The organism is Amycolatopsis sp. NPDC049253, assembly GCF_040678995.1.
Taxonomy (GTDB): Bacteria; Actinomycetota; Actinomycetes; order Mycobacteriales; family Pseudonocardiaceae; genus Amycolatopsis.
In genome coordinates this window covers 302,333-413,602 of record NZ_JBFAQX010000004.1, presented here as the reverse complement: position 1 = coordinate 413,602, position 111,270 = coordinate 302,333, and the positions used below count along the sequence as shown (strand labels likewise).

The following is a 111,270-nucleotide window of genomic DNA, read 5'->3' as shown; positions in this document are numbered from 1 at the left end:
TCTACCCTTGCCCGCATGGCCGCGACCCGACAGCACGGTGCCGGGCCGTCCCGGCGCGCCACGCCCGGCGACGGCGGGCTGCTGCTGTTCCGGGTGGCCGGGGTGCCGGTGCTGCTGTCGCCGTCGTGGTGGATCGGGTCCTTGATCATCGTGGTGCTTTACGCGCCGCTGGTGGGGCGGTTGCTGCCGGACGCCTCGACGCCCACGTCGTGGCTGCTGGCGGCCGCGTTCGCGGTGCTGCTGGGGCTGTCGGTGCTCGCGCACGAGCTGGGGCACTGCCTGGTGGCGCTGCGGTTGGGGATTCCCGTGCGCCGGCTGCGGCTGTTCCTGCTCGGCGGGCTGTCCGAGGTCGCGCGCACGCCGCGCCGGCCCGGGCAGGAGGGGCTGGTGGCCGCGGCCGGGCCGGCGGTCTCGCTGGTGCTGGGCGGGTTCTGTGCCCTGCTGATGCTCGCCGTACCGCCCGACGGAGCCGTGTGGCTGCTGGTCGCGGAGTGCGCCGTCGCGAACTTCGCGGTGGGCGTGTTCAACCTGCTGCCCGGGTTGCCGCTGGACGGCGGCCGCCTCGTGCGGGCCGGCGTCTGGGCCGCGACGGGGCTGCGCGCCAAGGGCACGCGCGCCGCCGTGGCCGGGGGTGCGGTGGTCGCGACCGGCCTGATCGTGTGGGCGCTGTGGGGCCTGGCGACCCAGAGCGAGGACCGCTGGCTGCGGCTCGGCGTCTGCGTGGTCACGGCGTGGTTCGTGATCCTGGGCGCCCGCGGAGAGCTCGCGGCCGAGGCGCGGCGCAGCTGGCCGGACGGCCTCGAGCTGACCGCGCTGGTCCGCCCCGTCCTGCAGCTGCCCGCCGAAAGCCCGGTGTCCGACGCGCTGGCCGCCTCGGCCGGGCGCGGGGTCGTCCTCGTGCGCGCCGACGGGGTCGCGGCGGGCCTGCTCGACGAGCAGGCCGCCGAGCAGCTGGCCTCGACCCACCCGCACGCCCCGGCGGAGCTCGCGGCCGAGCCGATCCGCGCCGAGACGGTGCTGCTGGCCTCGGAGCCGGGGGAGGAGATCGCCGAACGCGTGCGCGAAACCCCCGCGTGGCAGTTCCTCGTGGTCGACGACGAGGGCCGCCCCGCCGGCGTGCTGCGCCGCGAAGACCTCCGGGCCGCGCTCGTGCGCGGCCGCCACGCTCACTGAGAGTGCACCCGACCGGCGACCCGCGCGGACGACCTGCGAGGATCTGACGCCAGCGTTTCGCGTGTGAGGTGGAGGAAGAAGTTGTCGGTCAGCGGACCGTTTCGCGCAGGAGACCGGGTTCAGTTGACGGACTCGAAGGGCCGGCACTACACCCTCACACTCGCCGAGGGCGGGGAGTACCACACCCACCGCGGCGCGCTCGCGCACGACGAGCTGATCGGGCTCCCCGAGGGCTCCGTGGTCACCTCGGCCGGCGGCAGCAACTACCTCGCACTGCGGCCCCTGCTGCCGGACTACGTGCTCTCCATGCCGCGCGGCGCCCAGGTGATCTACCCCAAGGACGCGTCGCAGATCGTGATGTGGGGCGACATCTTCCCGGGCGCGCGCGTGCTCGAAGCCGGCGCCGGCTCGGGCGCGCTGACGCTCTCGCTGCTGCGCGCCGTCGGCCCGGCCGGGCACGTGTCCTCGTACGAGATCCGCGACGACCACGCTGAGCACGCCGAGCGCAACGTCGTGAAGTTCTTCGGCGAGAAGCCGGACAACTGGACGCTCACCGTCGCCGACCTGGCCACGCACACCGGTGAGGTCGACCGGGTCGTGCTCGACATGCTCGCGCCGTGGGATCAGCTGCCGAACGTCGCCGCGCACCTCGTGCCCGGCGGCGTGCTCACGGTCTATGTGGCGACCGTCACACAGCTCTCCCGTGTGACGGAGTCGTTGCGGGAGCAGCAGTGCTGGACCGAACCGGAGTCGTGGGAGACGCTGATGCGCCCGTGGCACGTGGTCGGCCTGGCGGTGCGGCCGGACCACCGGATGGTGGCGCACACGGCGTTCCTGCTCACCGCGCGCCGGCTCGCCGATGGCACGGTGTCCCCGCGCGTGTCACGCCGGCCCGCCAAGGGCAAAGGCTGAGCGGCCCGGGCTAGCCCGGCACGCACCACCGGCCGTTTTCCCGGTGCATCGGGAACGGCGTGTCCTTGCGCCCGCCCGCGCCTTCCACGTGCACGGTGACGCCGGCCGAATCGCCGGCCACGTCCGGCGGCCCGGCGAGGGTCACGGTGAGCGGTCCCGCCGCGTCCCACTCGGCCTGCAAATCGGCCAGCGCCCGGGAAGTCTGCGGTTCGCACGTGAGCCGGCCGAACTCCGTGGCGTCGCCACGCTTGATGGCGTCGACGATGGCGTTGGCGAGCACGTTGGTCGCGGCGACGTCCGCGTCGCTCGCGGGTGGGGAAGACGCGGGGGCGCTCGCCGGCGGTGCCGACGGGGCGGGCGGTGGCGCCGAGGGCCCGGCCGGTGCGACCAGCACCAGGCCGAGCACCGCACCGGCCACGAGAGCGCCGAGCACGACGAGCCCGGCGGTGAGTCTGCCACTCACCGCCGGGGTCTCACTGCTTGTCCGCCTGGGCGTCGACCAGGCACCAGACGCCGGCCTCGCGCTTCGAGGTCATCGTCCCGTTGGCCGTCCTCGTGCCCTGCGTGGCCTTGTACCGCACGGACGCAGTGTCGCCGTTCTCCTGTGCGGCGCCCGTGAGCTGGACGTCGGTCTTCGGGATGTCCACGGCGCCGCCGTTGTAGAGGCTGCGGCACGCCAGCCCGGCCAGCGCCGAGCCGTCGCCGCTGCTGAAGTCGGCCGCGGCGGCCTGGAACAGCTCCTGCGCGCTCTGCGTGCCACCCGGCGCCGGCGCGTCGGTGCCGCCCGACGAGCCGGTGGACGGGGTCGAGCTGCGGGGGAGGCTCGGGGTGCCGGTGGTCGGCGCGCCGCCACCCTGGCTGGTCACGGCCGGAGGCGCGGGCGGGGCCGCGGTGTCGGTTTTGTCCTTGTCGTCACCCGAAAGCCCGATGACGAGACCGATCGCGGCACCCACCACGACCACCACGCCGACGGCGATCCCGACGATCAGGCCGGTCTTCTTTTTCTTCGGAGGCTGCTCGGTGTAGCTGCCGAACGACTGATAACCACCCGGTTGGCCGTACTGATCGCCGAAACCGCCCTGCTGGTAGCCCTCCGGCTGCCCGAACTGCTGCGTTCCGCCCTGCTGGTACGGATCTTGCTGCCCGTACTGCTGAGGCCCGCCCTGCTGCTGGTAGGGATCTTGCTGCCCGAACCCCGGCGGCTGGGAGTACGGATCTTGCTGCCCGAAGGGCGGGGGCTGCTGCGCCGGGTACGCCGGCTGCTGCTGCGGACCGGACTGCGGGTATCCGCTCTGCGGCGGCCAGGTGCCCGGCTGCTGCCCGCCGTAGGGCTGCCCGCCGGGGTAGCCGGGCTGCTGCTGGGGGCCGGACGGGGGCTGACCTGGGCCCTGCTGGGACTGTCCGTAGGGATTCGGCTGCTGCCCGTAACCTCCGTAGCCACCGCCCTGCTGGCCGTGACCACCGGGCTGCTGCGGCGGGTAGGTCATGTGTGGTGCCCCCTAGCGTTCCTTCGCGTGCCGACCTGGCCACCGGGTGAGGTGAACCCCGGGGGATGCTAGCCAGGCCGCCCGGGATCCGTGCGCTCAGGCCGGAATCCGGCGAAACCAGGGTTGGTGGCGGGGTCCGCGGGGTACCTGCACCGTGCTCGCTTTCGCCTGGTGGAACACGGCGTGACGGCCTCCGGTGTCCGGGCACCGAATCGGCCGCTTGCGCATCCGTGACGACCGTGCTGAGCGGGTGCGGAAATCGCGACGCGCCGATCTTGTGATGCGGAAAGGCCTTTTCTTGTCGGTGATCGCCGGTACCGTGGAATGAAAAGCACTCCGAGGAGGTGCCCGATGCATCATGACCTTCCCGGAGGTCGGCGCGAGGAGGCCGACCCTTCAGCAACAGGCGGAGCTGGGCAGACGGCGGAACAACAAGCCCGGCAGATCCGTTTTCTCGAGGAGGAAGTGGCGCTCTTGCGTCGCAAACTCACCGATTCGCCGCGGCAGAACCGAGTTCTCGAACAGCGCCTCGCCGAGGCGTCCGAACGGGTGAGCCAGCTCACCGAGCGCAACACGAAACTGGTCGAGACCCTGCGCGAGGCGCGTGGTCAGCTGCTCGCCCTCCGCGAAGAGGTCGACAGGCTGGCCCAGCCGCCGAGCGGCTACGGGGTCTTCGTCACCTCGTACGAGGACAACACGGTGGACGTCTTCACCGCGGGCCGCAAGATGCGGGTCTCGGTGTCGCCGGCCGTGGAGATCTCGTCGCTGCGCCGTGGTCAGGCGCTGCGTCTCAACGAGGCACTCACCGTCGTCGAAGGCGGCGATTTCGAGCGCACCGGTGAGGTGTGCGCACTGCGTGAGGTGCTCGCACCCGAGGACGAGGGCGGTATTCCCCGCGCTCTCGTGGTGGGGCACGCGGACGAAGAGCGGGTTGTCCTGCTCTCCGAACCGCTGGCCGAGCAGCCGCTCAAGCCGGGCGATTCGCTGCTCGTCGACTCGAAGGTCGGGTACGCGTACGAGCGCGTGCCGAAGGCCGAGGTCGAGGACCTGGTGCTGGAGGAGGTGCCCGACGTCCGCTACGAGGACATCGGTGGCCTGAGCAGGCAGATCGAGCAGATCCGCGACGCGGTGGAGCTGCCGTTCCTGCACGCCGATCTCTACCAGGAGTACCAGCTGCGGCCGCCGAAGGGTGTGCTGCTCTACGGGCCTCCGGGCTGCGGGAAGACGCTCATCGCCAAGGCGGTGGCCAACTCCCTGGCCAAGAAGGTCGCGCAGGCACGGGGCGACAAGGCGGACGGGAAGTCCTACTTCCTGAACATCAAGGGTCCCGAGCTGCTCAACAAGTTCGTCGGCGAGACCGAGCGGTCCATCCGCCTGATCTTCCAACGAGCTCGGGAGAAGGCCTCCGAGGGCACTCCCGTCATCGTGTTCTTCGACGAGATGGACTCCATCTTCCGCACCCGTGGCTCGGGCGTGTCCTCCGACGTGGAGACCACGATCGTGCCGCAGCTGCTGTCGGAGATCGACGGTGTGGAAGGGCTGGAGAACGTCATCGTCATCGGCGCCTCCAACCGTGAGGACATGATCGACCCGGCGATCCTGCGGCCGGGCCGGCTCGACGTGAAGATCAAGATCGAGCGTCCGGACGCCGAAGGCGCGAAGGACATCTTCTCCAAGTACCTGGCCGAGGGCCTGCCGATCCACGCCGACGACCTGGCGGAGTTCGGCGGGGACCAGAAGGCCACGTTCGACGCGATGATCCAGCACACCGTCGAGCGCATGTACGAGGAGAGCGACGAAAACCGGTTCCTCGAGGTGACCTACGCCAACGGGGACAAGGAAGTCCTGTACTTCCGCGACTTCAACTCGGGCGCGATGATCCAGAACATCGTGGACCGGGCGAAGAAGTCGGCCATCAAGTCGGTGCTGGAGACCCAGCAGCCCGGCTTGCGCGTGCAGCACCTGCTGGACGCGATCGTCGACGAGTTCGCGGAGAACGAGGACCTGCCGAACACCACGAACCCGGACGACTGGGCCCGGATCTCCGGCAAGAAGGGTGAGCGGATCGTCTACATCCGCACGCTCGTCACCGGCAAGAACCAGGACTCGGGGCGGGCGATCGACACCGCCACCAACACGGGTCAGTACCTGTAGGGCGAGTGCGGCGGGTGGGGTGTGCTTGCGGAATGCGCAAGCACACCCCACCCGCCGTGTTTTTGGGGGTGCAACCCCCGAACCCCGCCCGGGGGCGAGTCCCCGGGCCGCCGGCGGTGGTCACTTCGCGGCGGCACGCTCCGGCTTGCGTGGTGCGAGTTTCCCGTGCGAGGCGAGGATTCCGAGCACCACGAGGACGGCGCCGGCAGGTTCGTTCCAGTGCACGGGCTCGTGCAGCACGAGCACGCCGAGCACCACTCCCACCACAGGTGTGAGGTAAGTCACCGACGAAGCGTGTGCTGCGCCCCAGGCCGCTACTACGCGTGTGTTCCACACGTACGCGATCCCCGTTCCCAGCACGCCGAGCGCGAGCATGCTGACCACCACAGCGGCGCTGAGGTGTACTTGCTGGCTCGCCACCATCGGCGCCAGCAGCAAAAGCAGCACCGTCGCGAAGCCGACCTGCCCGAACGCGACGACCACGGGATCGGCGCCCTTCGGGGACACGAACCGGCGCAGGTACACGAAAGCCGCGCCGTAGCACGTCGTGGCGCCCAGGCAGGCCAGCTGAGCCGTGAGCTCGTGCGAGAGGTCCACGCCCTGCCACACGCCGACGAGCGTCAGCACGCCCGCGAACCCGAGCAGCAGGCCCGCCACGCGCGGCGCGGTCAGGCGCTCCGCAGGCAGCGCCGCCGCGGCGAACACCATGGTCAGCAACGGGGTCGTCGCGTTGAAGATGCTGGCCAGCCCGGAGGAGATGTACTGCTCCGCCCACGAGAACAGCAGGAACGGCGCTGCGCACAACAGCACCGACACCACCGCGAGATGCCCCCACAGCGCGGGATCGAGGGGGAGGGGCCGGCGCCGCGCCACAAGGACCACGGCGAGCGCCAGCGCGCCGAAGCCGACTCGCGCCAACGCCACCTGGGCGGGGGAGAGGCCTTGCAGGCCCACCTTGATGAACAGGAAACTCGCGCCCCACACCACGGCCAGTGCGACGAACCGCGCACCGATACCGAACCTCCCGGCCATGCTCCTCCTCGTCGTCACCGGTGAGTCAACGGGCTCGCCACGCCGCGAGGCCAGCGGTTTTCGGCCACGTCACTGAACTCTGGTGTATAACGCCCTATACTTCCCGGCTGTGAGCATCGACGACACTCCGCGCCCGCGCGCCCCGATCACCGAAGCCGACGTCCTGACCTGGCTGGAGACGACCGCGGCCGCCGTCCAGGCGGGGGAGCTGAACGCCAACGACCTCATCGACCTGCTGGGGGAGCTGCGCCGCGCCTCCGCGGCCTGTGCCGACGCGTCCGACTGGGCCCTGCTCGCCGCCCGCGAGGAAGGCGCCAGCCTCCGCCAGATCGCCCCCGTGTTCGGCAAAGGCTACGTCCGGGCACCCGCCGCCCGCCTCGAGAAACTTCACCGCCAAGCCCAGAACTCCGGGCAATGGCTCGCCATCCTCCGGCACAAACAAACTGTATAACGACCTATACGGCTGGTCGTAGAGGCAAAAATTCCTGGACCGGCCACGCAATCACGTCACCATCCGAAACCAGCGTAGACAAGGACACCGAATGGAGCGCATCGCGGTCGGGCTCGCCGCTCTCGGCCGGCCCGCGTACATCAACCTGGGCCGGGAGCTGCCGGGGACGCGGGACGTGCCGGCGATGCGCGCCGCGACCCACGAGGTGCTCGACGCTGCCTACGCGGCGGGGGTGCGCTGGGTCGACGTCGCGCGGTCCTACGGGCTGGCCGAGGACTTCCTCGCGAGCTGGCTCGCGGAGACCGGGCACACCGACGTGACGGTGTCGAGCAAGTGGGGCTACCGCTACGTCGGCGGGTGGCGGCTCGACGCGCCGGTGCACGAGGTCAAGGAGCACTCGGCGGCGCGGTTCGCCGAGCAGTGGGCCGAGACGCGGGCGTTGCTGGGTGAGCACGTGGACCTGTACCAGGTGCATTCGCTCACTGTGGACAGTCCACTGTTCTCCGACGTGGCGCTGATCGAGGCCTTGGCGGGGTTGTCGGACCAGGGCGTCGAGGTCGGGTTCTCCACGTCCGGACCGGCGCAGGCGGACGCCGTGCGGCGGGCGTTCGAGCTGGAAGCGGCTGGGCGACCGGTGTTCTCGTCGGTGCAGTCCACTTGGAACGTCCTGGAGCCGTCGGTCGGCGGAGCGCTGGCGGAGGCGCGGTCGGCGGGGAAACGGGTGCTGATCAAGGAGACGCTGGCCAACGGCCGCCTGGTCGTGGAGGCGCCCGCGCCGCTGACCCGGATCGCCGCCGCGCACGGCGTGGGGCCGGACGCGGTCGCGGTGGCCGCGGTGCTGGCGAACGACTGGGTTTCGGCGGCGCTGGTGGGTCCGTCGAGCACGGCGCAGCTGGCGGCGAACCTGGCCGCCACGCGGGTTTCGCTGACCGCGGACGAGGTGGCCGAGCTCGCGGGACTCGCGGAGGTGCCGGAGGAGTACTGGCGGCACCGGTCCCACCTCGGGTGGGACTGAGGGGCTGCACTACCCTCGCTGCAGCGCGGGCCCGGCGGGTGGGCCGCGGTTCTCGGATCTTCCGGAGGGGCGGCAGGTGCGTCATCGGCAGGTGCTCGCGGTGGCGGCGGTCGCGCTGGTAGGGCTCACGACCGCGTGTGGCAACCGGCCCAACGACCTCGAGACGTACTACGACGATCCGACGCCCGTGAACGACGCGACGTCGTCCGCACCGGTGATTCCACCGCCTGTCGCACCGTCGAGCACTTCCGCGTCTCCTTCGCCCGATCCCCGGATCCTGGCCGCTGCGGCGGCTTCGGCCGCGTTGCTGTCCGATGAGGACGTTGCGGAAGAGGGCGTGGCGCCGGGGCCGGGCAAGGCGTCGGGGTGCTTGTCTGGGTTGGCTCAGGGGGAGCGGCGGTCGGCGAGCTGGGTGTACCCGAGTGGTTCGGGGATCACGCACGAGGTCACGGCGTATGCGGGTGGGTCGGGCGCGGATGTGGTGTCGGCGGCGGACTGTGCCGGTCAGGTGCTGGCGATTCCGCCCCAGCCGGGTGTTGCGCAGCAGCGGGCGTGGTGTGACGGGTCGACGTGCACGGTGCTGCTGGCGAAGGGTGAGCTGGTGTCGGCGTTGAGCGTGGTGGCGAGCACGCCGGCGCGGGCGGCGGAGGCGGCGACGCGGTTGCTGCCGAAGGTCGTGGCGAAGCTGGTCGCTCAGCCGTAGCGGCGGAACCATTCCTGTACGCCTTCGCGGCCGTCGGGGATGAAGGGGCTTGCGGGGTCGTCGGCCCAGGCGCGCAGTTCGGTGAGGGGGAGCCACCGGCCTTCGGCGATCTCTTCGGCCTGGTGGTGGATGGGGCCGTCCCAGCGGACTTCGAAGGCGAAGTTGTGGCAGTGGACGGTGCCCTGGTCGTAGATCTTGGTGAACAAGGGTTGCGGTTCCACTCCGTGGACGCCGAGTTCTTCGGCGAGCTCGCGGCGGGCGCAGTCGGCGGGGGTTTCGCCCGCGGCGACGACTCCGCCGGCCCAGCAGTCCCAGGTGGACGGGAAGATGTCCTTGTCCGCGGTGCGGAGGTGGACGTAGACGGATTCGCCGTCGCCCGAACGGACGAGCACCACGCCGGCGGCGTGCCACAGTCCTTCGGCGCGGACGCGGGAGCGGGGTGCCTGGCCCACAACGTGGCCGGCTCGGTCATAGAGGGCAACGAGTTCGTCACTGCCTGGCATGGGGGCATCGTCGCACGGTCCTACCCCGTAGGGTGGTGGGTATGCGTCGGATCATGGGAACCGAAGTCGAGTACGGCATCGCCGTGCCCGGGGACGCCACGGCGAACCCGGTGCTCACCTCGACCCAGGTGGTGCTCGCCTACGCGGCGGCTGCTGACATTCCGCGGGCTCGCCGGGCCCGGTGGGACTACGAGGTGGAGTCGCCGTTGCGCGACGCGCGCGGGTTCGACCTGACGGGTCCCGGTGGGCCCGGGCACGACCCGGACGTGGAGGACCTGGGCGCCGCGAACGTCATCCTGACGAACGGGGCGCGGCTGTATGTGGACCACGCGCATCCGGAGTACTCGGCGCCGGAGGTCACGAACGCGCGTGACGCGGTGATCTGGGACAAGGCCGGCGAGCGGGTGATGGAGGAGGCGGCGCTGAAGGCGGCGTCGGTGCCCGGTCAGCCGCCGTTGCAGCTGTACAAGAACAACGTGGACGGCAAGGGTGCGAGTTACGGCACGCACGAGAACTACCTGTGTTCGCGGTCGACGCCGTTCACGGCGATCATCGCGGGGTTGACGCCGTTCTTCGTGTCGCGGCAGGTGGTGACGGGTTCGGGGCGGGTCGGGATCGGCCAGCAGAGCGAAGAGGCCGGTTTCCAGCTGTCGCAGCGGTCGGACTACATCGAGGTCGAGGTCGGCCTGGAGACGACGTTGAAGCGCGGGATCATCAACACGCGCGACGAGCCTCACGCGGACGCGGACAAGTACCGGCGGTTGCACGTCATCATCGGTGACGCGAACCTGTCGGAGTACTCGACCTACCTGAAGGTGGGTACGACGGCGCTGATCCTGGACCTGATCGAGTCGGGGATCCGGTTCGACGAGCTGAAGCTGGACGAGCCGGTGCGGGCCGTGCACAAGATCAGTCACGACCCGACGTTGAAGACGAAGGTCGAGCTGGCGAACGGGAAGAAGTTCTCGGGGCTGGACCTGCAGTTCGCCTACCACGAGATCGCGGCGGCGAATCTCGAGCGCACGGGGGCGGACGAGGCGTCGAAGGAGGTTCTGCGGGTCTGGGGCGAGGTGCTGGATGCGCTGGCGCGGGATCCGCAAGAGTGCGCGGACCGGTTGGACTGGCCGGCGAAGCTGCGGTTGCTGGAGGGGTACCGGGAGCGGGATCAGCTGGCGTGGGGTGCGCCGCGGTTGCGGCTGGTGGATCTGCAGTACTCGGACGTGCGGCTGGCGAAGGGCCTGTACAACCGGCTGGTGACGCGGGGGTCGATGAAGCGGCTGGTCACGGAGGAAGAGGTCCAGGCGGCGATCACGACTCCGCCGTCGGACACGCGGGCGTATTTCCGGGGGCGGGCTCTGGAGAAGTACGCGACGTCGATCGCGGCGGCGTCGTGGGATTCGGTCATCTTCGACGTGGGCAAGGAGTCGCTGGTGCGGATCCCGACGCTGGAGCCGCTGCGGGGCACGAAGGCGCACGTCGGGAAGCTGCTGGACGCGGCGGCGACGGCCGAGGAGCTGGTCGAGGCGATCACCGGTTCGGACTAGTCCGAACCGGCACGGTGCCGGGGATCGGGATCGCGGCGTTGCCCCGAATGTCGGGGCCGCTGGGTAGGCTAGGAATCATCGGCCACACCGGGAGGCGATATGGCGCAGGAGAAGATCGAGAAGCACGGCGGTGGGGACTCCGACGAGGAGTTCGAAGCCACCGGAGCGGCGGGCCAGGAGCGGCGCGAGAAGCTCGGCGAGGACGTCGACACGATCCTCGACGAGATCGACGACGTGCTGGAGGAGAACGCCGAGGACTTCGTTCGCGCCTACGTGCAGAAGGGCGGCGAGTAGTCGTTCGCGGCCGGTAGCCGCCCTCGGGTTTCCGGGGGCGGTTGTCGGTTGGCGTGCCGCTGCACGGGATGCGCGGTGCGGAGCGACATACTGCGCGGCAGAGTTCGCCGTGGCGCGGTAGCACGCGGCCTCAGCGTTGTTTCTTCAGCCGATACAGATGGGAACCAAGAGCACGTATGGACAACACCTTCCCTCGGGCGGGTTTTTCGGGACCCGGCCTGCCTGCTTCGTACTTCTCGCCGGCTTCGTCGTCGTTCGCGGATTTCGTGCGGGCGCAGGCGCCCGAGCTGTTGCCGGCGCGGCGGGTGCCGTCGTCGGGGGCGGGTGAGCTGGCGGTGCCGCACGGGACGACGATCGTGGCGCTGACGTTCGCCGGGGGTGTGCTGATCGCGGGTGACCGGCGGGCGACGTCGGGGAACCTGATCGCGAGCCGGGACATCGAGAAGGTGCACGTCACGGACGAGTACTCGGCGGTGGGGATCGCGGGTACCGCGGGTCTGGCCGTGGAGATGGTCCGGTTGTACGCGGTGGAGCTGGCGCACTACGAGAAGATCGAGGGTGTGTCGCTGTCGCTGGACGGCAAGACGAACAAGCTGGCCGGGATGGTGAAGGCCAACCTGGACATGGCGATGGCGGGCCTGGCCGTGGTGCCGCTGTTCGTGGGCTACGACCTGGAGGCCGAGGACGCGAAGCGCGCCGGCCGGATCATCTCGTACGACGCCGCCGGTGGGCGTTACGAGGAGAACGCCGGGTATGCGGGTGTCGGGTCGGGTTCGCTGTTCGCGAAGTCGGCGCTGAAGAAGCTGTACGACCCGGACGCGGATGTCGACGCCGCGGTGCGGGCGGCCGTGGAGGCGTTGTACGACGCGGCGGACGACGACACCGCGAGTGGTGGGCCGGACCTGGTGCGGCGCATTTTCCCGAGCGTCGTGACGATCACCGCCGAGACCGGTGCGGTGCAGCTGCCGTCCGAGCAGACGGCGGCGGTGGCGGAGGCCGTGGTGGCCGGCCGCGCCGAGCGCACGCACCACCGGCCGAGCTGATCGCCGGTGACTTTTCCGAACGCTGAACCTTCGACCGCCGGTACACCGGAGAACGTGGAGCCGACACCGTGACGATGCCGTTGTATGCCTCTCCCGAGCAGCTGATGCGGGAGCGTTCCGAGCTGGCGCGCAAGGGCATCGCGCGCGGCCGGAGCGTGGTGGTGCTGAAGTACTCCGGTGGGGTGCTGTTCGTGGCGGAGAACCCGTCGGCGACGTTGCACAAGGTGTCGGAGATCTACGACCGGATCGGGTTCGCCGCGGTGGGCCGGTACTCGGAGTTCGAGAACCTGCGGGTGGCGGGGATCCGGCACGCGGATCTGAAGGGCTACCAGTACGACCGGCGTGATGTGAGTGCCCGGGCGCTGGCGAACGCGTATGCCGCGACGTTGGGCAGCATCTTCACCGAGCAGCTGAAGCCGTTCGAGGTGGAGGTGTGTGTCGCCGAGGTCGGGTCGAACCAGTCGGAGGACCAGCTGTACCGGCTGACTTACGACGGGTCGATTTTCGACGAGTCGCCGTTTGTGGTGATGGGTGGGCAGACCGAGCCGATCAGCGCGAAGCTGAAGGACACCGTCGACCCGGAGCACGATCTGGCGACGGCGCTGGCGACGGCGATCGAGGGCCTGCGGGCGACTGTGTCGTCGTCGAACGGCAACAACGGTGCGGCCGCCGAGCCGGACCAGATCAAGCTCGAGGTCGCGGTGCTGGACCGGGCGCGGCCGCGGCGGGCGTTCCGCCGGTTGACGGGGGCGGCGCTGGACGCGTTGCTGCCCGAGCCGCCGGCGAAGGACGAGGCGGAGAAGCCGGCCGAGGGTGACTCGGACGGTGGCTCCGCCAAGGAGTGACGTGGTTGTGCGGGTGGGCCGTCCGGGTTTCCGGGCGGCCCACCCGGCGTTTCGGGGCCGGTGTTCAGGATGTCGGCGTGGGGCTGTGGAAGTTCTGATCGGCGAAGGCCAGGAGGTAGGGCAGGGTCGCGCGGGCGGTGTGCCAGGTGTGGTTGAAGCCGTGTTCGGTGTGGACGACGGCTTCCTGGCCGCGGTGGTGCAGTGCGTCGGCGATGCGGTGGGCCGTGGCGACGTCGGTGGGGGCGCCGGTGCCGGCTGCGAGGAGCACGGAGATCGGTGCGGTGAACGTCATCGTCGGCAGGTAGTGGCGTGGCGTGTTCGCGGCGATGGTGGAGAGGTGGCCGTCGAGGACGCCGATGGAGTCGTTGAGGTCGTCGTAGGGCAGGGCGATGACGAGGGTGGCGAACTCGTCGAGGTGGTGCAGGCCGGTGTTGAGCGCGGCGAACCCGCCGCCGGACATGCCGCCGAGCGCGCGGTGGCGGCGGTCGGCGAGGGTCCGGTAGTGGTGGTCGACGCCGGCGACGACGGTTTTCGCGAGGTAGGTCTCCAGTTGCGGCCCGCCGGGCACGTCGAGGCCTTCCCAGTCCTTGCTGGGTGCACCGGCGGTGAGGTCGACGCTGACCACGATCATGGGGGCGATCACGTGGTCGGCTTCGAGGTTGCGCAGGGCGTCGGGTGCTGCGCCGGAGGTGAGCCAGTCGCGCGGGCCGCCATAGGGGTAGCCGTGGATCAGGTAGACGACGGGGTAGCGGTGGCCCGCGTTGGCCGGGTCGTCGTAGCCGGGCGGGAGGATCACGTAGTTCTCGCCCGAGGGCACGGCGTCGGCGGGGTCGGGCAGGCTGAGCACGTCGACCCGTTGTGCGCTGCTCGTCACCGCGGGATGGTGCTGCGCGGTGGCGGCGGGGTCGGCCGGTGCGTCGGGTTCGTCGGCGCCGTCGTCGAGCAGCATGCCCACGGCGTCGGCCGCGCCGGAGCCGCGTTCGAAGAGCCGGCCGAGGTCGTCGGGGGTGCGGACGTAGCCGACGTAGCTGTTCACGGCGGTCACGGCGGCGAGGAGGAAGAGCACCACCGCGCCGCCGGTTCCCCAGCGGCGGGCGCGCCGGTGGTGCCCGAGCGCGATGGTCACGGCGAGTACGGCGACGGCCGCGCCGGCGGCGGTCAGCCAGATCGCCGGGGACTCGAGCGGGCCGAGGTCCCGTGCTTGGGCCGTGATGTCGGGCGGCAGCACCGGGTCGACGGCGGCCTGCGGCATCACGGCCGCACCGCCGGTGTGGTCGGGCGCGTGGCACCGCATGAGGAAAAACGCACGAAGGGGTCCCTGCCGTGAAACGGACGCAGGCAGGGTCGCCCGCATCTGACGTGATCACGCTAGGGACGGGACGCTGTGGATTCGCTGTGAGCGGGTAAAGCCCAGGTCAAGCCCGGTTGTCGGGGTTGCGGTAGATCGTCAGGGCGCTGGGGCGGGCACGGAAGGTGAACTCGTTGCCGAGCGGCCCGACCTCGCCGTCGGTGGCCACGCGGCGGTTGCCGCCGAGCAGTTTCACGCGCAGCTCCGGCAGGTCCAGCTGCTGGTAGACGTGGCTGGCGTTGAGGCTGTTGGTCACCATCGCGAGCAGGAAGCGGGCGCGGGAGTAGGGCAGGTCGGCGCGCAGGTAGCGCACGTCGAGCAGGCCGGTGTCCAGCGCCGGGCGCCGCGAGGGGGCGAAGCCCTTGGGGGAGTAGGTGCCGTTGCCGACGAAGATCAGCCAGACGTCGGTGGGTTCGCCGTTGAGCAGGATCGGCAGCGGTTTGGCGCGGCGCAGCACGCGGGCGAGCGCGAGGGCGGCCGAGGGCCATTTCGGGTGCTTCTGCTGCAGTTTCTCGCGCAGCCGAACCATCTCGGGGTAGCCGCCGAGGCTCGCGGTGTTCACGAACCAGCGGTGCTCCGGCTCGCCCGCGCCGCGGACCTCGACCTCGCCCAGGTCGATGCCGACGGCGTTGCCGGCCTCGGTGGCCGCGTCGGCGTCGGGCATCGACCGCACGCCGACGTCCCGCGCGAAGTGGTTGAGCGTGCCCGCCGGGATGAGGGCGAGCGGCAGGCCGCGTTCGGCGGCCACGGACGCGACGGCGGCGACTGTTCCGTCGCCACCCGCCACGCCCAGCGCGCGCACGGAGCCGCCGCGGGCGTCGATCTCGGCGCCGAGCTGTTCGCGCAGGTCCTGGTCGGGGTCGGGGTAGAGGAGCGTGGCCTTGGGCCAGGCGTAGCGGACGTCCTCGGTCGGGTCCTGGCCGTCGACGCCGGAGTGCGGGTTGACCAGGGCCAGCATGTCCTCGCCGTCGCGCATTTCCGGCGCTTCGGCCGTGTGCGCGGTGCGGGCGGGCACGTCGGGGTGCAGGGGCCACCAGTGCCGGGTCAGCGCGGCGGCGCCGATGCCGATCACGATGCCGGCGCCGACATCGCTGGGCCAGTGCACGCCGGTGTGGACCCGCGAGTACGCCACGGCGCCCGCCAGCGGCGCGACGGCGAGCCCGGCCTTCGGTGACTCCATCGCCACGGCCGTGGCGAACGCGGCGGCCGAGGCCGCGTGGCCTGAAGGGAACGAGGACGAGGTGGGCCGCTTGCGCAGCCGCCGGTGCTCGGGCACCTCGTCCTCGGCCGGGCGCCGGCGGGGGAACAGCGGCTTGCCGAGCAGGTTCGCGGCCGCGCTCGCCCCGGCGATCGCGACGATCCCGCGCAGCGCTCCCCGGCGTGTCGGACCCTTGCGGGCGGCCAGCGCGGCGGCCACGATCCACCAAAGGCGCGATTTGTTGGCGGATTTCGAAAGCCAGCCGAGAACATCGTCGGCGCCGGTCCTCGGGAGGGCCGCACTGCGGCCGATCAGGGCCCGATCGGTGCGTCCGACCTTCCGGAACGGGCGGCTGAGCTGGTACAACACCGTCGCTGACCTCTTCTCCGTCCGGCGTGGGCCGCGCCGCTCCGTCGCCGGATCCGCGCGGTTTCTCACCTCACGCAACGTACCGACCGCGTGTCGCCGCCCGAACGGCGCACCGCTCAAGGGGGTGCAGCGCCTACTCTGGTGGGATGCAGCGGCGGATCTTTGGCATCGAGACCGAGTTCGGGGTCACGTGCACCTTCCACGGTCAGCGCAGGCTCTCGCCCGACGAGGTCGCGCGGTATCTCTTCCGGCGGGTCGTGTCCTGGGGACGCTCGTCGAACGTCTTCCTCTCCAACGGCTCCCGGCTCTACCTCGACGTGGGCTCGCACCCCGAGTACGCGACGGCCGAGTGCGACGACCTCACGCAGCTCGTCACGCACGACAAGGCCGGTGAGCGGATCCTCGAGGACCTGCTGGTCGACGCCGAGCGCCGGCTGGCCGACGAGGGCATCGGCGGCGACATCTTCCTGTTCAAGAACAACACCGACTCCGCGGGCAACTCCTACGGCTGCCACGAGAACTACCTCGTGACGCGTGCCGGCGAGTTCTCCCGGATCGCGGACGTGCTGCTGCCCTTCCTCGTCACCCGCCAGCTCATCTGCGGCGCGGGCAAGGTCCTGCAGACCCCGCGCGGCGCCGTGTACTGCCTCTCGCAGCGCGCGGAGCACATCTGGGAGGGCGTCTCCAGCGCCACCACGCGTTCGCGGCCCATCATCAACACCCGCGACGAGCCCCACGCGGACGCCGAGCGCTACCGGCGCCTGCACGTGATCGTGGGCGACTCGAACATGGCCGAGCCCACCACGATGCTCAAGATCGGGTCGGCGAACCTGGTGCTCGAGATGATCGAGGCCGGCGTGCAGTTCCGCGACTTCACCCTCGACAACCCCATCCGCGCCATCCGCGAGATCAGCCACGACCTCACCGGCCGCCGCCAGGTCCGCCTCGCCGGCGGCCGGGAGGCCTCGGCGCTCGACATCCAGCGCGAGTACCACGCCCGCGCCGTGCAGCACCTCAAGGAAAACGGCTCCACCCCCGCCAACGAGCGCGTGGTCGAGCTGTGGGGCCGCGCGCTGGAGGCTGTCGAGCAGCAGGACTTCGCGAAGATCGACACCGAGATCGACTGGGCCATCAAGCACCGCCTGGTCGAGCGCTATCGCGCGAAGCACGACCTGGACCTGTCCAGCCCCCGCATCGCCCAGCTCGACCTCGCCTACCACGACATCCGCCGCGGCCGGGGCATCTTCGACCTGCTGCAGCGCAAGGGCCTGGTCAAGCGCGTCACCGACGACGGCGAGATCGAAGCCGCCAAGGACACCCCGCCCCAGACCACCCGCGCCAAGCTGCGTGGCGACTTCATCGCCGCCGCCCAGGCCGCGGGCCGCGACTTCACCGTCGACTGGGTCCACCTCAAGCTCAACGACCAGGCCCAGCGCACCGTGCTGTGCAAGGACCCGTTCCGTTCGGTGGACGAACGGGTCGAGCGCCTGATCAGCTCGCTGTAAGACGTGTTGCCGGAGGGGCCGTCCCGAAGTGGGCGGCCCCTCCGGCGTTCCCGACGAAAGTCGCCACCCGGGTGCGGCAAGATCGGCCGCATGCGGGTCGTGCGGGCGTTGCTGGTGCTGCTGGGCGCGGTGCTGCCGCTGGTCGCCGGCGGGGTGGCGAGCGCGGCTCAGCGGGTCCCGTCGTGGCGGCTGACGCCCACCGGGGTCACGGCGCAGTTCCGGGGGCTTTCGGCCGTCAGCGGGCGCGTGGCGTGGGTCAGTGGCACGCAGGGGACCGTGCTGCGCACCACCGACGGCGGCCGCACCTGGAGCCCCGTCGGGCCGCCCGGCACGGAGGCGCTGGAGTTCCGCGATATCGAGGCGTTCGACGCCGACCACGCCGTGGTGCTCTCCATCGGCCCCGGCGAGGACTCGCGCGTCTACCGCACCGACGACGCCGGCCGGCACTGGCGCCAGACGTTCGCCAACCCCGACCCGAAGGCGTTCTACGACTGCCTCGCCTTCTTCGACCCCTGGCGTGGCCTCGCGATGAGCGACCCCGTCGACGGGAAGTTCCGCGTGCAGGCCACGGCGGACGGCGGCCGCACCTGGCGGCAGATCCCCGACAGCGCGTTCCCGCCCGCGCTGCCCGGCGAAGCGGGCTTCGCGGCGAGCGGCCAGTGCGTGGCCACCTCGGGGCCGTTCGACGCGTGGCTCGCGATGGGCGGCGGCGCCCGCGCCCGCGTGCTGCACACCGGCGACGCCGGTTACCACTGGACCGTCGCCGACACCCCGCTGCCCAGCAGCGCCTCCGCCGGGGTGTTCGCGCTCGCGTTCCGCACACCGTGGCAGGGCGTCGCGATCGGCGGCGACTTCGCCAACCCCACCGCGCCCGGCCCGGCCGTCGCGCTCAGCGGCGACCGCGGCCGCACCTGGCGCACGCCGGGGCAGTACCCCGCGGGCTACCGCTCCGGCCTGGCGTGGCTCGGCGGCACCGTGCTCGCCGTGGGCCCCGGCGGCAGCGACCTCAGCCCCGACGGCGGCCACCACTGGACCCGGTTCGACACCGACAGCTTCGACACCGTCGACTGCACCGCCCTCGGCGCCTGCTGGGCCGGCGGCACCGGCGGCCGCGTCGCCCAGTTGGCGCGCTAGAGCACCTGCCCGGTCGGGCGGACCATGATCTCGTTGACGTCGACCGTCGGCGGCTGCTCCAGCGCGTAGAGCACCGCGCGGGCGACGTCGTCGGCTGCGAGCTTGGGCTTGCGGCGCTGCTCGTCGGTCAGGATGTCGGTGTCGGTGATGCCGGGCTGTACCAGCGTCACCCGCACCCCCGTGCCCACGGCCTCCTCCCGGAGTCCCGCCGCCAGCCCGCTCACCGCCCACTTCGTCGCCGAGTACAGGCTCCCCTTGCGCGGGTATCGCCCGGCGACCGAACCCGTCAGCACGAGATGACCGCTCGTGTCCGCCAACGCCGGCAGCACGGCACGCGCCGTGAGCGCGGCGCCGTAGACGTTCGTCAGCACCAGTTCCCGCCACTGCTCGGGCTCCGCGCCGCCGTCGCCGAAGAACGACACGCCCATGCCGATCCCGGCATTCGCGAAAGCCGCGTCCAGCCGCCCGAACCGCGCCAGCGTCGCCTCGACCGCGCCGGACACACCCGGCCAGTCGGTGACGTCGGCGGCCAGCGCCAGCGCGTTCTCCTCGCCGAATTCGGCCACGAGCGGGGCCACGGCCTCGGTTTTCCGGGCCACCAGCGCCACCCGGAACCCCGCCGCGACAGCGCGCCTGGCCGTCGCCGCCCCGATCCCTCGCGACGCTCCGGTCACCAGCAGTACACGTTCAGCCATGGTTACAGGCTAGGGCCGCGACGCGTTCGGGGAACCTCACGATCGGGGAGGACGAGGAGAGCTAGGGTTGTACGGGTGTCCACCGCACGCGCCGAACGGCTGGTCAACCTCGTGCTCGCCCTGCTGTCCACCCGGCAGTACCTCACCGCCGAGCGGATCCGCGGAATCGTGCCCGGGTACGCCGATGCGGCCAGTGACGAGGCGTTCTTCCGCACGTTCGAACGCGACAAAACGGAGCTGCGGGAGCTCGGCATCCCCCTGGAGACCGGCCGCAACTCCGCCTTCGACCCCGTCGAGGGCTACCGCATCGCCCGCCGTGACTACGAGCTCGGCGAAATCGACCTGGCCCCCGACGAAGCGGCCGCGGTCGGCCTCGCCGTGCGCCTGTGGGACTCGCCCGAGCTGACCGGGCAGGCCCAGGGCGCGCTCGTGAAGCTGCGCGCCGCAGGCGTCGAGGTCGACGACCAGGCACCCACCGTGATCGAACCCCGCGTGCGCGCCGAACCGGCGTTCGGGCCGCTGCTCGCCGCCGTGCAGAGCGGCCAGGCCGTGCGCTTCGAGTACCGCCGCAGCGGCTCCCCGGAACGCCGCATGCGCGAGCTCGAACCGTGGGGCGTCGTGTCCTGGCGCGCCCGCTGGTACGTCGTCGGGCACGACCGCGACCGCGGCGCCACCCGCTGCTTCCGGCTCTCCCGCGTCACGGGCAAAGTGACCCCGATCGGCGAACCGGGCGCGGTGACCCGGCCCGAGGGCGTGAACCTGCTCCAGCTCGTGTCCGTCACCGGCGGCGGTGAGGAATCCAGCCCCGTCACCACCGCCCGCCTGTGGGTCGCGGACGGGCGCGCCGCGGGGGTGCGCCGCCGCGGCGAGGTCGTGGGCCGCGAGACGATCGACGGCACCGACGGCGACCTCATCGAGATCGGCCTCTACTTCCCCGAGTCGGCCGCCGACTGGATCGCCGCCCAGGGACCCGACGTGCTCGTCCTCGAACCCGACGTGCTCGCCAAATCCGTGCAGCACCGCCTCGAAGCCGTCCTCGCCCGCGCCGAGCAGGGGAGCGGCCGATGAGCGGCTCCACCGAACGCATGCCGCGCCTGCTCGCGCTCGTGCCCTATCTGCTCGCGCGCCCGGGCGTGCGCGTCGACGAGGCCGCCCACGACTTCGACGTCACGCCGCGCCAGCTGCGCAAAGACCTCGAACTGCTGTGGATGTGCGGCCTGCCCGGCTACGGCCCGGGCGACCTGATCGACCTGTCCTTCGAAGGCGACACCATCGTCGTCACCCACGACGCCGGCATGAGCCGCCCCCTTCGCCTCACCGGCGGCGAGGCCACCGCTCTGCTCGTGGCCCTGCGCGCGCTCGCCGACACCCCCGGGGTGGTCGACGGCGACGCCGTGCGCCGCTCCATCGCCAAGATCGAGGATGCCGCGGGCCAGGCACAGCCGGCCGGCGTCGTGGTCGGCGGCGGCGTGCGCGAGGGCAAGCGCGCCGCGAAGACGCGCGAGGAGGTCGCGGCGGCGCTGCAGGCCGGCCGGGCTCTGCGGATGCGCTACTACACCGCGTCCAAGGACCAGATGACCGAACGCACCGTGGACCCGATGCGGCTGCTCATCGTGCAGGCCGTCGGCTACCTCGAAGCCTGGTGCCGCCGCGTCGAGGACGTGCGGCTGTTCCGGCTCGACCGCATCGACGAGCTGACCGTGCTCGACGAACCCGCTTCGCCCCCGGCCCACGCGCGGCCCACCGACCTGTCCGACGGCGTGTTCTCCGCGCGGCCCGACCAGTGCGAGGCCGAGCTCGTGCTCGACCCTGACGCGCGCTGGGTCGCGGAGTACTACCCGTGTGAAGAGCTCGCGGAGCTCGACGGAGGCCGCCTGAGAATCCGGATGCGCTATGCGGACGAGTCCTGGATGGTCCGTTTGGTCCTCGGTCTGGCCGGAGACGCGCAGGTGGAGAGCCCCGTCACACTGGCTGATGCGGTTCGACGGCGAGCGGCCGACGCGGTGGCCCGATCCCGTCACCTACCGTCAACCTACGGCCGTTAAGGTAACCCACGTGTCGTACCTGCCCACTTACGTAGTGCTCGCGGCGGGCCTGCTCGTCCTGATCCTGTTGTCAGTACGGACGATCAGAGTCTTGCGCCAGTTCCGCCGCACCGTGAGCATGGTGGCTACGAACACCCAGGACCGGACCGGACTCCTCCGCGCCCGGTCCGCAGCACTTCGCGTGGCCGTGGCGCAGCGCCGCGACGCACCGGAAACCAGTAACATCGGCAACGACTAAAGAAACAAGGAGGCCACCGCCATGAACGCGCTGCAGCCGTGGCACATCATCATCCTGGTGCTCGTCGTGGTTCTGCTGTTCGGGGCCAAGAGGCTTCCGGACGCCGCCCGCTCCATCGGCAAGTCCATGAAGATCTTCAAGGCCGAGACCAAGGACCTCACCGGCGAGCACAAGGACGAGGCCGAGCAGGTCGAGACCCGGCAGCTGCCGCAGGCCACCGCCCCGGCCCAGGACCAGCAGGTCGCCGACCTCCAGCGCCAGCTCGACGAGCTGAAGAAGCAGCAGGCCGCCGCCGAGCAGCCGCAGAAGAACGCCAGCTGAGGCCCGACCACACCACCCGGTCCCCGGTCCACGGAGCGCGCTGAACTCCCAGCGCGCTCCGGTGGGCTACGACGAGAACGGAACGACCAGTGGCGGAAGCCGCCAACGGCACAGGCGCGAGCCGCAACACGCGAGGCCGCCGCAGTCGCCGGAAAAACCCCGACGGCACGATGACGCTCATCGAGCACGTCTACGAGTTCCGGCGCCGGCTCGGGTTCGCCCTTCTGTTCATCGTCATCGGCGGCATCTTCGGCTGGATCTGGTTCGAACAGCACCTCGGCCCGATCCCGTCGCTCGGCAACATCATGAACGGCCCCTACTGCGCCATCCCAGCCTCCCAGCGGTTCGGCGGCGACCAGGGCACGTGCCGCCTGCTGGCGACACAGCCGTTCGAGGTCTTCATGGTCCGGCTCAAGGTCGGCGTCGCCGCCGGTGCCGTGGTCCTCTCGCCGTTCTGGCTCTACCAGTTCTGGGCGTTCATCGCCCCGGGCCTGTACTCCAAGGAACGCAAGTACGCGCTCACCTTCGTGGGGTTCGCCTCGGTGCTGTTCGCCGCGGGCGCGGTGCTGGCCTACCTGCTCGTGCCCCACGCGCTGGCCCTGCTCGCCGGCCTCGGCCAGGACCAGTTCATCACCGCCCTCACGGCGGACAAGTACATCTCGTTCATCCTGTCGCTGCTGGTCATCTTCGGCGTCAGTTTCGAGCTCCCGCTCATCGTGGTGATGCTCAACCTCGTCGGCGTCGTCAAGTACCAGCAGCTCAAGCGCTGGCGCCGCGGCATCCTGTTCGCGCTGTTCGTGTTCGCCGCCTTCGCCACCCCGGGCTCCGACCCGTTCTCCATGCTCGGCCTCGCCGCCGCGCTCACCGTGCTGTTCGAGATCGCCATCCAGATCGCGCGCTTCCACGACCGCAAACGCGACAAGGTCCGCCAGGACGAGGGCTGGGACAAGCTGGCCGACGACGAAGCCGCGCCGTTCGACTACACGCCGAGCACCGTCGAGGAAGACGAGCCCGCGACCTCGCCGCGCAGCCGCTCGACCGACGACATCACCTGACCCACCGGATGGGGCTCAACGCGGCACTCGCCGTCCACCCGGCCTCCGGCCACGGAGCCGCCGCCCGCATCGCGGACACCGTGGCGGCCCGCCTGCGCCCGGCCGTGGACCGGCTCGACGTCCTCGTCGCCACCAGCGTCGACGAGTCCCGCGCCCTCATGCGCTCCGCCCACGCCGAGGGCCTCGACGTGCTCATCGTCCTCGGCGGTGACGGCGCCGCTCACCAAGGCGTGCAGTTCTGCGCCGAACACGACGTCGCCCTCGGCCTCGTCCCGTCCGGCACCGGCAACGACTTCGTCCGCGCCCTCGGCACCCCACCCGACGCCCTCGCCGCCACCGACACCCTCGCCGAAGCCCTGCGCGCCGGCACCCGCCGCCGGCTCGACCTCGGCCGGCTCGACGGGGGTGCGGCGGGCGGCTCCTGGTTCGCCACCGTCCTGTGCTCCGGCTTCGACGCCGCCGTCAACGCCCGCGCCAACCGCCTCCGCTGGCCCTCCGGACCCCGCCGCTACGACGTCGCGATCCTCGCCGAGCTCGCCGCCTTCCGCCCCCGCCCCGTCACCCTCCACACCGACGACACCACCCTCGAGCTCGACGCCACCCTCGTCGCCGTCGGCAACACGCCGTACTACGGCGGCGGCGTCCCCATCTGCCCCCAGGCCACCCCGGACGACGGACTGTTCGACGTCACCGTGATCGGCGCCGCCGGCCGCCTGCAGCTGCTGCGCCTGCTGCCCGGCCTGCGCACCGGCGCCCACGTCGACCACCCCGCCGTCCGCACCCTGCGCACCCGGAAACTGACGGTCGAAACCGCCGCCGGCCCCGGCTGGCCCGCCTACGCCGACGGCGAATCCCAGGGCCGGACCCCCGTCACCGCCACCTGCGTGCCCGGCGCGCTCACCGTCGTCGCCCCGTAACCACCTGGCCACACACCGCGCGGCACGCCGCGTGCGGACTGTCGGTGCCGTGTGGAACCCTGACGGGGTGGCCACTAGCCCTTCACCTTCCCCGGCCGAGGCCTATGCGGTCTCACGCCGCCGCGGCAAGTACCCCCAGCTGACGCGTTTCGCCGGCGAGGTGTCGTTCGAGTTCGACGACTTCCAGGTCCGCGGCTGTGAGGCTCTCGAAGACGGCCACGGCGTGCTCGTGTGCGCGCCCACCGGCGCCGGCAAGACCGTGGTCGGCGAGTTCGCCGTGCACCTGGCGCTCGCCGAAGGCCGCAAATGCTTCTACACCACGCCCATCAAGGCGCTGTCCAACCAGAAGTACGCCGATCTCGTCGCCCGCTACGGCAGCGACGCCGTCGGCCTGCTCACCGGCGACACCTCCATCAACGGCAACGCGCAGGTGGTCGTCATGACCACCGAGGTGCTGCGCAACATGCTCTACGCCGGCAGCTCCGCCATCCCCGAGCTCGGCTACGTCGTGATGGACGAGGTCCACTACCTCGCCGACCGCTTCCGCGGCGCGGTGTGGGAGGAAGTGATCCTCCACCTGCCCGACCACGTCCGCGTCGTCGGGCTCTCGGCCACGGTGAGCAACGCCGAGGAGTTCGGCGAATGGCTCGTCGAGGTCCGCGGCGACACCACCGTCGTGGTCGACGAGCACCGGCCCGTGCCGCTGTGGCAGCACATGCTCGTCGGCAACCGGCTGATGGACCTGTTCGCCGGCCAGGACGAAGCCGACCCGAACGCCGAGCTGAGCATCAACCCCGGCCTGCTGCGCCGCGCCGAAGAGCTCGGCCGCTTCGCCCCCGCCTCGATGCGCGGCAACCGCGGCGGCCGCCGCGGCGCGCCCCGCCCACAGCGGTTCCGCCCGCCTTCGCGCGTCGACGTCGTCGAGCGGCTCGACGCGGCGGGGCTGCTGCCCGCGATCGTGTTCATCTTCTCCCGCGCCGGCTGTGACGCCGCCGTCGCGCAGTGCGTGCGCTCCGGCCTGCGGCTCAACGGACCCGAGCAGGTCGAGGAGATCCGCCGCATCGTCGCCGAGCGCACCGCCGACCTGCCCGAGGGCGACCTGAGCGTCCTCGGCTACTGGGAGTGGCGTGAAGCGCTGGAACGCGGCTTCGCGGGCCACCACGCGGGCCTGCTGCCCGCGTTCAAGGAGACCGTCGAGGAGCTGTTCCTCCGCGGCCTGGTCAAGGTCGTGTTCGCCACCGAGACCCTCGCGCTGGGCATCAACATGCCCGCCCGCACCGTGGTGCTGGAACGGCTGGTCAAGTACAACGGCGAAGCCCACGTCGACCTCACCCCCGGCGAGTACACGCAGCTCACCGGCCGTGCCGGGCGCCGCGGCATCGACGTCGAGGGCCACGCCGTGGTCGCGTGGCAGCCCGGCGTCGACCCGAAACAGGTCGCCGGCCTCGCCTCCACCCGCACGTACCCGCTGCGCTCGTCGTTCCGGCCCGGCTACAACATGGCCGTGAACCTCGTCGCCCAGGTCGGCGCCGACTCCGCCCGTGAGCTGCTGGAACAGTCGTTCGCCCAGTTCCAGGCCGACCGGTCCGTGGTCGGCACCTCCCGGCGCATCGACCGCAACAAGGAAGCCCTCTCCGGCTACGCCCGCGCGGTCACCGGCGAGTTCGACGAGATGCTCGAGTACGTCGAGCTGCGCGCCAAGATCTCGGCCCGCGAGAAGACGCTCTCCCGGCAGAACACCGCCAGCCGCCGCGCCGGCACCGCCGAGTCGCTGGAGAAGCTGCGCAAGGGCGACGTCATCGCCGTGCCCGCCGGGCGCCGGGCGGGCCTGGCCGTGGTCGTCGACCCGGGCCTGGACCCGATCCGCGAGCCGCGGCCCGTGGTCGTCACCGAAGACCGCTGGTCCGGGCCCCTGTCGGTCGCCGACTTCCCGGCCCCGGTCGAGCCGCTCGGCCGCATCCGCCTGCCCAAGCACCTCGAGCTGCGCTCGCCCAAGACCCGCCGCGACATCGCCTCGGCACTGCGCGACTCCGGCATCGCCCTGCCCGGGCGCCAGCGGCGCCGCACGAGCCAGGGAAACGACGCGGAGCTCAACGCCCTGCGGCGCGCCCTGCGCGCCCACCCCTGCCACGGCCTGGCCGAACGCGAGGCCAACCTGCGCTGGGTCGAGCGCTACCAGCGCCTGCAGGCCGAGACCGAGCAGCTCGAACGCAAGGTCGCCGCCACCACCCACTCGCTGGCCCGCGCGTTCGACCGGATCCTCGCGCTGCTCGGCGAACGCGGCTACCTCGGTCCCGGCACCGGCGAGGACCGCGTCACCGAACACGGCCACCGCCTCGCCCGCCTCTACAGCGAGTCCGACCTGCTCGCGGCCGAATGCATCCGCCACGGCGTGTGGGAAGGCCTCGGCGCCGCCGAGCTCGCGGCCGTCGTGTCCACGCTCGTGTTCGAGGCCCGCCGTGACACGGCGGGGGAGCCGCGCCTGCCCGGCGGTTCCGTGCCCAAGGCCTGGGAAGAGACCACCAAGCTGTGGGTCGACCTCACCGAGGACGAACGCCGCCACCACCTCGACCGCACCCGCGAACCCGACGCCGGCTTCGCGTGGCCGGTCTACCGGTGGGCCCGCGGCGAATCGCTCGAGAAGGTCCTCACCGCCGCCGAGACCAACGGCCAGGAACTGTCCGCCGGTGACTTCGTCCGCTGGTCACGCCAGGTGATCGACCTGCTCGACCAGATCCGCGACGTCCTCGGCAAAGCCGACCCGGTCGGCGCCGCCGCCGCGGAAGCCGTGCGCGCCCTGCGCCGCGGTGTCGTCGCGGCCGGTGGAGCGTGACTGTTTTGCCTGAAGCGCGCGCCTTGGCCGCGGGGCGTTCGCGGGCAGGTCGAGGTCACCGCTCGGACAGGGTGCGCGTGGACGCGTGTGCTCGGCCTCGACCTGTGGTTGGATCGCGCTCGACACCGTGGGCAGCGACCCCTCCCGAGGAGGTCGCCGCCGCAGGCAATCAAGGCGGAGGCGAACGATGAGCACGCCGTATGGCGGCAACGACCCGCAGCAGCAGCCCCAGTACGGGCAGCAGCCGCAATACGGGCAACAGCCGGGCGGCGCCTACCCGCCGAGCGGGCCGCAGGAGCAGCAACAGCAGCCCTACAACCCGCAGCAGTACGGCCAGCAGCCCCAGCAGCCCTACGACTCGCAGCCGACGCAGTGGGTCCAGCCCCAGCAGCAGCCCCAGTACGGCCAGCAGCCCGGCGGCTACCCCCAGCAGCAGCCCCCGCAGTCGCCGCAGCAGCCGCAGTGGGGCCAGCAGCCGCCCCCGCAGCAGTACGGCCAGCCCTACGACCCGAACCGGCAGCAGCCGCCCCAGCAGTACGGGCAGCAGCCCGGCGGCTACCCGCAGAGCGGCCCGCAGCAGCAGCCGCTGTACGGCCAGCCGCAGACCGGCCCGCAGGCCCAGCAGCCCTACGGCCAGCCCACCGGCAACCAGTACGACTACGGCCAGGCCACCGCCGTCACCCAGACCGTCGGCGACACCGGTGAAGAGCCGAAGTCCAAGCGCGGCCTGTTCATCGGCATCGGCGCGCTGATCGTCGTGGTCGCCGTGGTCGCGATCCTCGGGTTCGTCGCCCCCGGCTTCTTCAAGACCGAGGTCTTCAACAACACCCAGATGCAGACCGACGTCGCGAAGCTGCTCACCGACACCTACAAGATCGAAGGCGTCACCGGCGTCACCTGCCCGGCCGAGCAGAAGGTCGAGGACGGCGCCAAGTTCGAGTGCACCGCGACCATCAACGGCAAGCCGCAGCAGGTCCCGATCACGGTCAAGGGCAGCGACGGCAACTACGAGGTCTCGCCGCCGGCGGCCCAGTAACCCGCGCGGTGATCGAGCCTGAAAAGTGAAGCCGGGTAATTCGGTGGCCCGCACCCCGCGGGCCACAGGATGATCGCGGCATGAGCGATCACACCGTACGACTCCTGTCCTCCGCCGACGAGCAGCGCGCGGCCTGGAACCTGTTCCGGGGCGCGCTGCACGTCAAGGCCGGCAGCGACGAGGAGTGGGCACGGATCAGCAAGGCTCTGCAGGAGTCGCGCGTGTTCGCCGCGTTCGACCCTGAGCTGATCGGCACCGTGCGCGCCGCCGACCACGAGGTCGTCCTCCCCGGCGGCGCGCGCGTGCCGCTCGCGGCGGTGACCGGGGTCGGCGTCCGCGCCGGTCGCACCCGCCGCGGTGTGCTCAGCGCCCTGCAGACCGCGCAGCTGCAGGACTTCGCCGAACGCGGCGTGGTGCTGGCGTCGCTGCACGCCACCGAGGGCGCGATCTACGGCCGGTACGGCTACGGCGTCGCCACCCTCAGCCGCAACCTCGTCGTCGACCGCCGCCACGCGCGGCTGCGCCCGGAAGCGCCGGCCGGCGGCGAGATCAGCGTGTTCGGCCTCGAGCAGGCCCTGCTGCACTGGCCCGACCTCTACGCCGCGACCGGCACCGCTCGGCCCGGCATGATCACGCGGCCCGCGCACTACTGGCCCATGAACGAAAACCAGGCCCGCCGCTCGGACAGCCCCGTCGAGACCGCCGTGCACCGCGGCCCGGACGGCGTCGACGGCTACCTCGTCTACCACGTCGAACACGGCGAGAGCGACCGGCAGAAACTCACGGTCTTCGAGTTCCACTACACCAATCCCGCCGCGTTCGCGGGCCTGTGGCGGTTCCTGCTGTCGGTGGACCTCGTCGACGACATCTCCGTGATCGCCCGTCCCGTCGACGAACCCGTCGAACTGCTCTTCGCCGACCCGCGCGCGGTGAAGGTCAAAGCGGTCGAGGACGAGACGTGGCTGCGGGTGATCGACGCGCCTGCCGCACTCGCCGCCCGCACCTACGGCCCGGGTGAACCGGTGGTCCTCGAAGTGACCGATTCGCTGCTGCCCGCCAACGACGGCCGCTACCGCATCGGCCCCGACGGCGCCGAGCGCACCGACGCCGCCCCCGCTCTGCGCCTCGACGTCGCCTCGCTCGCGATGCTCTACTTCGGAGCGTGGCGCGCCTCGGCTCTGGCCGACACCGGCCGCGTCGAGGTCCTCGACGACACCGCGGTGTCGCACGTGGACACGTTGTTCGGCACGCGCCGCGCGTCGTGGTGCGGTACTTTCTTCTGACCTTGACCAAGGGCCCTGAACCGGGCATCGGGGACAGGAGCGGGAATGCGCGCCGTGCTGGTGCTGGGTCTGTGCGGTCTCGGAATGCTGCTCGCCACCGGCTGTTCGACCAAACCCGACCCGGCGGCGCCCGTCAAGACCGTCACGGTCACGCCGTCCACCACCGCGCCTTCGGAGACATCGGCGGGCAGTTCGGGCGCGACGCCGGCGTCGGCCACGGGGCCCGGGCGCGTGTTCGACGCGAAAGCCATGGACGCCGCCGTCGCCAAGATCCTCGCCGACACCTACCGGATCGACGGCGTCGGCGAGGTCAGCTGCCCGGACCGCCAGGCCGTGACCGACGGCTCCACCTTCCAGTGCGTGGTGGACATCGCGGGCGCGGAGAAACACGTGCCCATCACGGTCACCGGCACCGCGGGCGACTACCGCGTCGACGCCCCGAAGTAGCGCACCGGAGGAAAACGCGTGGCATCCGGGCCGAGGGCTTGGTTGGATCGCGGCATGACCGACTTCGTGGTACGCCCGATCACCGACGACGAGCGCCGGCCCACCTTCGACCTGCTCGGGCAAGCACTGCACAGCCCCCTGGCCTCGGACGAGACGTGGGCGCAGATCGGCGATGCGTGGGCCGCGCCCGGCAAGTTCGCCGCGTTCGCCGACGACCGTCCGATCGGGATCACCAGCGGTTTCGCCACCACGATCGCCGTCCCCGGCGGCGCGGTCCTGCCCGCCACGGCAGTCGACGGCGTCGGTGTGCGCGCCGACTGGACCCGCCGCGGCGTCGTCACCGCGCTGATGAGCGCGCAGCTCAACGACCTCGCCGAACGCGGCACCACGCTGGCGTGCCTGCACGCCAGCGAAGCCGTGATCTACGGCCGCTTCGGCTACGGCATCGCCACCTCCGGCGCCACCGTCCGCGTCGACCACCCCGCGCGGCTGCGCGAGGGCGCCGAAGCCGGCGGCGCCGTCCGGCTGCTCGACCCCGACGAGGCCCGTGCTCAGCTTCCCGCGCTGTACCAACGGATCGGGCTGCACCGGCCGGGCATGATCGCCCGCCCCGACGTCTGGTGGCCCATCGCCCTCAACCGCCGGCTGAGCCGGGAAGGCGGATTCCGCGTGGCCGTCCACACCGGACCGGACGGCCGGGACGACGCGTTCGCGATGTTCAAGAGCGTGGACCAGACCACCGTCGCCGATCCCGAGCACGGGGTGCTGCTGGAGGTCCGCGACCTGCACGGCGCGAACCCGGAGGCCATTGCCGCGCTGTGGCGGTTCCTGCTCTCGATCGATCTCGTCGCCAGCGTGAGCTCCCGCTTCCGCCCGGTCGACGAACCCCTCTCGGTGCTGCTCACCGACCCGCGCCGCGCCCGCACCACCGAGGTGGAAGACGACCTGTGGCTGCGACTGGTCGACGTCGCCGGCGCACTCGCCGGGCGCACCTACGGTACGGCCCGACCCGTCGTGTTCGAAGTGGACGATCGGCTGCTGCCGGCCAACCGCGGCCGCTACCGCGTCGGTCCCGACGGAGCCGAGCGCACCGAAGCCGCCGTGGACCTGCGCCTCGACGCCGACACCCTCGCCATGCTCTACCTCGGCGAGTGGCGCCCCTCGACCCTCGCGCAGGCCGGCCGGATCACCGTGGTCAACCCGGCGGCGCTCGGCCGCGCCGACACCCTGTTCGCCACCGGCACGCGGCCGTGGTGCGGCACGTACTTCTGAGCCGCGCTCACGCCTTGGGCAGCGCCGCCAGCAGCCGTTCGACCGAGCGGCCCAGGTTCCACCGCTCGGCCAGCTCCGCGACCCGGTCCGGGTCCGCGGGGCTCGTCGGCACCGCGTCCGGCCCGGACTGCACCACCGGCGCGTCCACGGCGACCCGCACCACGGTGGGGGCCACGGCGAGGTAGTCGGCCGCGTCCTTGAGGCGCAGCCGCGTCTTCAGCGGCAGCCGCGAGTCGCCCGACTGCGAGGCCGCGATCAGCTCCTCCAGCGACCCGAACTGCGTGATGAGCTTCGCCGCGGTCTTCTCGCCGATCCCGGCCACTCCGGGCAGCCCGTCGGACGGGTCGCCCCGCAACGCGGACATGTCGGCGTAGGCGGGGCCCGCGTGATCGGCCGGCACGCCGTAGCGTTCGGCGATCTCGGCCTGACCCAGCACCTCGGCCTTCGCCCAGCCCTTGCCCACGTACACGACCGACGCCGGCGTCGGCGTGGCGCGCACGAGCTGGAACAGGTCGCGGTCGCCGGTGATGACCTCGACCGGCGCGTCCTGCTCGTGCGTGGCCAGCGCGCCGATCACGTCGTCGGCCTCGTAGCCCGCCGCCTCGGCCGTGGCGAATCCGAACGCGGCCAGCACGTCGAGGATCACCGGCACCTGCGGCGTGAGCGTGTCGGGTACCTCCTCCACGTCGGCCTCACCCTCACCGTGCCCCGGCACGGCCACGCGGTGCGCCTTGTAGCTGGGCAGCAGGTCGGTGCGGAACTTCGGCCGCCAGTCCGCGTCCAGGCACGCCACCAGCCGCGACGGGCGCCGGTCGGTGAGGATGCGCGCCAGCGTGTCGGTGAACCCGCGCACGGCGTTGACCGGCGTCCCGTCGGGCGCGGTCATCGAGTCGGGCAGCGCGTAGTACGAGCGGAAGTACAGGCTCGCGGAGTCGAGGAGGGCGAGTGGTCCGGTCACGCGCCCAGCCTGCCACGTCCGCCCGCGCAGCACCCCGCCTGACGCGCCGTCCGGTTTCCACCGCCGAGTCCCGGGTACCCCTCCCGGAAACGGGGAGAAGGGGAGTGAGGCGTGCGCGTACTGGTCACCGGGGCGTCGGGGTTCGTCGGGAGCCGCCTCGCCGAGGCCCTGACCGAAGCGGGCCACGACGTGCGGGCGATGACCCGCAACCCGGCCGTCTACAGCGGCGCGGGGACCGCCGTGCACGGCGACGTCGAGGACACCCGCTCCCTGGAAACGGCCCTCACCGGCGTCGACGCCGCCTACTACCTCGTGCACGCCCTGGACGCGCGTGACTTCGAGCGCCGGGACGCCGCCGCGGCCCGCGCGTTCGCCCTCGCCGCGCGCACCGCCGGGACCGGCCGCATCGTCTACCTCGGCGGCCTCGGCGACGACTCCGACGACCTGTCCGCCCACCTGCGCAGCCGCCGCCAGGTCGAGCACCTGCTCGCCGGCACCGGCGTGCCCGTGACCGTGCTGCGCGCCGGCATCGTGATCGGCCACGGCGGTATCTCGTGGGAGATCACCCGCCAGCTCGTCGAGCACCTGCCCGCGATGATCACCCCGCGCTGGGCCGCCACCCGCGCCCAGCCGATCGCGATCGCCGACGTCGTGCGCTACCTCGTGGGTGTGCTCGACGCGCCGGCCGCGGAAGGCCGCACGTTCGAGATCGGCGGCAGCCAACAGCTGGCCTACCTGGACATGCTGAGGCGGCTGGCCCGGATCGAAGGCCGCAGCCCGCTGATCGTGCCCGTGCCGCTGCTCTCGCCGCGGCTGTCGTCGTACTGGCTCGCGCTGGTGACCGACGTCGACGTGGCCACCGGCCGCGCCCTCATCGACTCCATGGCCAACGAGGTGGTCGTGCGCGACCCCGCGATCCGCGACGTCGTACCGTTCGAACCCATGGACTACGACTCCGCGGCCCTGGCGGCACTGGCCGAACGCGCGCGGGCGGCGTGATGCGGCGCTCGCTGCTCGGGCTGGTCACCGCGGCCGGCACCGGCCTGCTCGGCTGGTCGCTGTCGACGCCTCCCGGTTCGACCCGCTTCCACGGGCGCACCGGCGCCGTCGCCGCCACGTGGGTCGCGGGCGGCCTGGCGGCAGGACGACCGCCGCGGGGTACCTCGCGCCATCCCGTCGCCGGACCGGTGGCGGTCGCCGTCGGCGCGTTCGGCGTGTTCTACGGCTGCGCGCTGGTGGCCCGCCGCATCCCGCCGTTGTCCCGGGCGATCGCGGGCGTGCTCGCCTACGCCGACCGCGGCTCGGGGCCGGCCGTCTACGCGACGACGCTGATCACCGGCGCCGCCGAGGAGGTCTTCTTCCGCGGCGCCCTGCAGGGCGCCCTGCCGCGCGCGCCGGTGGCGACCTCCACAGCGGTGTACGCACTGTCCACCGTGGCCACGCGCAACCCGGCGCTGGTGCTGGCGTCGATCGTGATGGGGACGCTGTTCGGGCTGCAACGGCGGGCCACCGGCGGCATTCAGGCGCCGCTGCTGACCCACGTGGTCTGGTCCGCGTTGATGCTCACGGCGTTGCCGCCGCTGTTCGAAACTCCGGCCCCGCCCGGGTGACGGGTGGCCACGCGCGCCGGTACTAGGCTCAGCCGCATGTCGCGCCGATCCCTCCACACGCCCGCCCCGGACGCCGCCGCGCTCCGCGCCCGCCTCGACCGCGCAGCGAAGGCGGCCGCCGCCGCGGACACCGACGCCCTGCTCATCGCCCCCGGCTCCGACCTGCGCTACCTGCTCGGCCAGGCGGGCGGGTCGTTCGAGCGCCTCACCACCCTCGTGGTGCCCGCCGACGGCGTGCCCGCGCTCGTCGTGCCCAAGCTCGAGGCCCCCGGCTACGCCGACGTGCCCACCGCCGAGCTCGGCATCGAGGTCCTCACCTGGGTCGACGGCGACGACGCCTACCGGCTGGTGGCCGACCGGCTCGGCAAGGCCCGCCGCGTCGCCGTCAGCGACTTCACCCCGGCCCTGCACGTGCTCGCCCTGCGCGCCGCCCTCGGTGACGCCGAGCAGACCCTGGCCGGTCCCGTCGTGCGCGAGCTGCGGATGCGCAAGGACGCCGCCGAAATCGCCGCGCTGCGCGCCGCGGGTGCCGCGATCGACCGCGTGCACGCCCGCGTCGGCGAGTGGCTGCGCGCCGGCCGCACCGAGGCCGAGGTGGGCGCCGACATCGCCGCCGCCATCGTCGAGGAGGGCCACACGATGGCCGACTTCGTGATCGTCGGCTCCGGCCCCAACGGCGCCAGCCCCCACCACGACGTCTCCGACCGCGTGATCGAGCGCGGCGACGTGGTCGTGGTCGACATCGGCGGCCCGCTGCCCGAGGGCTACAACTCCGACTCCACCCGCACCTACGCCGTCGGCGAACCACGCGACGCCGACGTCGCCTCGACCTACGCCGTGCTGCAGCAGGCCCAGCAAGCCGCGGTCGACGCCGTGCGCCCCGGCGCCACGGCCGAGTCCATCGACGCCGCCGCGCGCGACGTGATCGACGCCGCCGGCTTCGGCGAGTTCTTCATCCACCGCACCGGCCACGGCATCGGCCTCGACGTGCATGAGGAGCCCTACATCATCGCGGGCAACGCCCTGCCGCTGGAGCCGGGCATGGCGTTCAGCGTCGAGCCGGGCATCTACCAGCCGGGCCGCTGGGGCGCCCGCATCGAGGACATCGTCGTGGTCACCGAGACCGGCGTCGAGGCCGTGAACACGCGGCCGCACGACCTCGTCGTGCTCGAAGCATGAGCGGCCCCCTCGAGCCGCTCGACCAGGCGATCGTGCAGGAGCTCGCCGCCGACGGCCGGCGCAGCTTCACCGACCTCGCCGAACGCGTCGGGCTGTCGGTGTCGGCCGTGCACCAGCGCGTGCGCAGGCTGGAACAGCGCGGCGTGATCCTCGGCTACACCGCCCGCCTCGACGGCGAGCAGATCGGCCTCCCGCTCACCGCGCTGATCTCGCTGACCCCCAACGACCCGGCCGCACCCGACGACTACCCGCAGCGCATCCAGCACATCACGGAGATCGAGTCCTGCTACTCGGTCGCGGGCGACGAGTCCTACATCCTGCTGGTCCGGGTCGCCTCGCCGCTCGGGCTCGAGGACCTGCTGCGGCGGATCCGGGAGGCGGCCAAGGTGTCGACCCGCACCACGGTCGTGCTGTCGACGCCGTTCGAAGGGCGTTCGCCGACGTTGTGACGCCCGGTGGTGGTGCTTCCCCGTGCCGGGAGCGCCACCACCGGGCGCTGCACCACCGTCGAGCGCACCCCCGCGGGAGCCGTTGGGGGTGCGTTTCCCCGGGCCGGTGGAGGATCCGGCCGTCCTCGGCATCGGGGTCGCCTCGGAATCGCAGCCGAAGTCGAGGTAATGGCGGCCCCGGGGTCGACCACGGAGATCTCAACCTCGCCATCGTCGCCGATCGTCCGGCCCGACCCGGCCCGCCGAGCAGGCCGAACCCCACTGACCGAGAACCCCGGGCCGGTCGTCCGGCATCGACACCACGTGCCGCGTCACCCGCCTCGGTACGTGCTCTCACCACCGGTCGACTTCCGCGCGGATCAGCTCTTCGAAGTGCCGCCCGGGATCGAACCGCACCACCTCCGGCGGCGTCGGCATGGCCGGCCCCGTGCCCCGCTCCTCACTCGGCGAGTACCGCCACACCGGATCGGGCACCTTCCGCCGCGGGCCCGGGGCGGGACGTGCCCGATCCCAGAGGCGCGGTCGTGCCGGTTGTCCTGGGCCGGCTCGGGCCGCGGAAATCCGTAGCTCACCGTGCGGCCGGTGCACCGCACGAACCCTTCGGACTCCGACGCCAGAACCCCGGTGACCGCGGGAGAGCCGAAGATCATTTTCGCGGCCGCAGGGAACAGTCCGGCCTGAACCACCGCGGTGGGTTCATCGCCGCTGGTCCGGACGGCCGCGGAAATCCGGTGGCGGCCGCTCGCGCGCGAGTGCCATGCTGCGGCCCCGCGGATCGGCTCGCGGAAAGGCTTCTCGTGACACTCGGCATGGTGGTCGGCGACCGCTCCTCGCGCACTTCGGCGCCGAGGCGATAGCCGGACCTTTCTCCGCTTCTCGAACCCCGCCCTGGTGCGGGGGTCCCTCGTTCGTGCGCCGAAGTGCTCGCCGTGTACCCGCACGTCCGATCACGAGGAGCCCGAGATGCCCCCGTTCCCGACCCCGCCGCGCCTCACCGCCGTCGACGACGACTGCTCCGCCGCCACCGCCTGCCGGCTCGCCCGCGCCGGCACGGCCCTGCTGTGGCGCGGGACCTTCCCCCAAGCCCGCCGGCTGCTGGCGGCCATGGGCCGCCGGCTGGACCGGCGAGCCCCGCACCCCGTCGACGACCCGGCCGAGGCCTTTCGCGCCCACCGCCGGGCGCGCCGGGACCGTGCCCGGGTTCTGGGGCAGGTGCTCGTCGCCGTGGACGGCGAGTACCGCCTCGACGTGCGCGGCGCGCCGGACGTCCGGGAGGCCTGCCGCCAGGCGTATGGGCCTGCGACCGGCCCTGGCGTGCTCGCCCTGCAGGAGCTGCTCGGTGTGATGGGTGCGCACCAGTGGCGTGAGCGCGGTGTTCCGGTCCCGGCTCTCGGCGCCCGCATCCATCCCCACTACGGGGTGTTCTCGCCGACCCGGAGCGAGTACGTCGACCTCGTGGCCCAGGCGTCCCTGCCCGCGCTGACGCGCACCGCGTTCGACCTGGGCACGGGCACCGGGGTCCTCGCCGCCGTGCTGGCGCGTCGCGGCATCGCCCGCGTCACGGCCACCGACCGCAACCCGCGTGCCCTCGCGTGCGCCCGCGACAACACCACCCGGCTGGGCCGCACCGCCCGGATCGATGTGCGCGGACCCGGCCTGTATCCGGACGGGCGAGCCGATCTCGTGGTCTGCAACCCGCCGTGGCTGCCCGCGCATCCGGTGTCCGACCTGGAGCAAGGCGTCTACGATCCCGGCAGCCGCATGCTGCGGGCTTTTCTCACCGCCCTGACCGCGCACCTCGAACCCGGCGGGGAAGGCTGGCTCGTCCTCTCGGACCTGGCCGAGCGCCTCGGCCTCCGAACCCGAGCCGAACTCCTGGACCTCGTCGGCGCCGCGGGCCTGCGCGTGGTCGGCCGCATGGACACGACACCGCGCCACCCGAAGGCGGCTGCCCGCGAGGACCCCCTCCACGCCGCCCGCGCCGGGGAGGTGACGTCACTGTGGCGCCTCCAGGCCCGACCGCTGGTACGATAAAAGGTATGGCAACACGTAAGGTCACCCTTTCTCTCGACAGTGGTGCGCTCGAGTTCGCCGAACGAGCTGCGAAAGCGCACGGGATCTCGGTCTCGTCCTGGTTGTCCAAGGCGGCCCGGCGGGAGGCGGTGCGCACGGGCTACACCCCGCAGCAGGCGCCGACCGCGCCGGCGGCCGAGGCGGACGAGGTGGAACGGACGGCGGCGGAAAAGGACATGCGTGCGCAGGGGTGAAGTCTGGACGTACCACCCCCCGACCGAACCGGCCAGGGAACGCACCGTGGTGCTCCTGTCCTCGGACGGGGTGAACGAGTCCGAGCGGCCCTGGCTGCTCGGCACCGAACTGCTCGACCGCGACCCGCAAGACATCCTGGGCGTCGCGATCGACGCGCGGTACTGGGTTTCCACACTCAACCTGACCCGCCTGTACCGGCCGTGGTTCGACGAGCGCATCGCCGAGATCGACCAGGAAGTGCAGGAACAGATCGACGTCGCACTGCGGGCCGCGCTCGACCTCTAGGGCCGCCGCCGCTCAGCGGTCGGCGACCTCGGGCACGGCGTGGAGCTTGCCGTCGGGCCCGGACAGGCACGCGGCGTTGCCTTCGCGCCCGGCGAGGAACTCCGAGAGGCAGTCGGCGATCGCGGCGTGCCCCGCGGCGTTGGGGTGGAACGACTCCTGCAGCGCGTGCTGCGCCCGGTCCGCTTGACCCAGATCGCTCAGGTGCAGCGTCAGGCGGGTGAACCACTCCGAAGCCGGGTTCGCCCCGCCGCTGCACGCCTCGTGGTGCTCGCCCGCGCGCGCCAGGTCCAGGAACCGCGCGCCGGACTGCACGGCGGCCTGCTTGAGGCCCGCCGAGAGCGTGGTGATGCCCGTGGTCGAGATCCACTGCAGGTCGTCGGTGCGGAACGGGCAGCCGTTGAGGTTCTGCAACCCCGGCGGAACGTCCGTGGCGACGGGCGTGGCGTAGGACTGCAGCACGAGCTGGTAGTCGGCCGGCACGTAACCCGCCTGGGCCAGCACCTTCTTCACGTCGCCGACGGCGTTGACCACCTTCGGCACCATCGCGTCCACTTTGGACTTCCACGTCTGCCGCAGCGCCACGTTGCACGACGGCGCCCCCGCCGTGAACCACGCCTTGAAGCAGTCGGTCACCTGCGTGGAGAACTTCGGGTCGTCGTTCGCGCCGATCGCGATCACCACGGCCGCCACCCGGTGGTTCTTCACCACCGCGGCCAGCTGCTGCGCCTGCGACTGCTCACCCCACTGCTTCACGCCACCCAGCGACACCTGCTCCGCCGGCGCACCCGAACACGCCAGGTTCACCCGCGCCGTGACGTCCGGAATGCGGACCTTCTGCACGAACGCGTTGGCCGAGCGGTGGCACCAGTCGCCGTTGCGGCCGTCGGTGTCGGGGGTGTAGTCGCCGGCGCCCTCACCCGACACGGTGCTGTCGCCGATCGCGACCACCGTGAGCGGGCCCGTGCCGGGCGGCCCTTTGCGCGGCAGCGGCTGGCCCGGTTTGAGCCCGGGCCCGGAGAACGCGAAGAAGCCCGCGAGCACAGCCACGCAGGCGAGGACCAGGGCCCCCCACCACCACCGGAATCGTCGCATCGCCGCCCGAGTCTAGCGAGCGCGCCCGGCTCTGGGGTTTTCCCCGGTCCCGCCCTGGGACATTGGTCACCACCCGGAAGGTAGCGGATGCCATGAGCGGGCACGAGAAGGACGGACAGCGGCCGCGCGAGGCCTTGACCCGCGACGCGGACAAGCGCGCCCGGTACGCGGCCGACACCTACTTCCAGGAGTCGCTCGAGCACCTGCGCGCCCTCACCGGCGACGTCGGGCGCTTCGCGAGCACCCACGGGCTGCTGCTGCTCAAGCCCGACGCGATCGCCGCCCGCCGGATCATGTCCACAATGGACTGGCTGGCGGACAACGGCTTCCGCGTGGTCGGCGCCCGCCGCGTGCGGCTCACCCCGGTGACCCTGCGGGCGCTGTGGTACTTCCAGTGGAACACCGCCACCCCGCAGCTGCGCCGTATCGCCGACCACTGCGCCGGCTGCACCGACTCGCTGCTGCTGGTCGTCGCCCCCGCCGGGGACCAGGGTCCGCTCGCGGACCTGCCCATGCCGGTCCGCCTCACGGAGCTTGTCGGCCCGGGCGACCCCGCCGCCCGCGAACCGGGCCGCCTGCGCACCGAACTGGGCCGCTACGCGCTGCTCAACCTCGTCCACCCCGCCGGCGATCCCGCCGACGTGGTGCGCGACCTCGGCATCTACTGCAGCCCCGACGCCCGCGCCGAGCTCGTCGAACAGGTCCTCGCCGGCGCTGACCGCCAGGCCCTCGTGCGCGATCTGGCCCGCGACGTCTACGCCGACAGCCCCGCCCACGACCTGTCCGTGCCGGCCGCGAAAACCCGCCTGCGCCGCGAAGCCGAACGGTTGCTCGCCGGCCCCACCCTCACACCCGCGGCGCACGCCGCCCTCGCCCCGGCGCTGACGACCGGCGGAGACGAGGCCGTCCGCACCATCGTCGAGGCGGCCTGGGCCCACCAGCTCGCGCTGCCGGCGTGGGACCTCACGGTCGCCGCGGCCGACCTGTAGCCGATGACGGTGCCGGGTGCCCGCCCGCTCGTGGCCCCGACGACGGCGGCGGCCTGGCGGCGCGCCGCGCTGCACGCGGTCCGCCACGCCTAGCGATCCGCAGGCGCGGTCCCACCGCCGCGGCCGATCCCGCTCATCCGCGGCAAAGAGCGGACCTCCTTGCTGCGGTGCAGACTCGGCCTGAGCCGTCCGGCTCGCGCTGTCGGCGCCTTCCTCCGCTGTCGGCGCCGCCGGCGGCAGTCGATGCCCGAACGCCCGTGGTCCGCCTAGCCGCCGGTGAGGGCGGCGCGCTTGCGTTCCAGCAAGTCCCGTTCGGCGGCGTTCTCCGCCAGCTCCACCGCCCGGTCGTACGCGGCCGCTGCCTCGCCGTCCCGGCCCGTGCGCGCCAGCAGGTCGGCCCGCACGGCGTGCAACAGGTGGTAGCCGTCCAGACCCAGCGCGTCCACCAGGGCCAGCGCCGCCTCCGGACCGTCGACCTCCGCGACGGCGACCGCGCGGTGCAGCGCCACCACCGGTGTCGGCGTCAGCAGCAGCAAGTGGTCGTACAGCTCGACGATCTGCCGCCAGTCGGTCGCCGCGGCGGTGGCGGCGTCGCTGTGGACGGCGTTGATCGCGGCCTGCAGCTGGTACGGCCCAGGCCGATCGCGGCGCAAGCAGCGGCGCACGAGGTCCTGGCCCTCGGAAACCAGGGCACGATCCCAGCGACCCCGGTCCTGGTCGGGCAGCAGCACCACCGCACCGCCGGGACCCGTGCGCGCGGGCCGGCGTGACTCGACCAGCAGCATCAGCGCCAGCAGCCCCAGCACCTCGGGCTCGTCGGGCATCAGCGAAGCCAGCACCCGCCCCAGCCGGATCGCCTCCGCCGCCAGGTCGGGGCGCCCCAGCGAGGCACCGGACGTCGCCGTGTGACCCTCGGTGAAGATCAGGTACACCACGGCCAGCACGGCGCCCAAGCGATCCGGCAGGTCGGCGTCGGCGGGGACGCGGTAGGGGATGCCGGCGTCACGGATCTTGGCCTTGGCGCGCGAGATGCGCTGCGCCATCGTGGGCTCCGGCACGAGGAACGCGTGGGCGATCTCGGCCGTGGTCAGGCCGCCGAGCAGCCGCAGGGTGAGCGCGACCCGGGCGTGCCGGGCGAGCGCCGGGTGGCAGCAGGTGAAGATGAGGCGCAGCCGTTCGTCACGCACCGGGCCCTCCTCGGCCGGTTCCGTCGTCGCGTGCAGGAGCGCGGCCTGCGCGTGCCGGTCGGCGCGCGAGGACTCGCGGCGCAGGCGATCCAGCGCGCGGCGACGAGCCGTGGTCACCAGCCAGCCCGCGGGGCTCGGCGGCAGCCCGTCGGTCGGCCAGCGGCTCGCCGCCACGGCGAAGGCCTCCTGCACCGCTTCCTCGGCGACGTCGACGTCCCCGAACACCTTCACGAGCACCGCCACGGTCCGCCCGTACTCCGCGCGAAACACCCGGTCCAGCGCATCGGCGTCCACAGTGGACACGCTCAGGCCTCGCCCTGGAACGGCCGGACCTCCACCGGCAGCGTGGTGATCTCGGCGATCCGCCCGGCCCAGCGCAGCGCGGCGTCGAGGTCCGGCGCCCGCACGATCGTGAACCCGCCCAGGTGCTCCTTGCCCTCGGTGAACGGGCCGTCGGTCATGAGCAGGTCACCGTCCCCGGCTCGCACGACCGTCGCCGAACCGGGCGCGTGCAGTCCGCCGGAGAACACCCACGCGCCGGCGGCCTTCATCTCGCTGTTGAGCGCGTCCAGCCGGTCCACGATCTTGTCGAGCGTCGCGGCCGACGGCGTGGGTCCGTCGGGCTGGTAGACACTGAGCAGGTACTGCTTCATGGCTCGATCCTTCCCTCTCGTCACCCGTTACACGAACGGCCGAAGGGCACTTCGACACACGAAAAGGGCTCTTCGCCGGAGCAACGCCGGCGAAGAGCCCTCGTACCCGCCGCGCGCCGCTAGGGGTAGCTGACCACGTTCACCGGCACGGTGCCCGACGGCGTCGCCGCGCCGGTGTCGTTGACGACGTGCGTGATGCTGCCGCGGGTGTTCAGCGAGACCGTGAGCAGGCTGTGCAGCCGCACGCCGGGCGTGTCCGGCACCTCGAACGCGTGGTAGCTCGACACGGCGGGGTTGGTGTCGAAGAAGCAGTAGCTGCCCAGGCCCCACGCCTCGTGCGAGGTCACGTTCGCCCCGACCTTGTAGGCCGCGTACCCGGCGACGCCCGAGGGCGCGTTCCACGACGCCTGGTCCGGGACGTCGTAGGGCATCTCGTTCTGGAAGAAGATCGTCCGGCCGCGCTGGCCGTTCCAGATCACCTGGTACTTCTGGTAGTGCTCCACGAACAGGCCGGTCGCGAGCACGTCGTCGCCGTTGACCAGGACCCCGGTGTCGGCGGTGTTGGTGGTCCAGCCGACCGTGCCGGGGTTGCCGTGGTCGGCGCGCCAGGCCCAGGTGTGGTCGATGATCGTGTCGTCGCTGTTCACGACCAGGCTCGTGGTGGCCTTGCCCGCGAGCTCACCGCCGACGCGGAAGAACACGTCCTGCAGCGTCGTCGGGTCCGCCGCGTGGTCGGCGTGCGACCCGGCCGTGCCGACGGTCAGCAGCGCCTGCGAGTTCGTGGTGCCGGCGTCGAACAGCAGGCCCTTCACCCGGACGCCGTCTACGTCGGCGACGTGCATGGCGTCGACCCCGTTGTCGGGCACCAGCGTCGGGTAGCCGATGCCGAGCACGACGGTGTCGGCGCGCGTGACGTTCAGCGTCTGGTCGAGGTGGTACACGCCGGGGGTGAAGAACAGGTTGCAGCCGGCGGCCAGCGAGCTGTTGATCGACGCCGCGGTGTCACCGGGCTTGACCACGCGGAACTGGCTCATCGGCAGCGACGTGCCCGGGGTGGAGCCGCCGGCCCAGCTCGGGCCCGACGCGTTGGTGCGCAGGGCGGGCAGGAACACCCGGTAGTTCGCGCCGTCGAGGTAGAGGTAGGGCACGTCGCGCGAGACGGGCGTGGTGGCCAGCGTCGTCTCGGGCGGGTTCGGGAACGTGGTCGCCGGCGCGCCGGTGGTGCCGGAGAAGACCATGTTCCACACGCCGCCGTCCCAGCTGCCGAACGCCGAGTCGCGCGTGTACCACTGCTGCTGCGAGATCGACGCCGTCTGGCCGGACACGCGGGTGTCGGCCACGTAGCCGCCGCTGGCGAAACCGAAGCTGGCCGGGTAGAGCTGCAGCCCGCCGCGGATGTCCATCCGGCGGAACGGCGCGGCCTGCGCCACGGCCCACCGGTCGTTGCCGCTGGAGGGGTTCACGGCCATGTTCTCGGCCGAGCGCCAGAAGTTCTGCAGCGCCACCCCCTGGTCGGAGGCGTTGAACGCGTCGACGGTGATGTCTCCGTTGATCGTCACGTCGTCGGGGTTGCGCCCGAGGCCCGCGACCGAGGTGTAGAAGCCGACGTCGTCGTGCACGGCGTAGGTGCCGGGCTTGAACAGGTGCGCGACGCGACGGTCGGCGAACTGCGCGGTCTGGGTGTCCTTCTGGGCGTTGAAGTCCGCGTCGAGCTGCGCCTGGATCGACGCGGCGGACATGCCCGGGTCGAAGATCCGCACGTTCGGCCCGAAGTCCGGCTGGTCGGGCTGCGCCGGGCAGCCCGCCTGCGTGCCGCCGCCCTGGGTGAACGTGAAGTGCGTGGTGTCGAACTGCGGCCCGTTCTTCTCGTAGGTGAACCAGTAGTCGAGCACGCTGCCGCTGCCGAGCCCGCCGACGGTAGTGCGCCAGCTGCCGCCGCCCTCCGTCATGCGCACGTTCTGCTGCCCGGCGCCGGGCACGCCCGTGTAGTGCACGTCGACGTAGCGCGCCGGGCTGGCGGGGGTGAAGGTGAGTTGCACCTGCTGCGCACCCGCCGCCACCGCGGCCTGGGTGTAGTCGGCGGCGGCCGAGGCCGCGGGAGCGGCGACCAGCCCGGCTCCCGCTAGCAGCGCGGCCGTGGCGAGCGCCCTCCGCCATCGCGCGCCGCGGGGTCGGGGGCTGCGGTCCAAGGTCCGGTTCACGCCGTGACACCTCCGTCGGTGATTCACAGACACGGATTTGTTGTAAGTCACAACAAAGTAGCCGCCGGTCGGCGGCTCGGACGTCACGCCTTGGTAACAGTTGTCTGGACCAATGTGACCGTTCTCAGGTCGACCGGAACCACAGGTGCGGAATTTTCCCTCATTCGGACGGGTGACCCGGAACGAGTTACATGCGACCATTCGCGCTGTCTCAGCGTGAGCGAGGGAGGCCGCAGTGTCGCGACTCAGGAACCTGGCCCGGGTGCTCGTGGCGGTGGCGCTGGCCGTTCCGCTCGCGATGTCCGCCACGAACACGGCGAACGCCGCTCCGCTGCTGAGTGGCGGCTTCGTCGACTTCGGGTGCGCGCAGGCCCGCCTGCACTGCCTGGGCAAGGCGATCAAGTCGCCGGACGGACCGGGACCGTTGGTCGCGGCGACGCCGGTCGGCTACGGACCGGCCGAGATCCAGGCCGCCTACGGCCTCGGCGGCCGGCACGCGAACGGCCGCACCGTGGCGATCGTCGACGCCATGGACTCGCCCAACGCCGAAAGCGACCTCGCGACCTACCGCGCCGCGCGGGGGCTGGCGCCGTGCACGTCGGCCGACGGCTGCTTCCGCAAGGTCAACCAGCACGGCGCGGCGAGCCCGCTGCCGGCGCCGGACTACGGCTGGGCGGAGGAGATCAGCCTCGACCTCGACGCCGTGTCCGCGACCTGTCCCGACTGCCGCATCCTGTTGGTGGAGGCCGATTCCCCGGACACCGATCCGCTGATGACGGCCGTCGACACGGCCGCCGCGACCCCGGGCGTCGTGGCGATCTCCAACAGCTACGGCGGCGACGAGGACCCGACGATCACCGCCGCCGACACCCACCTCGACCACCCCGGCATCGCCATCACCGCGTCGTCCGGTGATGCCGGCTACGGCGTGAGCTGGCCCGCGTCCTCGCCGTTCGTCACCGCGGTCGGCGGCACCACGCTGGCCAAGGCCGCCGGCACCTCGCGCGGCTGGGCGGAAACGACGTGGTCGGGCAGCGGCAGCGGATGCTCCGCGCTCGAGCCGAAACCGGTGTGGCAGCACGACACCGCGTGTGCGAAGCGGACTGTCGCCGACGTGGCCGCGGTGGCCGACCCGAAGACCGGGCTCGGGGTGTACGACACGTACAACAGCTGCGGCGGCGGAGCGTTGTGCGACCTGCTGCTGACGCTCGGGCTCGCGCAAGGTGCCGACGGCTGGGTACAGGTCGGCGGCACGAGCCTGTCGTCGCCGGTGGTTGCGTCGGTGTACGCGCTGGCCGGGAACTCCGCCACGGCCGGCGCGCGGCCGTACGCGCACCCCGACGGCCTGTTCGACGTGACCTCCGGCAGCAACGGCTCCTGTGGTGGTTCATACCTGTGCACCGCCGGCGCCGGCTACGACGGCCCGACCGGCCTCGGCACCCCCAACGGCATCGCCGCCTTCTGAACCGGGCGCGCCGTGAAATTCGCGGCGTTGTGACCCACCGCGCCCAGGGGGAGGGTGAGGGGACCGGTGGCGTCACCGGGGCGCCGCCACGACCGGCGGGAGGTGGATCGTGTTCGCTCGCAGCACGACGATCCAGCTGAAGCCGGCGTTGCTGGACGACGCGGTCGCGCACGTGCGCGACGTCGTCATGCCCGCGGCGCTGGCCACCGAGGGGAACGTGGGACTGTCGATGCTCGTCGGCCGGGAGGACAGCCGCACGATCGTGACCACGGCGTGGCGCTCGGCTGAGCTCATGCACGCGAGCGCGCAGGCCATGACCAAGCTGCGGCAGCAGGTCGCCGAGATGTTCGGCGGACCGCCGCAGGTGGAGGAGTGGGAGATCGCGCTGCTGCACCGTGATCACCACTCCGGTGCCGGCGCGGCGGTGCGGGGAACGTGGCTGAAGGTGGCACCCGAGCAGGTGGACGCCGTCGTCGACGTGTTCAAGATGACCACGTTGCCGGCGCTCGCCGAGTTCGACGGGTTCTGCAGCGCGAGCCTGCTGGTCGACCGCACGAGCGGCCGGTGTGTGGCCTCGATCGGTTACGACAGCGCCGAGGCGCTGCGCCGCACCGCGGAGAAGGCCAACTCGCTGCGCGCGGCCACCCTGCGGGAAGCGGGCGCCGACCGGCTCGACGTCCGCGAGTTCGACCTCGCCATCGCGCACCTGAACGTGCCCGAGATGGCGTGAGCGGTGTCCGGGCCGCCGGTGCGCGGGGAAGCGCACCGCCGGCCCGGCCCGTGATTCACCGCCGGGGGCCTTCAGGTGCGGAATGCGCACCGGGGGAAAGGGGAACGAATCCCCGTCGTGCCGATTTCCGGGCGACGAAGAAACGTTAGGGCTGCGCATTTCCCGCGGTTACCGTGGTGCGATGGTGATGTCCCGGCGCGCGATTCTCGCCCAAACCACGCTCGCCGCCGCGAGCGGTCTCGTGTGGACGGCCGCCCCGGCCACGGCCGCCGGGCGCCCGCGAGTGGAAGACTCGCTGCGCGCCGCGATCCGGCGGTTGCACGACAGCCCGCACGGACCGCCGGCGGTCGTCGTCGCCATCGGCCGCGGATCGCGCACTTCCCTCTACACCGCGGGAGTTCCCCGGCTCGGCGCCCGCCGCTCCCCGCGCGCGGACGACCGCATGCGGGTGGCGAGCGTGGCCAAGGCGTTCAGCGGCGCGACGGCGCTCTCCCTCGTGAGCAGCGGCCGGCTTTCGCTCGACACCACGGTGGGCTCGACGGTGCGCGGGCTGCCCCGCGCGTGGTCGGCCGTGACGTTGCGCCAGCTGCTCGGCCACACGAGCGGCATCCCCGATTTCAGCGGCACCACCGAATTCCGCGACGCGCTGGTCGCGAATCTGCAGGATCCGCCACCGCCGCGGCAACTGCTGTCGTACGCCACCGATCCCGATGTGCTGTTCCGCCCCGGCAGCCACTACGCGTATTCGAACTCCGACAACATCCTCGTCGCGCTCATGTGCGAGACGGCCACCGGCCGGCGGTACGAAGACGTCCTCCGCCAACGCGTGCTGCAGCCGCTGGGACTGGGCGGCACGAGCCTCCCCCGTGGTCCGGACCTGCCGGAACCGGCGCTGCACGGCTACGACACCACCGTCGCGGGCCCGCCCGAGGACGTGACGACGACCGTCGCCGCCGGCTGGAGCTGGGCCTCCGGCGGCGTGGTGTCCACACCGGCCGACCTGGTGCGCTTCATCCGCGGCTACGTCGGCGGCACCCTGCTCGACCGCAAGACCCGCGACGCCCAGTTCCGCTTCCGCCCGGGCGGTTCCGAACCCCCCGGCCCGGGCACGAACGCGGCCGGCCTGGCCCTCTTCCGCTACGACACCCGCTACGGCCGCGTCTACGGCCACACCGGCAACACCCTCGGCTACACCCAATTCACCGCCGCCACCCCGGACGGCCGAGGCGGCGTCGCGGTGTCCGTCACGGCGCAGATCACCCCGACGACCGGGCCGCCGTTGTTCGGGCAGCTGAGGGAGGTGTTCGAGCTGGCGGTCGGGGTGCTGCTGGCGGACGGGTGAGGGCCGGGCGCGACGGGGTCCGAACCGGCGGCGGCCCGTCCCGGCGAGCACGAAGTCGGCCAGGGCGAACGAGAAGGCTGATGGGCCCGACCCATGACGGTGCGACCCACCAGCCCTCGGCCGCGGTTCGGCGACGACCTTCCTGACCGCTAACCCCCGGCTGTGGCCGGCGCCCCCGTTTCGGTGAGCCCCGACAGTGCCGCCGGCAACGGACCGCGGTGCAGGACGCCGAGGCGCTGGGTCGCGCGGGTGAGTGCCACGTACAGCTCGGCGGCGCCGCGCGGGCCGTCGGCGAGGATGTGGTCCGGATCGACGACCAGGACGGAGTCGAACTCCAGCCCCTTCGTCTCCGCCGCCGGCACGGCGCCGGGCACGTCCGCGGGGCCGATGACGATGCTGGTGCCTTCGCGGCCGGCTTCCGCGCGCACGAACGCCTCGACCGCGGCGGGCAGGTCGGCGTCGGTGACGTGCCGCGACCACGGCTGGACGCTGTTGGCGCGGACCGACTCCGGCGGCCTGGTCCCCGGGGCGAACCCGGCGAGCACCGCGGCCGCGACGCTCATGATCTCCGCCGGCGTGCGGTAGTTGACCGTGAGGGCCCGGTACACCCAGCGGTCGCTCACGTAGCGGTCCAGCACCGAGGCCCACGACGTCGCCCCGGCTGCGGACCGGCGTTGCGCGAGGTCGCCGACGACGGTGAAGGAGCGGCCCGGGCAGCGGCGCATCAGGACACGCCAGTCCATTTCGGACAGTTCCTGGGCCTCGTCGACCACCACGTGCCGGTAGGTCCAGTCGCGGTCGGAGGTGGCGCGTTCCACGAGGTCGCGGGTGTCGCGTTCCACGAACCGGTCGGCGAGGTCCTCGGCGTAGAGGAGGTCTTTGGCGAGCAGGCCGACGTCGTCGTTGAGGTCCTCGCGTTCGATGAGCGAGTCGAGCACGTTGGCGGCGTAGGCGGCCTGGGTCCTGCGTTCGCGCTCGGCGGCCTGCTCGGCCCGGGCATCGGCGGCCTTGTCGCGGCCCAGCAGGTCGACGAGCTCGTCGAGCAGCGGCAGGTCCGACACGGTCCACGCTTCGCCGTTTTCGCGCAGCAGCACCGCGTCGGCGCCGGCCGCGCGCAGCCGTTCGGGAGACTCGTAGAGCGACGCGAGCAGGCCCTGCGGCGTGAGGAGGGGCCACAGCTCGTCGACAGCGGACACGAACCGCGGGTTGCCGGCGAGGTCCTCGAGGAGGGTGCGCTTGAGGTCGTCGCGTTCCTCGCGGTCGTCGCGGCCCAGCCAGCCGCGGCCGATGCGGGTGATCGCGCGCTCGGTGAGCACGTAGGTGACGATCTCGGTGAACACGTCGCGCGCCTCGTTGTGCGGCAGCCCGCTCGCGCGCGCCTCCTCGATGGCCCACTGCGCGGTCTCGGCGTCGATCCGCACGGTGACGTCGCCGAGCGTGATCGGCACCGGCTCCTCCGGTGTCCGCTGCCGGTCGGCGATCGCGGCCGCGAGGACGTCGAGGATCTTCAGCTCGCCCTTGAGCCGCGCCGCCTCCGGCCCGTCCTCGGCGGTCACGTGCAGGCCGGGCACGAAACCGCCGGTGGTCGTGAACACCACGTCCGTCTCGCCCAGCGAAGGCAGCACACGCCCGATGTGGTTCAGGAACGCCGGGTTCGGCCCGACGACCAGCGCGCCGTGGCGTTCCATCCGCTCCCGCTGCGTGTAGAGCAGGTAGGCGACGCGGTGCAGCGCCACCACCGTCTTCCCCGTGCCCGGTCCGCCTTCGATCACCAGCACGCCGGGGTGGTCGAGCCGGATGATCTCGTCCTGTTCGGCCTGGATCGTCGCCACGATGTCGCGCATGCCCTCACCGCGTGGCGCGTTCACGGCCGCCAGCAGCGCCGCGTCGGTGTCACTGTGCTCTCCGGTGGCGGGCCGGCCGAGCACCTCGTCGGTGAACTCGGTGACCCGCCGGCCGCGCGTGTGGAACTGGCGGCGCCGGCGCACGTTCTCCGGGTTCGCCCCGGTCGCGGTGTAGAACGGGCGCGCCGCGGGGGCCCGCCAGTCCAGCAGCACCGGTCGGTATTCGTCCTCCTCGTCGAACAACCCGATGCGGCCGATGTAGGACACGTCGTCGTCGAGCGAGTCCAGGCGGCCGAAACACAGGCCGTTGTCCACCACGTCCAGCCGCCGCACCTCCCTGCCCAGCGCACGCACGCGCACGTCGCGCTCCATGGGCGTCCCGCCGTTTTCCCCCAGCGCCGCCTCGTACTCGCCCTTCACCCGCGTCCGTTCCCCGTCGAGCCGCGTGTAAAGCCCGCCGACGTAGGCGCGCTCGGACCGCAATTCCTGTTCGTACCCCTCAGCTGACACAGATCCCCTTCACCACTCTCGCCGCCACCGCGTTTTCGCAGGTCGCGGCTTCAGGGTGGTGATTGTGCGGCATCACCCGGGTCTTGCCACAAGCCCCGGGGTGCGTTATACGTTGATAGTGGCGGGGGAGTGTGTTCCCTTTCCGCCCTTCCCTCGGATCTTCCGTTTCCTGTTCACACCGCGTTCGCGCGCGCGACGACACCGCTTTTCCCCGCACTGGTGTGGGCTTGTCACCACGGCCGCACCCGCGGGCTCGGGCCCGGTGGCGGCTGGATCCGCGCCCGCGACGTCATGAGCCCGCCCGTCCGAGGCGGCGCTTCCGCGCGCCCCTTCGGGTTTGCGCGGCGAGGCAACCGTTCGCCGCTTGCCGGCGGGTGCCCGCAGCCGTCGAGGGGCAGGCCGCCGGGGTGTCCGGTGCGACCGCGGGCGGGGCGTCCGAATCAGCGTCCGCTCGGTGGACGACGAGGACCTCTACGGCGCGGCCAACACCTTCGACGGGCAGTACTCCGAGCAGGTCCCGGCGAAGCAGTACTACGCGGAGATCAAGGTCCAGACCAGCCGCTGGCAATTCACGACGCCGGACGCCGGTGACGACCGCGTCGACTCGGACTTCGCAACCAGTGGCGAGAACCAGTACTACCGGACCGCTCGCGCCGCGCCGTTGACGGTGCCCGACGGCGGCTCGGTCCAGGTCGACGTCGGCGTGGCCGCGAGCAGCTGACTACGGCCGGACGGTGGGCGTCGTGCCGAAGCCGGCGCGACGCCCACCGTTGCCTCAGCCGTTCTGCTCGGCCCACCACGTCCGCCCGCTCTCCGGCAGCGTCGAGATCGGGTCGTAGTACGGGTACCGCCGCCGCAACGCCTCCGGGTCCGCGTGCTCGATGCCGGTGCGGTAGTTCTTGGTCCAGTAGGAGATGCCGCGCTCGCGATCGTAGTCGGCGAGCTGGTGGACCCAGCGCTTGCCGACGTAGGGGACGTCGCAGACGATGCGCGGGGTGGCGTAGCCCGGAAGGTAGCCCATGATGGCGTGCTGGAGGTCCTGGGCCTCCCACACGGCGACGCGCCAGTGTTCGGCGTTGGGGATCATGTCGCACATGTAGAAGTAGTACGGCAGGATGTTCGCCTCGCCCTGCAGCGCGAAGCACAGGTCCAGCAGCGCAGCCGGGGTCGCGTTGACTCCCCGCATCAACACGCCCTGGTTGCGCACATCGCGCACGCCCACCTCGAGCGCGGTGCGCGCGGCTTCGGCGACGAGGGGCGTGACGGACTGCGCGTGGTTGACGTGCGTGTGGATCGCGAGGTTCACGCCGCGCCGCTGGGCGGTGACGGCGACGCGTTCGAGGCCTTCGACGACCTTGGGCTGCAGCCAGTGCTGCGGCAGCGCCGCCAGGGCCTTCGTCGCGAGGCGCACGTCGCGGACGGTCTCGATGTCCATCAGGCGCATGAGGAAGGACTCGAGCTGCGGCCACGGCACGTTGGCCACGTCGCCGCCGGACACCACCACGTCGCGCACGCCCGGAGTGCGCTTGAGGTAGTCGATCATCGCGTCCTGGCGGTCGACCGGCTTGAGCGTGAGCTTGTGCTTCTCGACCTGCTCGGTCGAGTTCCCGACGAGGTCCATGCGCGTGCAGTGCCCGCAGTACTGGGGGCACGTCGAGATCATCTCCGCGAGCACCTTGGTCGGGTACCGGTGCGTGAGGCCCTCGACGACCCACATCTCCGCCTCGTGCAGCGAGTCGCGCTCCGAGTGCGGGTGGCTGGGCCACGCGAGGTCGCGGTCGCTGCGCACGGGCAGCATGTAGCGGCGGATCGGGTCGGCGTAGAACGCCTCGGTGACCTTCGCCCGGTCACTGCCGGCAGAAGGCGCCATCGTGTTGAGCATCTGCGGGGGCAGCAGCATCGACATCGTGGCCATTTCCCGCTGGTCCGCGAGCAGGTCCTCGTAGAACCGCTCCTCCAGCAGATCACCCATCAGCGCGCGCAGCTGCTTGACGTTGCGGACGCAGTGCACCCGCTGCCACTGCGCGTCACGCCACTCGGCGTCGGTCACGTCGTGCCAGCCGGGGAAGCGGCGCCAGTCCGGTTCTGCCAGCTCGGTGCGGGCGTACTCGTACGGCTGGTCGTGGACGGCGGGAGGCGGCACAGGTGCCTGGATCGCAGTCATCTGTACTCCAGTCATTCGTGCTTCAAGTCGTCGGGATCGCGTTAAAATATCCTGCCATAACGTTCTCACGACGTAAATCTTCTTGCACGGTGACTGTGTGTACCGCAACGGTGGCCGCACTCGCCGCGGATCGGCGTCGCCTACGCCCAGGACGGCAACAGGTGCAACTGCGTGTCGATCAACGTCAACGTGGTCGCGGACGTGCTGCAGACATGGAAACCGCCGAGGAAGAGTTCCAGGACCTGGTGCTTGACGATCTCGACGACTGGAAGCGCCAACGCGAACGCAGCGGCGGAACCGTGCCCGACGTGGGCCAAACTGATGCCGCCTTGAACTTGGATTCGTGGTTTCCGCGGGGTTGGGGGGAGTGGGTCGAAGCCGGAATGTCAGCCGAAGGATGGCGCGACGCGCAGTAACCGCGCTGACAGGGGCCCGAGCGTGCGTGGACGGCACTGTCCCGAATCGTTGAGGGCGGCTTGAAAGGCACCACGACGCCCCGGCACTCGACCCCTCGCCGCGCAGAGGGGATCGCCGTGCAGGGCGACTGACGATTCAACGCAGACGCCGACTGCGAGACGAATCCACCATCACGGAGCAGCAGAGCCGCGGGCAGGAGATCGCAAATTGCGGCGGCAACGTGGACCTCGCCACCATGAATCCGCCACCGATGAAAAAGGCCCGGGCACTCACCCAGGCCTGACCTGTGCACGAGCTTGTCGACCCACGGGGCGAAAGCCGGCGGAGAAGAGGCTGCGGCTGCCGAGGGCGGCCAGGCCGCGACCGTCCTCAGCGGCCTTGATCACCCAGCGCATCGCTTCAGCAACGAGGAACGCCCCGGATGCACCTTGTGCGCTCCTGCGAGTCTTCGTTACTCACAGGAGTAGTCCAGTCACCCGAAGGAGCGATGTGGGTATCGATCGGCGCGGAGGCCATCTTGTCGGCGAGCAGGCCGTGGTCGCGGCGATACCGGATTTCAACCATCTCGACCCGGATATCGCGAACAACCCCTACCCCGACCTGGCCACGCTGCGGGCCAGTTGCCCGGTGGCGCACAGCACGGCGCACGGCGGTCACTACGTGGTGACCGGTTACGACGCGATGCGGGCAGCCGCCATGGACGGCAAGACGTTCAGCACGAATGTGGACGGGATCGGCGCGGCCGCGATGGTCGCCGAAATCGACGGCGTGGTCGCGCCGTTGTTCGAGGCCGACGGGGACCCGCATTTCGCGTGGCGGCACCTGCTGCAGCCGTACTTCAAGCGGGCGGCCGCCGCAGAGCACGCGGACTACCTGCGCCGGTTGTGTCGCGAGACGATCGCCGAGTTCACGGGCGAGGGCCGCGCGGATTTGGTGACCGCCTACACCCAGCGGGTCCCGCCGATGCTGATCGGCGCGATGCTCGGGCTCTCGGAATCCGAGCAGGTCACGTTGTCCGAGCACGTGCGCGCGCTCACCAACCTCGGCACGGCCGACGCCGCCCGTAGCTTCGCCGACCTCATGGTCGGCCACGTCCGCGACCGGATGAATCACCACCGCGGGGACATGCTCTCCGACGTCGCACACGCCCGCGTTGACGGCGATCGACCGACCGAGGAGGAGGTGCTCAAGTTCGCCATCGTGATGGTCGCGGCTGGCAACCTGACCTCCACAGACGCGTGTGCAACCATCCTGTTGCAGCTGCTCGGTGACCACGGCTTGCGCGATCGATGCGTCGTGAATCCGGCAACGCTGTCGGCTGTCATCGAGGAGGCGGTGCGACACGAGCCGGCGGTGGCCGCCACCGGGCGCGCTGTGACCACGGAGACCGAGCTCGCCGGCGTCGCACTTCACCCCGGAGACCGCGTGCTGCTGGTCTGGGGCGCAGCCAACCGCGATCCGGACCACTTCGATGACGGCGATGTCTATCGCCTCGACCGGCTACGCGGCGGGTCGGCGCATCTGGGCTGGGGCGCCGGGGCGCATCGCTGCCTTGGCCGGCACGTGGCGCGGCTGGAGCTGCGGATCATGCTTGAAGAGCTGCTCACCGCGATCCCCGACGTCCGACTGCAAGCTGGTCCTCGGCCGACCCGGTCCTACGGGGTCATCCGCGGGGTGCCGAAACTGCTGGCAGAGTGGGGACCGGCGTAGTCACCGGGTGCTTGCCCATTCCCGCGTTGCTCGCCCGTCGGTAGATCTCCTGCAAGGTTGCGCGGTTGCGTTCGGGGTCGGTCAGCTCGAGCTTCTTGTAGATGCCGGCGAGGTAGGCTTCGACCGTTTTGCCGCTTATGTTCGGATTTTGGCGATGTCTCCGTTGGCCAAGCCTTCACCCACGAAGCGGGCGATCCCGAGCTCGTTCGGCTCGAGGACGGCGAGCTCCGGGTTCTTGTTGAGCGCGAGGGCGAACCGTCCGCGAACACGGTGAGGCGAGTCCAGAGCCGTTGCTGCTGCTCGTTGCACCCATCCCAGGACACCCGCACGGCATCGGGGCGAGTGAGGTGGCCCTTTTCGACGACGGCTGGAGCCGCAGGCCTCAGCCGTCGTCTAATCGCGCAAGCCGCTCGGCGGGGAGCAGCGATCAATTCAGCGTCAGCGGCAGCAGACCGCCGCGGCCCGCGTTCTCAGGCGGCCGGACGGATGTTGTGGTTCACGCGGAAGAGGTTGCCCGGGTCGTAGACCCGCTTCACCGCGGCGAGCTGGTCGTAGCGCTCCGGCCCGTAGATCGCGCGCACCACGGCGGCCGACGAGCCCTCGTCGGCCGAGAGGAAGTTCGGTGACTGCCGCTCGGCTGTCCACGGCTCCAGCGTGCCGACAACGTTGTCGAGGGCCGCGCGCAGCTGTTCGCCGCGCTCGGCGCCACCGACACCGAGCGCGAACACCAGGAACGGCACCCCGCGCGCGGGCACCGCGTTCGGCACCGCGGGCTCGCGGTCGAGCGCGCCCCCGAGTGCGCGCAGCTCCACGCCCAGCAGCGGGCAGTCCGAGCCCGGCCCGGTGAGCGCGACGAGCGCGTCGATCGTCTCGGCGGTGAGCTCGCGCAGGCTGGTGGTGCGGTCGTAGTACGGGAGCGGGTCGGCGGGGTCGAGGTGGATCTCGCCGATCGCGCTGAACGGCCTGTCCTGCACCAGGTCCAGCAACACCGGGGCGACGTCGCGCAGCGGTGCGAGGAGCCGTTCGGCGTCGCCGGGCGAGCCGAGGTGGGCGAAGCGCAGGTGCACCACGAACGCGCCGCGCAGCACGTCGGGCAGCTCGGGCGCCGGCGGCAGCCGCTGCACCATCACCGACGTCGTGGCCTCCTCCGGCAGCAGCGGCACCCACTGGCGCCACGCGTGCAGCACCGCGGCCAGGTCCTCGCCCGCGTAGTAGAGGCCGCCGCCGTAGAAGCGGGTGACGGGGAACAGGTCGAACTCGAGCGCGGTGACCACGCCGAAGTTGCCCTTACCGCCGCGCAGCGCCCAGAACAGGTCCCGCTCGGTCTCGGCCGTCACCGTCCGGTGCGTGCCGTCGGCGGTCACGACCTCGATGAGCCGCACGTGGTCGGCGGCGTAGCCGCGGGTCCGCCCGATCACGGGGCTGAGGCCGCCGCCGAGCGTGTAACCGACCACGCCGACGCCCGGCGCCGACCCGGCGAGCGGCGCCAGCCCGTGCTCGGCCGCCGCGTCGAGGACCTGCTGCCAGCGGGCCCCGGCCTCGACGCGGGCGATGCGCCGCCGCGGGTCCACGGTCACGCCGGTCATGCGGCTGGTGGTGATCAGCACCGCGCCGTGTGCCGGAGCCACGACCTGGTGAGCCGTGGCCTTGATCGCTACGGGCAGTGATCGGCGGCGCGCGAACCGGACGGCGTTCTGCACGTCGGCGGCGGAGGCCGCGGCGACGACGAGCGCGGGTTCGAGCGGGTTGTTGAAGTTGAAGGCGGTGCACTCGGCGGCGTACCCGCGCTCGCCCGGCAGCAGCACCTCGCCTTCGGTCACCGCGACGAGGTCGGTGATGTCTTCGGCCTGGATGAGCCCGGCCACCGGGCTCGCGACGATCTGGTGCATCGAAGTCCCCTGTCTCCCGCCCGGCCGGTCACCCGCACCGCGCGTCCCCTTCGGCGGCCACCTGGCGGCGGCGCTCCCTCACGGACCAAGCACGTGCCGAACAGCCCGACCCGTTCAGGTGACCTGGCTCACAGTGGCGTGACCGTGTTCACGCGGAGTGAGGAAAGCCGACCCCAGGCGGTCGGCGCGCGGGACGCGGGGGAGACTCGACACCGTGACGAACGACAGCACGACGCTCCTGCTCGGCGGCAGGATCTACACCCCGTCTTCCCCGGACGCCACGGCGCTGGCCGTCTCCGGCGGCACCGTGGTCTGGGTCGGCCAGGACGCCCCCGCCCGCGCGCTGCACCCGGACGCGACGGTGGTCGACCTCGACGGCGCGTTCGTCGCCCCCGCGTTCGTCGACGCCCACGTGCACGCCACCGCCACCGGCCTGCACCTGACCGGCCTCGACCTCACGCGCGTGCGTAGTGCCGGTGAACTGCTGGCCGCCGTCCGCACCGCCGTCGCCGCCGCGCCGGGCCAGGTGCTGCTCGCGCACGGCTGGGACGAGTCGGCCTGGACCGACCCGCGCCTGCCCGGCCGCGCCGAGCTCGACGACGCCGCCGGCACCACACCGGTCTACTTCAGCCGCGTCGACGTGCACTCGGCACTCGTGTCCACCGCGCTGATCGACCTCGCACCCGACGCCCGCGCCGGCGAAGGCTTCTCCGCCGACGGACCTCTCACCCGCGACGCCCACCACAAGGTCCGCGCGGCCGCGCGTGCCGCCGTCACGCCGCAGCAGCGCACCGCCGCGCAGCGCGCGTTCCTCGCCGAGGCCGCCGCGCGCGGGATCGTCGGCGTCCACGAGTGCGGCGGCCCGGACATCGCCGGCCAGGAAGACTTCGCGGGCCTGCTCACCCTCGCCGCCGAACCCGGCCTGCCCGAGGTCGTCGGCTACTGGGGTGAGCTCGGCGGCCTCGACACCGCCCGCGCCCTCGGCGCGCACGGCGTGGCCGGCGACCTGTTCGTCGACGGCGCGCTCGGTTCGCACACCGCCGCGCTGAGCAGCCCCTACACCGACGAGCCCGGCACGTCCGGCGCCCTCTATGCCGACGCCGCCGGCATCGCCGAGCACCTCGCCGCGTGCACCGAGGCCGGGCTGCAAGCCGGGTTCCACGTGATCGGCGACGCGGCCGTCGCCGAAGTCGTCGAAGGTTTCCGGCTGGCCGAGAAGGAGGTGGGCCAGCGGGCGCTCGCCGCGCGGCACCACCGGCTCGAGCACCTGGAGATGGTCACCGCAGACCAGGCCCGCGCCCTCGCCGGCTGGGGTGTGGTCGCCTCGGCGCAGCCGCTGTTCGACGACGCCTGGGGCGGCGAGGCCGGTATGTACGCCGAGCGGCTCGGCGCCGACCGCGCCGCCGGGCTCAACCCGTTCGCCACGCTCGCCGCCGAGGGCGTGGTGCTCGCCTTCGGCTCCGACACCCCGGTGACCGCGCTCGATCCGTGGGCCGCCGTCCGCGCGGCCGTGCACCACCACACGCCGGCCGCACGGCTCTCCGCGCGCGCCGCGTTCACCGCCCACACCCGTGCGGGCCACCGCGCCGCCGGCGTCAACGACGGCGTGACCGGCAGCCTCGTGCCCGGCGCGCCGGCGCACTACGCGATCTGGGACGCGACCGAGCTCGTCGTCGCCACGGCCGACACCCGCGTGCAGCGCTGGTCCACCGATCCGCGTTCCGGGGTGCCGCCGCTGCCGCGCCTCGACCCGGGCGCACCGCTGCCGAAGTGCCTGCGGACGGTGCGCGGGGGCACGGTCATCTACGACCAGTTCACCTCCGCCTCCTAGAGTTCGGGGCGTGGCAGTGACTGTCGCGGACCCCGAACCGGGCGCTCCGCACGAAACGACCTCCAAGCGGCGGAAACGACCGCGGTTCACGCGCGCGTGGCTGGTGCGGCTCGTCGCCGCCGGCGCCACGGGCTACCTGTACTACCTCAGCTTCGCGCCGAGACCGCTGTGGTGGCTCGCGCCGATCGCGTTCGCCGGGTTCGCGCTCGTCCTTCGTGGACGGTCGCTGCGCGGCGCGTTCGGTTACGGCTTCGTCTACGGCGTCGTGTTCTTGCTGGCGCTGCTGGTGTGGCTGCAGGACTTCCTCGGCCGGGAGTTCGGGCCGTGGCCGTGGCTGGGGCTCTCGTGCGCGCTGTCGCTCTACTTCGGACTCGCCGGGGTGCTGATCCGGGTGGTGTCCCGGCTGCCGCTGGCGCCGCTGTGGGGGGCGCTGGTGTTCGTCGCGCTGGAGACGCCGCGGGCGTGGTTCCCGCTCGGCGGCTTCCCCTGGGGCCGCGTCGCGTTCAGCCAGCCCGAAGGCGCGTACCTCTCGCTGGCCTCGGTCGGCGGCGCACCGCTCGTCGGGCTCGCGGTCGTGCTCAGCGGCTTCGGTCTCGCCGCACTGGCCGCCCGCCTGTGGGAACAGCGCAAGCTGCGCGACCGCCGGCTCATCGCACCGCTGGTGCTCACGTTCCTGCCGGTCGTCGCCGGGCTCGCGGTGTGGCCGACGGTAGGCACCGGCGCGCAGGACGGCTCGCTCACCGTCGCCGCCGTGCAGGGCAACGCACCCGACGTCGGCATCGCGCTCGAAGGCGAGCGTGACGTGCTGCGCCAGAACCACCTCGCCGAGAGCGCGAAGCTGCTCGGGCAGATCCAGGCGGGCAAGGTACCCAAACCCGACCTGCTCGTGTGGCCCGAGACCGCCACCTACCTCGACGGCGACGACCCGGCCATCGACCAGATGGTGAACTCCTACGGCGTGCCCGCCATCATCGGCGCGCTCTACCGCCTGCCCGACGGCACCGCCCAGAACTCCGCGATCGTCTGGGACCCGAAAACCGGCGAGGGCCAGCGCTACGCCAAGCAGCAGCTGGTGCCCTTCGGCGAGTACGTGCCCGCCCGCGACATCGCTCGGCTGGTCACCCCGTTCGTCGACGACACCGCCGACATGCGCACGGGCGACGGCAGCAACGCCGCCCTGTCGGTCGCGGGTACCAAGGTCGGCGTGTTCATCTGCTACGAGACCGCGTTCGACTACCCCGCGCGCGAAGCGACCGACGACGGCGGCGAGCTGCTCGTGGTGCCGACCAACAACGCGTGGTTCGGGCCGGGGGAGATGAGCTACCAGCAGCTGGCGATGTCGCGGCTGCGCGCGGTCGAACACGGGCGCGCCGTGGTGGTCTCGGCCACGTCCGGGGTGAGCGCCCTGGTGGCCCCCGACGGGACGATCACCAGCTCAACCAGCCTTTTCACCGCAGATGCCCTGGTCGGCCGCGTGCCGCTGCGGACAGAGACTACGCTGTCGGATCGACTCGGTGCGTGGACGGAGTACGGACTGCTGGCACTGGCGATCGCCGGTGTCGCCGGCGGGTTCGTACTCCGTTTTCGCACTCGGCGCGCGAGCGCCGGCACGACAGCAGGGGAAGCGGCGGGCTGAACCGCCGGATTCGGAGGAGACGGATGGCGCAGGCGCCGCGGGGGGCCGAAGGAATCGAGCCGGTGCTGGTGGTGATCCCGACCTACAACGAACGGGAAAACCTGGGCCCGGTTCTGGACCGGCTCCACAAGGCACTCCCGGACGTCCACGTGCTCGTCGTCGACGACGGCAGCCCGGACGGTACCGGTGAGCTCGCCGACGAGCGGGCCGCCGCCGACGAGCGCGTCCACGTGCTCCACCGCACGGAAAAGGCCGGGCTGGGCAAGGCCTACATCGCCGGGTTCCGCTGGGGCCTGGCGCAGGGCTACGCCACGTTCGTCGAGATGGACGCCGACGGCTCCCACGCCCCGGAGGACCTGCCGCGGATCCTGGACGCCGTCGCGGACACCGACCTGTCCATCGGCTCGCGTTACGTGCCCGGCGGCAGCACGGTCAACTGGCCGCTGAGCCGCCAGCTCCTCTCGCGCGGAGCGAACCTGTACTCGCGCATCGCACTGGGCCTCAAGGTCTCCGACATGACCGCCGGCTTCCGCGCCTACCGCCGGCCGGTGCTGGAGAAGCTCGAGCTCGACGAGATCGCCTCCCACGGTTACTGCTTCCAGATCGACCTCACCCGCCGCACCGCCGATGCGGGCTTCGACATCGTCGAGGTCCCCATCACCTTCACCGACCGCGAGATCGGCCAGTCGAAGATGAGCGGCGACATCATGCGCGAGGCGTTCTTCCGCGTCGCGGAGTGGGGCGTGAAGAGGCGCCTGGAGCAGGTCAAGCGCCTGCTCGGCCGGCACTGACGCACCCGGTGACCACGAGAGTCCGCCGCCCCGGTCCACGGGACGGCGGATTTCTCGTGTCCGGGGGAACTTGTGCGGGAACGGGAGATCCATCGGGCCGCCGCCGACTCGCGGTGTTCGCGGTGGTGGGCGGCCGGTCCCGGGGCGAGGCTTCGGCGCCGGCCCGCAGGCTGGTCACGATCCTCAGCCGCACGGGATCGGCGAGGTAGTGCTCGAGGGCCAGCCCGAACGGGCGCGCGAGCGGCAGGAACACCCGCATCTCGCGATCCGCGTGGCGTATTTCATCCGATGCGAATACGGGGTGGTTCGCACCTTTCAACGACTCCGTGTTGCTCGACCTGCGCACGCTGCAGCTAACCGTTGCAGCGAACCACGCCGCAGCGTCGGCGCGCCACAGCCGGCACCTCCGGGCGCTCGGGATCCCGCTTCGACTGGCCAAAGCCGCGGCCGTCCGCGAGCTGGTGCTCGAAGTCCCTGCCCCGGTCGTCGCCGACGCGCTCGGCTTCCACCACACGACGACCACCCGCCAGGTGCGGAACGTCGGCGGCGGCTGGACCAGGTACGCCGCCGCCCGCCAGCGGTGCTACCAGCAGCTCCAGGTGTGGCATGCTGTTGACATGATGTCGACCCAACGGGGCAATGCCTCGTAGGAAGCCAGGCGTTGTCCGCGCCGATGGACCAGGGGCCCGCGACCGCCGGTCGGCAACACGCATTCCCGGTGTCGGCCGGGGAACGCAGATCGCCATCGAGATCGTGGAGACCCGCGATCTGTGGGCCGGGTACTTTTTCAACGCGTTTGACCGCTATCGACGCTTCCTACGGCAGCCGGGCCGCTGGTTGTATGTTCCCTGGCCCGACTGCCCGTGCTGTGATCCGGTCGAGGCCCGCGACGAACTGGAAGCCGCCCTGCGGGCGTTGCCGCACGAGGCCCGCGCTGAACTGCGTCGGGTCCTTGCTCCGCTCGATGACGAGTTCAGGCGAAGGACCCTGCACGACCCGAAGGCGAGTTCGATCAGCCCCTGGCATGCGGCTGCGTGGTGGCGTCAGCGACTGGATGAACGGTAGGACGGTCACCCCTTGCAGCCTTGAAGCTGTCGCAAGGCGACAAGCGCGTGCTGAGCACCTTCGCTTCCGAACCGGAATACGCGTAGATCGAATATGGGAGCCCGCCAGTGGCCTGTCGACGGTGCGGGGTCGCTACGTGGCTGCCGAACTAGACATTGAGGAAGGCTGCAACATCTGAATTGAAGACTCGAAGGTCTTCGCCTGGGATGAGGTGAACCCGCGCGGTGGCTGTCCAGACCGCGGGATCTTCCTCGGTCGGCTCGGGAAAGCGCAGAGTCCAGGAAAACCAGAGTCGAGGCTCTGGACGAAGCTGTCGAGGCCGTCACCGTTGAGTGTCTCCACCTCCAGGGACGCCGAGAGGCCAGGAGCCTCAACGCGGGCACCGAACAAGACCAATGCGTCGCGTGTGGTCATCTGCACCGCCGCCAGAAGCCGCGGTCGGCGGGCGAGACCCGGCTCATCGACACGGTGTATCCACCCGGTCAGCATGAGGGGCGCTTCGTTCCCGCGACCAGTCGACACGCTTGCAATCGGCGGTGGGCTGCATCGGAACCGCTCCGCACTTGTCGCGACGCGAATACACGACGTTCGAATACGAGACCCGGCCGGCACGACGCGGAGCCGGAGATCCGTCCTCTCGCGTGGCCTAAGCTTCCTCGATCAGCAGCCCGGCGAGCTCGACCGGCGTGGTGATCATGCAGTCGTGGCCGGTCGCTAGTTCACGCACGCGCTCGCCGGGTGGGACGGGGCGGCGGGTTATGCCCTCCGGCCGGGCCCCGACGCAGTGGATGTGCGTACGCGGGATCGTGCGCGCCGCCGGGTTGGTCAGGCGGACCGGCTCGGAAAGGCACCGTACCGGGTGGTCCGACAGCATCGAGCGCAACCAGGCGACGTCCTCGGGATCGGTGACTCCGAACAGGCCGAGCGGTGGTGGCTGCTCCGGCATCGGCGGAACCCGCCACCCGTCCACGGCGGCGTCGATGAGCTCCTTGGTGACGGGAAGGACGTCGACCGCGGACTCGCCGTCGTCGGGGACCATCGCGTCGAGGAACACCAGGCGCGCGATCCGCTGAGGAACCCGGTGGGCGACCCCGGAGATGACCATCCCGGAATAGCTGTGCCCGACGAGCACGACGTCGTCGAGACGCTCGTTTTCGATGAGGCCGGCGATGTCATCGAGGTGGGTGCCGAGCCGGATCTCGGGGCCCAGCAGGTGCGCTTTGTCGCCGTAGCCGGTCAGTGACGGCGCGAGCACCCTGTGTCCGGCCGACTCCAGCAGCGGAACCACCCGGTCCCAGCTCCGCCCGCTGTGCCAGGCGCCGTGTACCAGCAGAAAGGTGGCCATGATCGTACGGTTCCTCCTTGTGCCTCGGTACCCTTTGGTAACCGCGATCATCGTGGTCCCCACGACGCGCGCCGGGCAATACGGCACTTTTCGGTGCCCCGGTTCCCAGGAGGTAACCCATGCAGGACCCGTGCCAGGCCCGCGAGGTCCTCGGCATCGTCGGAGACAAGTGGGCACTGCTGATCGTGCGCACGCTCAAGGACGGGCCGCGCCGCTTCACCGAGCTCAAGCGCGCCGTTGACGGCATCAGCCAGCGCATGCTCACCGTGACCCTGCGCGACCTCGAGCGCGACGGGATCCTGACGCGCACGGTCCGCAACGTCATGCCACCGCACGTCAGCTACGAGCTGACCACGATGGGCCGGACCCTGCGCGAGGCCACCGCACCGCTGCTCCAATGGAGCATCACGCACCTGCCGCACATCGACGCGGCCCGTGCGGCGTACGACAACCGCTAGGCGGCCTGCGTCTCCGGCTCAACACCGCCGGCCTCGACCGCTCTCCGGCGCGACCGAACCGGCCCGGACATGCGAAAGGCCCCCGTGGAGGGAGGTCACGGGGGCCGATCGATCGGGGATGGGTGGGAGCCAGCTACTGGCCGAGGCTCACGCGGACCGGCTGGTCCGGCGTCCCTTGAGCTCGGCGAGACGTTCGTTCAGCAGGTCCTCGAGCTCGGGAATGGAGCGGCGCTCCAGAAGCATGTCCCAGTGGGTCCTGGGGGGCTTGGTCTTCTTCTGCTCGGGCTGCCCGCCGTCGACGATCTCACTCTCGCTGCCGTGCAGGCGGCATTCCCAGACGGTCGGGATCTCGGCGTCGTCGGAGAACGGCACCTCGAACTCGTGGTTCTTGGGGCACGCGTAGCGCACGGTGCGGCGCGGGGCGAGGTCGTGATTGCGGTCGGTCTCGTAGCTGACCGCTCCCAGCCGGCTTCCACGGAGAACACGGTCGGCCATGATGGGGTCCTTTCAGTCAGCTCCGGGTGGAGCCAGGGTGTTGCTCACCCTATGCAACGAACGGGGCGTCCGGGGGATTCCCCGGTAACCATGTCGTTGCTCACGATGAGCTGTGTCACCCTTCGGCATCAGCTTCCTCTACTGGGACACGTTTCGCGCTCCGGCGTGACGCAGACACCGCCTTCCAAGTGCGGATATCCCCCAGTTGGGCTACTGGCACTGCGTTCACGACAACCGTAACTGACCGTGGTGGGCCGTCACGGGTCCCAAGTTACCCAACCGGAAGTGTCGGCGGCACAATACCTGATAACGGACCGTAGTTGATTCAGCATCGGAACGTGCCGAAGCTGAAGATTCAACTACAGACTGTTCGGTATCTGCTACCACAACGGTGTCACCCTCACGGAGTATTTCGTCGTCCGCCACGCGCGCGTTGAACCGGCCCGGCAGGCCGCACCAGCACAGCACCTCGACCTGCACCGGCTGCAGCTCGTCGGCCAGTTCGAACAACCGGCCCGCGCCCGGGAACAGCCGGCTGCGGAAGTCGGTGGCGATCCCGAAGCAGTACACGTCGATCCCGGCCTCGTCGGCCAGCTCCGCCAGCTGGTCGACCTGCACGGGGGAGAGGAACTGCGCCTCGTCGACGATGATGTAGTCCACGTGCTGCCCGCCGGCCCAGCGCTCGCGCACCAGGTCCCGCACGTCCGTGCTCGTGCCGACCTCCGTGGCGCGGCGCGTGATCCCGATCCGGCTGCTGATCTGCGGCGCCCCGGACCGGTCGTGGCGCACCAATACCAGCCCGCGCCGGCCCTGCCGCGCGTGGTTGTGGTCGATCTGCAGGGCCAGCGTCGACTTCCCGCAGTCCATCGGGCCGTAGCAGAACTTCAGGCGGCCGCCCCGGGCGCGCGCGGCGGGGACCGGGGACAGCGCGTCGGTGGGATCGTCGGGCACGGCTTCTTCGAGGGCAGTCACGACGATCGACCCTATCCGGCCCCGGCCCGCCCCCTCACAGCACGGCGGGCGGACGGTTCCCGGCCGCCACGATCGCGCGCCGCACCGGCACCAGCGCCACGAACACGAACCCGAGGACGAAGAAGATCACCAGCGCGACGATCGCCAGCCGGAACGACCCCGTCGCCTGCCCGACGCCCGCGAACACCAGCGGACCCAGCCACGACGTGCCCTTCTCGCCCACGACGTAGAGCGAGTAGTACTGCGCGTCCTTCCCGGCCGGGATCATCTGGCTGAACAGCGACCGCGACAGCGCGTTGGTCCCGCCCAGCACCAGCCCGATCCCCACTGCCACCGCGTAGAACTGCAGCGGCTGCTCCGGCTGGATGAAGTACGCACCCGCCAGCACCACGACCCACAGCACCAGGCTGCCCAGGATCGTCCGCTTCGCCCCCAGCCGGCGCGCCACGAGCCCGTGCAGCACCCCGCCCACGTACGCGAGGAACTGGATCACCAGCACCGTGATGATCAGCACCTCGTCGGAGAAGCGCAGCTCGTCCTTCCCGTACTGCGCCGACACCGCCACGACCGTCGAGATCCCGTCGGCGAAGAGCAGGTAGCTGCCCAGGAACGCCAGCGTCAGCGGGAACGCCTTCGCCTCCACCGCCGTCCGCCGCAGCTCCCGGAACCCGGCCCGCAGCACCGACACCCCGGGCTCGACCGCCACCGGCGTGTGGACGCGGGGGAGCGCGCGCAGCACCGGAATGGTGAACACCGCCCACCACAGGCCCGAGGTCAGGAAGCAGATCCGCACCGCCGTGCCCGTGTCCACGCCCAGCGCGTCACGGCTGAGGTAGAACGCCAGCTGCAACGCGAGCGCGAGCCCGCCGCCCAGGTACCCGAACGCCCAGCCCTTCGCGGACACGTCGTCCCGCTCGTCGGGCTCGGCGATGTCGACCAGGAACGAGTAGTAGACGACCAGCGAACCGCCGTAGCCGATGTTCGCGACGACGAACAGGGCCGCACCCAGCTGCCAGTCGGAGCCGGCCATGAAGAACATCAGCGCCGACGCCACCGCGCCCAGCCAGGCGAACCAGCCCAGGATCCGCCGCTTGTTCCGGCTGCGGTCGGCCACCGCGCCCGCGATCGGCAGCACCAGCACCTGCACCACCGTCGCCACCGAAAGCAGATAACCCCACGTCGAACCGGCGGGGAAATGCAGCCCGAACAACGACACGTCGCAGTTGTGGAGCTTGTCGTCCGCGCCGGACGCGTCGAGGCACGCCTTGTCCCCGTTAAGGGTGATGTTCTGCTTCGCGTCCGCCGCCGCGACAGTGCTCATGTAGAGCGCACCGAACACGGTCGTAACCGACGAATAGAACGGCGAATTGGCCCAGTCGTAGAAGTACCAGCCCCACCGTTCCCGCTTCTTGTCACGGGTCTCGGCCAGCGTCATCCACGGCTCCTCAGCGGTCGCGAATCTCCAGGTCAGGCGGCACACTACTGGGGCGGCCGCGCGGGACACCGCCGAACGGGTAAACCGTGTCCGGTTCGTCGCCCGCCGATCATCCGCGCTGAGCCGAACGGCTCTCGAAATGGCACGCGAGGCGTGTCGCTCACGTGATTCTTTGCCATTTTGTGTGAGACTGGTGTGCGTGGTGTGACTCTTGTGGTCAATGGGTCGCGTGCTTACTGTGCACCCATGACCAACCGCGTTCGCACTGCTCACCGCGGTGCCGCGAGGATCGTGCTCCTCGCGGCCGCCGTCCTGGGGCTGCAGCTCGCCGTCGCCGGCGCCGCGTCCGCGGACCCCTCGTCCGGCTCCTGGGCCAAGCTGCGCATGTGCGAGGCCAGCGGCCGCTACACGATCAACACCGGCAACGGCTACTACGGCGCCTACCAGTTCGACCTGCCCACCTGGCGCAGCGTCGGCGGCCAAGGCCGCCCCGACCAGGCCAGCCCGCGCGAACAGGACTACCGCGCGCTCTACCTCTACCGCATGCGTGGCTGGCAGCCCTGGCAGTGCGCCGGGATGCTCAAGCTCACCGGCGACGCCGACGCCCGCAGCAAGCGCATCCCGTCCTACGACGAATCCGCCTACATGGGCGGCACCGGCCTGCCCGCCCCGCCGACCCCGAAGCCACAGCCCGCACCCCCCGCACCGCCCGGCGGGATGCCCGCCTGGCCCGGCGTCGTCTACGCCTACGGCGACTGCGCACCCGCGCTCAAGACGTTCCAGCTCCGCATGAACGCCTTCGGCTACGGCTTCACCGGCACCGGCTGCTACTACGACAAGACCAAAACCGCCGTGCTCGACCTGCAGCGCGCCAACGGCATCAAGGACTCCGGCCGCCTCGGCCCGCTCACGTGGAAGGCCGCCTGGCAGGGCAAACGCCCCCGGTAGAACCGCGGCTCAGCCGGCCTGCTGCCACACACCCCGCTCGACGAGCACGTCGCGCAGCAGGTCCGGCCGATCCGTCACGATCCCGTGCACACCCAGGTCCAGCAGCTCCCGCATCTGCGCCGGATCGTCGATCGTCCACACGTGGACCTCGAACCCCGCCCGCTGCGCCGCCTTCACGAACGAACGGTCCACCACCGTCAGCGGCCCCTGCTTCACCGGCACCTGCGCCAGATACCCACCCGCGAACCGGCTCAACGGCACCGGCGGCACCCACCCATTGGCCCACACCATCAGCACCGACCGCGGCCCCATCGCCGTCACCAGCTTCGGCCCCGCCAGCCGCCGCAGCCGCACCAGCCGCGAGTCCGAAAAGGACGCCGCCGCCACCCGGTCGATCGCACCCGTGCGCTCCAGCACCCGAACGAACGGCTCGACTGCACTGTTCGCCTTCACATCCACGTTGAACCGCGCCTGCGGCAGCTCCTCCAGCACGTCCTCCAGGCGCGACAGCGTCGCCCGCCCGCCGACCTTGACGTCCTTCACCTGCGCCCACGTCTGCGCCGCGATCGACCCGCCACCATCGGTCGTCCGGTCCAGTGTGTCGTCGTGGTGCACCACCACCACACCGTCCGACGTCGCGTGCACATCCGTCTCGACGTACCGGTAACCCTCCTCGACCGCGCGCTTGAACGCCGGCAGCGAGTTCTCCATCCCCTCCAGCTCGTCGAGGTGCCACCCACGATGGGCGAACGCACGGGGGAGCGGATCCGACAGGTACGGAAACGGTGGGCGCATCCCCACAGTGTGCGCCACCGGCATGGCCTCGGCATGAGAACACGATGGCCAGCTAGGGTCTGGCGGGTGAGGGAACTGGCCGAGCACCCGATGACCGGCGACGAACTGGTCGTACCGCGCCGCAGCAACGCACCCAAGCACTGCGGCTGGTGCGGCCGCCGCCTGCCCGAAGGCGGCAACGTCGGCCGCCGCCGCCGCTACTGCGGGCAGTCCTGCCGCCAGCGCGCCTACGAACGCCGCACTGCCCTGCAACGCAGCGGCCTGCCCGAAGACGCCGTCGTGCTCTCCGACACCGAGATCGCCGCCCTGCAGGACCGCCTCTTCCAGCTGCGCTGCGCCGCCGAAGACATCGCCACCGCCACCCACGACGGCGCCGACGCCGACGAACTCCGCCGCCTCGCCGAAGAAATCGTCCTCGCAGCGAAAGACCTCGAACAGCTCCGCTGATCCATTCGAGCGCCTCCACCGAGATCCCCAGCGGCTCCGCGGTGAATTCCAGCGGCTCCGCCGGCCCGCCGGGCGGACTAGAGTCCGGAATGTCCCCGGGGGGGACTGCCGGCAGCGAAGCCGTGCGCCGGCCGAGCGAGGGAGACGCCCGTGACGAAGGCCGCGTTCACACCCGCCACCGAACTCGACGCCGTCCGCGAACTCACCGTCGGCGCCCTGCTCCGCGAAGCCACCACCCAAGCCTCTGACGCACCCGCCCTCGTCGAAGGCCTGCCCGACCCCGAGGCGCGCCGACGCTGGACCTACAGCGAACTCCTCGCCGAAGCCGAAGACGCCGCCCGCGCCCTGCTCGGCCGCTTCCAACCCGGCGAACGCGTCGCCGCCTGGGCCAACAACATCCCCGAATGGGTCCTGCTCGAAATGGCCACGGCCCTCGCCGGCCTGACACTCGTGACCGTCAACCCCGCCCTGCGCGAAGCCGAACTCCGCCACGTCCTCGGCCAGTCCGGCGCCTCCGGCGTGTTCCTCGTCAGCGAATACCGCGGCACCCCCATGGCCGCCATCCTCGACCACGTCCGCCCCGACCTGCCCGAACTGCGCGAAACCATCCGCTTCGAAGACTGGCGCGCCTTCCGCGCCTCCGGGCTGCCCACCCAGTCCCTGCCCACCGTCGAACCCGGCGACCCCGCCCAGATCCAATACACCTCCGGCACCACCGGCACCCCCAAAGGCGCCGTCCTCCACCACCGGGGCATCACCAACAACGCCCTGCTCTCCTACGCCCGCACGCTCGACATGCGACCCGGCGAGAACTTCGTCAACCCCATGCCCCTGTTCCACACCGCAGGCTGCGTGCTCGCCACCCTCGCCCCGATCGCCACCCTCGGCACCCAGGTCCTCATGCCCTGGTTCGACCCCGCACTGCAGCTCGCCCTGCTCGAACAGGAGAGGGGAGTGGTCTTCGGCGGCGTGCCCACCATGCTCCTCGCCCTGCTCGGCCACCCCGACTTCCCCAAGACCGACCTCAGCTCCGTCCGCTACGCCCTCAGCGGCGGCGCCCCCGTGCCACCCGCCCTCGTCCGCCGCGTCGAAGCCACCCTCGGCGTCCCGATGTCCATCATCTACGCCCAGACCGAAGCCTCACCCGGCATCACCATGACCACCCCCGCCGACAGCGCCGACGACCGCGCCGAAACCCTCGGCCGCGCCCTGCCAGCCTGCGCCGTGAAGATCGTCGACCCCCTCACCGGCGAAGTCGCCGCCACGGGGGAGACCGGCGAGCTCTGCACCCGCGGCTACCACGTGATGACCGGCTACCACGCCATGCCCGAACAGACCGCCGCCGCCATCGACCCCGAAGGCTGGCTCCACACCGGCGACCTCGCCCGCATGGACGACCGCGGCTACCTCACCATCGAAGGCCGCGTGAAAGAGATGATCATCCGCGGGGGAGAGAACATATACCCCCGCGAGATCGAACACGTCCTGCTCGACCACCCCGCCGTCGCCGACGTCGCCGTGATCGGCATCCCCGACCCGGAGTGGGGCGAACAAGTCGGCGCCTTCGTGCTCCTGCGCCCCGGCGCCGACGTCGGCGAGGAAGAACTGTTCGCCCACGTCCGCGAACACCTCGCACCGCACAAGACACCCAAGGTGTGGCAGTTCGTCACCGAGTTCCCGCTCACCGGCTCCGGCAAGATCCGCAAACACGTCCTGCGCGAGCACTACCTCGCCGCCCACTGAACACTCAGCCCGCATCACCCGCGCCCAGCCCGTCCAGCGCGCGGTACGTCCGGTTGCTCGCCGCCGCAGCCCGCTGCTCCCGGCCCGTCGCCTCGATGTAGTTCTGGCTCGTGGCCAGGCTCGCGTGCCCCAGCAACGTCATGATCTCCGACGCCGTCGCCCCGTCCTCCGCCAACCGCGTCGCGAAGGTGTGCCGCAATGCGTGCAAGTTCGCGCCCGCCGGCACGCGGTCGTGCAACCCCGCCCACCGGTAACACGACTTCACCAGGTACTCCAGCGCCCCACGCCCGATCGGCTCACCCGCCCGGTCGCGCAGCAACGGCTCCGACGCCGGGAACCGCGACCGCGGAAACCGCCGCCGGCACGACTTCCCGTAGTCCTCGATCAGCTTCGCCAGCACCGGCTGCACCGGGATCGACCGGTCCCGGCTGCCCTTGCCCGAGACGTGCAACCGCAGCTCACCGTCCCGGCCCACCACCGACCGCGGCGTCAGCGCCCGCATCTCCGCCGCCCGCAACCCGGCCACCAGCCCGAGCGCCAGCACCAGCACGTCGCGCTCGGGCCACGGATCCCGCGCGCGCCGCGCACCGTCGGCCGCCGCGGCGAGCAACCGCTCCGGAGTTTCCTCACCCCGCAACGGTTTCGGCACCAGCGGGGGAGTCTTGGGCCGGGCGACCGCACCCATGGGATTGCCCGCGAGCAGCCCGTCGGACACGCAGAACGTGAGGAACTGGTTCCACGTCGACCACGCCCGCAGCACCGAGCTCTTCGCGTGCCCGTCGGCGAACGCGCCGAACGCCGTCCGCAGCGCCGGCGCCGTCAGGTGCTCGACGTCCAGCTCCTCGGGCGCGCGGCCGAGCTCCTGGAGCAGGAGAGTGGTGATCCCGGCCAGATCACGACGGTAGGCGGCGGTGGTGTGCGGCGAGTCCTTGCGCGGCCGCCGTGCCGCGAAGAACGCTTGCTGTGCCTCGGAAACCAGCATGTGGATCTTGTACAGCACAGCACCGACAGTTCTGACACCCGGACGCTTGTCCGGTATGCTGCATAATGGCGATTATGCATGAAACGCGGTTGCGGAGGCGATGAATCCCCTTGGGGGACAACGGTTCTCTCGGTCTCGCGCCCTCGGCTCGCCTGGCCGGTTTGGTGAGTTCCTGGCGGTGCTGTGCGGCGTTGCCGAGGGATCGTTCATCTGTTCGAGTGGTCGCCGGCGGTCGTCTTGGGCGGTCCGTCGAGGGCTGATCGGCCGTCGATGCTCCCGTGCGCGTGTTGGTTCCGCACTTCCGATGTCCCGCCAGTCACGTTCAATTCGTCACGGTGACGAATTGAACGGGTGTTTCGGGCGGTGCTGACGCCTGAACTCGGGGATCTCCACGGAAGTCTCCGGACGGCCTCCAGGGAGGCTCGCTCAGGACCTCTCGCGCGGTGGGCGGTCGGTCGGGCGCGGATCGCGGCGTCCCGACGGGGCTTCCGTGGGCACGGTCTCGTCCGCGGGTGTTCGAGCCTCTCGGGTCAGTCTCCTGGAGCCCCTCTCCGGGCTTCCTGCCGCAGGTCGGCCAAGTGCCGATAATGTACATTATGTCAAGTAACCTTCTGCGTAGTGCATCTGATGAATCAGCAGTCCTCCTCCGCGCCAGCAGTCATTGCCGACGTGATGGTGGTTGAGATGGCCTCCTGGCAGGCGCTACGCCTGAGTTCCGGGTGGCCCGGCGCCCGCGACAGCTGCCCCGACACCGGGGCCGGCAGGCGCTCAAGTACCGTGACTCCCCATCATCGAATCCGAGATCGAGATCAGCGAAGATCTGGTCCGTGACTTGCTGCGGGAGCAGCATCCGGACCTGGCCGAGCTGCCCATCCGCGAGGTGGCCGGCGGCTGGGGAAACCAGATGTGGCGCCTCGGGGACGACTTGGCCGTCCGAATGCAGCGGATGGACAAAGGCTCCGATCCACAGCTCAAGGAACGCCGCTGGCTGCCACTGCTGGCCGCACGCCTGCCGCTGCCGATCCCGACTCCGGCGCGGAGCGGTACACCGTCCGAGCGCTTCCCCAAGATCTGGACGGTCATGACATGGGTTGAAGGCACGCCCCTGGACCACGGCTCGATCACCCGCGGCGACCACGCGGCCGACATGCTGGCGGCCTTTCTCAAGGCGCTGCATGTGGACGCGCCCGCCGGCGCGCCGGACTCCTCGGACTTCGGAGCTCACCCCAAGGAGTGCACGGGCGGGTTCGAGCACTTCCTGCGGGCCGTGGACCTCGGCGGGTTCGCCGAGGACGACATCCGGGCTGTGTGGGACGACGCGGTGGCGGCTTTCGAGTGGCAGCGGCCACGGGTGTGGGTGCACGGTGACCTGCATCCCGCGAACGTCGTCATCGCGGACGGCACGCTGGCGGGCATCATCGACTTCGGCGCAGTCTTCGCCGGCGATCCGGCGTGGGACCTTGCGGCCGCCTGGCTGCTGCTCCCCGCGGGAGGCGCCGCGCGGTTCTTCGACGGCTACGCCCAGGCGGACGAGGCGACGGTCCGCCGGGCGCGCGGGCTGGCCGCGATGAAGAGCCTGTTCTTGATGCTGATGGGCCAGAACGGGGACCGCGGCCTGCCCGGCGGCAAGCCGAACTGGGGGCCCGCGGGCCGATCGGCACTTGATCGTGTCCTGAAGGGCCTTTGACGTCGGCCTGGATCGACCGGCTCTCCCCTGCGGCCGTGACCACCCCTGGAGCCGGTCGCAGGCACTACTGAGCGTCGTCGGCGCACGCGTGAGGAAGCCTGGCGCTCCGGGCTCCGTGGTGCCGCTCGCTCCGGGTTGCCGCCGTTGACACGATCACTCGCGTTCCCCTACGTTTAACACGTTGGTTAAGTGAAGGGAGCTTCCGATGGCTGGCACCGATCAGCTCAGTGCGGTGTTCTCGGCGCTGGCCGACCCGACTCGACGGGCGATCATCGCCGAGTTGGCCACACGCGACGCCACGGTCACCGAGCTCACCGCTCCCCTGTCGATCTCGATGCCGGCGGTGTCGCGGCACCTGAAAGTGCTCGAGCGCGCCGCGCTCATCTCGCGGTCGCGGTCGGGCAAGTGGCGCGCGAGCCGTCTCGAGGCTGCCCCGTTGCGCGAGGCGGCCGACTGGATCGAGCGCTACCGGCGGTTCTGGGACTCGTCCCTCACCCGCCTCGATGCCCGCCTCGCCGCGGTGCAGGCCGCCGAGCGGGCGACGGACCGGATGGTCGACGAACCCAGGGAGCTCGAATGAAAACGGAACCTCCGCAGCTCGTCATCTCGCGGGTGTTCGACGCGCCGAGGGAGCTCGTCTATCGAGCCTTCACCGATCCCGACCACTTGGCGGCTTGGTGGGGCCCGGTCGGCACCTCACTGCCGCGCGATGAGATCGAGTTCGACGTGCGCCCCGGCGGCTTTCAACGGTGGACGGAGGTCAATGCGGCCGACCCCGAGCTTCGCGTGCACGTCCACGTCGACCTCACCGACGTCGCCGACGGCGAACTGATCGAAGGCGTCATGCACGTCGGTGGCCGGCTGCCGGAGGGCATTGAGCCGTTCGAGACGAGACTGCGGGTCGAGTTCCACGACGAGGCTGACGGGCGGACGCGACTGGAGATCCGCCAGTGGCTCCCCGAACATCTGGCGCGCCGCAGCGAGGAGGGTTGGCGCCAAGCGTTCACCAAGCTGGACGCCACGCTGATGAATGTCCGGCCTGGTGCGAACCACCATCGAGAGGTAGCGGCATGGCAAAGCTGATCTACGTGACGAACGTGTCGCTCGACGGTTACATCGAGGACGAACGCGGCGCCTTCGACTGGTTCCCGCCCGACGACGAGGTTTTCGCGTTCACCACCGACCTCCTGCGGTCCGCGGGCACGTTTCTCTACGGGCGGCGTCTGTACGAGTCGATGGCCGTCTGGGAGACCGACGCCGCTCTGGCCGCGCAGTCCGACCTCATGGCCGACTTCGCGCGCGCCTGGCAGGCGGCGAGCAAAGTCGTGTACTCCTCGAGCCTCGCCGCGGTGTCCACTGCCGACACTCGGCTCGAACGCCGTTTCGACCCCGCGGCAGTACGCGAACTGAAGGCCGCGGCCGGCAGTGATCTCACCGTGGGAGGCGCCAATCTCGCGACGCAGGCTTTCAAGGCCGGGCTGGTCGACGAATGCCAGTTGTTCGTCCTGCCCGTCGTGGTCGGCGGCGGCAAGCCAGGGCTGCCGACCGGGATGCGTGCCGACCTCGAGCTCCTCGATGAGCGCCGATTCCGAAACGGCGTCGTTTACCTCCGCTACCGCGCTCTCGGACAGTGAACGACCGCCCGAGAGCCGGCGGCGCGGCTCGGCGCCTCCGCCGTCGAGGCCACTACTCCGTCGCCGCTGGTACCTCGTCGGCCGGGCGGCGACGTCGGGACCGCGACCGGTCTGCCCAGAAGACCCATCCGAAGATCATCAAGAGATCGATGGCGGCGACGACGATGCCGACGGTGAAGTCGACCTCGTCGGGCCGGTGCAGGTCCACTGCCGCTGCCGGGTCGGCGACCACGTCGACGACCGAGCCCGGTTTGTCGCCGTCCACGGCCACGATGCCGTGCTGCCCGTCCGGCGTGGCGACGATCAGCGCTTCGCGGGTGTACTTGCTCGGCGGTGTGAACTGCTCGGCGGTCCAATGGTCGGTGTAGCCGGTTGCGGTCGCCCGCACCTGCTCGCCACGCGTCTCCAGGACGAATCCGTCGACGGCGGAGAGCCCGGCCATGAAGATCATCACGAGGTGGAACCCGGCGACGAAAGTGCTCAGCAGGATGAACACCCCGGACCGGGCCAGAATCGCCGGGACCACGAGGATCAGGGCGGCGCTGACCCAGATCAGCAGGGTGCCGCCGCCACCGTGGAACACGGCCAGCGCGACGCCGATCCAGGTCACCGCGACCAGTCCGAGTGTGACCGACACCGTGCGTACCCAGATCATGGCCGAATCGTAGCGGCGCGAGGCAGCCGGATGCCGGGTGCCGGTTCCGGCGTTCACCCGCTCGGGGTTGGCGTGATCGGCTGCCTCCAGGTCCACTCGCGCCGGCTGCTTCTCCCCCGGCCTCAGCTCGTCGCGAGCATGTCCACGTAGTGCGGGTTGGACATGATGCCGAGGACGTTGCCGAACGGGTCGACGACCGAGGCGGTGACGAAACCGTGGCCGCGTTCGCGCAGGCCGTCGTGTTCGGCCGCACCCAGGGCGATCAGGCGGTCGAACGCGGCAGGCAGGTCGTCGACGTGCCAGTAGACGATCGCGCCGGCCGGCCCGTCGGGTGCCGGCGGCAGGAATTGGCGGTCGATGATGCCGAGTTCGGCTTCGTGGTCGCCGAGGCGGTATTCGATGTAGCCGGGTCTCGAGAAATACGGCTCGATGCCGAGCACCTCCGTGTACCAGGCCTGGGCGGCGGAGAGGTCGCCGGCGGAGAAGTTCAGGGTCGCCATTCCTCGCAGCATGGTGTGGTCCTTTCGTCCGGATGCCCAGCCAAGCACGCCCTGCTCGCCCTGCGCGGACCACTTTTTTGGGGCGTGCCGGCGTGGTTGACCGAAGCAGTGAATCGGTGGTTCACTTCTTGACGTGCCCTACCGCAGGACCCCCAAAGTGCAGGAGCGCCTCGACGCGCTGCGCGACTCGATCGTCGCCGCGGCGGTCGAGCAGCTGGCCGAGCACGGCTACGCGGGCTGTTCCGTGGCGGCGGTCGCGGAGCGGGCCGGGGTCGCCGTGGGCACGGTGTACCGCCACTTCCCCACCAAGGCCGAGCTGGTCGTGCGGGTGTTCCGCCAGGTCGTGACGCGGGAGGTCGAGGCGGTGCGCGAGGCGTCGGCGGGGCCGGGTGAACCGGCGGAGCGCGTGGCGGCGGTGTTCGAGACGTTCGCGGCGCGCGCGTTGAAGGCGCCGCGGCTGGCGTACGCGCTGCTGGCCGAGCCGGTGGACGCTCTCATCGACGCGGAGCGCCTGGAGTTCCGGCGGGCGTTCCGGGACGTGGTGGCCGAGCACGTGGCCGCCGGCGTGCGCTCGGGTGCGCTGCCCGCGCAGGATTCCGTGCTGACCGCGGCGGCGCTGGTGGGTGCCGCGGCGGAGGTGCTGATCGGGCCGCTGCGAGGCGGCGCGGTGAGTGATGTCGTCGAGTTGCGGACGTTCGTCGTCCGGTCTTTGGGAGGTTCCGATGTCCGCCACGCATGAGGTCACCAACCAGGTGCCGCCGTTGGTCTACGACGTCGCGGAGGATCCGGCGCTGCTCGAGGCGCTGGATCGTGCGGACGCAGGCTGGGCGGCCGGGGAGGTCCACGAGCTGGGCCGGCTCGCCGGGAGCGAACAGGCCCAGGAGTGGGGCCGGATCGTCAACGAGAACGAGCCGGTGCTGCGCACGCACGACCGGTACGGGAACCGGATCGACGAGGTCGAGTACCACCCGTACTGGCACGAGCTGATGAGCGTCGCCGTGTCGCACGGGCTGCAGGCCGCGCCGTGGCGTGACGAGAGAGCCGGGGCGCACGCGGCGCGGGCGGCAAAGCTGTACGTGTGGGGTCAGGTGGAGGCCGGGCACACGTGCCCGATTTCGATGACCTACGCGGCGGTCCCGGCGCTGCGGGCCAACCCTGAGCTCGCGGCGTTGTACGAGCCGCTGTTGGCGGCGACGGAGTACGACTTCGGGCTGCGGGAGCCGAGCACCAAGCGCGGGCTGATCGCGGGCATGTCGATGACGGAGAAGCAGGGCGGCTCCGACGTGCGGGCCAACACCACGACCGCGCGTCCGGTCGCCGATGGTTCGTACCGGTTGGTGGGTCACAAGTGGTTCACTTCCGCGCCGATGTCGGACCTGTTCCTCACGCTGGCGCAGGCGCCCGGTGGTCTGTCGTGTTTCCTGCTCCCCCGGGTGCTGCCCGACGGCAGCCGCAACCCGATCCGCCTGCAGCGGCTGAAGGACAAGCTGGGCAACCGGTCGAACGCGTCGTCGGAGATCGAGTACGAGGACGCCGTGGGCTGGCTCGTGGGCGAGGAAGGACGCGGGGTCCGCACGATCATCGAGATGGTGAACAACACGCGGCTCGACTGCGCGCTCGGCAGTGCGTCGGGGATGCGGCTGGGTGCGGTGCGGGCGGTGCACCACGCGACGCACCGGCACGCGTTCGGCAAGGCGCTGGTGGATCAGCCGTTGATGGCGAACGTGCTGGCCGACCTGGTGGTGGAGTCCGATGCGGCCGCGACGGTGGCGATGCGGCTCGCGGCGGCGGGTGATCGGCCGGACGACGCGCAGGAGCAGGCGTTCCGGCGTCTCGGGCTGGCGGTCACGAAGTACTGGGTGTGCAAGCGGGCGCCGGCGCACGCGGCCGAGGCGCTGGAGTGCTTCGGCGGCAACGGCTACGTCGAGGAGTCGGGGATGCCGCGGCTCTACCGCGAGGCTCCGCTGATGTCCATCTGGGAGGGTTCGGGCAACGTGGCGGCGCTCGACGCGTTGCGCGCGATGGGCCGTCAGCCGGAGTCGGTGGCGGCGTTCTTCACCGAGGTCGAGCAGGCCGCGGGTGCCGATGCGCGGCTGGACGACGCGGTGGACCGGTTGAAGAAGGAACTGTCCGATCTGGACGACGTGGAGTTCCGCGCGCGGCGGGTGGTGGAGTCGATGGCGTTGGTGCTGCAGGGTTCCCTGCTCGTGCGCCACGGCGACCAGGCGGTGGCCGACGCGTTCTGCGCGTCGCGGTTCGCCGGTGACTGGGGCATCGCGTTCGGCACGCTGCCGGCGGGCACGGACACCTCGGCGATCATCGACCGCGCCCGGGTGTAGGCGGCGCGTTCGGCGGACACGGGGCGGGCCGGCGCGATACCGTCCGCGGCCATGACCGCCTCCGGAACCGACTTCGTGTCCGCCACTCGCACCGCCTACGACACCGTCGCGGTGTCCTACGCCGACCTGTTGAAGGACGACCTCGCCGCGAGCCCGTGGGACCGCGCGATGCTGGACACCTTCGCCGAGCTCGTCGGCGCGGGCGCCCGCGTCGGGGATCTCGGGTGCGGGCCGGGCCGGATCACGGGCTACCTGGCGGGGCGGGGGCTGGCCGCGTTCGGGATCGACCTGTCCCCCGGCATGGTCGAGGCCGCGCGCGAGGCGCACCCGGGGCTGGAGTTCGAGGTCGGCTCGATGGCCGAGCTGCCGCTGGACGACGCGTCGCTGGCGGGTTCGCTCGCGTGGTACTCGCTGATCCACACCCCGCCGGAGCGGCTGCCGGTGCTGGTTGCGGAGCTCGCGCGCGTGCTCGAGCCGGGCGGGCGGCTGCTGACCGCGTTCCAGGTCGGGACCGAGCGCCGGCACCTCACCCACAGCTACGGCCACGACATCTCCCTCTACGCCTACCGGCTCGACCCGGACTTCATCACCGGGCTGCTCACCGACGCCGGCTTCACGATGGAGGCCCGGCTCATCCGCGCGAGCGGTCCGCGGGAGAAGACGCCGCAGGCTTATCTGCTGGCGCGCAAGGAAAGCTGAGCTATTCGCGCAGCCGGGCCAGGACCGCGTCGAGGGCGTGGCGAACCGCGCCGGGCACGCCGTCGTGGCGCAGCGCCGTCATCAGCTGCTCGTTGATCCCGCCCGGTGTGGTGTGTTTCGCGGTCAGTTCGGTGAGCGACGCGGTGCCGAGCGACCGGCCCAGCTGTGCGAACAAGTGCGTGACGTAGGCGTCGGCGGCGCCGGGTTCGACACCGTGGCCCGCGAGCCAGCCCGCGATCGTGGTCAGGTAGTCCAGGTGCGCGGCGAAGGTGGCGGTGGCGGCGCTGAAGGCGTCGAGCGTCGGTTCGTCAGGCGGGACGACCACCCCGCCGAGTGGCTCGAACAGGTCGCGGGCGGCGGGGTGGTCGGGGAACAGCGCGGTGCGGCTCTGCCGGCGGGCGGCCTGCGGCAGCGGGATGGTCCGCACGACGTGCGCGGCCGGCGCGGCCCACTCACGCAGCGTCGCCAGCGGCACCCCGGCCACGGCGCTGAGCACCACGTGGTCCGGCCGGAACACCAGCTCTGCCACCACTTCCCGGGCGACGGCGGGCCGCACCGCCAGCACGATCACCGAAGCCGCGTCGAGCACGTCCTGGTTGCTCGCGCAGACAGCCACGTTCGGGAACCGCGCCGCCAGCTCCCGGCCGACCTGCCGGCCGCGCGGCGACAAGAACACCGCAGGCGCCCCGACGCCGAGCCCTTCGACGATCGCCGCCGTGATCTCCCCGGCTCCCACAAACCCGTACGCCCCCATGCCCCGCCCTCCTAGTGTGGACCTCGACGATCGGAGGTCACCCGTGCACGCCATGCACTACGAGATCACCCTGCCCGCCGACTACGACATGCAGATCATCCACCGCAGGGTGCGTGAGCGCGGGCCGTTGCTGGACCAGTTCCCCGGGCTGGGGCTCAAGGCGTACGGGGTGCGCGAACGCGGCGTCGACGGCTCGGCGCTCAACCAGTACTCCCCCTTTTACCTCTGGCACGACCCGGCCGGGATGCACGCGTTCCTGTGGGAAGGCGGCTTCCGCGGGATCGTCGACGACTTCGGCCGCCCGCCCGTGCAGCACTGGACCGTGCTCGCGTTCGAGGAAGGCCCGGCGTTCGCCACCACACCCCGCGCGGCGGGCAAACGCACGGAGACCCTGCCGCGCGAGGTGCTGCCGGGTGACCTGATCACACCGGCGGTGGCGGACCTGGCCGAGCACGCGCGGCGGGCCGGCGTGCATTCGGCCGCGCTCGTGATCGACCCGCGCGGCTGGGAGCTGGTGCGCTACACGTTGTGGGCCGAGGACGCACCGGACGAAGACCCCGTGCGGTACCGGATCGGGCACGTGTCCGCGCCGGAACTGGCGAAACTGCGCCGTGGCAGGCAGTGGTGAACTCGGTACGGTGATCGTCCGGAGCAACCTGAGGGAGATTGATGACTCGCTTGCACGATCGCCGGATCCTCGTGACGGGTGCCGGTTCCGGCATCGGCCGCGCCACGACGTTGCGTCTGCTGGAGGAGGGGGCGCGGGTGGTGGCCACCGACGTGTCCGCGGAGACCATCGCGGGCACCGCCGAGCTGGCCGGCGACCCGCGCCTGGAGACCTTCGTGATGGACGTCGCCGACGAGCCGTCGGTGGTGAAGGGCACCGCGGCCGCGGTCGAGCACCTCGGCGGGCTCGACGTGCTCGTCAACGCCGCCGGGATCCTGCAGGCCTCCCACACGCACGAGACGTCGCTGGAGTTCTGGAACCGGATCGTCGCGGTGAACCTGACCGGCACGTTCCTGGTCACGCGTGAAGCGCTGCCCGCGTTGATCGCCACCGGGAAGAGCGTGGTGATCAACTTCAGTTCCACGTCCGCGGCGTTCGCGCACCCTTACATGGCGGCGTACGCGGCGAGCAAGGGCGGGATCCAGGCGTTCACGCACTCGCTGGCGCTGGAGTACAGCAAGCAGGGCGTGCGCGCGGTCAGCGTCGCGCCGGGCAGCGTGAAGAGCGGCATCACCGACAACGCGGGCACCTGGATGCCGCAGGACGTGGACTGGGCGCTGTTCGGCAAGCTCCTGCCGATCCTGCCGACGGATCTCGCGACGCCGGTCGGCAACCCGGTCGGGCGCCCGGAGTCGGTCGCGGGTGTCGTGGCGATGCTGGCCTCCGACGACGGCGAGTTCATCACCGGCACCGAGATCCGCATCGACGGCGGCACCCACGCCTAGCGCGGCACCGGGTTGAACTCGGCCAGTTCCGGCAGAGGCGGCACCACCCGCGCGTACGCGTCGGCGGCCAGGATGCCGTCGGCGGGGCGGGTGGTGCGCTGCCCGAGCTCGTCGAGGACCTCGCGTTCGGTGCGGCCGCGGGCGAGCAGCAGCACGAACGGGTCGGCGTCGAGCAGCCACGACACCTGGAACGACAGCGCGGCCGCGTGCCGGCACGGCAGCTCGAACCCGGGGCAGTCGCACTCCGGGTCGAGATCGCCGATGCCCGGCAGCAACGGCACGTCGTCGGCCAGCTCCGGGGGCAGGTGCCGGTCGAGCAGCGCGGCGAGGTTCCCGGCCCGGTCGGCGGCCCGGCCCAGCAGCAGGTCCCAGTCCGCTGTGGACAGTTCCGCCAGGTGCACGCTGGTGCGGAACGGGCCGCCGTCGGTGGCGTCCACCGTCGCGGCGATCCGGCCGGGACTCACCGTGATCGGCCCGACCAGGCCCGCCACGGCGTAACGGCGGCCGCGCCGCAGCTGCCGCAGATCCAATGCGGTGTCCTCCATCGCCCGCAGCCACGCGCGGCCCCACCACGTGCGCGCGAACGGACCCCGGCCCTCGCACGCGGGGAATGCCGGGAACCCCCGGACGCGGTCGGTCATGCCGGCCTCCTCAGCTGCACGAGCTGGGCGAGCTCGGTGTCCGTCAGCTCGGTGAACGCCGCTTCCCCGCCGGCGAGCACCGCGTCGGCGAGCGCGCGTTTCTCCCGCAGCAGTGCGGCGATCCGGTCCTCCACGGTGCCCTCGGCGACGAGCCGGTGCACCTGCACCGGTCGTGTCTGCCCGATCCGGTACGCGCGGTCGGTCGCCTGGTCCTCCACGGCCGGGTTCCACCAGCGGTCGTAGTGCACGACGTGGTCGGCGCGGGTGAGCGTCAGGCCCGTCCCGGCCGCTTTCAGCGACAGCAGGAATACCGGCACGGTGCCGTCCTGGAACCGGCGGACCAGCTCCTCCCGCCGAGGGACGGGGGTGCCGCCGTGCAGGAACTGGCTGGGGATGTCACGACTCGCGAGGTGGCGCTGCAGCAGCCGCGCCATCACCACGTACTGGGTGAACACGAGGACGGCGCCGTCCTCGGCGAGGATCGTGTCGAGTAGCTCGTCCAGCAGCTCCAGCTTGCCGGACCGGCAGGACAGCGGCGCGTCGTCGCCTTCGGCGAGGTAGTGGGCCGGGTGGTTGCAGATCTGCTTGAGCGCGGTGAGCAGCTTGATGATCCGGCCGCGGCGCGCCATCCCGTCGCTCGCCCCGACCTCGGCCAGCAGCTCCCGCACGGCCGCCTCGTACAGCGCAGCCTGCTCGGACGTCAGGGCCACGGGCCGGTCGGTCTCGGTCTTCGCGGGCAGCTCGGGCGCGATGCCCGGGTCGGACTTGCGCCGCCGCAGCAGGAACGGCCGCAGCAGCCGGGAAAGCCGTTCGGCCGCGGCGGGATCGGCGCCGGACTCGACGGGCTTGGCCCAGCGGGCCCGGAACTCGGTGAGCGTGCCGAGCAGGCCCGGTGTGGTCCAGTCCAGGATCGCCCACAGCTCGGACAGCGTGTTCTCCACCGGTGTGCCCGTGAGCGCCACCCGCGCGGCCGATCGCAGCGTGCGCAGCGCTTTCGCCGTGCCGGAGCGGTGGTTCTTGACGTGCTGGGCCTCGTCGGCCACCACCAGGTCCCACGTCACGGCGGCCAGCGGCGCCGGGTCCGCGCGCAGCGTGCCGTAGGTGGTGAGGACGAACCCGGCCAGGTCGTCGAGCGAGCGCGCGCCGCCGTGGAACCGCCGCACGGCCACACCCGGGGCGAAGCGGTGGATCTCCGCTTCCCACGTGCCCAGCAGCGACGCCGGGCACACCACCAGCGTCGGGCCGGCGTCGCGGCGCAGGTGCAGGGCGATGAGGGTGAGCGTTTTGCCAAGGCCCATGTCGTCGGCGAGGCAGCCGCCCAGGCCGAGGGAGGTGACGGTGTCGAGCCAGTGCAGGCCGCGCAGCTGGTAGTCGCGCAGGGTCGCCGTCAGCCCCGCCGGCTGGGGCGCCGGGCCGGGCAGCTCAGCGAGCCGCGTCCGCAGCGTGGCGAGCCAGCCGTCGGTGACGAGCTCGACCTCGGCACCGTCCACTTCGGTCGTGCCGGCCAGCACGGCGGCCAGCGCGTCGACGGGCGCGAGGGGTTTCAGCGCCCGTTCTCGCGCGCGGCTCGCGGACGCCGGGTCGAGCAGCACCCACCGGTCGCGCAGCCGCACGACGGGGCGCTGCGCCTCGGCCAGCACGTCCAGCTCCGCCGCCGACAGCTGCGCGCCACCGAGGGCGAGCTGCCAGTCGAGCTCCAGTGCGCGGCCGCCGCCGAAGAACGCCGGCACGTCGTCCGGCGCGGCGCCGGGGCGGACGACGGCACGGGCCGTGAGACCAGCCAGCTCGGCGGGCCAGTGGACGGCGACGCCTAGCTCGGCCAGCCGGGCGGCGGCGGCACCGAGCAGCTCGCGGATGTCGTCGTCAAGCAGCGCCACCTCGGCCGGCACGGGCGCGGCCAGCAGCGGGGCGAGCGGCGGCCACACCTCGGCACAGCGCCGCAGCACGAGCAGCAGCCCGTGGCGGACCGCCTCGGCACCCGTCCGCCACAGTTCCTCCGCGTCGACGAGCGTGTCGCCGTGCACCTGCACCACGGCGCGGAACCGGCCGCCGTCGAGGTCCTCCGATTCGAGCCGCAGCGACACCCGGGTGGCTGCGGCGAGGCCGGCGACGTCACGCAGGAACCGCAGCAGCACGGGAAACGGCTCGGGCAGCCGGGCCGGGTCGCCGGGCAGCGGGGTGGCGTGGGCGTGCGGCGGCATCGCGTCGGCGAGCCGCCGCAGCCACTGTTCTTCCTCGGGTGCCAGCGGTCCCGTCCACCCGGCCTCGGCCAGGCGCGTCCCCGCCTGTGCGGCGACCGACCAGAACCCGGCCGACGCGTCGCCGGACACTCCGGGCAGCAGCTCGACGGCGTCGGTTACCGGGACCCGCCGCGCCGGAACCGTGCGCGGACCGTCGCGCAGCACCACCTCGACCGTCCCGGCCTCGCCCGGTCCCGCCGGTGTCGTGCCGTCCGGGTGCCAGAACACGACGAAACCCGGCTCGACCACCACGGCCGCCCCCGGCGATGCGCTCCCCACGACTCCCCTTCCCGTCGGTCTCGTCCGCCGTCCGCCGACGTTACCAGAACTCTGTACGGCGTACGAGGAAATGCAGGGCAGAATGACGCGAATGAGCACGGAGTACACCGGCGGCGGCGACCCGCGGCGCACGATCGAGCTGCTCTGGGGCGTCCCCGGGCCCCCGCGGCGCGGGCCGAAACCCAAGCTCACCGTCGCCGACGTCGTCGAGACCGCGACCCGGCTGGCCGACGCCGACGGGCTCGAGGCCGTGACCATGCGCCGCGTCGCCGACGAGCTCGGCGTCGCCCCGATGTCGCTCTACACCTACGTGCCCGGGCACGCGGAGCTGATCGACCTGATGCTCGACCACGCCCACGGCGAGCTCACCGCCGAACTGCCCACCACCGGCTGGCGCGACGCGCTCACCGCCGTGGCCGAGGATCTGTGGCGCCTCTACCACCGCCACCCCTGGCTGTTGCAGATCACCACCGGCCGCCCGCCGCTGGGGCCCAACACCTTCGCCAAGTACGAACGCGAACTCAGTGCACTCGACGGCGTCGACCTCGACGAGCTGGAGCTCGACGCCGTCGTCGGCCTCGTCATCGGGCTCGTGCAGGGCACCGCGCGCGGCTCCATCGACGCCATCCGGCTCGCGCGCCGCAGCGGACTGACCGACGCCGAATGGTGGGAACGCAGCGCGCCCGTCCTCGCCGGGATCCCCGCCGCCGACGCCGCGAACTTCCCGCGCGCGAGCCGCGTCGGCACCGCCGCCGGCCAGGCCCACGACGCCGCGTCCAACCCCGAACACCACTTCCGCTTCGGCCTCGCCCGCGTCCTCGACGGGGTGACGCTGCTCGTCGAGCGCCGCTGAAGGCCTGGAGACTGTCGGTCCCCCGGTTTAGGTTCGCACTCGGGTGTCGGTTTCGCCGTGGTCCGCTCGTCGAGCGGGTATGAGCGAGCCGGCACCGGAGGGAGCATGGGTGGAGGAGCACGGGCAAGACGACGCGGTGGAGGCCGCCGTCGCACGGGCGTTCCGGGAGGAGTGGTCGCTCGTGGTGGCCACCCTGATCCGGGTCACCGGCGACTGGGACCTCGCCGAGGAGTGCGCCCAGGACGCCTTCACCCTCGCCGTGCGCACCTGGCCGCGCGACGGCATCCCGGCCAAACCCGGGGCCTGGCTCACCACCGCCGCCCGCAACCGAGCCGTCGACCGGATCCGCCGCGACGCCGTCGGAGCGGGCAAGCTCCGGGAGGCCGCGCGCATGATCGTCCCCGACGAACCACCGACCGACACCACCGTGCCCGACGACCGCCTCCGCCTCATTTTCACCTGCTGCCACCCCGCGCTCGCCGTCGAAGCACAGGTCGCGCTCGCGTTGCGCACCCTGGCCGGGCTCAGCACCGCCGAGATCGCCCGCGCGTTCCTCGTGCCCGAAGCCACGATGTCGCAGCGGCTCGTGCGGGTGAAACGCAAGATCCGCAGCGCCGGCATCCCGTACCGCGTGCCGCCCGCGCACCTGCTGCCCGAACGCACCGCCGCCGTGCTCGGCGTGCTGTACCTGCTGTTCAACGAGGGCTACACCGCCAGCGCCGGACCCGACCTGCAACGCCCCGACCTCGCCGCCGAAGCCATCCGCCTCGCCCGCGTGCTCGCGCACCTGATGCCCGACGAACCCGAGGCCACCGGACTGCTCGCGCTCCTGCTGCTGCAACACGCCCGCCGCGCCACCCGCGTCGCCGAGGACGGGGAGCTGGTACCGCTGGAGGAACAGGACCGCGGCCGCTGGGACGCCGCCGCGATCACCGAGGGCACCACCCTGCTGGAAGCCGCGCTGCGCCGCCGCAGCCCCGGGCCCTACCAGGTCCAGGCCGCGATCGCCGCGTGCCACGCCACGGCCGCGCACGCCGCGGACACCGACTGGGCCCAGATCGCCGGCCTCTACCGCGAGCTGCGCCGGCACCTGCCCACCCCCGTCGTGGAACTGAACCACGCGGTCGCCGCGGGAATGGCGTACGGGCCCGGAACCGGGCTCGCGCTCGCCGACGAGCTCACCGCCCGCGGCACGCTGGCCGGCTACCACCTGCTGCCCGCCACCCGCGCCGACTTCCTCCGCCGCCTCGGCCGCACCGCCGAAGCCCACGCCACCTACACCGAAGCGTTCGACCTCGCCCCCACCGCCGCCGAGCGCAGCTACCTGCGACGCCGGCTCGCCGAAACATCTCCCGAGATTTCCCGAGCCGAAGTGTCGGTCCCGGCGCCGCCCGTTCGTCGGCTGGACGAACCGACCCGCGAACCGGAAGGACCGCGATGATCACCAAGACCCTGCGCGTACCCGGCGCCGAGCTGACCTACGACGTCGACGGCACCGGCCCCGTGCTGCTGCTCGTGCCCGGCGGCCCCGCCGACGCCACGGCGTTCACCGGCCTGCGCCCGCACCTGACCGGCCACTACACCGTGGTCACCTTCGACCCGCGCGGCATCTCCCGCAGCCCGATCGCCGGCGAACCCGGCAGCGACCTCGTCGGAGAGCACGCCGACGACGTGCACCGCCTGCTCACCGAGCTCGGCGGCGGGCCCGCGCACGTGTTCGCCAACAGCGGCGGCGCCATCACGATGCTGGAGCACGCCCAGCGCCACCCCGGCCAGGTCGCCACCCTGATCGCGCACGAGCCGCCGGTCAGCCGCTACCTCGGCGAGATGCTCGCCGACTTCCCCGACATCCCGGCGATCTACCGCGACCAGGGCGTGGAAGCCGCGCTCGGCGCGTTCATGGCGGCGTCCGGGTTCGACGTGCCGCCACCACCGGCGGACCCGTCGCCCGAGGAAATCGCGCAGGGCAAACGGATGCAGGGCAACTTCGCCTTCTTCTTCGGCCACCTCATGGCCGCCGTCGGCACCTGGGAACCCGACCTCGACGCCCTGCGCGCCACCCGCACCCGCCTCGTCGTCGCCGTCGGCAAGGCCGCCGCCGGCACCCCCGCCCACACCGCCGGGCTCGAGCTGGCCCGCGCGCTCGGGCAGGAAGCCGTGGAGTTCCCCGGTGACCACGGCGGGTTCGCCGGCGAACCCGGCGCATTCGCCACCCGCCTGACCGAAGTCCTCACCCACGCCTAGGAGACCGCTCATGCGATACCTGCTCATGATCGCCGGCGAAGAACCCACCGAAGAACAGAAGATCGCCGGCTGCGGCGGCTGGTCCGACGACCTGCTCGCCCGCGGCATCCTCGTCGGCGGTGGCGGACTGCACCCGCCCGCCACCGCCACCACGGTCCGCGTCCGCGGCGGAGACGTCCTGCTGACCGACGGCCCGTTCGCCGAGAGCAAGGAACAGATCGGCGGCTTCGTCATGATCGACTGCGCCGACCTCGACGAGGCCGTCGACATCGCCTCCCGCCACCCCGCCGCCGCGTACGGCACCATCGAAGTCCGCCCGATGCTGGGCTGACCCGAGCACGAGGAGAACCCATGCCATCCCTGGTGGAGCGCGAAGACCAGCCCTACGTCGGCTACCGCGCGACCGTCGGCCTCGACGGGCTGCCCGAGGTCGCGCACCACATCGCCGCGATCGCCGGCGCCCTCGCCGAACGCGGGGTCACGCCGGCGGACGCGCCGTTCTTCCGCTACCTCGTGATCAGCCCGGACATGGCGAGCCTGACGGTGGAAGCCGGCGTGCCCGTCGCCGCGCCGGTCGAGCTGGGCGAGGAGTACTTCACCGACGTCGTGCCGGGCGGGAAGTACGTGAAGGCCACCCACCACGGCGCACCCGACGGCCTCGTCGCCGCCACCGCCGAAGTCCTCGAGTGGGGCGCGGCCGAAGGCGTCCGCTGGGACCGCACCCAGGCCACCGACGGTACGCACTGGACCGGGCGCCTCGAGGTCTACCGCACCGACCCGCGCGTGGAACCCGACGCGACGAAGTGGGAAACCGACCTCTACTTCCGCCTCGCCGACTGACGAGCGCGCCGCGGGACCGGGTTTCGCACTGCCCTCACCCGGTCCCGCGCGCCAGCCACCCGCCGAGCAGGCACGCGAACCCGGCCGTCGAGACGAACGCGCGCAGCAGGTTCCACCGGACCCAGCTCGTCTCGAACCGCGCCCGCAGCTCGGCAAGCGCCGCCGTGCCCCGGTCCAGCGCGTTGTTCATCGGGATGTTCTTCACCGCCGTGATCACGATCATCGCCAGCAGCAGCGCAAACCCGGCGATCAGCCACGGCAGCGCCCCGCGCCCGCCGGCGACCAGATCCGCCACCACCGCGGCCGCCGCCAGCAGGGGCGCACCGAGGAACGTGAGCAGGAACCAGCCGTTGACGATCGCGATGTTGATCTCGCGCATCGCCGTCACGAACGTGTGGTCGTCTGCGCGCGCCAGACCCGGCATCACCGACACCGCGTAGGAGTAGAACAACCCCGCGATCAGGCCCGCCGCGACGATCGCGACCACCAGCACCACTCCGGACACCGTGGACATCCCGTGCTCCCTTCCCCCGCCGGCGCGGCTCACCGCGTCCAGACGCCCGTCGCCGCCGTCGAGCGCGCGTAGTCCGCGAAATCGCGCGCCGGGCGCCCCAGCACCTGCTCCACGTCACCGGTCACGTGCGAGTTGCGCCCGTCCAGCACCCGCGCGAACAGCTCGACCAGCACCTGCGCCTCGTCCGCCGGTACGCCGCCGTCGGTCGCGAGCCGCACGAACTCCTCCGCCGAAACCGGACGATAGCGGACATCCCGCCCGATCGCGGCGGAGATTTCCCGGGCCACGTCACCGAAGGTCAGCAGCCGCGGGCTGGTCAGCTCCAGCGTCCGGCCGTCGAGCGCACCCGTGGTCAACGCCTCGGCCGCGATGTCGGCGACGTCGTCGACGTCCACGAACGGCTCCGTCGTCCGCCCGGCCGGCAACGCGATCTCACCCGCCAGCACCGGCTCGAGGAAGAAGTGCTCGCTGAAGTTCTGGAAGAACCAGCTCGCCCGCAGCACCGTCCACGCCGCACCCGACTCGCGCACCACCTGCTCGCTGACCGCCGCGTCCTCCTCACCGCGCCCGGACAGCAGCACGATCCGCTCCACCCCGGCCGCCACCGCCCGCGCGCAGAACGCCCGGATCACCGGCGCCGCCCACGGCACCACCAGATCGGGATAGAACGTCACGTACACCGAGCCGACCCCGTCGAGAACCGGTGCCCACGTCGTGTCGTCACCCCAGTCGAACCGCGGCTCGCTGCCCCGCGAGACCGCCCGCACCTCGACCCCGCGCGCAACCAGCCGCTGCGTCACGCGGCGCCCCGTCTTACCCGTACCACCCAGAACCAGCGTCGTTTTCGTCATGACAACCAGTGAAGCGCCGGCTGATGAGACTCTCCATGGTTCATCGGCTCGATCCCATGTTCCAGCGTCTACACTGCCTGGATGGATCCGCTCGCCGCGCTCCTCGACGGGCCCCGCGCGCACGGGGCCTTCCTGCTCCGCTCGGTCCTGACGCCGCCGTGGTCACTGCGCATCGAAGACGAGGCCCCGCTCACCGTCGTCGCCGTCGTGGCCGGCGACGCGTGGCTCGTGCCCGACCACGGCGAGACCACGCACCTCGAGGCGGGAGACATCGCGATCACCCTCGGCCCGGACCCGTACCTGTTCGCCGACGACCCGGCCACCCCACCGCAGGCGGTGATCCTGCCCGGCCAGGAATGCCGCACTGCCGACGGCGAGCACCTCGTCGACCTGGTCGACATCGGCGTCCGCACCTGGGGCAGCCCGGGCGGCGGCACCACCGTGCTGCTCACCGGCACCTACCCCCGCGTCGGCGAGGTGTCGCGACGGCTGCTCGCGGCCCTGCCCCAGACCCTGCTGGTTCGCGCGGCCGACTGGGACAGCCCGCTCGTACCGCTGCTCGCGACCGAGATCGGCAGAGACGTGCCCGGCCAGGAAGCCGTGCTCGACCGGCTGCTGGACCTGCTGCTCATCGCCGCCCTGCGCACCTGGTTCGCGCGCCCCGGCTCACCCGCGCCCGCCTGGTACCGCGCCCACGACGACCCGGTGGCCGGGCGCGCGCTGCGGCTGCTGCAGGACCGGCCCGCCCACCCCTGGACCGTCGCCGAACTCGCCGCCGGCACCGGCGTCTCCCGCGCCGCGCTGGCCCGCCGCTTCACCGGCACCGTCGGCGAACCCCCGATGGCCTACCTCGCCGCATGGCGCCTCGCCCTGGCCGCCGATCTGCTGCGCCAGCAGCCCGACACCACGATCGGCGCCATCGCCCGCCAGGTCGGCTACGGCAGCGCGTTCGCGTTGAGCGCCGCCTTCAAACGCGAATACGGCCGCAGCCCCCAGCAGTACCGCACGCGCGTACCGGCGTAATGGCCTTACCGGAGATTCGACGCCTCCGACATCGCGAAGTGGGCGACCGTTCCGGCGATCGCGGCGAGGTAATGGCTCAGGACCACCCGGTTGACGTTGTCGAGACGATCACAGCTCCGGTGATAACACGGGTCGAACCGCTCATCGGCCGCCCCGCCCCACGCCTGGGCCTGCGCCGCGGACTTCCGCTTGTGGTCACCGTTTTCCGCGCCACCCGAAGGGATCCCGGCTTCGACAAACGCCGATTCGTCGTCGCCGACGAACTCGATGTTCTCCGGCTGGACCCCCGTCTGCCGGAGCTGGCCGGCGAGGACCCCGGCGACGGTGGCCGAACCGGCCGGGCCCGACGCGGACAGGTCGGCACCCACTCCACCCTGTGCGAAGTAGCCGCCGTTCGGCGAAGCGATCATGTCCACGTTGAGGTAGAGCATGATCGTGCCGAGCTCCTCGGCGGAAAGCCCGGTCACGTAAGCCTTCGCGCCCTGGGAACCGTCCTCTTCGGAGCCGAAGAACGCGAACCGGACCGTGTTGCGCAACGCCGCCGAGGGACCGAGGCACCTCGCGATCTCCAGCAGCGCCGCGACACCGGAACCGTTGTCGACGATGCCCGGACCGTCGGTCACCGAGTCCAGATGGGCCCCGACCACCACCACGTGGCCGGGGCTGCCGGTGCGAGTCTGGGCGAGCACGGTGCGCATCGTGCCCCGCTGCCGCGACCCCTCGTAAGCGGGAGTGTCCACCTCGTAACCGGAGGCACGCAGGACACCGGCCACGTAGTCGACGTTCGCGTCGTAGCCCGGGCCCGGCGACGCCCGGTTGCCGCCGTTCTCGTCGGCAATCCTCTGCAACGCCTGGAGGTGGACGACCACCCCGGCGTCAGTCACCGAACTCTTCAGCTGCTGGGCCGCGGGACCGTCGGTCGCCGCGATGCTCGCCGGGTTCCCGGCCGGGGCCGAACAACCCGCGACCGGTGCGAGCATGGTCCTTCCGCGAGACGGGATTCGTTCCCACGACTGCGTCGCCAGGGTGCTCCTCCCCGAGCCCGTGCCGCGAGGCGACCGGACGGGCACTTGCCCGTTCCGGCCACCATCGTCACCGCCCGCCCGGCGTGCGACACCGCACCGCAAAGGTGATAACTGCGGCGTCGGTCCACGCCGGACGATCTCAGGCCGTCGCGACCCGCTCCGCCCCCACGATGTGGTCCACGAACCCGTAGGCCAGCGCCTCCTCTGCGTCGAACCACCGGTCGCGGTCGGCGTCGGCGGTGATGCGCTCGACCGGCTGCCCCGTCTGGGCCGCCGTGAGCTCCGCGATCCGCCGTTTCATCTTCCCGAACACCTCGGCCTGGATCGCGATGTCCGTCGCCGCCCCCGAGATCCCCGCCGACGGCTGGTGCATCACGATCCGCGTGTTCGGCAGCAGGTGCCGCTTGCCCGGCGTGCCCGACGAGAGCAGGAACTGCCCCATCGACGCCACGAACCCCAGCCCCCACGTCGCCACGTCCGGCTTCACCAGCTGCATCGTGTCGTAAATCGCCATCCCCGCCGTGACCGAACCCCCGGGCGAGTTGAGGTAGAAGGTGATGTCCTTCTCCGGGTCGTCCGCGGCGAGCAGCAACAGCTGCGCCGTGATCCGGTTCGCCACCTCGTCGGTCACCTCGGTGCCCAGGAACACGATCCGGTCGCGCAACAGCTGCTCGTACACCGACTCGTTCGGCTGCTGCCCCGCCGCGTGCATCTCGGGAACCACTGTCAACGCCATCGTCTCCTCCTTCTCTTCGCGAGATCGCTGTCCGCCCCGAACGTAGGAGTGCGGGCGAGGCCGTGGGGGCGCCGTTCGCTCAGGGCGTGCGCGGTTCGCTCCCGGCGATCATCCGGAGGTAGCTGCGCGAAGCAGCCACTTCCCGCGTCGCCACCGCGGGCCGCCGTTACGCTCTGCCCATGCAGAACACCGGGGACGACCGCGTCCCCACCCTGTTGCGCAGCCGGCCCAGCTGGCTCGTCACCCAGCTCGCCACGCAGGTCACGCGGCTGGTGGGCGAGGCGTTCGACGCCGCCGGGTTCCGCCGCTACCACTACGCGCTGCTCGCCGCGCTCGACGAGTTCGGCCCCGCGAGCCAGGCCGCGCTCGGACGGCGCTGCCGCATCGACCGCAGCTACGTCGTCGAGGCCGTCGGCGAGCTGGAGGCCGCCGGCCTGGTGCTGCGCGCGCCCGACCCGGCCGACCGGCGCCGCAACATCGTCACCCTCACCGGCGAAGGCGGCACCCACCTCGCCGCGATGACCCGGACCCTCGACGACGTGCAGGACGAGCTCACCGCGCCCCTGCCGGCGGCCGAGCGCGAGCAGTTCGTCCACCAGCTCGGGCGCGTCCTCGACCACCTGCGCGAACCGCGCGTCACCGGTAAGGGTCCCGAAATCTCGTGATCACGATCATGGGCGTTGAACGGGACTAGCGTGGCGTACGTGTGAGCCGCAGGCCATACCGGCTTTCCCCGTTCGTCCGCATGCGAAGGATCCGCCCCCATGACCAACCACCCCTTCCGCTTCGGGGTCTCCCTGCTCAACGTCGGTTCCCGCACGGACTGGCGCGCCCGGGCCCGCGAGGTGCAAGACCGCGGCTACGACGTGCTCCAGGTCCCCGACCACCTCGGGATGGCCTCGCCGTTCCCCGCGCTGGTCGCCGCCGCCGACGTCACGAGCATCCGGCTGGGCACCTACGTGCTCAACGCCGGCGTCCTCAGCCCCGCCTACCTCGCGCGCGACGTCGCCGACGTGCAGCGCCTCACCGACGGCCGGTTCGAGCTCGGTCTCGGCACCGGCTACCTGCCGAACGAGTTCGAGGCCGTCGGCGTCCCGATGGGCTCCGGCGGCGAGCGCGTCCGCAAGCTGGAGTCCACGCTCAAGGCCACGCGTGAGCTGCTCGCCGCCGAAACCGGTGTGCCCGTGCCGCCGATCATGCTGTCGGGCTCGGGCGACCGTATGGTGGCGCTCGGCGGCCGTGAAGCCGACATCTTCAGCTTCTCGATCATGGCCGGTGTCACCCCCGGCACCGCCCCGGAAGACGCGTTCGCCCACCGCGTGCAGGTACTGCGCGACGCCGCGGGCGACCGGTTCGGCGACATCGAGCTGAACCTGTTCGTCGCGGCCGTCGGCGACAGTGTCGAAGAGCTCGACCTCGGCATCATCCGCCAGGCCAGCGGCCTGCCCGACGAGCAGCTCATCCAGCTGCCCGGCGTGCTCGTCGGCTCGCCGCGGGAGATCGCCGAGCGGCTCGAGCGCTACCGCGAAACCTTCGGCACCACCTACATCAGCGTGCTCGAACCACACCTCGCCGCGTTCGCCGAGGTCATCAAGCACCTGAGCTGACGTCCACGGCGCCCGGGGACCGCATCAGCTCCAGCACCCCCTGGGCGCCGCGCGGCGACAGGAACTTCTCCAGGTTCGCCGCCGAGTCCCGCGCCTCCTCGGCCGCGCGGGCGAACATCTCCTCCTCGAAACCGCGCACGTCTTCTCCCGACGCGAGCGCCAAGGCGAGCCGGGCGCCGTCGAGCATCGCCAGGTTCGCCCCCGCCCCCGCGAACGGCGGCATCAGGTGTGCCGCGTCGCCCAGCAACGTCACGCCCGGAACCGGATCCCACCTCAGGCCGGCCGGCAACGCCGTGATGGGCAGCCGCGTGATCGGTCCTTCGGCCGCGGCGACCAACTCCAGGAACTCCGGCGCCCAGCCCGTGTAGAGGTCCTGCAGCTGTTGCCTGGCCGTAGCCGGGTCGTCGAACGCGATGCCCGAGGTCGTGAACCAGTCCTCGGCACCGCGCATCGTCAGGTGCACCCGGGCACTGCCGTCGCCGTTGCGCTGCGCGGACAGCGTGCGGTCCGGGCCGATCGCCAGGAAACTGCCGCGCCCGACCAGCACCGAGAGCGCGGGATGGGCGCGGTCGATGTCCGGGATCACGACCTCGATCGCGTTCACGCCGGTGTGCGCCGGTTCGGCCGGGGTGACGAGCGGACGGACGCGGGAACGGGCGCCGTCCGCGCCGACCAGGAGGTCGCAGTCGGCGGTGCTGCCGTCGGCCAGGTGCAGGCGATGTCCGTGGATGAGCGGCGTGACGTCTTCCACGCCGCGTCCCCAGTGGACGGTCTGCGGCGGCAGGGCGTCGAGCAGAAGCTTGCGCAGCGCGGGACGGTCGGCTTCCGGGCGGCCGAACGCGTCGTCGGGCGTGTCCTCGCGCAGCAGCAGGGTGCCCGTGTGGTCGTGGAGCACCAGGTCCTGGCCCTCGGGCCGGGCGATGGCGCGGAACCCGGCCGTCAGCCCCGCCGCACGCAGCGCGAGCTGGCCGCCGGCGGGGTGCAGGTCGAGCGTGCCGCCCTGGATGCGGGCGGCCGGACCCGCGTCGCGTTCGTACACGTCGGCGTGGATGCCGTGGACGTGCAGGACCCGGGCGAGCGTGAGGCCACCGAGGCCTCCTCCGGCGATGGCGATACGAGACATGAGAGCTCCGATCGATACGGTGTATTTTACGATACGGCGTATCGACGAGTGCGGTGTATCGTTACCGCGATGAGCGAACTGGTGTGGGAACGGCCCGAGCCGCCGGCCAGATCGGCGCCGACCCCGCTGAGCCGGGAGCGGATCGTCGCCGCGGCCTGCGCGCTCGCCGACGCCGAAGGACTGGAGGCGGTGTCGCTGCGCAAGGTCGGGGCCGCGCTCGGCGCCGGGCCGATGCGCCTCTACGGCTACCTCTCCACCAAGGACGAACTGCTCGACCTCATGGCCGACGCCGTCTACGGCGAGCTGCCCCTGCCCGAACCCGGCACCGACCGTCGCGGGGGGCTGCGGGCGCTCGCCCACGCGGTCCGCACGGCGGCGCACCGGCACGAATGGTTCGCCGACCTCCTCGGCGGGCGCCCCGGGCTCGGCCCGAACGCGCTGGCCTACCTCGAAGCGTCGCTCGCCGCCGCGGACGAAGGCGACCTCGACGACGCGCTCGTCGCGGTGCACGCCGTGCACTCCTACGTGACCGGCGCCGTGCGCAGCGAGATCACCGAGCTGCGCCGCGAACGCGAGTCGGGCCAGGACGAAACGCAGTGGCAACGCGCGTCCGCCCCCTACCTGCGGCGCATGCTCGCCACCGGCCGCTACCCGACCCTCGCCCGCGCCGTCGACCTCGGCTCCCACCCCGACGCGGACACCGCGTTCGACACCAGCCTCACCCGCGTCCTCGACGGTCTCGGTGGCCCGGTTACCGCTTAAGCGGCAAGATCGCGGCGTGACTCCCGAGCTAGGCCCGACGACCCGCGTCATGCACGCGATGGAACAGCTGTGGGCGGAAATCCGCCGCCGCCACCCCGACGTGCCCGAGGCCATCCTCGTGCTGGCATCCGGCACGATGGGCACGACCACGGAGATCCACGGCCACTTCGCCCGCTCCCGCTGGCACGTCGGCCCCGGCGAGGATCCGCGCGCGGAGTTCTTCCTCGGCGCGGAAGGGCTGCGCCGCCCCGCCGCGGAAATCCTGGCCACCACGCTGCACGAAGCCGCCCACGGTCTGGCCGCGACCCGGGACATCGTGGACGTGAGCGACGGCCGCTACCACAACAAGCGGTTCGCGGCGCTCGCCCACGAGCTGGGCGCGCGGGCCGAGCAGGCGGACCGGATCGGGTGGTCGGCCACCACCGCCTTGCCCGCGACGATCGAGGCCTACGCGGACTCGCTGCGCGTTCTCGAACAGGCGTTGACGGTCTGGCGGCACACCGAGCAGGAGGTCGCGGTCCGTGCGCAGGCTCCGGAACCGCCGCCCACGGATCCCGACCGGCCCGACGTCGTCGTGCCGGCGCCGGCTCCGACAGTGATCGCGCCCGTGGACGGCCGCGGTGCGCACCGCGGTGGGCCGAACTACGTGGCCGCGGTGTGCGGGTGCGACAAGCCTCGCCGCATCCGCGCGGCCCGGTCGGTCCTCGAACTGGGCCCGATCACCTGCAGTCTCTGCCAATCGCCCTTCATCGAAACCGCGACCTGACCGGCCCGGCCGCAGGCGCGCTCAGGTCAGCGGAAACAGTACGAGTCCGACGAGGCGTCGCCGCCCTCCAGTCGGACCTGATGCGGGCGCAGGCCACGGAAGTCGTCGCCGTGCAGGAAGCACTTCCCGTCGACGCGCAGCCCGCCGGCGGCCGGATCGGTCTCGAGCTTCGCCATCCAGGCTCCGACGCCGTCGGGGTAGAACTGGTCGTCCCAGGAACCGTAGAGCGAGTTGGTGACGTAGATCCGGCGACCGTCGCGGCTCACCTCGACCATCTGGGGGCCACCCGACAGCTGCAGGGACGGCGCGGACGGATGCGGAACCCGGCCGGTGATGCCACCGAGCCGCACCGAACCGACCTCCCTCGGCCGGGCAGGATCACTGACGTCGAACTGCTTCAGCTCACCAGTGCCCCAGCACGACACGTACAGGAACCGGTCGTCCACGCTGAGGCCGATGTCGGAGATCAACGGCGGCACGGCGCCGAACGGCCGCAGTGCCGGTGGCAGGTCCGCGGCATCCGCGGGCTCGGCGGGCACGGTGATCACCTTGTCCGCGGCCCAGCTGCCACCGTCGCGGTGCCAGCGCCACACCGACGCCGACAGGTCCTCAGTGGACACCACCACGCCCGCGAACCCCCACTCGGCCTCCGGGTCGTGCGACGGGCGCAGCTCGAGCACCATCTGGTACTGCTCGCCGAGATCGACCCGCTGCTGGTGCCGGCCCGTGGCCAGGTCCCAGAAGTGCAGCGCGTGCCCGTACTTGTGGCCCAGCAGCAGCTCCGGGTCGATCCCGTCCTCGATCATCGACGGTGTGCCCCACTCGCTGCTGATCAGCGTGTTGCGGTTGAGGTGCCACCACGCGTCGTAGGCCAGGTACTGCGGGCCCCGATCGGTCTCCCACGCGCGCACCACGTCGAACGTTTCGTGGTCGAGCAGCGCGATGCCGCCCGGCCCGCCCGAGCCTTCCCCGGCGCCGAGGCACGACAGGTACACCCCGTCCGGCCCGCAGTGGGACGTGTGCGGACGGGAGTAGCCGGCCTTCTCGGCCAACTCCGCCGCGGTCACCGTCTTGTGCAGCACGGGCTGCCGCGGGTCGGGCTGGGTGTCGAACACGTGGATGTTCGAGGACCGCAGCCCGGGCAGCAACAGGAACCGGCGGCGCAGCCCGTCGGGATCGTGCCCGGTGTGCGCGAACGCGCTGCTGCACGCGTTCCACCCGAAGTGGTGCAGCTCGTCGCCGGTGGTCGGCAGCTCGGACCAGCCGACCACACTGCCGTAGGTGCCCGAGTCGGGATCCACGTCGACCGTCACCAGGGCGTCCGGTTTGGCGGCCGTCCGGTCGAACGCCACAACATACGCGAGCTTCTCCGGCGGGGCCGCGATCGCGTCGCCCGGGCTGCGGTAGAAGGTCGGATCCGGCTGTGCTTGCGTTGACTGTCCGGTCATCACGCCCTCCATCCCGGTTCCCCGCCGTCAATGTCCCGCGGACGCGGTTGTGGTCGCAAGGCGCGAGCGCGCGGACCGGATGCCGCGCGCCATGGCTCGGCGTGATCCGCCGAGCGGCATCGCCCTCCGTCGTGAGCCCGGCTCGCGAGGGAGGGATTCCGTTGCGGCTCAGGGGAAAGCGCGGCAGTGACGTCGCCGGCCCCGGGGTTGCCAGCCGGTGACCGGCGGCGCCCGGTCCGCTCGGGTACCGGTGCGCGGTGCGGGTGAAAACTTCGCGGTCAGGCCCCGGGGGATCCGCCGGGAAGGTCGAGCAGTTCCGCGAGCAGGCCGGTCCGCAGGTCGGAGTTTTCGGTGGCGTTCGCCAGCGCGAGCCGGTGTACGCGCTCGAGGCGGGAACGCAGGCCGTCGTGGTGCTCGGCGGCCCGAGCCAGCTCGGCGCGGGCCGCCTCCAGCCGGCCGGCGAGGACAGTGGCCTCCCGCCGTTCGTCCTGATGCTCACGCAGCGCGGCCTGCAGGCGGGCGTCCAGGTCGTCCGCCCGGGCATGAGCCGCGGTGAGATCCGCCGCGGAAGTGGTGAGCTGCGCGGTCAGGGCTTGGCGGAGTTCGCCGGCGCGGGCGAGTTCCGTGGTGGCGGACCCGAGCTGGGTGGTCAGGGCTTCGCGGGTTTCCTCGGCGCGGGTGCGGGCCTGGGTGAGGGCTTCGAGGGCGGCGTCGCGTTCGGTGGTGCGGACGGCGAGCTGCTCGGAGCGTTGAGCGAGCTCCGCGGCGAGAGCGTCGGCGCGCGTGCGTTCGGTGCGGGTGTCGGCGGCGGCCTGGTCGGCGCGTTCGGCAGCGGCGGCGGCGGAGGCTTCCGCGCGGGCCTGGTCGAGCTCGGCCACCTTGCGGGCCTTTACCGCTGTCGCTGCGGATTCCTGAGCGGCTTTAGCCAGGTCGGCCTGTTCCCGGGCCTGGGCGTGAGCGGCGGCGGTGGCTTCTTCGGCGTCCAGCGCGCGGGCTTCGGCGGCTTGGCGGAGGCCGTCGGCCTCGGTGGCGCGGGCCTCCGCGGTTTCGGCGCGGGTGAGAGCGGAGGTCACCTCGTCCTGGGCGCGGGCGGCGACGCTGTCGAGGGCGTTGCGCAGCGTCTGCAGCGGCCCGCCCAGTTCCGTGGCGGCGCGGACGAACTCCGCGGCCGCGTCCGTCAGACCCGCGTGCGAGACCGAGTCGCCCAGGGCGTCCCGGAGCGCCTGGTCGGCGGCGGCGAGCTGCTTGCACGTGCGGTCCCCGGGCCAGCGGCGGTCCGGGCAGAACTCGAACGGCCGGCCCCCACGCGGTCCCGGCGGCGGCAACGGCGCCCGGCACTGCCGGAACCCGCACAGCGCCGTCGTCCGGTCCTCGATCACAGCTCCCTCGGTCATCCTCGAAGCCTATCCGACTAGTTATGAAACCCATAACCGAGGTTGTAGTTATCTAACTCAATACCAAGGTCCGCTACAGAACAGAGCTTTTGTTGCTAAGCTGCCGGAGAGACGGAATGATCGACGGAGAGTGACGGAACCAGCAGCTGTGAGTGAGATCGCGAGCCTCGAACCCGGCGCGAAAACTGGGTACCCCCTCTCGGCCGACCACGACGTCTGGCCCGGCGTCGAAGACCCCGCCGCGCTGCTCGACGCAGTCGCGGAGTGGCTCGCCGGTTACGGCAACCAGGCCACCCGCCGCACCTACGCCGAAGGACTCGGCCTCCCCGTCACCGCGGCCGACCTCGCCGAGTGGGCCGAGCCGGGACGCCACCTCGACACCTGGCGAACCGCCGTCCTCCACTACGCCGACGCCCTTCGCCTCACCCCGAGCCCGAGGTCCGCCACCGCTCCCCCGCCCGCACCCCGCGGCCGCCTGCGGGCGCACCACTGGTTCCGCTGGTGCGCCACCCGCGGCCGCGATCCGATGGCCGCCACCTCGGCCGACGTCAAGAGCTGGCTCGACACCCTCGCCACCGCCGACGCGGCCCCCGCGACGCGCGACCGGATGCTCGCCACCGTCAAAGCGCTCTACGGCTACCTCGCCGACACCGGCCTCGTCACCGGAAACCCCGCCGCGCTCAACCGCCGCCGGCTCGGCCTCGCCACCGCCGCGAGCAGCACCTCCGGCACCGTCACGCTCACCACGCGCCAGGTCCGCGCCCTCTACACCGCGGCCGGCGCACCCCGGCGCGGCGCCGGCCCGCTGGACACGGCCCGCGCGGTGGCCGTGGTCGCGCTGTTCACGCTCGGGCTGCGCGTGAGCGAACTGTGCGGCCTGGACCGCGCCGACCTGCACGTCACCCGCGGCCGGCGTGCCCTGCGCGTTCTCGGCAAGGGCGGCAAGACGCGCGTGGTCTACCTCAGCGTCCCGGCGGAGAACGCGCTCATGAGCTACCTCTCCGCCCGCGACGCCGCGGCCGCTTCACCCGAGACCACCATCGAACGCCGCACCCAGTCCCGGCACGCCCCGCCTTCGCCCCTGCTGCAGACCCGCACCGGCAATCGCTTCCAGCGCCAGGCGATCTGGCAGCTGCTCCGCCGCATCACCGCCACCGGCGGCCCCGAGCTCGAACCCATCGCCGGCGCCATGCACCCCCATGCGCTGCGCCACTTCTACGTCACCACCGCCGTCGAAGCGGGCGCGCAGCTGGTCCACGTCCAGGCCGACGTCGGCCACAGCAGCATCGACACCACCCAGCAGACCTACGACCACGCCGCCCGGGCGCCCGAACGCAGCGCCGTCGACCTCGTCGCCGGCAGCTGGTTCCCCGACGCCACCACCACGGAGTGACGAATTGAGCCGTCGGTTCCGTTGTGCGAATCGGCATTTTATGGCCTCTTCAAGAGGCCGTTACGGTCGAATTCATGGAATGGAGTTTTCAGTCGGCCGAAGAGTTGGCGGCCGCGTTGGGTGCCGGTGAAGTGACCTCGGCGGAACTGACCGAGGAAGCGATTGCCCGTATCGAGCGCGACGACAAGGTGATCAACGCGATCTGCGTGCCGGACTTCGACCGTGCGCGGGCCGCCGCGCGCAGGGCCGACCGGGCGCGCGCCCGCGGCGAGGTTCGGCCGCTGCTCGGGATTCCCGTGACGGTCAAAGAGTCCTACAACCTGGCTGGGCTGCCCACGACCTGGGGCATGCCGCAACACCGGGACTATGTGCCGGTGGCGGACGCGGTGCAGGTGTCGCGGATCAAGGCCGCGGGCGCGGTGGTGCTGGGCAAGACGAATGTGCCCTTGGGGCTGCAGGATATCCAGACGTTCAACGAGATCTACGGCATCACCAACAATCCGTGGGATCACGATCGCACGCCGGGCGGGTCCTCCGGCGGATCGGCGGCGGCCCTGGCGTCCGGATTCTGCGCGCTGTCCCTCGGCTCCGATCTCGCCGGTTCGCTGCGCACTCCCGCGCATTTCTGCGGCATCTATGCGCACAAGCCGACGCTCGGACTGGCGGCGACCCGCGGCATGGTCGCGCCGCCGGCACCGGCCTTGCCGGTCGACCTCGACCTCGCCGTCGTCGGCCCGATGGCACGCACCGCCCGCGACCTCACGCTCCTGCTCGACGTCATGGCCGGACCGGACCCTCTGACGCTCGGCAAGGCGCACAACGTGGCACTGCCGCCCGCGCGCCACGACCGGCTCGGCGACTTCCGGGTCTTGGTCCTCGACGAGCACCCGCTCATTCCGACCGGGGCCGCCGTGCGGGCGGGCGTGAACCGGGTGGCCGACGCGCTTGCCGACGGCGGCGCCCGCGTCGAACGGCACACTCCGCTGCTGCCCGATCTGACCGAAGCCGCCACGCTCTACATGCAGTTGCTGATTTCGGGCTCCGTCGCGCGTTTTCCCATCGAATCGCTCGAGCAGCTGCGGACCCGCGTCGCCGGACTGAGCGCGGACGACCAGAGTCTCGACGCGACCCGGCTGCGCGCCATGGTGTTCAGCCACCGCGACTGGCTCGAGGCCACCAACCGTCGCGAGCTGCACCGTCACGGCTGGCGACAGCTCTTCGCCGAGTTCGACGCCGTCGTGTGTCCGATCACGCCGACGCCCGCGTTCGGTCACGACCACGACCCAGATCCGCTGGCCCGCCGGATCGACGTCGACGGCGTCGAGTACCCGTACTTCGACCAGCTCGTGTGGGCCGGTTTGGCCACCATGCCCGGCTTGCCCGCCACCGCCATCCCGGCGGGCCGGACCTGGAATGGCCTGCCGGTGGGGGTGCAGCTGATCGGCCCGATGTTCGAGGACCGCACCCCGCTGCGGCTGGCCGAACTGCTCGAGCAGAAGATCGGCGGCTTCCAGGCACCGAGGTAGGGCGTGCTCCCGGGTGCCCGTCGAGGACGTGATGTGGATGACGAGCGGGGGCCGGGGCGCCACGGCCCCCGCTCGTCATCCACACCGGTTGCACCGAGCGGCAACAGCAGCGCCGATACCCTGGTGAGAACGCCGTCGGCCAGGAGAAAACTTGCCCCACCACGATTCGCTCACCGCCGACTGCGGCAGCTGCTTCGGGCTGTGCTGCGTCGCCCTCACCTTCACCCGTTCCGCGGACTTCGCGATGGACAAGGAGGCCGGCCACCCCTGCCCGAACCTGGGACCGGAGTTCGGCTGCGGCATCCACGACCGCCTGCGCGACAAGGGGTTCTCCGGCTGCACCGTCTACGACTGCTTCGGCGCCGGGCAGAAGGTCTCGCAGATCACCTTCGCCGGGCGAGACTGGCGCAGCGAACCGGGTGGTGCGAAGCGGATGTTCGCGGCGCTGCCCGTGATGCGCCAGCTGCACGAACTGCTGTGGTACCTCACCGAAGCCCGCGGCCTGGACCTCACGCGGGAGCTGCACGCCGACCTCGACACCGCGCTCGCCGAGACCGAGCAGCTGACGCTGACCGATCCCGGCACCCTGCTCGCACTCGACGTCGCCGAGCAGCGCGCCCGCGTGGACGTACTGCTGCAGGCCACGAGCGCGCTCGTGCGGGGCGGGGTGCGCGGCAAGAAGAAGGACCGCCGCGGCGCCGATCTCATCGGAGCCAGGCTCGCGAACGCGGACCTGCGAGGCACGAACCTGCGCGGCGCCTACCTGATCGCCGCGGACCTGCGCCGCGCCGATCTGCGCCACGCCGATGTGATCGGGGCGGACGTGCGCGACGCCGACGTCCGCGGCGCCGACCTGACCGCGTGTCTGTTCCTCACGCAGTCGCAGGTCAACGCCGCCCGCGGCGACACCACGACCCGGCTCACCGAGCGGCTCAGCCGGCCCGCTCACTGGTAGCCGGCCGCGTCGACCCGACCACCACGCCACCGAGCCGCGCGACCCAGCTGCCGCACAGGCAGCGGACGTAGTCGGCGCGGCTGCCGCGCGAGGCGGGCAGGACGGCGGACGGGGGCAGTTCGGCCAGCGGCCAGCCACAACGGGGGCAACGGTTCTCATCCATGCCCCGATCGTGCTGTAATGAGTCAGTGCACTTCAACCCTTACGGCGGCTCCGGTGCTCAGGTGGCCGCGGCGCTGGCCACTCTGGTCCAGGACGACAGCGTCTCGGCGGACGACGTGCTGGACACCTGCCGGGCCCACGGCATGACGCTGACCGGGCTCACCGCCGACGAAAGCGCCCGGATCCTCGACTGGAGCCGCCGGCTGCGGGAAGTCTTCGCGGCCGGCAAAGCGGACCAGGTGGAGCTGGTGAACCGGCTGCTCCGCACCGCGGCGGTGCGCCCGCACATCTCCGGACACGACGGCAAGCCCCCGCACCTGCACTACGCGAGTGAGGACGCGGGGGCGGTGGAACGCGTGCAGGCGCACTCGGCCGGCGGGCTCGCCCACCTCGTGTGCGAAGCGCCCGACCGCTTCGGCCTGTGCGCGCGCGAAGGCTGCGGGATCGCGTTCGTGGACACCTCCCGCAACGGCCGCCGCCGCTTCTGCTCGACGCGGTGCGGCACGCGGGTCAACGTCGCCGACCACCGGGCGCGGCAGCTCAGCGCCTGACTCAGCTCATCTGCTCGTGGATCCAGTCGAGGATCGTGTCCACCCGCGCCGTGGTCTCGACCCCGGGCTGGGGGCAGTCCGGTCCGTTGTCCTCGACCGCCACGAGCCGGCCCCTCTGGTCGCCCTCGGGGACGAAGAACGGCGAACCCGAGTCGTCGTGACACGGGCTGTTCTCGACGGTGCGCGCCTCCCGGGGGCTCATGTCGAGCTCGGTGTGGCGGATCTCGCTGACCTCGAAGTGGCCGCGTTTCATGTGGTCGGCCGGCGCGACGACCGTGGCCGAGAGCGAGCCCCAGCCCACGAAGTCGACGTCCTCGCCGACCTTGGGCGGCCCGGTCGGCAGCGTCAGCGGCGTGATGTCGGTGATCGGGGCGCTGAGCTTGACCAGCGCGAGGTCGTTGACCGGCGACTGGCGCACGTCCACCGCCTGCACCACGTGCCCGCGCGGGTCGTCGTCGTTGATCTTCCCGACCGCCACCGTCATGTGGTACTGCGGTGCGCCGCCGACGCGAGTGCCGTCGAGGTCGTGGAAGCAGTGCCCGGCCGTGATGATCCAGTCCGGCGCGATCAGCGAGCCGCTGCAGCCGCCGCCGCGCACACCGCCTCCCTCGACGGGGATGTCCTTCGACGTGAGCTTCGCGTTGAACGGCATCACGCTCGGCGGCAGGGCCGGCGCCGTGCTGCTGGGCGCCGGTGTCGGCTGGGCCGACGAGCCCTGCCCGGCCGCGCCCGCCCGCGTGTGCGCGGCGTCGGCCGCGTCGGCGTGCCCCTCGGCGGACGCGCTCGGGCTCTTCTGGACGGTGACGTAGCCGCCGGCGAGGCCGGCACCAGCGACGATGGCGAGTGCCAGCGCGCCGTGCCGGGAGCGACGGTGACCGGATCGTGACTTCACACTCGCAACAACGGACGGAGGCCCCAAGAAGTTCAGCCATCCGTGGAGAAATCTCAGCGAATCTCGTCACTCTGTGACACCGAAGCTGATCAAGGGACGATTCGGGCTGCATTAGGGTTCCCGTTATGACCAACCGCTTGGTATCCCTGGGTGACTCCTTCACCGAAGGTGTCGGCGACGACGACCCCGCTTCCCCGAACGGCGTGCGCGGCTGGGCCGACCGCGTCGCCGAGGTGCTGGGTGCGCGTGAGCCGGGCTTCCGCTACGCCAACCTCGCCATCCGCGGGAAGCTGCTGCCGCAGGTGCTCGCCGAGCAGGTCGAGCCGGCGATCGCGATGGAACCGGACCTGGTCACGCTCTACGCGGGCGGCAACGACCTGATGCGCCCGAAGGTCGACATCGACGCCCTCACCGACTCCTACGAGCTCGCCGTCGCCCGGCTGCGCGGGACCGGCGCGCGGGTCGTGCTGTTCACCGGCGTCGACGGGGTCGAGGACGCGCTGTTCCGGCAGATGCGCGGGCGCGTCGCGATCTACAACGAGAACGTGCGCGGCATCGCCGCCCGCCACGGCACGCTGCTGGTGGACATGTGGTCGATGCGGCAGCTGCGCGACCGGCGGCTGTGGGCTCCGGACCGCCTGCACCTCAACTCCCGGGGCCACCTCGAGATCGCGATCGCGGTGCTCGAGGAGCTCGGGGTCCCCCACGACCTCGCCCCGGCCGAGCTGGGGCCGCGCCCGAACCTGTCGACCCGCGCACGCCGCGAGGAGAACCTGCGGTGGAGCCGCGAGCACGCGTGGCCGTGGGTGCAGCGCAGGCTGCGTGGTGAGTCGTCCGGCGACACGATGAGCCCGAAGCGCCCGGCGCTGGAGCCGTTCGGGACAGGCGTGCTCGAGCCGGGCGCTCGTGGGTCAGGCGCCGACGCGCGGAGCGTGCGCGGCTGACAGGGCCGGGCGCAGGCCGTCGAAGAGGATCGCGACCACGCGGTCGCGCAGGGCGCGGTCGGCGCCGATGTGCTCGGCGGCCTTGGCCGTGCCGATGATCACCGGGATCAGCTCGGCCACGGTGAGGTCGGCGCGCACCGCGTCGGCGTCCTGCGCGCGGCGCAGCAGCACCCCGAGCGCCTCCAGCAGGTGGGTGGCGACGTCCGAGCCCGCCTTCGGCACGTGGACACCGGCGGCGCTGAGGGCTTCGAAGTAGGCGTTCTTGGCGCTGGACATCTCGATCCAGCTGGTCAGGAACGTGAAGAACGCGGCGCCGGCGTCGGGCGAGTCCTGTGCGACGACGGCCTCGGCCTCGTCGACGAAGCGGTGCAGTCGCGCGTAGAGCACCGCTTCGAGCAGCGCCTCCTTGGTCGGGAAGTGCCGGAACACCGTGCCGACACCCACGCCCGCCTCGCGTGCGACCTCTTCGGTCGGGGCGCCCGTGCCTTTGGCCGCGAACACCGTCTCCGCGGCTTCGAGCACTTTGGCCCGGTTGCGCCGGGCGTCGGCGCGCAGCGGTTTGGACTCCGTCACGGTGCCTGATCGTAGCCGGGTTCAGCCGGGCAGCGCGCTGAGCACGCGTTCCAGTGCCCGCGGCACGTGCGAACGCCAGCCGCCGCCCATGATCCGGCGGGACACGCGCTCGAACTCGTCGTCCGGGTCGAAGCCCTCGTGGCTGAGGAACAGCCGGGTGCCGGTGCCCTCCGGCACGAGTCGCCACGTGACCGTCCACTTCGGACCCCACTTGATGCTCAGCTCGCGCTCGGGGTCGGCCACGAGGACCTCGCACTGCACGGGCCCGCCCGCGAACCCGGCCGCCGGCACGGGCTGGGCGAGCAGCTCGAAGCGGTGTCCCACCACGGGTTTGATGTCGTTGGGCATCGTGAGCCACCGTTCCAGCAGCTCCGGTTCGGTGAGTGCGCGCCAGACCTTGCGCGCGGGGTGCGGCAGGAACTGGTCCACGTGCACCGCCGTCGGGTCTTCCGCGTTCGGCACGGCCTCGGTCACAGGTCCTCCTCGTCGAGCAGGTCACGCAGGTTGGTGAGCTTCGTCCGCCAGAACCGCTCGAACGGGTGCAGCCACGTCGTGACTTCCTCCAGCGGCGCGGCTTCCAGGGAGTAGAGGCGGTTGCGGCCGGCGCGCTGCTCGGTGACCAGGCCGGCTTCCCGCAGCACGCGCAGGTGCTCCGACAGGCTGGGCCGGCGCATGTCGAAATGCTCGGCCAGCTCGCCGGCGGCCATCGGGCCTTCGAGCAGCAGCCGCAGCACCTCGCGCCGAGCGGGGTTGGCGAGCGCCGCGAAGACGTCGTCGTTGACGGGCACGCCGCTCAACCCGGCCGGTTCCCGAAGGCCGAGGGCTCCAGCAGGCCGACGCCGTTGCCGTCGAGGTCCTGGAACGAGGTCGCCCGCCCCCACGGCATCACCTGCGGCTCGGGCACCTCGATCCCGTTGTCGCGCAACGCGGCCACGTCGGCGTCGAGGTCGGTGGTGTCGAGCTGGAAGTGCAGCGGGCCGGTGAGCGCGACGCCAGAGATCGGGTAGTCGACGAGCACCAGCCCGGTCCGCGCACCCTTCGGCGCCACCATCACGAACCGCCCAGCCGGGCCGTTGCGGTCGACGACGACCTCGAACCCGAGTTTCCCGACGTAGAACTCGCGGGCTTTCGCCCGGTCGGCCACGGGCACGGTGACGAACTGGATACGGGAGACGGGCATGCCGCACACGATAGGTAGGAGAATTCCTACGCGTCAAGCCGCGGGCTGCCGGGCCAGGGCGCTGACCCCGGCGGCGGTGGCCTCGCACGTGCCGGTGCTCGTGGATCCGGGCCAGTGCGAGGGTGCGGTACCCGCAGGACGGCACCCTCGCAAGGGGCGGTCCTCACCACCGCCATCGTGGACCGGGCGGGCGACGCCGCCGATGTCGTGCTCGCGGGCGGGATCCGGGGCCGCTGCGTCGGCGGGCGTGGACCTGCCACTGATCCCGGTGGCGCACCCCTACGTCTACGGGCTGTTGCACGTCGAGGGGGCGGCGAGCCCGTTCGTGGATCGACACGAGCACCACGTCTACGCGCGCGGCCACGGCGAACGCCTGTGGCTCGGCACCTACGACGACCGTCCGCTGCCGGTCAGGTCCAGCGACGACCTCACCCGCGCGCGGAAGCTTTGCCCCGACCTCCACGCGACCAGGGGACAGCCCCGGTTCACTCGCGCAACTGGGAGTTGAGGCGCGCGGCCTGCCGGGTGAGGTGGTCGCGTTCGGGCAGGTTGGGTGCGGCCGCGGCGGCTTCGGCGTAGAGGTGGGCCGCGGTGGCCGGGTCGCCGGCGCGTTCGTGAAGGTAGGCCGAAGCCGCGGTGTGGCGCGGCAGGGTGGGGTCGAGGTCCGCGAGCGCGGCCAGGCCCGCGCGGGGACCGTCGGCCTCCCCCACTGCGACGGCCCGGTTGAGCCGGGCCACGGGGCTGCCGGTGAGGCGCACCAGCTCGTCGTACCACTCGACGATCTGCACCCAGTCGGTCTCCTCGGCCGACTGCGCGTCGGCGTGCAGCGCGGCGATGGCGGCCTGGGCCTGGAACTCGCCCAGCCGGTCGCGGGCGAGGGCTGCCTGCAGGATGTCGACGCCCTCGGCGATCAGGCCGGTGTCCCACTGGCCGCGGTCTTGTTCGGCCAGTGGGACGAGCCGGCCGTCGGCGCCGGTGCGCGCCGGGCGACGGGCGTGGTGCAGGAGCATGAGGGCGAGCAGGCCCGCGACTTCCTCGTGGTCGATCCGGGCGGCCAGCTGGCGGGTGAGCCGGATGGCCTCGGCGGCGAGGTCGACGTCGCCGGAGTAGCCCTCGTTGAAGACCAGGTACAGCACCCGCAGCACCGTGGCGACGTCACCGGCCTGGTTCAGCCGCACGCCCGCCACGGTCTTCTTGGCCCGGGTGATGCGCTGGCCCATCGTCGTTTCGGGCACGAGGTACGCCTGCGCGATCTGCTTGGTGGTCAGGCCGCCGACCGCGCGCAACGTCAGCGCGACGGCCGAAGCCGGGGTCAGCGACGGGTGCGTGCACAAGAAGTACAGCTGCAGCCTGTCGTCCGCGTCCTCGGCCGGGCCGGGTTCGGGCTCCTCGTCCGCGCGCAGCTCACGGTTGCGCCGCGAGGAGTCGGCGCGCGCGGCGTCGAGGAACTTGCGCCACGCGACGGTGACCAGCCAGCCCTTCGGGTCGCGCGGCGGGTCGTCCGGCCATACGCGCACGGCCTCCACCAGCGCCTCCTGCACGGCGTCCTCGGCCGCCGCGAAATCCGCTCCGCGGCGGCCGAGGATCCCGATCACGGTGGGCGTCAGGGTCCGCAGCAGCGTTTCGTCCACCGACGCCGTCATTCGGTGATGGCGGGGCACTCGCCGTAGAACGGGCGCAGCTCGAGCCACTCCTGGGTCGGCTTGCCGCCCGCACCCGGTGACGCGGACAGCTCGCCGGCGAGCTCGATCGCCCGCTCGTGGGTCTCGACGTCGATGATCACCCAGCCGGCGATGAGGTCCTTGGTCTCGGCGAACGGCCCGTCGGTGACCGGCGGGCGGCCGTCGCCGCCGGAGCGGACCCACGTGCCTTCCTGCGAGAGTGCCTGGCTGTCCACGAACTCGCCGGTGCTCTCGAGCTTGGCCGCGAAGTCGCGCAGGTACTGCATGTGGGCCGTGACCTCGTCCGGGGTCCACTGGTCCATCGGCACGTCGTTGCCGGCGGCCGGCGCGCCGCGGTAGTGCTTGAGCAGCAGGTACTTGGCCATCGTCGTTCTCCTTGGTGTGGTCCGGCCCATTCTGGCCGGGTTCGGTACGGGGACGCAGCCGTTCGCGGGTTCTCGACATCCCGCGCGGCGGGGATCCGTCAGGCCTGCTGACGCTCGGCGCGCTGCTTGACCAGCTCCTCGACGGCGCTCGGCAGGGTCGTGTCGAAGTCGATGAGCTTCACCCACGTCGGGGTCACGACGATCCGGACCATGCCGTCGTAGAGCGACCGCACCTCGGCCTCCCACTCGACGCGCTGCTCGGCGGTCATCTCGTAACTGCCGTTCATCTGCAGGTACTCCTGGGGGATCCCGTCGACGACGTCGAGCTCGGCTCGGCCCCGCAGCAGCAGGATCTTCGGTGGGTGCACCTCGGTGTCGATCGTGAGCGCCACCATCGGGTTGGCGCGCAGCGACGGCAGCTTCGGCGCGTTCTTGGTGGTGCACATGACGATCTCGGTGCCGTTCCAGGTGAACCCGATCGGCACGTTGCGCGGCGTCCCGTCCTTCGCGACGTAGGCCAGGCGGGTCAGGTCGCGGGCCAGCAGCTCCTGGCTGAGCGGGCGGTTGAGGATCTCGGTGATCTCGTGCGGGTCCACGGGGTTCTCCTTGCCGAGGTTCGGTCTGCGTCCGATGCGGGGACGGAGCCGCTCACGGGTTCCCGACATCGCGTCGCGAAGTTTTTCGAAACAATCACAGATCGTGGTTCTGGGCGAAATACGACCACAAAGCGTGACAGGACGAAACGACCTTCCGGGATCGTTCGTCAGGAATCGCCAAACAGGTGGGCACGCCTCACACTATTGAGTGACGCCAGTCACGAGAGGTGTGATCATGGTTCTAGGCGACAACGAAGTCACCAAGTCGGTCGCAGCGTCCTCCGGAGACCGCCGGGTCCAGGTGCGGCGGGCGGCGCTCGCCGGGTCGATCGGCACGACGATCGAGTGGTACGACTTCTTCCTCTACAACACGGCCGCAGCACTGGTCTTCCCCCACCTGTTCTTCCCCGAGTCGACCGGCTACGCGGGCGTGATGCAGTCGTTCGCGACCTACGCCGTGGGGTTCGCCGCACGGCCGATCGGCGCCGCGATCTTCGGGCACTGGGGCGACCGGCTGGGGCGCAAGGCGACGCTCATCGTCACGCTGCTCCTGATGGGCTTGGCTTCGGCACTCGTGGGGGTCCTGCCGGGCACCGCGTCGATCGGGATCGCGGCTCCGCTCATCCTGGTGCTGCTGCGCCTGGTGCAGGGCATCGCGATCGGCGGCGAGTGGAGCGGATCGGTCCTGCTCGCGATGGAATGGGGTGACCAACGCCGGCGCGGGCTGCTGGCGAGTTTCGCCCAGGTCGGTGTGCCGGTCGGGCTGGTGCTCGGAACCGGTGGCATGACGCTGCTGTCGGCCACGCTGTCGCAGGAGGACTTCGACTCGTGGGGCTGGCGGATCCCGTTCCTGCTGAGCCTGGTGCTCGTGGTCATCGGCCTCGTGATCCGGTTGCGGATCCTCGAAACTCCGATGTTCGCGGCGGTCGTGGCGAACAAGAAGACCTCGAAGGCGCCGGTGAAGGACGCGGTGCGCCACCACTGGCGGGAGATCCTGCTCTCGGCCGGGCTGCGCTTCAGCGAGCAGATGCCCTTCTACCTGTTCACCAGCTTCGTGCTCGTGTACGTGGTGCAGCGCCCGGAGTTCAGCAAGACGTTCATCCTCAACGCCGTGCTCGTCGGCGCGCTGGTGGAGCTGGTGCTGATCCCCGTGTTCTCGCAGTTCTCCGACCGCATCGGCCGGAAACGCGTGTACCTCACCGGCGCGGGGCTCACGGCGGTGATCGCGTTCCCGTACTTCACGATCCTCAGCCACGGCGAGCACACGCTGATCTTCGTGGCGGTGATCGTGTCGCTCGCCGCGCACGCGATGCAGTACGGGCCGCAGGCCGCGCTCATCGGCGAGAGCTTCCCGACGCACCTGCGCTACGGCGGTGCCGGCCTGGGGTACCAGCTGGCGTCGGTGTTCGCGGGCGGGCCCGCGCCGCTGCTGGCGACGTGGCTGCTGCACCTGACCGGCACGCCGTACTCGGTGTCGATCTACATCGTGCTGTCCGCGGTGGTCACGATCGCGTGTGTGATCGCGCTACCGGACCGGTCGAAGGCGAACATCGACGACGTGAGCGTCTACGCCCGCCGTTGACGACGAAAAGAGGGGCGGGGGGCGGCGCACGACGGGGGGGCCCCCCGCGGGGGGGGGGGGTTTGTG

The 111,270-nt window shown here is 71.7% G+C and carries 114 protein-coding genes and 1 pseudogene; 72 read left to right on the top strand and 43 right to left on the bottom strand.

What is annotated here, in order from left to right; translation table 11 throughout:
• The first annotated feature begins 15 nt into the window (after positions 1–15).
• Both AB0K15_RS12490 and AB0K15_RS12485 read left to right on the top strand, forming a co-directional pair.
• Positions 16–1,173, top strand: coding sequence for a M50 family metallopeptidase (locus tag AB0K15_RS12490; RefSeq protein WP_364048750.1), 1,158 nt, complete (start codon positions 16–18; stop codon positions 1,171–1,173).
• Positions 1,174–1,254: 81 nt separating this feature from the next.
• Positions 1,255–2,085, top strand: a complete 831-nt coding sequence (locus tag AB0K15_RS12485; RefSeq protein WP_360601557.1) for a tRNA (adenine-N1)-methyltransferase — start codon at positions 1,255–1,257, stop codon at positions 2,083–2,085.
• A 10-nt stretch (positions 2,086–2,095) separates the two neighbouring features.
• Here AB0K15_RS12485 and AB0K15_RS12480 read toward each other — a convergent pair whose 3' ends face one another.
• On the bottom strand, positions 2,096–2,548 hold the full coding sequence (locus AB0K15_RS12480) for a hypothetical protein (RefSeq protein ID WP_364048748.1): 453 nt from the start codon (positions 2,546–2,548) through the stop codon (positions 2,096–2,098).
• Positions 2,549–2,558: 10 nt separating this feature from the next.
• On the bottom strand, positions 2,559–3,572 hold the full coding sequence (locus AB0K15_RS12475; RefSeq protein ID WP_364048746.1) for a hypothetical protein: 1,014 nt from the start codon (positions 3,570–3,572) through the stop codon (positions 2,559–2,561).
• Between the two features lie 351 nt (positions 3,573–3,923).
• Here AB0K15_RS12475 and arc point away from each other — a divergent pair, with 351 nt between their 5' ends.
• Positions 3,924–5,726, top strand: coding sequence for a proteasome ATPase (gene arc / locus AB0K15_RS12470; protein ID WP_364048744.1), 1,803 nt, complete (start codon positions 3,924–3,926; stop codon positions 5,724–5,726).
• A gap of 120 nt (positions 5,727–5,846) precedes the next feature.
• On the opposite strand, the gene AB0K15_RS12465 is transcribed toward arc, so the two are convergent.
• Positions 5,847–6,758, bottom strand: a complete 912-nt coding sequence (locus tag AB0K15_RS12465; protein WP_364048742.1) for a DMT family transporter — start codon at positions 6,756–6,758, stop codon at positions 5,847–5,849.
• Positions 6,759–6,867: 109 nt separating this feature from the next.
• Between AB0K15_RS12465 and AB0K15_RS12460 the strand changes: the two genes are divergently transcribed.
• The 3 genes from AB0K15_RS12460 to AB0K15_RS12450 all read left to right on the top strand — a co-directional run bounded on the left by AB0K15_RS12460 (position 6,868) and on the right by AB0K15_RS12450 (position 8,927).
• Complete coding sequence (locus tag AB0K15_RS12460; protein ID WP_364048740.1) at positions 6,868–7,209, top strand: hypothetical protein; 342 nt, start codon at positions 6,868–6,870, stop codon at positions 7,207–7,209.
• A gap of 91 nt (positions 7,210–7,300) precedes the next feature.
• A complete protein-coding gene (locus AB0K15_RS12455) occupies positions 7,301–8,224 on the top strand; it encodes an aldo/keto reductase (protein ID WP_364048738.1) in 924 nt (307 codons plus the stop codon).
• A gap of 76 nt (positions 8,225–8,300) precedes the next feature.
• Positions 8,301–8,927 (top strand): hypothetical protein, encoded by a 627-nt coding sequence (locus AB0K15_RS12450; RefSeq protein ID WP_364048736.1) that lies wholly within the window; start codon positions 8,301–8,303, stop codon positions 8,925–8,927.
• Here the strand turns inward: AB0K15_RS12450 and AB0K15_RS12445 are convergent.
• Positions 8,918–9,430 carry an NUDIX domain-containing protein gene (locus tag AB0K15_RS12445; protein ID WP_364048734.1) on the bottom strand — a complete coding sequence of 171 codons (513 nt, stop codon included), beginning with the start codon at positions 9,428–9,430 and terminating at the stop codon, positions 8,918–8,920. The genes AB0K15_RS12450 and AB0K15_RS12445 overlap by 10 nt on opposite strands.
• 41 nt (positions 9,431–9,471) lie before the next feature.
• Between AB0K15_RS12445 and dop the strand changes: the two genes are divergently transcribed.
• The 4 genes from dop (at position 9,472) to prcA (ending at position 13,156) form a co-directional block, all read left to right on the top strand.
• Entirely contained in the window at positions 9,472–10,974 is a 1,503-nt protein-coding gene (dop, locus tag AB0K15_RS12440; protein WP_364048732.1) for a depupylase/deamidase Dop, read from the top strand.
• Between the two features lie 99 nt (positions 10,975–11,073).
• Positions 11,074–11,268, top strand: coding sequence for a ubiquitin-like protein Pup (locus AB0K15_RS12435; protein ID WP_220240779.1), 195 nt, complete (start codon positions 11,074–11,076; stop codon positions 11,266–11,268).
• Between the two features lie 176 nt (positions 11,269–11,444).
• Positions 11,445–12,311, top strand: a complete 867-nt coding sequence (gene prcB, locus AB0K15_RS12430; RefSeq protein ID WP_364048730.1) for a proteasome subunit beta — start codon at positions 11,445–11,447, stop codon at positions 12,309–12,311.
• Positions 12,312–12,379: 68 nt separating this feature from the next.
• A complete protein-coding gene (prcA, locus tag AB0K15_RS12425; protein WP_364048728.1) occupies positions 12,380–13,156 on the top strand; it encodes a proteasome subunit alpha in 777 nt (258 codons plus the stop codon).
• Between the two features lie 64 nt (positions 13,157–13,220).
• Here the strand turns inward: prcA and AB0K15_RS12420 are convergent, their stop codons facing one another.
• On the bottom strand, positions 13,221–14,450 hold the full coding sequence (locus AB0K15_RS12420; RefSeq protein ID WP_364048726.1) for an alpha/beta hydrolase-fold protein: 1,230 nt from the start codon (positions 14,448–14,450) through the stop codon (positions 13,221–13,223).
• Positions 14,451–14,571: 121 nt separating this feature from the next.
• On the bottom strand, positions 14,572–16,071 hold the full coding sequence (locus AB0K15_RS12415) for a phosphatase PAP2 family protein (protein WP_364048724.1): 1,500 nt from the start codon (positions 16,069–16,071) through the stop codon (positions 14,572–14,574).
• A 146-nt stretch (positions 16,072–16,217) separates the two neighbouring features.
• Here AB0K15_RS12415 and pafA point away from each other — a divergent pair, with 146 nt between their 5' ends.
• Together pafA and AB0K15_RS12405 are read left to right on the top strand one after the other, a co-directional pair.
• Positions 16,218–17,576 (top strand): Pup--protein ligase, encoded by a 1,359-nt coding sequence (gene pafA / locus AB0K15_RS12410; RefSeq protein WP_220240774.1) that lies wholly within the window; start codon positions 16,218–16,220, stop codon positions 17,574–17,576.
• A gap of 99 nt (positions 17,577–17,675) precedes the next feature.
• Positions 17,676–18,710, top strand: a complete 1,035-nt coding sequence (locus AB0K15_RS12405; RefSeq protein WP_364049001.1) for an oxidoreductase — start codon at positions 17,676–17,678, stop codon at positions 18,708–18,710.
• Here AB0K15_RS12405 and AB0K15_RS12400 read toward each other — a convergent pair.
• Positions 18,707–19,405 (bottom strand): SDR family oxidoreductase, encoded by a 699-nt coding sequence (locus AB0K15_RS12400; RefSeq protein WP_364048722.1) that lies wholly within the window; start codon positions 19,403–19,405, stop codon positions 18,707–18,709. The two genes, AB0K15_RS12405 and AB0K15_RS12400, sit on opposite strands and share 4 nt — an antisense overlap.
• 75 nt (positions 19,406–19,480) lie before the next feature.
• Here AB0K15_RS12400 and AB0K15_RS12395 point away from each other — a divergent pair, with 75 nt between their 5' ends.
• The 11 genes from AB0K15_RS12395 to AB0K15_RS12345 all read left to right on the top strand — a co-directional run bounded on the left by AB0K15_RS12395 (position 19,481) and on the right by AB0K15_RS12345 (position 30,852).
• On the top strand, positions 19,481–20,473 hold the full coding sequence (locus tag AB0K15_RS12395; protein ID WP_364048720.1) for a WYL domain-containing protein: 993 nt from the start codon (positions 19,481–19,483) through the stop codon (positions 20,471–20,473).
• Positions 20,470–21,450 carry a WYL domain-containing protein gene (locus AB0K15_RS12390; protein ID WP_364048718.1) on the top strand — a complete coding sequence of 327 codons (981 nt, stop codon included), beginning with the start codon at positions 20,470–20,472 and terminating at the stop codon, positions 21,448–21,450. Before AB0K15_RS12395 ends, AB0K15_RS12390 begins: the two co-directional genes overlap by 4 nt.
• Positions 21,451–21,460: 10 nt before the next feature.
• Positions 21,461–21,688 (top strand): bacteriophage holin, encoded by a 228-nt coding sequence (locus AB0K15_RS12385; RefSeq protein ID WP_364048716.1) that lies wholly within the window; start codon positions 21,461–21,463, stop codon positions 21,686–21,688.
• A gap of 21 nt (positions 21,689–21,709) precedes the next feature.
• Positions 21,710–22,009, top strand: coding sequence for a Sec-independent protein translocase subunit TatA (gene tatA, locus AB0K15_RS12380; RefSeq protein ID WP_364048714.1), 300 nt, complete (start codon positions 21,710–21,712; stop codon positions 22,007–22,009).
• A gap of 89 nt (positions 22,010–22,098) precedes the next feature.
• Entirely contained in the window at positions 22,099–23,064 is a 966-nt protein-coding gene (tatC, locus tag AB0K15_RS12375) for a twin-arginine translocase subunit TatC (protein WP_364048712.1), read from the top strand.
• Between the two features lie 8 nt (positions 23,065–23,072).
• A complete protein-coding gene (locus tag AB0K15_RS12370) occupies positions 23,073–23,981 on the top strand; it encodes a YegS/Rv2252/BmrU family lipid kinase (protein WP_364048710.1) in 909 nt (302 codons plus the stop codon).
• A 67-nt stretch (positions 23,982–24,048) separates the two neighbouring features.
• Positions 24,049–26,814, top strand: coding sequence for a DEAD/DEAH box helicase (locus tag AB0K15_RS12365; protein ID WP_364048708.1), 2,766 nt, complete (start codon positions 24,049–24,051; stop codon positions 26,812–26,814).
• Positions 26,815–27,001: 187 nt separating this feature from the next.
• A complete protein-coding gene (locus tag AB0K15_RS12360) occupies positions 27,002–27,850 on the top strand; it encodes a DUF4333 domain-containing protein (RefSeq protein WP_364048706.1) in 849 nt (282 codons plus the stop codon).
• Positions 27,851–27,930: 80 nt separating this feature from the next.
• On the top strand, positions 27,931–29,133 hold the full coding sequence (locus AB0K15_RS12355) for a GNAT family N-acetyltransferase (protein WP_364048704.1): 1,203 nt from the start codon (positions 27,931–27,933) through the stop codon (positions 29,131–29,133).
• A gap of 45 nt (positions 29,134–29,178) precedes the next feature.
• The gene (locus AB0K15_RS12350; protein ID WP_364048702.1) at positions 29,179–29,580 is read left to right on the top strand and encodes a DUF4333 domain-containing protein; all 402 of its coding nucleotides are present in this window, start codon (positions 29,179–29,181) and stop codon (positions 29,578–29,580) included.
• Positions 29,581–29,634: 54 nt separating this feature from the next.
• Positions 29,635–30,852: a GNAT family N-acetyltransferase gene (locus tag AB0K15_RS12345; protein WP_364048700.1), complete on the top strand. Its 1,218-nt coding sequence runs from the start codon at positions 29,635–29,637 to the stop codon at positions 30,850–30,852.
• Between the two features lie 7 nt (positions 30,853–30,859).
• Here AB0K15_RS12345 and AB0K15_RS12340 read toward each other — a convergent pair whose 3' ends face one another.
• Positions 30,860–31,810: a 5'-3' exonuclease gene (locus AB0K15_RS12340; protein ID WP_364048698.1), complete on the bottom strand. Its 951-nt coding sequence runs from the start codon at positions 31,808–31,810 to the stop codon at positions 30,860–30,862.
• Positions 31,811–31,921: 111 nt separating this feature from the next.
• Between AB0K15_RS12340 and AB0K15_RS12335 the strand changes: the two genes are divergently transcribed.
• From AB0K15_RS12335 to AB0K15_RS12320, 4 genes are read left to right on the top strand one after another with little or no spacing between them, the layout of a single operon-like run.
• Positions 31,922–32,809, top strand: a complete 888-nt coding sequence (locus AB0K15_RS12335; RefSeq protein WP_364048696.1) for an NAD(P)H-binding protein — start codon at positions 31,922–31,924, stop codon at positions 32,807–32,809.
• The gene (locus AB0K15_RS12330) at positions 32,809–33,420 is read left to right on the top strand and encodes a CPBP family intramembrane glutamic endopeptidase (RefSeq protein ID WP_364048694.1); all 612 of its coding nucleotides are present in this window, start codon (positions 32,809–32,811) and stop codon (positions 33,418–33,420) included. The genes AB0K15_RS12335 and AB0K15_RS12330 overlap by 1 nt, the downstream gene beginning before the upstream one ends.
• Before the next feature lie 36 nt (positions 33,421–33,456).
• Positions 33,457–34,599, top strand: coding sequence for a Xaa-Pro peptidase family protein (locus AB0K15_RS12325; protein WP_364048692.1), 1,143 nt, complete (start codon positions 33,457–33,459; stop codon positions 34,597–34,599).
• Positions 34,596–35,048 (top strand): Lrp/AsnC family transcriptional regulator, encoded by a 453-nt coding sequence (locus AB0K15_RS12320; RefSeq protein ID WP_009078207.1) that lies wholly within the window; start codon positions 34,596–34,598, stop codon positions 35,046–35,048. The genes AB0K15_RS12325 and AB0K15_RS12320 overlap by 4 nt, the downstream gene beginning before the upstream one ends.
• A gap of 333 nt (positions 35,049–35,381) precedes the next feature.
• Here the strand turns inward: AB0K15_RS12320 and AB0K15_RS12315 are convergent, their stop codons facing one another.
• Complete coding sequence (locus tag AB0K15_RS12315) at positions 35,382–35,510, bottom strand: hypothetical protein (protein WP_364048690.1); 129 nt, start codon at positions 35,508–35,510, stop codon at positions 35,382–35,384.
• Between the two features lie 501 nt (positions 35,511–36,011).
• Here AB0K15_RS12315 and AB0K15_RS12310 point away from each other — a divergent pair.
• From AB0K15_RS12310 to AB0K15_RS12300, 3 genes are read left to right on the top strand one after another with little or no spacing between them, the layout of a single operon-like run.
• Positions 36,012–37,082, top strand: coding sequence for a class I SAM-dependent methyltransferase (locus AB0K15_RS12310; RefSeq protein ID WP_364048688.1), 1,071 nt, complete (start codon positions 36,012–36,014; stop codon positions 37,080–37,082).
• A gap of 5 nt (positions 37,083–37,087) precedes the next feature.
• Complete coding sequence (locus AB0K15_RS12305; RefSeq protein ID WP_360601484.1) at positions 37,088–37,315, top strand: hypothetical protein; 228 nt, start codon at positions 37,088–37,090, stop codon at positions 37,313–37,315.
• Positions 37,302–37,601: a hypothetical protein gene (locus AB0K15_RS12300; RefSeq protein WP_360601482.1), complete on the top strand. Its 300-nt coding sequence runs from the start codon at positions 37,302–37,304 to the stop codon at positions 37,599–37,601. Before AB0K15_RS12305 ends, AB0K15_RS12300 begins: the two co-directional genes overlap by 14 nt.
• Before the next feature lie 12 nt (positions 37,602–37,613).
• Here AB0K15_RS12300 and AB0K15_RS12295 read toward each other — a convergent pair whose 3' ends face one another.
• On the bottom strand, positions 37,614–38,693 hold the full coding sequence (locus AB0K15_RS12295) for a GDSL-type esterase/lipase family protein (RefSeq protein ID WP_364048685.1): 1,080 nt from the start codon (positions 38,691–38,693) through the stop codon (positions 37,614–37,616).
• Between the two features lie 92 nt (positions 38,694–38,785).
• Here AB0K15_RS12295 and AB0K15_RS12290 point away from each other — a divergent pair, with 92 nt between their 5' ends.
• Positions 38,786–39,682 (top strand): hypothetical protein, encoded by an 897-nt coding sequence (locus AB0K15_RS12290; RefSeq protein WP_364048683.1) that lies wholly within the window; start codon positions 38,786–38,788, stop codon positions 39,680–39,682.
• A gap of 266 nt (positions 39,683–39,948) precedes the next feature.
• Here AB0K15_RS12290 and AB0K15_RS12285 read toward each other — a convergent pair whose 3' ends face one another.
• The 3 genes from AB0K15_RS12285 to AB0K15_RS12275 all read right to left on the bottom strand — a co-directional run bounded on the left by AB0K15_RS12285 (position 39,949) and on the right by AB0K15_RS12275 (position 43,723).
• On the bottom strand, positions 39,949–41,172 hold the full coding sequence (locus AB0K15_RS12285) for a sigma-70 family RNA polymerase sigma factor (RefSeq protein WP_364048681.1): 1,224 nt from the start codon (positions 41,170–41,172) through the stop codon (positions 39,949–39,951).
• Between the two features lie 2 nt (positions 41,173–41,174).
• Positions 41,175–41,522 (bottom strand): YciI family protein, encoded by a 348-nt coding sequence (locus AB0K15_RS12280; protein ID WP_364048679.1) that lies wholly within the window; start codon positions 41,520–41,522, stop codon positions 41,175–41,177.
• Between the two features lie 119 nt (positions 41,523–41,641).
• Entirely contained in the window at positions 41,642–43,723 is a 2,082-nt protein-coding gene (locus AB0K15_RS12275) for a hypothetical protein (protein WP_364048677.1), read from the bottom strand.
• A gap of 235 nt (positions 43,724–43,958) precedes the next feature.
• On the opposite strand from AB0K15_RS12275, the gene AB0K15_RS12270 reads away from it, so the two are divergent.
• The 3 genes from AB0K15_RS12270 to AB0K15_RS12260 all read left to right on the top strand — a co-directional run bounded on the left by AB0K15_RS12270 (position 43,959) and on the right by AB0K15_RS12260 (position 47,260).
• Positions 43,959–45,188, top strand: a complete 1,230-nt coding sequence (locus AB0K15_RS12270) for a S8 family serine peptidase (protein WP_364048675.1) — start codon at positions 43,959–43,961, stop codon at positions 45,186–45,188.
• A 109-nt stretch (positions 45,189–45,297) separates the two neighbouring features.
• Complete coding sequence (locus tag AB0K15_RS12265) at positions 45,298–45,918, top strand: hypothetical protein (protein WP_364048673.1); 621 nt, start codon at positions 45,298–45,300, stop codon at positions 45,916–45,918.
• 181 nt (positions 45,919–46,099) lie between these two features.
• The gene (locus AB0K15_RS12260; RefSeq protein WP_364048671.1) at positions 46,100–47,260 is read left to right on the top strand and encodes a serine hydrolase domain-containing protein; all 1,161 of its coding nucleotides are present in this window, start codon (positions 46,100–46,102) and stop codon (positions 47,258–47,260) included.
• A gap of 149 nt (positions 47,261–47,409) precedes the next feature.
• On the opposite strand, the gene helR is transcribed toward AB0K15_RS12260, so the two are convergent.
• Positions 47,410–49,614 carry an RNA polymerase recycling motor ATPase HelR gene (helR, locus tag AB0K15_RS12255; RefSeq protein ID WP_364048669.1) on the bottom strand — a complete coding sequence of 735 codons (2,205 nt, stop codon included), beginning with the start codon at positions 49,612–49,614 and terminating at the stop codon, positions 47,410–47,412.
• A 454-nt stretch (positions 49,615–50,068) separates the two neighbouring features.
• Between helR and AB0K15_RS12250 the strand changes: the two genes are divergently transcribed.
• Positions 50,069–50,335, top strand: coding sequence for a hypothetical protein (locus AB0K15_RS12250; RefSeq protein ID WP_364048667.1), 267 nt, complete (start codon positions 50,069–50,071; stop codon positions 50,333–50,335).
• Positions 50,336–50,389: 54 nt separating this feature from the next.
• Here the strand turns inward: AB0K15_RS12250 and AB0K15_RS12245 are convergent, their stop codons facing one another.
• Complete coding sequence (locus AB0K15_RS12245; RefSeq protein ID WP_364048665.1) at positions 50,390–51,778, bottom strand: lysine 2,3-aminomutase; 1,389 nt, start codon at positions 51,776–51,778, stop codon at positions 50,390–50,392.
• 161 nt (positions 51,779–51,939) lie between these two features.
• Here AB0K15_RS12245 and AB0K15_RS12240 point away from each other — a divergent pair, with 161 nt between their 5' ends.
• Both AB0K15_RS12240 and AB0K15_RS12235 read left to right on the top strand, forming a co-directional pair.
• The gene (locus AB0K15_RS12240) at positions 51,940–52,194 is read left to right on the top strand and encodes a hypothetical protein (RefSeq protein WP_364048663.1); all 255 of its coding nucleotides are present in this window, start codon (positions 51,940–51,942) and stop codon (positions 52,192–52,194) included.
• Between the two features lie 490 nt (positions 52,195–52,684).
• A complete protein-coding gene (locus AB0K15_RS12235; protein ID WP_364048661.1) occupies positions 52,685–53,905 on the top strand; it encodes a cytochrome P450 in 1,221 nt (406 codons plus the stop codon).
• Between the two features lie 470 nt (positions 53,906–54,375).
• Here the strand turns inward: AB0K15_RS12235 and AB0K15_RS12230 are convergent, their stop codons facing one another.
• The gene (locus AB0K15_RS12230) at positions 54,376–55,794 is read right to left on the bottom strand and encodes an FAD-binding oxidoreductase (RefSeq protein WP_364048659.1); all 1,419 of its coding nucleotides are present in this window, start codon (positions 55,792–55,794) and stop codon (positions 54,376–54,378) included.
• A gap of 214 nt (positions 55,795–56,008) precedes the next feature.
• Between AB0K15_RS12230 and AB0K15_RS12225 the strand changes: the two genes are divergently transcribed.
• The 5 genes from AB0K15_RS12225 (at position 56,009) to AB0K15_RS12205 (ending at position 61,117) form a co-directional block, all read left to right on the top strand.
• The gene (locus AB0K15_RS12225; protein ID WP_364048657.1) at positions 56,009–57,625 is read left to right on the top strand and encodes an amidohydrolase; all 1,617 of its coding nucleotides are present in this window, start codon (positions 56,009–56,011) and stop codon (positions 57,623–57,625) included.
• A gap of 10 nt (positions 57,626–57,635) precedes the next feature.
• Complete coding sequence (gene lnt / locus AB0K15_RS12220; protein ID WP_364048655.1) at positions 57,636–59,261, top strand: apolipoprotein N-acyltransferase; 1,626 nt, start codon at positions 57,636–57,638, stop codon at positions 59,259–59,261.
• 23 nt (positions 59,262–59,284) lie between these two features.
• Complete coding sequence (locus AB0K15_RS12215) at positions 59,285–60,052, top strand: polyprenol monophosphomannose synthase (protein WP_360601452.1); 768 nt, start codon at positions 59,285–59,287, stop codon at positions 60,050–60,052.
• Between the two features lie 326 nt (positions 60,053–60,378).
• Positions 60,379–60,702 (top strand): hypothetical protein, encoded by a 324-nt coding sequence (locus AB0K15_RS12210; RefSeq protein ID WP_364048653.1) that lies wholly within the window; start codon positions 60,379–60,381, stop codon positions 60,700–60,702.
• Positions 60,703–60,805: 103 nt separating this feature from the next.
• On the top strand, positions 60,806–61,117 hold the full coding sequence (locus tag AB0K15_RS12205) for a hypothetical protein (RefSeq protein ID WP_364048651.1): 312 nt from the start codon (positions 60,806–60,808) through the stop codon (positions 61,115–61,117).
• Positions 61,118–61,763: 646 nt separating this feature from the next.
• On the opposite strand, the gene AB0K15_RS12200 is transcribed toward AB0K15_RS12205, so the two are convergent.
• Entirely contained in the window at positions 61,764–62,462 is a 699-nt protein-coding gene (locus tag AB0K15_RS12200; protein WP_364048649.1) for an alpha/beta fold hydrolase, read from the bottom strand.
• Between the two features lie 119 nt (positions 62,463–62,581).
• On the opposite strand from AB0K15_RS12200, the gene AB0K15_RS12195 reads away from it, so the two are divergent.
• Entirely contained in the window at positions 62,582–62,920 is a 339-nt protein-coding gene (locus tag AB0K15_RS12195) for a helix-turn-helix domain-containing protein (RefSeq protein WP_364048647.1), read from the top strand.
• 147 nt (positions 62,921–63,067) lie between these two features.
• Here the strand turns inward: AB0K15_RS12195 and AB0K15_RS12190 are convergent, their stop codons facing one another.
• The 3 genes from AB0K15_RS12190 to AB0K15_RS12180 form a co-directional block, all read right to left on the bottom strand.
• Complete coding sequence (locus tag AB0K15_RS12190; protein ID WP_091613651.1) at positions 63,068–63,415, bottom strand: RNA polymerase-binding protein RbpA; 348 nt, start codon at positions 63,413–63,415, stop codon at positions 63,068–63,070.
• A gap of 225 nt (positions 63,416–63,640) precedes the next feature.
• The gene (locus AB0K15_RS12185; protein WP_364048645.1) at positions 63,641–64,387 is read right to left on the bottom strand and encodes a thymidine kinase; all 747 of its coding nucleotides are present in this window, start codon (positions 64,385–64,387) and stop codon (positions 63,641–63,643) included.
• Between the two features lie 34 nt (positions 64,388–64,421).
• Positions 64,422–65,822 carry an MFS transporter gene (locus AB0K15_RS12180; RefSeq protein ID WP_364048643.1) on the bottom strand — a complete coding sequence of 467 codons (1,401 nt, stop codon included), beginning with the start codon at positions 65,820–65,822 and terminating at the stop codon, positions 64,422–64,424.
• A 246-nt stretch (positions 65,823–66,068) separates the two neighbouring features.
• Here AB0K15_RS12180 and AB0K15_RS12175 point away from each other — a divergent pair, with 246 nt between their 5' ends.
• Positions 66,069–66,770, top strand: coding sequence for a transglycosylase family protein (locus AB0K15_RS12175; RefSeq protein WP_364048641.1), 702 nt, complete (start codon positions 66,069–66,071; stop codon positions 66,768–66,770).
• A 9-nt stretch (positions 66,771–66,779) separates the two neighbouring features.
• Here AB0K15_RS12175 and AB0K15_RS12170 read toward each other — a convergent pair whose 3' ends face one another.
• Complete coding sequence (locus AB0K15_RS12170; RefSeq protein WP_364048639.1) at positions 66,780–67,565, bottom strand: glycerophosphodiester phosphodiesterase; 786 nt, start codon at positions 67,563–67,565, stop codon at positions 66,780–66,782.
• A 90-nt stretch (positions 67,566–67,655) separates the two neighbouring features.
• On the opposite strand from AB0K15_RS12170, the gene AB0K15_RS12165 reads away from it, so the two are divergent.
• A complete protein-coding gene (locus AB0K15_RS12165; RefSeq protein ID WP_364048999.1) occupies positions 67,656–68,012 on the top strand; it encodes a hypothetical protein in 357 nt (118 codons plus the stop codon).
• Positions 68,013–68,162: 150 nt separating this feature from the next.
• Positions 68,163–69,755, top strand: a complete 1,593-nt coding sequence (locus AB0K15_RS12160) for an AMP-binding protein (protein ID WP_364048637.1) — start codon at positions 68,163–68,165, stop codon at positions 69,753–69,755.
• A gap of 4 nt (positions 69,756–69,759) precedes the next feature.
• Here AB0K15_RS12160 and AB0K15_RS12155 read toward each other — a convergent pair whose 3' ends face one another.
• Complete coding sequence (locus AB0K15_RS12155) at positions 69,760–70,755, bottom strand: tyrosine-type recombinase/integrase (protein WP_364048635.1); 996 nt, start codon at positions 70,753–70,755, stop codon at positions 69,760–69,762.
• Between the two features lie 814 nt (positions 70,756–71,569).
• On the opposite strand from AB0K15_RS12155, the gene AB0K15_RS12150 reads away from it, so the two are divergent.
• The 4 genes from AB0K15_RS12150 (at position 71,570) to AB0K15_RS12135 (ending at position 74,058) form a co-directional block, all read left to right on the top strand.
• Complete coding sequence (locus AB0K15_RS12150) at positions 71,570–72,424, top strand: phosphotransferase (protein ID WP_364048633.1); 855 nt, start codon at positions 71,570–71,572, stop codon at positions 72,422–72,424.
• A 205-nt stretch (positions 72,425–72,629) separates the two neighbouring features.
• Positions 72,630–73,004: a metalloregulator ArsR/SmtB family transcription factor gene (locus tag AB0K15_RS12145; protein ID WP_364048631.1), complete on the top strand. Its 375-nt coding sequence runs from the start codon at positions 72,630–72,632 to the stop codon at positions 73,002–73,004.
• Positions 73,001–73,507, top strand: coding sequence for an SRPBCC domain-containing protein (locus AB0K15_RS12140; protein WP_364048629.1), 507 nt, complete (start codon positions 73,001–73,003; stop codon positions 73,505–73,507). Before AB0K15_RS12145 ends, AB0K15_RS12140 begins: the two co-directional genes overlap by 4 nt.
• On the top strand, positions 73,495–74,058 hold the full coding sequence (locus tag AB0K15_RS12135; protein ID WP_364048627.1) for a dihydrofolate reductase family protein: 564 nt from the start codon (positions 73,495–73,497) through the stop codon (positions 74,056–74,058). The genes AB0K15_RS12140 and AB0K15_RS12135 overlap by 13 nt, the downstream gene beginning before the upstream one ends.
• 52 nt (positions 74,059–74,110) lie before the next feature.
• Here the strand turns inward: AB0K15_RS12135 and AB0K15_RS12130 are convergent, their stop codons facing one another.
• Positions 74,111–74,713: a hypothetical protein gene (locus tag AB0K15_RS12130; RefSeq protein WP_364048626.1), complete on the bottom strand. Its 603-nt coding sequence runs from the start codon at positions 74,711–74,713 to the stop codon at positions 74,111–74,113.
• Positions 74,714–74,835: 122 nt separating this feature from the next.
• Positions 74,836–75,225 (bottom strand): VOC family protein, encoded by a 390-nt coding sequence (locus AB0K15_RS12125; protein ID WP_364048624.1) that lies wholly within the window; start codon positions 75,223–75,225, stop codon positions 74,836–74,838.
• A 121-nt stretch (positions 75,226–75,346) separates the two neighbouring features.
• On the opposite strand from AB0K15_RS12125, the gene AB0K15_RS12120 reads away from it, so the two are divergent.
• From AB0K15_RS12120 to AB0K15_RS12110, 3 genes are read left to right on the top strand one after another with little or no spacing between them, the layout of a single operon-like run.
• Positions 75,347–75,952, top strand: a complete 606-nt coding sequence (locus tag AB0K15_RS12120; protein WP_220240733.1) for a TetR/AcrR family transcriptional regulator — start codon at positions 75,347–75,349, stop codon at positions 75,950–75,952.
• Positions 75,936–77,552, top strand: coding sequence for an acyl-CoA dehydrogenase family protein (locus AB0K15_RS12115; RefSeq protein WP_364048621.1), 1,617 nt, complete (start codon positions 75,936–75,938; stop codon positions 77,550–77,552). The genes AB0K15_RS12120 and AB0K15_RS12115 overlap by 17 nt, the downstream gene beginning before the upstream one ends.
• A 51-nt stretch (positions 77,553–77,603) precedes the next feature.
• Complete coding sequence (locus AB0K15_RS12110) at positions 77,604–78,251, top strand: class I SAM-dependent methyltransferase (RefSeq protein ID WP_364048619.1); 648 nt, start codon at positions 77,604–77,606, stop codon at positions 78,249–78,251.
• A 1-nt stretch (position 78,252) separates the two neighbouring features.
• Here the strand turns inward: AB0K15_RS12110 and AB0K15_RS12105 are convergent, their stop codons facing one another.
• Positions 78,253–79,005, bottom strand: coding sequence for an NAD(P)-binding domain-containing protein (locus AB0K15_RS12105; RefSeq protein WP_364048617.1), 753 nt, complete (start codon positions 79,003–79,005; stop codon positions 78,253–78,255).
• A gap of 52 nt (positions 79,006–79,057) precedes the next feature.
• Between AB0K15_RS12105 and AB0K15_RS12100 the strand changes: the two genes are divergently transcribed.
• On the top strand, positions 79,058–79,633 hold the full coding sequence (locus AB0K15_RS12100) for a DUF4865 family protein (protein WP_364048997.1): 576 nt from the start codon (positions 79,058–79,060) through the stop codon (positions 79,631–79,633).
• 41 nt (positions 79,634–79,674) lie between these two features.
• Positions 79,675–80,457 carry an SDR family oxidoreductase gene (locus AB0K15_RS12095; RefSeq protein WP_364048615.1) on the top strand — a complete coding sequence of 261 codons (783 nt, stop codon included), beginning with the start codon at positions 79,675–79,677 and terminating at the stop codon, positions 80,455–80,457.
• On the opposite strand, the gene AB0K15_RS12090 is transcribed toward AB0K15_RS12095, so the two are convergent.
• Both AB0K15_RS12090 and AB0K15_RS12085 read right to left on the bottom strand, forming a co-directional pair.
• Positions 80,454–81,098: an SWIM zinc finger family protein gene (locus tag AB0K15_RS12090; RefSeq protein WP_364048613.1), complete on the bottom strand. Its 645-nt coding sequence runs from the start codon at positions 81,096–81,098 to the stop codon at positions 80,454–80,456. The two genes, AB0K15_RS12095 and AB0K15_RS12090, sit on opposite strands and share 4 nt — an antisense overlap.
• The gene (locus tag AB0K15_RS12085; RefSeq protein ID WP_364048611.1) at positions 81,095–83,617 is read right to left on the bottom strand and encodes a DEAD/DEAH box helicase; all 2,523 of its coding nucleotides are present in this window, start codon (positions 83,615–83,617) and stop codon (positions 81,095–81,097) included. Before AB0K15_RS12085 ends, AB0K15_RS12090 begins: the two co-directional genes overlap by 4 nt.
• An 82-nt stretch (positions 83,618–83,699) precedes the next feature.
• On the opposite strand from AB0K15_RS12085, the gene AB0K15_RS12080 reads away from it, so the two are divergent.
• The 5 genes from AB0K15_RS12080 to AB0K15_RS12060 all read left to right on the top strand — a co-directional run bounded on the left by AB0K15_RS12080 (position 83,700) and on the right by AB0K15_RS12060 (position 87,554).
• Positions 83,700–84,470: a TetR/AcrR family transcriptional regulator gene (locus AB0K15_RS12080; protein WP_364048609.1), complete on the top strand. Its 771-nt coding sequence runs from the start codon at positions 83,700–83,702 to the stop codon at positions 84,468–84,470.
• Between the two features lie 109 nt (positions 84,471–84,579).
• Positions 84,580–85,911 carry an RNA polymerase sigma factor gene (locus AB0K15_RS12075; RefSeq protein ID WP_364048607.1) on the top strand — a complete coding sequence of 444 codons (1,332 nt, stop codon included), beginning with the start codon at positions 84,580–84,582 and terminating at the stop codon, positions 85,909–85,911.
• Positions 85,908–86,714: an alpha/beta hydrolase gene (locus tag AB0K15_RS12070; RefSeq protein WP_364048605.1), complete on the top strand. Its 807-nt coding sequence runs from the start codon at positions 85,908–85,910 to the stop codon at positions 86,712–86,714. Before AB0K15_RS12075 ends, AB0K15_RS12070 begins: the two co-directional genes overlap by 4 nt.
• A gap of 10 nt (positions 86,715–86,724) precedes the next feature.
• Entirely contained in the window at positions 86,725–87,045 is a 321-nt protein-coding gene (locus AB0K15_RS12065) for a YciI family protein (RefSeq protein ID WP_364048603.1), read from the top strand.
• Positions 87,046–87,065: 20 nt separating this feature from the next.
• On the top strand, positions 87,066–87,554 hold the full coding sequence (locus tag AB0K15_RS12060; protein ID WP_364048601.1) for a GyrI-like domain-containing protein: 489 nt from the start codon (positions 87,066–87,068) through the stop codon (positions 87,552–87,554).
• Positions 87,555–87,588: 34 nt separating this feature from the next.
• On the opposite strand, the gene AB0K15_RS12055 is transcribed toward AB0K15_RS12060, so the two are convergent.
• Both AB0K15_RS12055 and AB0K15_RS12050 read right to left on the bottom strand, forming a co-directional pair.
• Complete coding sequence (locus tag AB0K15_RS12055) at positions 87,589–88,068, bottom strand: anthrone oxygenase family protein (RefSeq protein WP_364048599.1); 480 nt, start codon at positions 88,066–88,068, stop codon at positions 87,589–87,591.
• A 29-nt stretch (positions 88,069–88,097) separates the two neighbouring features.
• The gene (locus AB0K15_RS12050) at positions 88,098–88,919 is read right to left on the bottom strand and encodes an NAD(P)H-binding protein (protein WP_364048597.1); all 822 of its coding nucleotides are present in this window, start codon (positions 88,917–88,919) and stop codon (positions 88,098–88,100) included.
• A gap of 81 nt (positions 88,920–89,000) precedes the next feature.
• Between AB0K15_RS12050 and AB0K15_RS12045 the strand changes: the two genes are divergently transcribed.
• A complete protein-coding gene (locus AB0K15_RS12045; RefSeq protein ID WP_364048595.1) occupies positions 89,001–89,942 on the top strand; it encodes an AraC family transcriptional regulator in 942 nt (313 codons plus the stop codon).
• Positions 89,943–89,947: 5 nt separating this feature from the next.
• Here AB0K15_RS12045 and AB0K15_RS12040 read toward each other — a convergent pair whose 3' ends face one another.
• Positions 89,948–90,922, bottom strand: a complete 975-nt coding sequence (locus tag AB0K15_RS12040; protein WP_364048593.1) for a M20/M25/M40 family metallo-hydrolase — start codon at positions 90,920–90,922, stop codon at positions 89,948–89,950.
• Positions 90,923–91,106: 184 nt separating this feature from the next.
• Positions 91,107–91,712: pseudogene (locus AB0K15_RS12035) on the bottom strand (ATP-dependent Clp protease proteolytic subunit); the annotation flags it as partial.
• 170 nt (positions 91,713–91,882) lie between these two features.
• Between AB0K15_RS12035 and AB0K15_RS12030 the strand changes: the two are divergent.
• Both AB0K15_RS12030 and AB0K15_RS12025 read left to right on the top strand, forming a co-directional pair.
• A complete protein-coding gene (locus tag AB0K15_RS12030; RefSeq protein WP_364048591.1) occupies positions 91,883–92,368 on the top strand; it encodes a MarR family winged helix-turn-helix transcriptional regulator in 486 nt (161 codons plus the stop codon).
• Between the two features lie 99 nt (positions 92,369–92,467).
• Positions 92,468–93,310: a TIGR03621 family F420-dependent LLM class oxidoreductase gene (locus tag AB0K15_RS12025; RefSeq protein ID WP_364048589.1), complete on the top strand. Its 843-nt coding sequence runs from the start codon at positions 92,468–92,470 to the stop codon at positions 93,308–93,310.
• On the opposite strand, the gene AB0K15_RS12020 is transcribed toward AB0K15_RS12025, so the two are convergent.
• Positions 93,294–94,433 (bottom strand): NAD(P)/FAD-dependent oxidoreductase, encoded by a 1,140-nt coding sequence (locus tag AB0K15_RS12020; RefSeq protein ID WP_364048587.1) that lies wholly within the window; start codon positions 94,431–94,433, stop codon positions 93,294–93,296. The two genes, AB0K15_RS12025 and AB0K15_RS12020, sit on opposite strands and share 17 nt — an antisense overlap.
• Before the next feature lie 69 nt (positions 94,434–94,502).
• On the opposite strand from AB0K15_RS12020, the gene AB0K15_RS12015 reads away from it, so the two are divergent.
• Together AB0K15_RS12015 and AB0K15_RS12010 are read left to right on the top strand one after the other, a co-directional pair.
• Positions 94,503–95,195: a TetR/AcrR family transcriptional regulator C-terminal domain-containing protein gene (locus AB0K15_RS12015; RefSeq protein ID WP_364048585.1), complete on the top strand. Its 693-nt coding sequence runs from the start codon at positions 94,503–94,505 to the stop codon at positions 95,193–95,195.
• A gap of 16 nt (positions 95,196–95,211) precedes the next feature.
• The gene (locus AB0K15_RS12010) at positions 95,212–95,961 is read left to right on the top strand and encodes a hypothetical protein (RefSeq protein ID WP_364048583.1); all 750 of its coding nucleotides are present in this window, start codon (positions 95,212–95,214) and stop codon (positions 95,959–95,961) included.
• Positions 95,962–95,987: 26 nt separating this feature from the next.
• Here AB0K15_RS12010 and AB0K15_RS12005 read toward each other — a convergent pair whose 3' ends face one another.
• Together AB0K15_RS12005 and AB0K15_RS12000 are read right to left on the bottom strand one after the other, a co-directional pair.
• Positions 95,988–97,409, bottom strand: coding sequence for a selenium-binding protein SBP56-related protein (locus AB0K15_RS12005; protein WP_364048581.1), 1,422 nt, complete (start codon positions 97,407–97,409; stop codon positions 95,988–95,990).
• Between the two features lie 278 nt (positions 97,410–97,687).
• Positions 97,688–98,803, bottom strand: coding sequence for a response regulator receiver protein (locus AB0K15_RS12000; RefSeq protein ID WP_364048579.1), 1,116 nt, complete (start codon positions 98,801–98,803; stop codon positions 97,688–97,690).
• Between the two features lie 148 nt (positions 98,804–98,951).
• On the opposite strand from AB0K15_RS12000, the gene AB0K15_RS11995 reads away from it, so the two are divergent.
• The 3 genes from AB0K15_RS11995 to AB0K15_RS11985 all read left to right on the top strand — a co-directional run bounded on the left by AB0K15_RS11995 (position 98,952) and on the right by AB0K15_RS11985 (position 102,677).
• A complete protein-coding gene (locus tag AB0K15_RS11995) occupies positions 98,952–100,196 on the top strand; it encodes a tyrosine-type recombinase/integrase (protein WP_364048577.1) in 1,245 nt (414 codons plus the stop codon).
• A gap of 74 nt (positions 100,197–100,270) precedes the next feature.
• Positions 100,271–101,722: an amidase gene (locus AB0K15_RS11990; RefSeq protein WP_364048575.1), complete on the top strand. Its 1,452-nt coding sequence runs from the start codon at positions 100,271–100,273 to the stop codon at positions 101,720–101,722.
• Between the two features lie 151 nt (positions 101,723–101,873).
• On the top strand, positions 101,874–102,677 hold the full coding sequence (locus AB0K15_RS11985; RefSeq protein WP_364048573.1) for a pentapeptide repeat-containing protein: 804 nt from the start codon (positions 101,874–101,876) through the stop codon (positions 102,675–102,677).
• On the opposite strand, the gene AB0K15_RS11980 is transcribed toward AB0K15_RS11985, so the two are convergent.
• Positions 102,655–102,840, bottom strand: a complete 186-nt coding sequence (locus tag AB0K15_RS11980) for a hypothetical protein (protein WP_364048571.1) — start codon at positions 102,838–102,840, stop codon at positions 102,655–102,657. The two genes, AB0K15_RS11985 and AB0K15_RS11980, sit on opposite strands and share 23 nt — an antisense overlap.
• Before the next feature lie 25 nt (positions 102,841–102,865).
• Here AB0K15_RS11980 and AB0K15_RS11975 point away from each other — a divergent pair, with 25 nt between their 5' ends.
• Positions 102,866–103,390 carry a CGNR zinc finger domain-containing protein gene (locus AB0K15_RS11975; protein WP_364048569.1) on the top strand — a complete coding sequence of 175 codons (525 nt, stop codon included), beginning with the start codon at positions 102,866–102,868 and terminating at the stop codon, positions 103,388–103,390.
• A 1-nt stretch (position 103,391) separates the two neighbouring features.
• Here AB0K15_RS11975 and AB0K15_RS11970 read toward each other — a convergent pair whose 3' ends face one another.
• Entirely contained in the window at positions 103,392–104,282 is an 891-nt protein-coding gene (locus tag AB0K15_RS11970; protein ID WP_364048567.1) for a trypsin-like serine protease, read from the bottom strand.
• Positions 104,283–104,407: 125 nt separating this feature from the next.
• On the opposite strand from AB0K15_RS11970, the gene AB0K15_RS11965 reads away from it, so the two are divergent.
• Complete coding sequence (locus AB0K15_RS11965; protein WP_364048565.1) at positions 104,408–105,226, top strand: SGNH/GDSL hydrolase family protein; 819 nt, start codon at positions 104,408–104,410, stop codon at positions 105,224–105,226.
• Here AB0K15_RS11965 and AB0K15_RS11960 read toward each other — a convergent pair.
• From AB0K15_RS11960 to AB0K15_RS11945, 4 genes are read right to left on the bottom strand one after another with little or no spacing between them, the layout of a single operon-like run.
• Complete coding sequence (locus AB0K15_RS11960) at positions 105,194–105,799, bottom strand: TetR/AcrR family transcriptional regulator (RefSeq protein ID WP_364048563.1); 606 nt, start codon at positions 105,797–105,799, stop codon at positions 105,194–105,196. The genes AB0K15_RS11965 and AB0K15_RS11960 overlap by 33 nt on opposite strands.
• A gap of 21 nt (positions 105,800–105,820) precedes the next feature.
• The gene (locus AB0K15_RS11955; RefSeq protein ID WP_353074175.1) at positions 105,821–106,234 is read right to left on the bottom strand and encodes an SRPBCC domain-containing protein; all 414 of its coding nucleotides are present in this window, start codon (positions 106,232–106,234) and stop codon (positions 105,821–105,823) included.
• A 35-nt stretch (positions 106,235–106,269) separates the two neighbouring features.
• Positions 106,270–106,587, bottom strand: a complete 318-nt coding sequence (locus AB0K15_RS11950; RefSeq protein WP_364048561.1) for a metalloregulator ArsR/SmtB family transcription factor — start codon at positions 106,585–106,587, stop codon at positions 106,270–106,272.
• Between the two features lie 5 nt (positions 106,588–106,592).
• Positions 106,593–106,979: a VOC family protein gene (locus AB0K15_RS11945; protein WP_364048559.1), complete on the bottom strand. Its 387-nt coding sequence runs from the start codon at positions 106,977–106,979 to the stop codon at positions 106,593–106,595.
• A 247-nt stretch (positions 106,980–107,226) separates the two neighbouring features.
• On the opposite strand from AB0K15_RS11945, the gene AB0K15_RS11940 reads away from it, so the two are divergent.
• A complete protein-coding gene (locus AB0K15_RS11940; RefSeq protein WP_364048557.1) occupies positions 107,227–107,487 on the top strand; it encodes a hypothetical protein in 261 nt (86 codons plus the stop codon).
• On the opposite strand, the gene AB0K15_RS11935 is transcribed toward AB0K15_RS11940, so the two are convergent.
• From AB0K15_RS11935 to AB0K15_RS11925, 3 genes are all read right to left on the bottom strand, one after another.
• Positions 107,465–108,622 carry a sigma-70 family RNA polymerase sigma factor gene (locus AB0K15_RS11935; RefSeq protein WP_364048555.1) on the bottom strand — a complete coding sequence of 386 codons (1,158 nt, stop codon included), beginning with the start codon at positions 108,620–108,622 and terminating at the stop codon, positions 107,465–107,467. The two genes, AB0K15_RS11940 and AB0K15_RS11935, sit on opposite strands and share 23 nt — an antisense overlap.
• Positions 108,619–109,026, bottom strand: coding sequence for a YciI family protein (locus tag AB0K15_RS11930; protein ID WP_364048553.1), 408 nt, complete (start codon positions 109,024–109,026; stop codon positions 108,619–108,621). The genes AB0K15_RS11935 and AB0K15_RS11930 overlap by 4 nt, the downstream gene beginning before the upstream one ends.
• 98 nt (positions 109,027–109,124) lie before the next feature.
• Positions 109,125–109,622 (bottom strand): pyridoxamine 5'-phosphate oxidase family protein, encoded by a 498-nt coding sequence (locus AB0K15_RS11925; RefSeq protein WP_364048551.1) that lies wholly within the window; start codon positions 109,620–109,622, stop codon positions 109,125–109,127.
• A 235-nt stretch (positions 109,623–109,857) separates the two neighbouring features.
• On the opposite strand from AB0K15_RS11925, the gene AB0K15_RS11920 reads away from it, so the two are divergent.
• Positions 109,858–111,204: an MFS transporter gene (locus tag AB0K15_RS11920; protein WP_364048549.1), complete on the top strand. Its 1,347-nt coding sequence runs from the start codon at positions 109,858–109,860 to the stop codon at positions 111,202–111,204.
• Positions 111,205–111,270 lie beyond the last annotated feature (66 nt).

Bases quoted from the DNA above. Each gene is read 5' to 3' on its own strand.
- AB0K15_RS12180 (WP_364048643.1), bottom strand. From the start codon at position 65,822: ATGACGCTGGCCGAGACCCGTGACAAGAAGCGGGAACGGTGGGGCTGG.
- AB0K15_RS12360 (WP_364048706.1), top strand. From the start codon at position 27,002: ATGAGCACGCCGTATGGCGGCAACGACCCGCAGCAGCAGCCCCAGTAC.
- AB0K15_RS12095 (WP_364048615.1), top strand. From the start codon at position 79,675: ATGACTCGCTTGCACGATCGCCGGATCCTCGTGACGGGTGCCGGTTCC.
- AB0K15_RS12045 (WP_364048595.1), top strand. From the start codon at position 89,001: ATGGATCCGCTCGCCGCGCTCCTCGACGGGCCCCGCGCGCACGGGGCC.
- AB0K15_RS12330 (WP_364048694.1), top strand. From the start codon at position 32,809: ATGCGGCGCTCGCTGCTCGGGCTGGTCACCGCGGCCGGCACCGGCCTG.
- AB0K15_RS12230 (WP_364048659.1), bottom strand. From the start codon at position 55,794: ATGCACCAGATCGTCGCGAGCCCGGTGGCCGGGCTCATCCAGGCCGAA.
- AB0K15_RS12465 (WP_364048742.1), bottom strand. From the start codon at position 6,758: ATGGCCGGGAGGTTCGGTATCGGTGCGCGGTTCGTCGCACTGGCCGTG.
- AB0K15_RS12125 (WP_364048624.1), bottom strand. From the start codon at position 75,225: ATGCTGCGAGGAATGGCGACCCTGAACTTCTCCGCCGGCGACCTCTCC.
- AB0K15_RS12145 (WP_364048631.1), top strand. From the start codon at position 72,630: ATGGCTGGCACCGATCAGCTCAGTGCGGTGTTCTCGGCGCTGGCCGAC.
- AB0K15_RS12350 (WP_364048702.1), top strand. From the start codon at position 29,179: ATGCGCGCCGTGCTGGTGCTGGGTCTGTGCGGTCTCGGAATGCTGCTC.
- AB0K15_RS12295 (WP_364048685.1), bottom strand. From the start codon at position 38,693: ATGCGACGATTCCGGTGGTGGTGGGGGGCCCTGGTCCTCGCCTGCGTG.
- AB0K15_RS12175 (WP_364048641.1), top strand. From the start codon at position 66,069: ATGACCAACCGCGTTCGCACTGCTCACCGCGGTGCCGCGAGGATCGTG.
- AB0K15_RS12000 (WP_364048579.1), bottom strand. From the start codon at position 98,803: ATGACCGAGGGAGCTGTGATCGAGGACCGGACGACGGCGCTGTGCGGG.
- AB0K15_RS12130 (WP_364048626.1), bottom strand. From the start codon at position 74,713: ATGATCTGGGTACGCACGGTGTCGGTCACACTCGGACTGGTCGCGGTG.
- AB0K15_RS12435 (WP_220240779.1), top strand. From the start codon at position 11,074: ATGGCGCAGGAGAAGATCGAGAAGCACGGCGGTGGGGACTCCGACGAG.
- AB0K15_RS12065 (WP_364048603.1), top strand. From the start codon at position 86,725: ATGCGATACCTGCTCATGATCGCCGGCGAAGAACCCACCGAAGAACAG.
- prcB (WP_364048730.1), top strand. From the start codon at position 11,445: ATGGACAACACCTTCCCTCGGGCGGGTTTTTCGGGACCCGGCCTGCCT.
- AB0K15_RS12490 (WP_364048750.1), top strand. From the start codon at position 16: ATGGCCGCGACCCGACAGCACGGTGCCGGGCCGTCCCGGCGCGCCACG.
- arc (WP_364048744.1), top strand. From the start codon at position 3,924: ATGCATCATGACCTTCCCGGAGGTCGGCGCGAGGAGGCCGACCCTTCA.
- AB0K15_RS12475 (WP_364048746.1), bottom strand. From the start codon at position 3,572: ATGACCTACCCGCCGCAGCAGCCCGGTGGTCACGGCCAGCAGGGCGGT.
- AB0K15_RS12290 (WP_364048683.1), top strand. From the start codon at position 38,786: ATGAGCGGGCACGAGAAGGACGGACAGCGGCCGCGCGAGGCCTTGACC.
- AB0K15_RS11935 (WP_364048555.1), bottom strand. From the start codon at position 108,622: ATGACGGCGTCGGTGGACGAAACGCTGCTGCGGACCCTGACGCCCACC.
- AB0K15_RS12015 (WP_364048585.1), top strand. From the start codon at position 94,503: ATGAGCGAACTGGTGTGGGAACGGCCCGAGCCGCCGGCCAGATCGGCG.
- AB0K15_RS11920 (WP_364048549.1), top strand. From the start codon at position 109,858: ATGGTTCTAGGCGACAACGAAGTCACCAAGTCGGTCGCAGCGTCCTCC.
- tatA (WP_364048714.1), top strand. From the start codon at position 21,710: ATGAACGCGCTGCAGCCGTGGCACATCATCATCCTGGTGCTCGTCGTG.
- AB0K15_RS12020 (WP_364048587.1), bottom strand. From the start codon at position 94,433: ATGTCTCGTATCGCCATCGCCGGAGGAGGCCTCGGTGGCCTCACGCTC.
- AB0K15_RS12215 (WP_360601452.1), top strand. From the start codon at position 59,285: ATGGCGCAGGCGCCGCGGGGGGCCGAAGGAATCGAGCCGGTGCTGGTG.
- AB0K15_RS12030 (WP_364048591.1), top strand. From the start codon at position 91,883: ATGCAGAACACCGGGGACGACCGCGTCCCCACCCTGTTGCGCAGCCGG.
- AB0K15_RS12115 (WP_364048621.1), top strand. From the start codon at position 75,936: ATGTCCGCCACGCATGAGGTCACCAACCAGGTGCCGCCGTTGGTCTAC.
- AB0K15_RS12445 (WP_364048734.1), bottom strand. From the start codon at position 9,430: ATGCCAGGCAGTGACGAACTCGTTGCCCTCTATGACCGAGCCGGCCAC.
- AB0K15_RS12100 (WP_364048997.1), top strand. From the start codon at position 79,058: ATGCACTACGAGATCACCCTGCCCGCCGACTACGACATGCAGATCATC.
- AB0K15_RS12200 (WP_364048649.1), bottom strand. From the start codon at position 62,462: ATGGCCACCTTTCTGCTGGTACACGGCGCCTGGCACAGCGGGCGGAGC.
- AB0K15_RS12325 (WP_364048692.1), top strand. From the start codon at position 33,457: ATGTCGCGCCGATCCCTCCACACGCCCGCCCCGGACGCCGCCGCGCTC.
- AB0K15_RS11965 (WP_364048565.1), top strand. From the start codon at position 104,408: ATGACCAACCGCTTGGTATCCCTGGGTGACTCCTTCACCGAAGGTGTC.
- AB0K15_RS12390 (WP_364048718.1), top strand. From the start codon at position 20,470: ATGAGCGGCTCCACCGAACGCATGCCGCGCCTGCTCGCGCTCGTGCCC.
- AB0K15_RS12400 (WP_364048722.1), bottom strand. From the start codon at position 19,405: ATGGCTGAACGTGTACTGCTGGTGACCGGAGCGTCGCGAGGGATCGGG.
- AB0K15_RS12080 (WP_364048609.1), top strand. From the start codon at position 83,700: ATGACGCGAATGAGCACGGAGTACACCGGCGGCGGCGACCCGCGGCGC.
- AB0K15_RS11930 (WP_364048553.1), bottom strand. From the start codon at position 109,026: ATGGCCAAGTACCTGCTGCTCAAGCACTACCGCGGCGCGCCGGCCGCC.
- AB0K15_RS12370 (WP_364048710.1), top strand. From the start codon at position 23,073: ATGGGGCTCAACGCGGCACTCGCCGTCCACCCGGCCTCCGGCCACGGA.
- AB0K15_RS12040 (WP_364048593.1), bottom strand. From the start codon at position 90,922: ATGCTCGCACCGGTCGCGGGTTGTTCGGCCCCGGCCGGGAACCCGGCG.
- AB0K15_RS12165 (WP_364048999.1), top strand. From the start codon at position 67,656: ATGACCGGCGACGAACTGGTCGTACCGCGCCGCAGCAACGCACCCAAG.
- AB0K15_RS12105 (WP_364048617.1), bottom strand. From the start codon at position 79,005: ATGGGGGCGTACGGGTTTGTGGGAGCCGGGGAGATCACGGCGGCGATC.
- AB0K15_RS12170 (WP_364048639.1), bottom strand. From the start codon at position 67,565: ATGCGCCCACCGTTTCCGTACCTGTCGGATCCGCTCCCCCGTGCGTTC.
- AB0K15_RS12245 (WP_364048665.1), bottom strand. From the start codon at position 51,778: ATGACTGCGATCCAGGCACCTGTGCCGCCTCCCGCCGTCCACGACCAG.
- AB0K15_RS11990 (WP_364048575.1), top strand. From the start codon at position 100,271: ATGGAATGGAGTTTTCAGTCGGCCGAAGAGTTGGCGGCCGCGTTGGGT.
- AB0K15_RS12055 (WP_364048599.1), bottom strand. From the start codon at position 88,068: ATGTCCACGGTGTCCGGAGTGGTGCTGGTGGTCGCGATCGTCGCGGCG.
- AB0K15_RS11980 (WP_364048571.1), bottom strand. From the start codon at position 102,840: ATGGATGAGAACCGTTGCCCCCGTTGTGGCTGGCCGCTGGCCGAACTG.
- dop (WP_364048732.1), top strand. From the start codon at position 9,472: ATGCGTCGGATCATGGGAACCGAAGTCGAGTACGGCATCGCCGTGCCC.
- AB0K15_RS12140 (WP_364048629.1), top strand. From the start codon at position 73,001: ATGAAAACGGAACCTCCGCAGCTCGTCATCTCGCGGGTGTTCGACGCG.
- AB0K15_RS12090 (WP_364048613.1), bottom strand. From the start codon at position 81,098: ATGACCGACCGCGTCCGGGGGTTCCCGGCATTCCCCGCGTGCGAGGGC.
- AB0K15_RS12280 (WP_364048679.1), bottom strand. From the start codon at position 41,522: ATGAAGCAGTACCTGCTCAGTGTCTACCAGCCCGACGGACCCACGCCG.
- AB0K15_RS12355 (WP_364048704.1), top strand. From the start codon at position 27,931: ATGAGCGATCACACCGTACGACTCCTGTCCTCCGCCGACGAGCAGCGC.
- AB0K15_RS12070 (WP_364048605.1), top strand. From the start codon at position 85,908: ATGATCACCAAGACCCTGCGCGTACCCGGCGCCGAGCTGACCTACGAC.
- AB0K15_RS12135 (WP_364048627.1), top strand. From the start codon at position 73,495: ATGGCAAAGCTGATCTACGTGACGAACGTGTCGCTCGACGGTTACATC.
- AB0K15_RS12455 (WP_364048738.1), top strand. From the start codon at position 7,301: ATGGAGCGCATCGCGGTCGGGCTCGCCGCTCTCGGCCGGCCCGCGTAC.
- AB0K15_RS12310 (WP_364048688.1), top strand. From the start codon at position 36,012: ATGCCCCCGTTCCCGACCCCGCCGCGCCTCACCGCCGTCGACGACGAC.
- AB0K15_RS12110 (WP_364048619.1), top strand. From the start codon at position 77,604: ATGACCGCCTCCGGAACCGACTTCGTGTCCGCCACTCGCACCGCCTAC.
- AB0K15_RS12260 (WP_364048671.1), top strand. From the start codon at position 46,100: ATGGTGATGTCCCGGCGCGCGATTCTCGCCCAAACCACGCTCGCCGCC.
- pafA (WP_220240774.1), top strand. From the start codon at position 16,218: ATGCAGCGGCGGATCTTTGGCATCGAGACCGAGTTCGGGGTCACGTGC.
- AB0K15_RS12060 (WP_364048601.1), top strand. From the start codon at position 87,066: ATGCCATCCCTGGTGGAGCGCGAAGACCAGCCCTACGTCGGCTACCGC.
- AB0K15_RS12320 (WP_009078207.1), top strand. From the start codon at position 34,596: ATGAGCGGCCCCCTCGAGCCGCTCGACCAGGCGATCGTGCAGGAGCTC.
- AB0K15_RS12420 (WP_364048726.1), bottom strand. From the start codon at position 14,450: ATGCGGTGCCACGCGCCCGACCACACCGGCGGTGCGGCCGTGATGCCG.
- AB0K15_RS12050 (WP_364048597.1), bottom strand. From the start codon at position 88,919: ATGACGAAAACGACGCTGGTTCTGGGTGGTACGGGTAAGACGGGGCGC.
- AB0K15_RS12305 (WP_360601484.1), top strand. From the start codon at position 37,088: ATGGCAACACGTAAGGTCACCCTTTCTCTCGACAGTGGTGCGCTCGAG.
- AB0K15_RS12345 (WP_364048700.1), top strand. From the start codon at position 29,635: ATGACCGACTTCGTGGTACGCCCGATCACCGACGACGAGCGCCGGCCC.
- AB0K15_RS11945 (WP_364048559.1), bottom strand. From the start codon at position 106,979: ATGCCCGTCTCCCGTATCCAGTTCGTCACCGTGCCCGTGGCCGACCGG.
- AB0K15_RS12005 (WP_364048581.1), bottom strand. From the start codon at position 97,409: ATGACCGGACAGTCAACGCAAGCACAGCCGGATCCGACCTTCTACCGC.
- AB0K15_RS12190 (WP_091613651.1), bottom strand. From the start codon at position 63,415: ATGGCCGACCGTGTTCTCCGTGGAAGCCGGCTGGGAGCGGTCAGCTAC.
- AB0K15_RS12025 (WP_364048589.1), top strand. From the start codon at position 92,468: ATGACCAACCACCCCTTCCGCTTCGGGGTCTCCCTGCTCAACGTCGGT.
- AB0K15_RS12195 (WP_364048647.1), top strand. From the start codon at position 62,582: ATGCAGGACCCGTGCCAGGCCCGCGAGGTCCTCGGCATCGTCGGAGAC.